General features: G+C 70.3%; 122 protein-coding genes (1 of these 122 running past the window's edge). 81 read left to right on the top strand and 41 right to left on the bottom strand.

Features of this window, described 5'->3' with window-relative positions:
* Positions 1–229: 229 nt before the first annotated feature.
* Positions 230–1,354: a phosphate ABC transporter substrate-binding protein PstS gene (gene pstS, locus GPY60_RS08610; RefSeq protein WP_231639490.1), complete on the bottom strand. Its 1,125-nt coding sequence runs from the start codon at positions 1,352–1,354 to the stop codon at positions 230–232.
* 295 nt (positions 1,355–1,649) lie between these two features.
* Between pstS and GPY60_RS08615 the strand changes: the two genes are divergently transcribed.
* From GPY60_RS08615 to rplO, 16 genes are all read left to right on the top strand, one after another.
* Positions 1,650–2,597, top strand: a complete 948-nt coding sequence (locus tag GPY60_RS08615) for a DUF4436 domain-containing protein (protein WP_156687241.1) — start codon at positions 1,650–1,652, stop codon at positions 2,595–2,597.
* A 21-nt stretch (positions 2,598–2,618) separates the two neighbouring features.
* On the top strand, positions 2,619–3,515 hold the full coding sequence (locus GPY60_RS08620; RefSeq protein WP_156687242.1) for a formylglycine-generating enzyme family protein: 897 nt from the start codon (positions 2,619–2,621) through the stop codon (positions 3,513–3,515).
* A 227-nt stretch (positions 3,516–3,742) separates the two neighbouring features.
* A complete protein-coding gene (locus tag GPY60_RS08625) occupies positions 3,743–4,639 on the top strand; it encodes a DUF4436 domain-containing protein (protein ID WP_370462679.1) in 897 nt (298 codons plus the stop codon).
* A 220-nt stretch (positions 4,640–4,859) separates the two neighbouring features.
* Positions 4,860–5,759, top strand: a complete 900-nt coding sequence (locus tag GPY60_RS08630) for a DUF4436 domain-containing protein (RefSeq protein WP_231639511.1) — start codon at positions 4,860–4,862, stop codon at positions 5,757–5,759.
* Between the two features lie 57 nt (positions 5,760–5,816).
* Complete coding sequence (locus GPY60_RS08635) at positions 5,817–7,274, top strand: HNH endonuclease signature motif containing protein (RefSeq protein WP_156687244.1); 1,458 nt, start codon at positions 5,817–5,819, stop codon at positions 7,272–7,274.
* 61 nt (positions 7,275–7,335) lie between these two features.
* On the top strand, positions 7,336–7,884 hold the full coding sequence (locus GPY60_RS08640; protein WP_156687245.1) for a DinB family protein: 549 nt from the start codon (positions 7,336–7,338) through the stop codon (positions 7,882–7,884).
* A gap of 144 nt (positions 7,885–8,028) precedes the next feature.
* Entirely contained in the window at positions 8,029–8,397 is a 369-nt protein-coding gene (gene rplN, locus GPY60_RS08645; protein ID WP_003403649.1) for a 50S ribosomal protein L14, read from the top strand.
* On the top strand, positions 8,398–8,715 hold the full coding sequence (gene rplX / locus GPY60_RS08650) for a 50S ribosomal protein L24 (protein WP_156687246.1): 318 nt from the start codon (positions 8,398–8,400) through the stop codon (positions 8,713–8,715). It begins immediately after the preceding gene.
* 1 nt (position 8,716) lies between these two features.
* A complete protein-coding gene (gene rplE, locus GPY60_RS08655) occupies positions 8,717–9,280 on the top strand; it encodes a 50S ribosomal protein L5 (RefSeq protein ID WP_156687247.1) in 564 nt (187 codons plus the stop codon).
* A gap of 4 nt (positions 9,281–9,284) precedes the next feature.
* A complete protein-coding gene (locus tag GPY60_RS08660) occupies positions 9,285–9,470 on the top strand; it encodes a type Z 30S ribosomal protein S14 (RefSeq protein WP_055580333.1) in 186 nt (61 codons plus the stop codon).
* 21 nt (positions 9,471–9,491) lie between these two features.
* On the top strand, positions 9,492–9,890 hold the full coding sequence (rpsH, locus tag GPY60_RS08665) for a 30S ribosomal protein S8 (RefSeq protein WP_156687248.1): 399 nt from the start codon (positions 9,492–9,494) through the stop codon (positions 9,888–9,890).
* A 12-nt stretch (positions 9,891–9,902) separates the two neighbouring features.
* On the top strand, positions 9,903–10,442 hold the full coding sequence (gene rplF, locus GPY60_RS08670) for a 50S ribosomal protein L6 (protein WP_156687249.1): 540 nt from the start codon (positions 9,903–9,905) through the stop codon (positions 10,440–10,442).
* Positions 10,443–10,444: 2 nt separating this feature from the next.
* On the top strand, positions 10,445–10,813 hold the full coding sequence (gene rplR / locus GPY60_RS08675; RefSeq protein WP_156687250.1) for a 50S ribosomal protein L18: 369 nt from the start codon (positions 10,445–10,447) through the stop codon (positions 10,811–10,813).
* On the top strand, positions 10,813–11,484 hold the full coding sequence (gene rpsE, locus GPY60_RS08680; protein WP_156687251.1) for a 30S ribosomal protein S5: 672 nt from the start codon (positions 10,813–10,815) through the stop codon (positions 11,482–11,484). Before rplR ends, rpsE begins: the two co-directional genes overlap by 1 nt.
* Positions 11,481–11,663 (top strand): 50S ribosomal protein L30, encoded by a 183-nt coding sequence (gene rpmD / locus GPY60_RS08685; protein ID WP_156687252.1) that lies wholly within the window; start codon positions 11,481–11,483, stop codon positions 11,661–11,663. Before rpsE ends, rpmD begins: the two co-directional genes overlap by 4 nt.
* The gene (rplO, locus tag GPY60_RS08690) at positions 11,660–12,100 is read left to right on the top strand and encodes a 50S ribosomal protein L15 (protein WP_156687253.1); all 441 of its coding nucleotides are present in this window, start codon (positions 11,660–11,662) and stop codon (positions 12,098–12,100) included. The genes rpmD and rplO overlap by 4 nt, the downstream gene beginning before the upstream one ends.
* Here rplO and GPY60_RS08695 read toward each other — a convergent pair whose 3' ends face one another.
* Complete coding sequence (locus tag GPY60_RS08695; protein ID WP_156687254.1) at positions 12,101–13,036, bottom strand: LLM class flavin-dependent oxidoreductase; 936 nt, start codon at positions 13,034–13,036, stop codon at positions 12,101–12,103.
* A gap of 38 nt (positions 13,037–13,074) precedes the next feature.
* Between GPY60_RS08695 and sppA the strand changes: the two genes are divergently transcribed.
* Entirely contained in the window at positions 13,075–14,847 is a 1,773-nt protein-coding gene (gene sppA, locus GPY60_RS08700; protein WP_156687255.1) for a signal peptide peptidase SppA, read from the top strand.
* Here sppA and GPY60_RS08705 read toward each other — a convergent pair.
* The 3 genes from GPY60_RS08705 to GPY60_RS08715 are packed head-to-tail and all read right to left on the bottom strand — an operon-like array spanning position 14,844 to position 17,602.
* Complete coding sequence (locus GPY60_RS08705; protein WP_156687256.1) at positions 14,844–15,758, bottom strand: class I SAM-dependent methyltransferase; 915 nt, start codon at positions 15,756–15,758, stop codon at positions 14,844–14,846. The genes sppA and GPY60_RS08705 overlap by 4 nt on opposite strands.
* A gap of 10 nt (positions 15,759–15,768) precedes the next feature.
* Positions 15,769–16,665, bottom strand: coding sequence for a class I SAM-dependent methyltransferase (locus GPY60_RS08710; RefSeq protein WP_156687257.1), 897 nt, complete (start codon positions 16,663–16,665; stop codon positions 15,769–15,771).
* Positions 16,658–17,602, bottom strand: a complete 945-nt coding sequence (locus GPY60_RS08715; RefSeq protein ID WP_156687258.1) for a class I SAM-dependent methyltransferase — start codon at positions 17,600–17,602, stop codon at positions 16,658–16,660. The genes GPY60_RS08710 and GPY60_RS08715 overlap by 8 nt, the downstream gene beginning before the upstream one ends.
* A 97-nt stretch (positions 17,603–17,699) precedes the next feature.
* On the opposite strand from GPY60_RS08715, the gene GPY60_RS08720 reads away from it, so the two are divergent.
* On the top strand, positions 17,700–18,932 hold the full coding sequence (locus tag GPY60_RS08720; protein ID WP_156687259.1) for a zinc-dependent alcohol dehydrogenase: 1,233 nt from the start codon (positions 17,700–17,702) through the stop codon (positions 18,930–18,932).
* Here GPY60_RS08720 and GPY60_RS08725 read toward each other — a convergent pair.
* A complete protein-coding gene (locus GPY60_RS08725) occupies positions 18,929–19,963 on the bottom strand; it encodes an NAD(P)H-dependent amine dehydrogenase family protein (protein WP_156687260.1) in 1,035 nt (344 codons plus the stop codon). The two genes, GPY60_RS08720 and GPY60_RS08725, sit on opposite strands and share 4 nt — an antisense overlap.
* Before the next feature lie 24 nt (positions 19,964–19,987).
* Positions 19,988–20,626 (bottom strand): class I SAM-dependent methyltransferase, encoded by a 639-nt coding sequence (locus tag GPY60_RS08730; protein ID WP_370462671.1) that lies wholly within the window; start codon positions 20,624–20,626, stop codon positions 19,988–19,990.
* Between the two features lie 74 nt (positions 20,627–20,700).
* On the opposite strand from GPY60_RS08730, the gene GPY60_RS08735 reads away from it, so the two are divergent.
* A complete protein-coding gene (locus GPY60_RS08735; protein ID WP_156687262.1) occupies positions 20,701–21,558 on the top strand; it encodes a helix-turn-helix transcriptional regulator in 858 nt (285 codons plus the stop codon).
* Here the strand turns inward: GPY60_RS08735 and GPY60_RS08740 are convergent.
* Genes GPY60_RS08740 through GPY60_RS08750 form a run of 3 tightly spaced genes read right to left on the bottom strand, consistent with a single transcriptional unit; the run spans position 21,523 to position 24,085 of the window.
* Positions 21,523–22,455: an MBL fold metallo-hydrolase gene (locus tag GPY60_RS08740; RefSeq protein WP_156687263.1), complete on the bottom strand. Its 933-nt coding sequence runs from the start codon at positions 22,453–22,455 to the stop codon at positions 21,523–21,525. The genes GPY60_RS08735 and GPY60_RS08740 overlap by 36 nt on opposite strands.
* A complete protein-coding gene (locus GPY60_RS08745) occupies positions 22,455–23,108 on the bottom strand; it encodes an L-fuculose-phosphate aldolase (protein WP_156687264.1) in 654 nt (217 codons plus the stop codon). Before GPY60_RS08745 ends, GPY60_RS08740 begins: the two co-directional genes overlap by 1 nt.
* Entirely contained in the window at positions 23,105–24,085 is a 981-nt protein-coding gene (locus tag GPY60_RS08750) for an NAD(P)-dependent oxidoreductase (RefSeq protein ID WP_156687265.1), read from the bottom strand. The genes GPY60_RS08745 and GPY60_RS08750 overlap by 4 nt, the downstream gene beginning before the upstream one ends.
* A 30-nt stretch (positions 24,086–24,115) precedes the next feature.
* Here GPY60_RS08750 and GPY60_RS08755 point away from each other — a divergent pair, with 30 nt between their 5' ends.
* Together GPY60_RS08755 and GPY60_RS08760 are read left to right on the top strand one after the other, a co-directional pair.
* The gene (locus tag GPY60_RS08755; RefSeq protein WP_370462672.1) at positions 24,116–25,480 is read left to right on the top strand and encodes a xylulokinase; all 1,365 of its coding nucleotides are present in this window, start codon (positions 24,116–24,118) and stop codon (positions 25,478–25,480) included.
* A gap of 9 nt (positions 25,481–25,489) precedes the next feature.
* Positions 25,490–26,155: a GNAT family N-acetyltransferase gene (locus tag GPY60_RS08760; RefSeq protein WP_156687267.1), complete on the top strand. Its 666-nt coding sequence runs from the start codon at positions 25,490–25,492 to the stop codon at positions 26,153–26,155.
* A 41-nt stretch (positions 26,156–26,196) separates the two neighbouring features.
* Here GPY60_RS08760 and GPY60_RS08765 read toward each other — a convergent pair whose 3' ends face one another.
* A complete protein-coding gene (locus GPY60_RS08765) occupies positions 26,197–27,102 on the bottom strand; it encodes a class I SAM-dependent methyltransferase (protein ID WP_156687268.1) in 906 nt (301 codons plus the stop codon).
* 192 nt (positions 27,103–27,294) lie between these two features.
* Here GPY60_RS08765 and secY point away from each other — a divergent pair, with 192 nt between their 5' ends.
* From secY to GPY60_RS08790, 5 genes are all read left to right on the top strand, one after another.
* On the top strand, positions 27,295–28,620 hold the full coding sequence (gene secY, locus GPY60_RS08770; protein ID WP_156687269.1) for a preprotein translocase subunit SecY: 1,326 nt from the start codon (positions 27,295–27,297) through the stop codon (positions 28,618–28,620).
* Positions 28,617–29,162: an adenylate kinase gene (locus GPY60_RS08775; RefSeq protein ID WP_156687270.1), complete on the top strand. Its 546-nt coding sequence runs from the start codon at positions 28,617–28,619 to the stop codon at positions 29,160–29,162. The genes secY and GPY60_RS08775 overlap by 4 nt, the downstream gene beginning before the upstream one ends.
* 2 nt (positions 29,163–29,164) lie before the next feature.
* The gene (gene map, locus GPY60_RS08780; RefSeq protein ID WP_156687271.1) at positions 29,165–29,965 is read left to right on the top strand and encodes a type I methionyl aminopeptidase; all 801 of its coding nucleotides are present in this window, start codon (positions 29,165–29,167) and stop codon (positions 29,963–29,965) included.
* 61 nt (positions 29,966–30,026) lie between these two features.
* The gene (locus tag GPY60_RS08785) at positions 30,027–30,563 is read left to right on the top strand and encodes a sigma-70 family RNA polymerase sigma factor (RefSeq protein ID WP_370462673.1); all 537 of its coding nucleotides are present in this window, start codon (positions 30,027–30,029) and stop codon (positions 30,561–30,563) included.
* Between the two features lie 31 nt (positions 30,564–30,594).
* Positions 30,595–31,329 carry an anti-sigma factor family protein gene (locus GPY60_RS08790; RefSeq protein WP_156687273.1) on the top strand — a complete coding sequence of 245 codons (735 nt, stop codon included), beginning with the start codon at positions 30,595–30,597 and terminating at the stop codon, positions 31,327–31,329.
* A 33-nt stretch (positions 31,330–31,362) separates the two neighbouring features.
* Here the strand turns inward: GPY60_RS08790 and GPY60_RS08795 are convergent, their stop codons facing one another.
* A complete protein-coding gene (locus GPY60_RS08795) occupies positions 31,363–32,691 on the bottom strand; it encodes an FAD-binding oxidoreductase (RefSeq protein WP_156687274.1) in 1,329 nt (442 codons plus the stop codon).
* Positions 32,692–32,703: 12 nt separating this feature from the next.
* On the bottom strand, positions 32,704–33,858 hold the full coding sequence (locus tag GPY60_RS08800) for a flavin-containing monooxygenase (protein WP_156687275.1): 1,155 nt from the start codon (positions 33,856–33,858) through the stop codon (positions 32,704–32,706).
* An 83-nt stretch (positions 33,859–33,941) separates the two neighbouring features.
* Between GPY60_RS08800 and GPY60_RS08805 the strand changes: the two genes are divergently transcribed.
* From GPY60_RS08805 to GPY60_RS08850, 10 genes are all read left to right on the top strand, one after another.
* Positions 33,942–35,120 (top strand): FAD-dependent oxidoreductase, encoded by a 1,179-nt coding sequence (locus GPY60_RS08805; RefSeq protein WP_156687276.1) that lies wholly within the window; start codon positions 33,942–33,944, stop codon positions 35,118–35,120.
* A gap of 4 nt (positions 35,121–35,124) precedes the next feature.
* The gene (locus GPY60_RS08810) at positions 35,125–36,234 is read left to right on the top strand and encodes a methyltransferase (RefSeq protein WP_156687277.1); all 1,110 of its coding nucleotides are present in this window, start codon (positions 35,125–35,127) and stop codon (positions 36,232–36,234) included.
* 31 nt (positions 36,235–36,265) lie between these two features.
* On the top strand, positions 36,266–37,966 hold the full coding sequence (locus tag GPY60_RS08815) for a thiamine pyrophosphate-binding protein (RefSeq protein ID WP_156687278.1): 1,701 nt from the start codon (positions 36,266–36,268) through the stop codon (positions 37,964–37,966).
* Positions 37,947–38,582 carry an SRPBCC family protein gene (locus tag GPY60_RS08820; protein ID WP_156687279.1) on the top strand — a complete coding sequence of 212 codons (636 nt, stop codon included), beginning with the start codon at positions 37,947–37,949 and terminating at the stop codon, positions 38,580–38,582. Before GPY60_RS08815 ends, GPY60_RS08820 begins: the two co-directional genes overlap by 20 nt.
* A 7-nt stretch (positions 38,583–38,589) precedes the next feature.
* Complete coding sequence (locus GPY60_RS08825) at positions 38,590–39,603, top strand: 3-oxoacyl-ACP synthase III family protein (protein ID WP_156687280.1); 1,014 nt, start codon at positions 38,590–38,592, stop codon at positions 39,601–39,603.
* Positions 39,603–40,655, top strand: coding sequence for a pyridoxal phosphate-dependent aminotransferase (locus GPY60_RS08830; protein WP_156687361.1), 1,053 nt, complete (start codon positions 39,603–39,605; stop codon positions 40,653–40,655). The genes GPY60_RS08825 and GPY60_RS08830 overlap by 1 nt, the downstream gene beginning before the upstream one ends.
* 25 nt (positions 40,656–40,680) lie before the next feature.
* Complete coding sequence (locus tag GPY60_RS08835) at positions 40,681–41,184, top strand: MarR family transcriptional regulator (RefSeq protein ID WP_156687281.1); 504 nt, start codon at positions 40,681–40,683, stop codon at positions 41,182–41,184.
* 97 nt (positions 41,185–41,281) lie between these two features.
* Positions 41,282–41,749, top strand: coding sequence for a Rieske (2Fe-2S) protein (locus GPY60_RS08840; RefSeq protein WP_197283603.1), 468 nt, complete (start codon positions 41,282–41,284; stop codon positions 41,747–41,749).
* Between the two features lie 34 nt (positions 41,750–41,783).
* Positions 41,784–42,716, top strand: coding sequence for a metallophosphoesterase family protein (locus tag GPY60_RS08845; protein WP_156687283.1), 933 nt, complete (start codon positions 41,784–41,786; stop codon positions 42,714–42,716).
* The gene (locus GPY60_RS08850; protein WP_231639494.1) at positions 42,713–43,123 is read left to right on the top strand and encodes a hypothetical protein; all 411 of its coding nucleotides are present in this window, start codon (positions 42,713–42,715) and stop codon (positions 43,121–43,123) included. Before GPY60_RS08845 ends, GPY60_RS08850 begins: the two co-directional genes overlap by 4 nt.
* Here GPY60_RS08850 and GPY60_RS08855 read toward each other — a convergent pair.
* Positions 43,072–43,932 (bottom strand): alpha/beta fold hydrolase, encoded by an 861-nt coding sequence (locus GPY60_RS08855; RefSeq protein ID WP_197283604.1) that lies wholly within the window; start codon positions 43,930–43,932, stop codon positions 43,072–43,074. The two genes, GPY60_RS08850 and GPY60_RS08855, sit on opposite strands and share 52 nt — an antisense overlap.
* Before the next feature lie 106 nt (positions 43,933–44,038).
* Between GPY60_RS08855 and GPY60_RS08860 the strand changes: the two genes are divergently transcribed.
* Positions 44,039–44,644 carry a TetR/AcrR family transcriptional regulator gene (locus GPY60_RS08860; RefSeq protein WP_197283605.1) on the top strand — a complete coding sequence of 202 codons (606 nt, stop codon included), beginning with the start codon at positions 44,039–44,041 and terminating at the stop codon, positions 44,642–44,644.
* Between the two features lies 1 nt (position 44,645).
* Here GPY60_RS08860 and GPY60_RS08865 read toward each other — a convergent pair whose 3' ends face one another.
* The 5 genes from GPY60_RS08865 to GPY60_RS08885 form a co-directional block, all read right to left on the bottom strand.
* Positions 44,646–45,014 carry an STAS/SEC14 domain-containing protein gene (locus GPY60_RS08865; RefSeq protein ID WP_156687286.1) on the bottom strand — a complete coding sequence of 123 codons (369 nt, stop codon included), beginning with the start codon at positions 45,012–45,014 and terminating at the stop codon, positions 44,646–44,648.
* A complete protein-coding gene (gene mmsB / locus GPY60_RS08870) occupies positions 45,014–45,898 on the bottom strand; it encodes a 3-hydroxyisobutyrate dehydrogenase (protein ID WP_156687287.1) in 885 nt (294 codons plus the stop codon). Before mmsB ends, GPY60_RS08865 begins: the two co-directional genes overlap by 1 nt.
* A gap of 45 nt (positions 45,899–45,943) precedes the next feature.
* Positions 45,944–47,104 carry an isobutyryl-CoA dehydrogenase gene (locus GPY60_RS08875; protein WP_156687288.1) on the bottom strand — a complete coding sequence of 387 codons (1,161 nt, stop codon included), beginning with the start codon at positions 47,102–47,104 and terminating at the stop codon, positions 45,944–45,946.
* 6 nt (positions 47,105–47,110) lie between these two features.
* Positions 47,111–48,631 (bottom strand): CoA-acylating methylmalonate-semialdehyde dehydrogenase, encoded by a 1,521-nt coding sequence (locus GPY60_RS08880; protein WP_156687289.1) that lies wholly within the window; start codon positions 48,629–48,631, stop codon positions 47,111–47,113.
* 76 nt (positions 48,632–48,707) lie between these two features.
* The gene (locus GPY60_RS08885; protein ID WP_156687290.1) at positions 48,708–49,019 is read right to left on the bottom strand and encodes a hypothetical protein; all 312 of its coding nucleotides are present in this window, start codon (positions 49,017–49,019) and stop codon (positions 48,708–48,710) included.
* A gap of 61 nt (positions 49,020–49,080) precedes the next feature.
* On the opposite strand from GPY60_RS08885, the gene GPY60_RS08890 reads away from it, so the two are divergent.
* From GPY60_RS08890 to GPY60_RS08900, 3 genes are read left to right on the top strand one after another with little or no spacing between them, the layout of a single operon-like run.
* Positions 49,081–50,499, top strand: coding sequence for an NAD(P)-binding protein (locus GPY60_RS08890; protein ID WP_156687291.1), 1,419 nt, complete (start codon positions 49,081–49,083; stop codon positions 50,497–50,499).
* Between the two features lie 15 nt (positions 50,500–50,514).
* Positions 50,515–51,075 (top strand): RNA polymerase sigma factor, encoded by a 561-nt coding sequence (locus tag GPY60_RS08895; protein WP_156687292.1) that lies wholly within the window; start codon positions 50,515–50,517, stop codon positions 51,073–51,075.
* Complete coding sequence (locus GPY60_RS08900) at positions 51,072–51,770, top strand: Rieske (2Fe-2S) protein (protein WP_156687293.1); 699 nt, start codon at positions 51,072–51,074, stop codon at positions 51,768–51,770. The genes GPY60_RS08895 and GPY60_RS08900 overlap by 4 nt, the downstream gene beginning before the upstream one ends.
* A gap of 7 nt (positions 51,771–51,777) precedes the next feature.
* Here the strand turns inward: GPY60_RS08900 and GPY60_RS27520 are convergent, their stop codons facing one another.
* From GPY60_RS27520 to GPY60_RS08935, 7 genes are all read right to left on the bottom strand, one after another.
* Entirely contained in the window at positions 51,778–53,214 is a 1,437-nt protein-coding gene (locus tag GPY60_RS27520) for a PecA family PE domain-processing aspartic protease (RefSeq protein WP_156687294.1), read from the bottom strand.
* A gap of 108 nt (positions 53,215–53,322) precedes the next feature.
* Complete coding sequence (gene rfbC, locus GPY60_RS08910) at positions 53,323–53,931, bottom strand: dTDP-4-dehydrorhamnose 3,5-epimerase (RefSeq protein WP_156687295.1); 609 nt, start codon at positions 53,929–53,931, stop codon at positions 53,323–53,325.
* Position 53,932: 1 nt separating this feature from the next.
* Complete coding sequence (gene rfbB / locus GPY60_RS08915; RefSeq protein WP_156687296.1) at positions 53,933–54,928, bottom strand: dTDP-glucose 4,6-dehydratase; 996 nt, start codon at positions 54,926–54,928, stop codon at positions 53,933–53,935.
* A gap of 27 nt (positions 54,929–54,955) precedes the next feature.
* Complete coding sequence (locus GPY60_RS08920) at positions 54,956–55,816, bottom strand: LLM class F420-dependent oxidoreductase (RefSeq protein ID WP_156687297.1); 861 nt, start codon at positions 55,814–55,816, stop codon at positions 54,956–54,958.
* Positions 55,813–56,655, bottom strand: a complete 843-nt coding sequence (locus tag GPY60_RS08925; RefSeq protein ID WP_156687298.1) for an LLM class F420-dependent oxidoreductase — start codon at positions 56,653–56,655, stop codon at positions 55,813–55,815. Before GPY60_RS08925 ends, GPY60_RS08920 begins: the two co-directional genes overlap by 4 nt.
* Positions 56,656–56,684: 29 nt before the next feature.
* Positions 56,685–58,169 carry an ATP-binding protein gene (locus GPY60_RS08930; protein WP_156687299.1) on the bottom strand — a complete coding sequence of 495 codons (1,485 nt, stop codon included), beginning with the start codon at positions 58,167–58,169 and terminating at the stop codon, positions 56,685–56,687.
* A complete protein-coding gene (locus tag GPY60_RS08935) occupies positions 58,166–59,833 on the bottom strand; it encodes an FAD-dependent oxidoreductase (protein ID WP_156687300.1) in 1,668 nt (555 codons plus the stop codon). The genes GPY60_RS08930 and GPY60_RS08935 overlap by 4 nt, the downstream gene beginning before the upstream one ends.
* A gap of 251 nt (positions 59,834–60,084) precedes the next feature.
* Between GPY60_RS08935 and infA the strand changes: the two genes are divergently transcribed.
* From infA to truA, 8 genes are all read left to right on the top strand, one after another.
* On the top strand, positions 60,085–60,306 hold the full coding sequence (gene infA / locus GPY60_RS08940; RefSeq protein ID WP_003418601.1) for a translation initiation factor IF-1: 222 nt from the start codon (positions 60,085–60,087) through the stop codon (positions 60,304–60,306).
* Between the two features lie 48 nt (positions 60,307–60,354).
* Positions 60,355–60,468: a 50S ribosomal protein L36 gene (rpmJ, locus tag GPY60_RS08945; RefSeq protein ID WP_003879483.1), complete on the top strand. Its 114-nt coding sequence runs from the start codon at positions 60,355–60,357 to the stop codon at positions 60,466–60,468.
* Positions 60,469–60,648: 180 nt separating this feature from the next.
* The gene (gene rpsM, locus GPY60_RS08950) at positions 60,649–61,023 is read left to right on the top strand and encodes a 30S ribosomal protein S13 (protein ID WP_008260257.1); all 375 of its coding nucleotides are present in this window, start codon (positions 60,649–60,651) and stop codon (positions 61,021–61,023) included.
* A 6-nt stretch (positions 61,024–61,029) separates the two neighbouring features.
* Positions 61,030–61,449, top strand: coding sequence for a 30S ribosomal protein S11 (rpsK, locus tag GPY60_RS08955; protein ID WP_156687301.1), 420 nt, complete (start codon positions 61,030–61,032; stop codon positions 61,447–61,449).
* A gap of 2 nt (positions 61,450–61,451) precedes the next feature.
* Complete coding sequence (rpsD, locus tag GPY60_RS08960; protein WP_156687302.1) at positions 61,452–62,057, top strand: 30S ribosomal protein S4; 606 nt, start codon at positions 61,452–61,454, stop codon at positions 62,055–62,057.
* 76 nt (positions 62,058–62,133) lie between these two features.
* Positions 62,134–63,177, top strand: coding sequence for a DNA-directed RNA polymerase subunit alpha (locus tag GPY60_RS08965; RefSeq protein WP_156687303.1), 1,044 nt, complete (start codon positions 62,134–62,136; stop codon positions 63,175–63,177).
* Between the two features lie 68 nt (positions 63,178–63,245).
* Positions 63,246–63,917, top strand: coding sequence for a 50S ribosomal protein L17 (gene rplQ, locus GPY60_RS08970; RefSeq protein ID WP_156687304.1), 672 nt, complete (start codon positions 63,246–63,248; stop codon positions 63,915–63,917).
* Positions 63,883–64,767 carry a tRNA pseudouridine(38-40) synthase TruA gene (gene truA / locus GPY60_RS08975; protein ID WP_156687305.1) on the top strand — a complete coding sequence of 295 codons (885 nt, stop codon included), beginning with the start codon at positions 63,883–63,885 and terminating at the stop codon, positions 64,765–64,767. Before rplQ ends, truA begins: the two co-directional genes overlap by 35 nt.
* A 343-nt stretch (positions 64,768–65,110) precedes the next feature.
* Here the strand turns inward: truA and GPY60_RS08980 are convergent, their stop codons facing one another.
* Both GPY60_RS08980 and GPY60_RS08985 read right to left on the bottom strand, forming a co-directional pair.
* Positions 65,111–65,674 carry a cutinase family protein gene (locus GPY60_RS08980; protein ID WP_156687363.1) on the bottom strand — a complete coding sequence of 188 codons (564 nt, stop codon included), beginning with the start codon at positions 65,672–65,674 and terminating at the stop codon, positions 65,111–65,113.
* Between the two features lie 124 nt (positions 65,675–65,798).
* Positions 65,799–66,653 carry a cutinase family protein gene (locus GPY60_RS08985; RefSeq protein WP_156687306.1) on the bottom strand — a complete coding sequence of 285 codons (855 nt, stop codon included), beginning with the start codon at positions 66,651–66,653 and terminating at the stop codon, positions 65,799–65,801.
* A 166-nt stretch (positions 66,654–66,819) separates the two neighbouring features.
* Here GPY60_RS08985 and eccB point away from each other — a divergent pair, with 166 nt between their 5' ends.
* A complete protein-coding gene (eccB, locus tag GPY60_RS08990) occupies positions 66,820–68,163 on the top strand; it encodes a type VII secretion protein EccB (RefSeq protein WP_156687307.1) in 1,344 nt (447 codons plus the stop codon).
* Here the strand turns inward: eccB and mycP are convergent.
* Together mycP and eccD are read right to left on the bottom strand one after the other, a co-directional pair.
* A complete protein-coding gene (gene mycP / locus GPY60_RS08995; RefSeq protein ID WP_156687308.1) occupies positions 68,128–69,396 on the bottom strand; it encodes a type VII secretion-associated serine protease mycosin in 1,269 nt (422 codons plus the stop codon). The two genes, eccB and mycP, sit on opposite strands and share 36 nt — an antisense overlap.
* Positions 69,393–70,733 (bottom strand): type VII secretion integral membrane protein EccD, encoded by a 1,341-nt coding sequence (gene eccD / locus GPY60_RS09000; protein ID WP_370462674.1) that lies wholly within the window; start codon positions 70,731–70,733, stop codon positions 69,393–69,395. Before eccD ends, mycP begins: the two co-directional genes overlap by 4 nt.
* 123 nt (positions 70,734–70,856) lie before the next feature.
* Between eccD and eccCa the strand changes: the two genes are divergently transcribed.
* From eccCa to GPY60_RS09045, 9 genes are all read left to right on the top strand, one after another.
* A complete protein-coding gene (gene eccCa / locus GPY60_RS09005) occupies positions 70,857–74,486 on the top strand; it encodes a type VII secretion protein EccCa (protein WP_156687309.1) in 3,630 nt (1,209 codons plus the stop codon).
* Positions 74,483–75,697 (top strand): type VII secretion-associated protein, encoded by a 1,215-nt coding sequence (locus tag GPY60_RS09010; RefSeq protein WP_156687310.1) that lies wholly within the window; start codon positions 74,483–74,485, stop codon positions 75,695–75,697. Before eccCa ends, GPY60_RS09010 begins: the two co-directional genes overlap by 4 nt.
* A gap of 48 nt (positions 75,698–75,745) precedes the next feature.
* Positions 75,746–76,057: a WXG100 family type VII secretion target gene (locus GPY60_RS09015; protein WP_156687311.1), complete on the top strand. Its 312-nt coding sequence runs from the start codon at positions 75,746–75,748 to the stop codon at positions 76,055–76,057.
* A gap of 17 nt (positions 76,058–76,074) precedes the next feature.
* Complete coding sequence (locus GPY60_RS09020; RefSeq protein ID WP_156687312.1) at positions 76,075–76,371, top strand: WXG100 family type VII secretion target; 297 nt, start codon at positions 76,075–76,077, stop codon at positions 76,369–76,371.
* A gap of 220 nt (positions 76,372–76,591) precedes the next feature.
* On the top strand, positions 76,592–77,035 hold the full coding sequence (rplM, locus tag GPY60_RS09025; protein ID WP_156687313.1) for a 50S ribosomal protein L13: 444 nt from the start codon (positions 76,592–76,594) through the stop codon (positions 77,033–77,035).
* Complete coding sequence (rpsI, locus tag GPY60_RS09030) at positions 77,032–77,523, top strand: 30S ribosomal protein S9 (RefSeq protein WP_370462675.1); 492 nt, start codon at positions 77,032–77,034, stop codon at positions 77,521–77,523. Before rplM ends, rpsI begins: the two co-directional genes overlap by 4 nt.
* Positions 77,524–77,659: 136 nt before the next feature.
* A complete protein-coding gene (glmM, locus tag GPY60_RS09035; RefSeq protein ID WP_156687314.1) occupies positions 77,660–78,997 on the top strand; it encodes a phosphoglucosamine mutase in 1,338 nt (445 codons plus the stop codon).
* Between the two features lie 52 nt (positions 78,998–79,049).
* Positions 79,050–79,379 (top strand): type VII secretion target, encoded by a 330-nt coding sequence (locus GPY60_RS09040; RefSeq protein ID WP_156687315.1) that lies wholly within the window; start codon positions 79,050–79,052, stop codon positions 79,377–79,379.
* Positions 79,379–80,764: a hypothetical protein gene (locus GPY60_RS09045; protein ID WP_156687316.1), complete on the top strand. Its 1,386-nt coding sequence runs from the start codon at positions 79,379–79,381 to the stop codon at positions 80,762–80,764. Before GPY60_RS09040 ends, GPY60_RS09045 begins: the two co-directional genes overlap by 1 nt.
* Before the next feature lie 8 nt (positions 80,765–80,772).
* On the opposite strand, the gene GPY60_RS09050 is transcribed toward GPY60_RS09045, so the two are convergent.
* The 4 genes from GPY60_RS09050 to GPY60_RS09065 all read right to left on the bottom strand — a co-directional run bounded on the left by GPY60_RS09050 (position 80,773) and on the right by GPY60_RS09065 (position 83,821).
* Complete coding sequence (locus GPY60_RS09050; protein WP_156687317.1) at positions 80,773–81,816, bottom strand: LLM class F420-dependent oxidoreductase; 1,044 nt, start codon at positions 81,814–81,816, stop codon at positions 80,773–80,775.
* A gap of 46 nt (positions 81,817–81,862) precedes the next feature.
* Positions 81,863–82,702, bottom strand: coding sequence for a dienelactone hydrolase family protein (locus GPY60_RS09055; protein ID WP_156687318.1), 840 nt, complete (start codon positions 82,700–82,702; stop codon positions 81,863–81,865).
* A gap of 38 nt (positions 82,703–82,740) precedes the next feature.
* Positions 82,741–82,950, bottom strand: coding sequence for an Rv1535 family protein (locus GPY60_RS09060; protein WP_156687319.1), 210 nt, complete (start codon positions 82,948–82,950; stop codon positions 82,741–82,743).
* A 433-nt stretch (positions 82,951–83,383) separates the two neighbouring features.
* Positions 83,384–83,821 (bottom strand): DUF2510 domain-containing protein, encoded by a 438-nt coding sequence (locus GPY60_RS09065; protein ID WP_156687320.1) that lies wholly within the window; start codon positions 83,819–83,821, stop codon positions 83,384–83,386.
* A 106-nt stretch (positions 83,822–83,927) separates the two neighbouring features.
* Between GPY60_RS09065 and glmS the strand changes: the two genes are divergently transcribed.
* The 11 genes from glmS to tsaD all read left to right on the top strand — a co-directional run bounded on the left by glmS (position 83,928) and on the right by tsaD (position 96,266).
* Positions 83,928–85,793, top strand: a complete 1,866-nt coding sequence (glmS, locus tag GPY60_RS09070) for a glutamine--fructose-6-phosphate transaminase (isomerizing) (RefSeq protein ID WP_156687321.1) — start codon at positions 83,928–83,930, stop codon at positions 85,791–85,793.
* A gap of 106 nt (positions 85,794–85,899) precedes the next feature.
* Positions 85,900–86,613, top strand: a complete 714-nt coding sequence (locus GPY60_RS09075; protein ID WP_156687322.1) for a rhomboid-like protein — start codon at positions 85,900–85,902, stop codon at positions 86,611–86,613.
* A gap of 5 nt (positions 86,614–86,618) precedes the next feature.
* The gene (locus GPY60_RS09080; RefSeq protein WP_231639497.1) at positions 86,619–88,514 is read left to right on the top strand and encodes an alpha/beta hydrolase family protein; all 1,896 of its coding nucleotides are present in this window, start codon (positions 86,619–86,621) and stop codon (positions 88,512–88,514) included.
* 5 nt (positions 88,515–88,519) lie between these two features.
* Complete coding sequence (locus tag GPY60_RS09085; RefSeq protein WP_156687323.1) at positions 88,520–89,941, top strand: NAD(P)H-hydrate dehydratase; 1,422 nt, start codon at positions 88,520–88,522, stop codon at positions 89,939–89,941.
* 14 nt (positions 89,942–89,955) lie between these two features.
* The gene (locus GPY60_RS09090) at positions 89,956–91,338 is read left to right on the top strand and encodes a glutamate decarboxylase (RefSeq protein ID WP_156687324.1); all 1,383 of its coding nucleotides are present in this window, start codon (positions 89,956–89,958) and stop codon (positions 91,336–91,338) included.
* Positions 91,339–91,377: 39 nt separating this feature from the next.
* Positions 91,378–92,544: an alanine racemase gene (gene alr / locus GPY60_RS09095; RefSeq protein WP_197283606.1), complete on the top strand. Its 1,167-nt coding sequence runs from the start codon at positions 91,378–91,380 to the stop codon at positions 92,542–92,544.
* 52 nt (positions 92,545–92,596) lie between these two features.
* Positions 92,597–93,649, top strand: a complete 1,053-nt coding sequence (locus GPY60_RS09100) for an alpha/beta fold hydrolase (protein ID WP_197283609.1) — start codon at positions 92,597–92,599, stop codon at positions 93,647–93,649.
* On the top strand, positions 93,642–94,118 hold the full coding sequence (gene tsaE, locus GPY60_RS09105) for a tRNA (adenosine(37)-N6)-threonylcarbamoyltransferase complex ATPase subunit type 1 TsaE (protein ID WP_156687327.1): 477 nt from the start codon (positions 93,642–93,644) through the stop codon (positions 94,116–94,118). Before GPY60_RS09100 ends, tsaE begins: the two co-directional genes overlap by 8 nt.
* The gene (gene tsaB, locus GPY60_RS09110; protein WP_156687328.1) at positions 94,115–94,789 is read left to right on the top strand and encodes a tRNA (adenosine(37)-N6)-threonylcarbamoyltransferase complex dimerization subunit type 1 TsaB; all 675 of its coding nucleotides are present in this window, start codon (positions 94,115–94,117) and stop codon (positions 94,787–94,789) included. Before tsaE ends, tsaB begins: the two co-directional genes overlap by 4 nt.
* Entirely contained in the window at positions 94,786–95,247 is a 462-nt protein-coding gene (gene rimI, locus GPY60_RS09115) for a ribosomal protein S18-alanine N-acetyltransferase (protein ID WP_156687329.1), read from the top strand. The genes tsaB and rimI overlap by 4 nt, the downstream gene beginning before the upstream one ends.
* On the top strand, positions 95,244–96,266 hold the full coding sequence (gene tsaD, locus GPY60_RS09120; protein ID WP_156687330.1) for a tRNA (adenosine(37)-N6)-threonylcarbamoyltransferase complex transferase subunit TsaD: 1,023 nt from the start codon (positions 95,244–95,246) through the stop codon (positions 96,264–96,266). Before rimI ends, tsaD begins: the two co-directional genes overlap by 4 nt.
* 11 nt (positions 96,267–96,277) lie before the next feature.
* Here the strand turns inward: tsaD and GPY60_RS09125 are convergent, their stop codons facing one another.
* Positions 96,278–96,796 (bottom strand): hypothetical protein, encoded by a 519-nt coding sequence (locus GPY60_RS09125; protein ID WP_231639499.1) that lies wholly within the window; start codon positions 96,794–96,796, stop codon positions 96,278–96,280.
* Between the two features lie 240 nt (positions 96,797–97,036).
* Here GPY60_RS09125 and groES point away from each other — a divergent pair, with 240 nt between their 5' ends.
* Together groES and groL are read left to right on the top strand one after the other, a co-directional pair.
* Positions 97,037–97,339 carry a co-chaperone GroES gene (gene groES, locus GPY60_RS09130; protein WP_156687331.1) on the top strand — a complete coding sequence of 101 codons (303 nt, stop codon included), beginning with the start codon at positions 97,037–97,039 and terminating at the stop codon, positions 97,337–97,339.
* Between the two features lie 146 nt (positions 97,340–97,485).
* The gene (groL, locus tag GPY60_RS09135; protein ID WP_156687332.1) at positions 97,486–99,111 is read left to right on the top strand and encodes a chaperonin GroEL; all 1,626 of its coding nucleotides are present in this window, start codon (positions 97,486–97,488) and stop codon (positions 99,109–99,111) included.
* Between the two features lie 66 nt (positions 99,112–99,177).
* On the opposite strand, the gene GPY60_RS09140 is transcribed toward groL, so the two are convergent.
* Positions 99,178–100,527, bottom strand: a complete 1,350-nt coding sequence (locus GPY60_RS09140; RefSeq protein ID WP_156687333.1) for a WS/DGAT/MGAT family O-acyltransferase — start codon at positions 100,525–100,527, stop codon at positions 99,178–99,180.
* A gap of 126 nt (positions 100,528–100,653) precedes the next feature.
* Here GPY60_RS09140 and GPY60_RS09145 point away from each other — a divergent pair, with 126 nt between their 5' ends.
* The 6 genes from GPY60_RS09145 to GPY60_RS09170 all read left to right on the top strand — a co-directional run bounded on the left by GPY60_RS09145 (position 100,654) and on the right by GPY60_RS09170 (position 106,009).
* Positions 100,654–101,967, top strand: coding sequence for a PucR family transcriptional regulator (locus GPY60_RS09145; RefSeq protein ID WP_156687334.1), 1,314 nt, complete (start codon positions 100,654–100,656; stop codon positions 101,965–101,967).
* Positions 101,968–102,088: 121 nt separating this feature from the next.
* On the top strand, positions 102,089–102,556 hold the full coding sequence (locus GPY60_RS09150; RefSeq protein ID WP_156687335.1) for a 2,4'-dihydroxyacetophenone dioxygenase family protein: 468 nt from the start codon (positions 102,089–102,091) through the stop codon (positions 102,554–102,556).
* 255 nt (positions 102,557–102,811) lie between these two features.
* Positions 102,812–103,375 (top strand): class I SAM-dependent methyltransferase, encoded by a 564-nt coding sequence (locus tag GPY60_RS09155; protein WP_231639501.1) that lies wholly within the window; start codon positions 102,812–102,814, stop codon positions 103,373–103,375.
* A 96-nt stretch (positions 103,376–103,471) separates the two neighbouring features.
* Positions 103,472–104,185: a hypothetical protein gene (locus tag GPY60_RS09160; RefSeq protein ID WP_231639503.1), complete on the top strand. Its 714-nt coding sequence runs from the start codon at positions 103,472–103,474 to the stop codon at positions 104,183–104,185.
* 59 nt (positions 104,186–104,244) lie between these two features.
* On the top strand, positions 104,245–105,165 hold the full coding sequence (locus GPY60_RS09165; RefSeq protein WP_156687337.1) for an LLM class F420-dependent oxidoreductase: 921 nt from the start codon (positions 104,245–104,247) through the stop codon (positions 105,163–105,165).
* A 70-nt stretch (positions 105,166–105,235) separates the two neighbouring features.
* Complete coding sequence (locus GPY60_RS09170) at positions 105,236–106,009, top strand: enoyl-CoA hydratase (protein ID WP_156687338.1); 774 nt, start codon at positions 105,236–105,238, stop codon at positions 106,007–106,009.
* 5 nt (positions 106,010–106,014) lie between these two features.
* On the opposite strand, the gene GPY60_RS09175 is transcribed toward GPY60_RS09170, so the two are convergent.
* The 4 genes from GPY60_RS09175 to GPY60_RS09190 form a co-directional block, all read right to left on the bottom strand.
* Positions 106,015–106,746 carry a superoxide dismutase family protein gene (locus tag GPY60_RS09175; RefSeq protein ID WP_156687339.1) on the bottom strand — a complete coding sequence of 244 codons (732 nt, stop codon included), beginning with the start codon at positions 106,744–106,746 and terminating at the stop codon, positions 106,015–106,017.
* 41 nt (positions 106,747–106,787) lie between these two features.
* Positions 106,788–107,192, bottom strand: coding sequence for a hypothetical protein (locus GPY60_RS09180; RefSeq protein ID WP_231639507.1), 405 nt, complete (start codon positions 107,190–107,192; stop codon positions 106,788–106,790).
* On the bottom strand, positions 107,189–107,590 hold the full coding sequence (locus tag GPY60_RS09185; RefSeq protein ID WP_156687340.1) for a hydrogenase: 402 nt from the start codon (positions 107,588–107,590) through the stop codon (positions 107,189–107,191). The genes GPY60_RS09180 and GPY60_RS09185 overlap by 4 nt, the downstream gene beginning before the upstream one ends.
* Positions 107,591–107,708: 118 nt before the next feature.
* The gene (locus GPY60_RS09190; RefSeq protein WP_156687341.1) at positions 107,709–108,029 is read right to left on the bottom strand and encodes a WhiB family transcriptional regulator; all 321 of its coding nucleotides are present in this window, start codon (positions 108,027–108,029) and stop codon (positions 107,709–107,711) included.
* Between the two features lie 375 nt (positions 108,030–108,404).
* Between GPY60_RS09190 and GPY60_RS09195 the strand changes: the two genes are divergently transcribed.
* The 3 genes from GPY60_RS09195 to GPY60_RS09205 all read left to right on the top strand — a co-directional run bounded on the left by GPY60_RS09195 (position 108,405) and on the right by GPY60_RS09205 (position 110,661).
* The gene (locus GPY60_RS09195) at positions 108,405–109,220 is read left to right on the top strand and encodes a hypothetical protein (RefSeq protein ID WP_231639509.1); all 816 of its coding nucleotides are present in this window, start codon (positions 108,405–108,407) and stop codon (positions 109,218–109,220) included.
* A gap of 81 nt (positions 109,221–109,301) precedes the next feature.
* Positions 109,302–109,877, top strand: a complete 576-nt coding sequence (locus GPY60_RS09200) for a sigma-70 family RNA polymerase sigma factor (RefSeq protein WP_197283607.1) — start codon at positions 109,302–109,304, stop codon at positions 109,875–109,877.
* On the top strand, positions 109,870–110,661 hold the full coding sequence (locus tag GPY60_RS09205; protein ID WP_197283608.1) for an anti-sigma-D factor RsdA: 792 nt from the start codon (positions 109,870–109,872) through the stop codon (positions 110,659–110,661). Before GPY60_RS09200 ends, GPY60_RS09205 begins: the two co-directional genes overlap by 8 nt.
* A 21-nt stretch (positions 110,662–110,682) precedes the next feature.
* On the opposite strand, the gene GPY60_RS09210 is transcribed toward GPY60_RS09205, so the two are convergent.
* The gene (locus tag GPY60_RS09210) at positions 110,683–111,093 is read right to left on the bottom strand and encodes a DUF5319 domain-containing protein (protein ID WP_085255589.1); all 411 of its coding nucleotides are present in this window, start codon (positions 111,091–111,093) and stop codon (positions 110,683–110,685) included.
* Positions 111,094–111,255: 162 nt separating this feature from the next.
* On the opposite strand from GPY60_RS09210, the gene guaB reads away from it, so the two are divergent.
* Positions 111,256–111,377, top strand: the 5' end (the start) of a protein-coding gene (gene guaB / locus GPY60_RS09215) for an IMP dehydrogenase (protein WP_156687344.1). 1,489 nt of this gene lie beyond the right edge of the window; only the first 122 of its 1,611 coding nucleotides appear in the window; it begins with the start codon at positions 111,256–111,258; the stop codon falls past the right edge of the window.

The raw sequence follows: 111,377 nt of genomic DNA on the forward strand, positions 1-111,377 counted from the left end.
ACGCGTCGACACGACACGCTCGACACCCACCAGCGACTTATCTGGCCAACGAAGCGGCGGCCGCGACGACGGTTGCGGCCGCCGCTTCACCCTGCCCACTTGACAAGATGTCCCCCATATCAGTCGCGATCGCGAGCGCGGCATTGCTGGGCGACGCGGGTCGCGACCATAGAACTCGTCGCGATCGCGAGCGTGGCATCGCCGGGCGACGCGGGTCGCGACCATAGAACTAGTCCGGGATCGGCGGTCCCACGGCGCTGATGGCGTCCACCGCGCTGGAGACCCTCGCCTGGAAGTCGGGCGCCAGCGGGATGTAGCCGTTTCTCGCGAGGTCCACCTGGCCGGGGCCGATCGCCGCCTGCAGGAAAGCCTTGACCGCCTTGGCCTCCTCGCTGGGGTACCGCGAGCACACGATCTCGTAGGTGGCCAGCACAATCGGGTAGACGTCGGGTTGCGCCGGGTTGTAGAACGACGAGATGTCGAGCACCAGGTCGTTGCCGTTGCCGACGATCTTGGCGCCCGCGATGGTCTTTCCGACCGTGTCGGTTCCGATGCGCACCGGCCGCAGCGACCTCCGGCTCGCGGGGGTCTTGATCTCGGCGGCGAAGAGTCCCTGCTGCAGGGCGAACGACAACTCGTTGTAGCTGATCGCGCCCTCGGTGGCCTTCACCGCGGCCGAGGTTCCCTTGTTGCCCACCGCGCCGGTGCCGGTGCCGCCGTTGAACGTCTTGCCCGTGCCCTTGGTCCACGCGCCTCCGGACGCCGACTGTAGATATGCCTGGAAGTTGTCGGTGGTGCCCGATGCGTCGCTGCGGTAGATCACGTGGATGGGCTCGGCCGGCATGGAGGCGTTGAGCGCGGTGAGGGCGGGGTCGTCCCAGCGCGTGATCGTGCCGTCGAAGATCTTGGCCAGTGTCGGCCCGTCCAGCACCAGAGTGTCGACGGCGCTGAGGTTGTAGGTGATGGCCAGCGGGCCGAACACCACCGGAAGGTTCCAGGCATCGCCGCCCCCGCACCGTTGCTTGGCGGCGGCGTACTGTTCCCCGGTCAGCGGTACGTCGGATCCACCGAAATCGGTCTTGCCGGCGAGGAAGTCGGCGATGCCCGCACCCGAGCCGTTGGCCGTGTAGTTGAGGGTCTGGTTCGAGCAGGCCTTGTGGTAGGCCTCGATGAACTTGGTCATCGCATTGGCCTGCGCGGTCGACCCACTGGCCACCAGGGTCTGCTTACCGCCGCACTCCACCTTCGCCCCCGCGGTATAGGGCAGGGTCGCATGCGAGGTGCTGCAGGCCGAGAGCGCCAGTGCACCAGCGGCCAGCAAGCGCATGACAGCCGCTGGTCGATTGAGCTTCACGGTGATTGTCTCCTGAGGGGATGACGCCCGGCGCCGGGGGCGGGCTCTCGGGGCATGCGCGAATCACCCCGACTTGGGCACACGTCGAGAATTACCGGCCCACGAACAAGCAGGCAAACAAACATCAGGTGAACGGATCGACGCGGCGATTTCGCTGCCGGGCGACTTGAGCCGGGCGCTGAGGCGGAAAGCGCCTCCTCCGCTTCGGATTTTTGCTTCGTAGCGCGCGGCGCGTCAGTTCGCTACCATCTCCCCTCGGGGGACTGGCGATCGATCTCTACGGAGGTAGCGACAGATGACGCACCAAGCCCCGCCCGCACCGTCGCCGTCGGCGCCCGAGACGCCTCCGCCCACGCCGTCCGCGGCCCCCGCGACGCCGCCGAAAAAGCCCAGGCGCCGCCTGGTCGTCGGCCTGGGCATCCTGCTCGCCGTTGTGATCGTCTATGCGCTGTCGTTGTTCGGCTTCCACCTGCTGGCCACGTCCGGGGGAGCGCTGAAGGCGCCGGACCTGAACGCGACCAACGACACCGTCGTGCTGATCCGCCTGGAGAAGCTCGATACTGTTGCGAACCGTCTTGGCGTGAAAGTGCTTGTGATTCCAGAGGACTCGATGTTCGACAAGCGCCTCGACGTGCTCAAGACCGACACCGCGGTGCGGATGGACCCACCGAACGACCTCGGTGACCTGCAGTACCCGGCGGGCAAGTCGCCCGCGCAGGTGGCCACCACCATCGAAGCGCACGGCGATCCCAACAACTGGCCGTTCGATTCCTACAGCACCGACACGCTCTCGGCCGACGTCCTCGTCGGCCAGGGCGACGCCCGCCAGTACGTTCCCGCGCGGACCGAGGTCGTCGGGTCGTTGGAGGGCTGGGACGTGAGCGTCAAGCGCGTCGGCGAAGCCAGCCAGGAGTCGGACCGCCCCGACAACGTGATCATCACGCTGCACCGGGCCAAGGGTCCGCTGATCTTCGACCTCGGCATCTGCCTGGTGCTCTTCGCCCTGCCCGCCCTGGCGTTCGCGGTGGCGATCCAAATCGCCCTGGGTAAGCGGAAATTCGTTCCACCCTTCGTGACGTGGTTCGCGGCGATGCTGTTCGCGGTCATCCCGATCCGCAACTTCCTTCCCGGCTCGCCGCCACCGGGCGCGTGGATCGACCAGGCCCTGGTGATCTGGGTGCTCATCGCCCTGGTCGGGGCGATGGCCCTGTACATGGTCACGTGGTATCGACAATCGGAGTGACCCGGCTCGTACCCTGAAGGGGTGCTCACCGAGCTGATCGATCTGCCGGGCGGTTCATTCCGCATGGGGTCGACGAGTTTCTACCCCGAAGAGGCGCCGATCCACACCGTGACGGTGGGTCCGTTCGCGATCGAGCGGCACCCGGTGACCAACGCGCAGTTCGCCGAATTCGTCGCCGCCACAGGGCATGTCACGGTCGCCGAACGAGAGATCGACCCCGCGCTGTACCCGGGCGCGAATCCCGACGACCTGGTGCCGGGGGCCATGGTTTTCCGCCCGACGACCGGGCCGGTCGACCTGCGGGACTGGCGCCAGTGGTGGGACTGGGTGCCGGGCGCGAGCTGGCGGCACCCGTTCGGGCCGGACACCGACATCGCCGACAGGGGGGACCACCCCGTGGTCCAGGTGGCTTATCCCGACGCGGCCGCGTACGCGCGGTGGGCCGGACGCCGGCTCCCGGCCGAGGCCGAGTGGGAATATGCGGCCCGCGCCGGAACCACCACGACCTATGCGTGGGGCGACGAGGAAAAGCCCGGCGGACAACTGATGGCCAACACGTGGCAGGGCCGATTCCCGTACCGCAATGACGGCGCCCTCGGCTGGGTCGGGACGTCGCCCGTCGGGGCCTTCCCGCCGAACGGTTTCGGGCTCCTCGACATGATTGGCAACGTCTGGGAGTGGACCGCGACGGAGTTCTCGGCGCACCACCGGCTCGACGAGCCGCCCAAGTCGTGCTGCGCGCCATCGGGTCCCGCGGACCCGTCCATCAGCCAGACCCTGAAGGGCGGCTCGCACCTGTGCGCTCCGGAGTATTGCCACCGCTACCGCCCGGCGGCCCGGTCACCGCAGTCCCAGGACTCGGCGACGACCCACATCGGCTTCCGCTGCGTAGCGAACGCCGAGTCGGGTTCCGGTTAACGACCGGTTGCCGGTGGGTGACCGATGCCTTTTCGCTGGGCGGACGTGGGGTTTTCGCTGCGCAATCGACGTCGCCTTTAGCTAGCATCTGAACCCGTGCCGCCCGGGTCCCAGCAACCATTTCAGCGTCTCCATACGGCGGACGGAGGCGGGCTGTGACCGCCGACGTGGGATCGGCAGCCCCGTCCCCCGCGGAGGCGCCCCCCGCGGCGACGGAAGCGCCCGAGGTGCCGCCGAAACGCAAGCCACCCAAGCTGCGCCGATCGCAGATCGAAATCGGCATCGCGATCCTGCTGACCGTCGTCGTCGCCTACACGCTGTCGCTCTTCGGGATCCATATCTTGCAGAGCGAGGGGGCGCCGCTGCCTCCGCTGGACCTGAGCCAGGGCGGCGGCAATGCGACCATTGTGCAGCTGCGCGTCGAGGAGCTGAAGCCCGTCACCAATCGCCTGACCGTGAACGTCCTCGTGTATCCGGGCGTCGAGCAGTACGACAGCCGCTTCGACGTTCTCGGCAACGACATCGCGGTGCGCATCTATCCGGCGAACGACCTGGGGGACCTGCAGTACCCGAAGGGGAGGGCGCCGGCTCAACTCAGCACCACGATCGAGGCGCACGGCGATCCCCGCAACTGGCCGTTCGACACGTACAGGACCGAGCCGATCGCGGCCGACGCGTTCGTCGGCTCCCCCGACAACCGGAGGAAGTTGCCCGCCATCGTTCAGGTGACGGGATCACTGGACGGGTGGCAGCTCCACGTCAACCGGGTCACCAGCGCGCTGCCGACCTCGCGGTCCACCGACACCGGCGCCGTTGTGATCACCCTCGAGCGGGCCGAGGGCCCGCGGGTGTTCGATCTGGTGATCTGCTTGGTGTTGATCACGCTGCCCACGATCGCGCTCCTGGTGGCCGTTCCGATGGCGATGGGCCGACGAAAGTTCGTGCCGCCGTTCGGAACCTGGTATGCCGCGATGCTCTTCGCCGTCGTGCCGCTGCGCAACATCCTGCCCGGTGCCCCACCGCCCGGTTCGTGGATCGACCAAGCGGTGGTGCAGTGGGTGCTGATCGCCCTGGTGACGGCGATGAGCTTGTACTTCTTCGCGTGGGTCCGGCAAGGAGACTGACCGCCGGTCACCCGATTACCGGCGCGGTGTTAAAGCTGGTAGCAAGCAATGTTAAATGCGTGTAGCGCGGCCTCGCTCACGCTGCCAGCAAAGGGCGCCGTTGCTAACATCTGGCTCCGTGACGGTTCAACGGGACGTGGCTGCGCCACCGGCTTCGCCCGAATTGACCGCCACCCTGAAGGTGCCGGCGAACGGTCATCCGGCCCCGCCCGCTCCGCCCCTGCCCGCCGCGCCGCCGACCCCGCCGCGAAAGGAGCGCAAGCCGCGACGACGGCACCTGGTGCTCGACATCTCCATCATCGTCGGCGTTGTCGTGGTGTACCTCCTGTCGCTGCTCGGCTACCACTGGCTGGCCACCGCGCCCGGCCCGCTCCCCGAACCGGATGTGCGCACGGACGACGGCACCGTGGTTCTGGTGCGCCTCGAGCAACTGCACACCGTGGCGAACCGGCTCGACGTCAAAGTGCTGGTGATGCCTGACGATTCGATGATCGAAAAGCGCCTCAACGTGCTGAACGTCGACACGTCCGTTCGCTTCTTCCCACAGAACGACCTGGGCGACCTGCAATACCCGGTGGGGAAGTTGCCCGCGCAGGTGGCGACCACGATCGAGGCCCGGGGTGATCCCGGAGATTGGCCGTTCGACTCGTACAAAACGGGCACGATTCAGGCCGACGTGCTGGTCGGGAGCGGCGAGAACCGCGTCCTGAAGCCCGCCAGGGTGGAAGTGACGGGGTCGCTGGACGGATGGGACGTCGGCGTCACCCGGGTGGGCCGTGACAAGGCGGATGTGGATCGGCCGGACAACGTGGTGATCACCCTGCAGCGGGCCAAGGGCCCGCTGGTGTTCGACCTCGGCATCTGCCTGGTCCTGATCACCCTGCCGACGCTGGCTCTCTTCGTGGCGATCCAAATGCTTACGGGCAGAAGGCAATTCCTCCCACCGTTCTCCACCTGGTACGCCGCGATGCTGTTCGCCGTCGTCCCCCTGCGAAATATCCTCCCGGGGACCCCGCCCGCCGGCGCCTGGATCGACCAGGCCGTCGTGATCTGGGTGCTCATCGCGCTGGCGACTGCGCTGGTGTTGTACATCGCCGCCTGGTACCGACATTCGAGCTGAGGCTCCTCGGAATCTGTTGTGTCGAGTTTGTCAGAGCACGCTGACATAATCGAACACATGTTCGAAGAAGTTCGGGGTGCTGGTTCCTCGCCCGCTGCCGCCCTTCTCGGGGAGATCGCTGCGGCGGCGCGCGCGGAGAATCAGGGCGCGGCCTTGCAGTTGGCCAAGATCGGCGAGTTCTTCGCGCTTCGGCACACGCAGGGTGCGGCCGACGAGGAGTGGGTGGTCGACACGATGGAGGCCGTCGCCGCCGAGGTGGCCGCGGCCCTGCGGATTTCCCAAGGGATGGCCGCCTCGCGGTTGCGGTATGCCCGCGCGTTGCGCGAACGCTTGCCCCTTGTCGGCGAGGTGTTCAAGGCGGGCGATATCGACTATCGGGCGTTCACCACGATCGTCTACCGCACCGATTTGATCGAGGACCGCGAGGTGCTGGCGGGTGTCGATCGGCAGCTGGCCGCCACTGTGGGGCGGTGGCCGTCGATGACGCAGGGTCGGCTGGGCGCGCGCGTGGACAAGATTGTGGCGCAGGCGGATCGGGACGCGGTGCGCCGGCGAAAAGAGCGTCAGCGTGATCGTGAGGTGTGGTTCGGCCCGACGTGTGAGGGGGCGGCCGAGTTTGGCGGCAGTCTGCTGGCGCCGGACGCCCACGCGCTGGACGCGCGGCTGAACGCGCTGGCGGCCACGGTGTGCCCGCATGATCCGCGGACCCGCGAGCAGCGCCGCGCCGACGCCCTGGGGGCGTTGGCCGCCGGCGGCGATCGGCTGGGGTGTCGCTGCGCGCGCCCGGACTGCGCGGCCGGGGGCCGGCGCCCGGCGTCACCGGTGGTGATCCATGTGCTCGCCGAGCAGGCCACCGTGGCGGGCCGCGGTGATGCCCCGGCCTCAGAGCTCAGCGCCGACGGGTTGATCACCCCCGAACTGCTCGCCGAGCTGGCCGCCTCGGCCAAGCTCGTCCCGCTGGTGCACCCCGCTCTCGATGCCGCCCCGGAACAGGGCTACACCCCGTCCAAAGCGCTGTCGGATTTCGTGCGGTGTCGCGACCTGACCTGCCGGGCCCCGGGCTGTGACCGCCCGGCGGTGCACTGCGACCTCGACCACACCATCCCCTACGCCCAGGGCGGGGCCACCCACGCCTCCAACGTGAAGTGTCTGTGCCGTCTGCATCATTTGCTCAAAACGTTCTGCGGGTGGCAAGACGAGCAGCTCCCTGATGGGACGGTGATCTGGCGCCTACCCGACGGCCAGACCTACGTCACTACCCCGGGCAGCGCACTGTTGTTCCCCTACCTGTGCGCCCCGACCGGCCCGGCACCCCGACGCCCGGTGCCCGCCGATGAGCCCTGCACCGACCGCGCCGCCATGATGCCCACCCGCCGCCGCACCCGCGCTCAGGACCGCGCCACCCGCATCGCCACCGAACGCCGCCACAACCGCGACGCCCGGATGGCCCGAAACACGGCCGCCCCGGGCGATATCGGGCCCGCCCCACCCGACGACGACCCACCACCCTTCTGAGGCGTCGGCTGCGCACTGACCCGCGCGCCGACGGCGATGCCAGCCGTTGGAGGATCGACGAATGGGCTCGTCATTGCCCCCGCTCGCCGCGGAGGACCACATCTGCCGTCGCTGCTCCGTTGTCTACGCGGATACGGGAGTCGATGACGCGGTCAACGTCATCGCCGGGCTGCCGGGCGCCGTACGGGAGGTGGCCGGCGCGATCCCTGCCGAGGCACGACGGCTGCGGCCCGCCCCGGACGTGTGGTCCATCGCGGAGTACCTCTGCCACATCCGCGATGTCTATGTCAGCTTCACCATCCGGCTGTACCGCGTCCGCACCGAGCAACGGCCAGCCCTGGAGCCGATGTTCAACGACCTGCGGGCCCGCCGTTTCCGGTACAACGATTGCGACATCGACGCCACGCTTGACGAGTTGGCGGCGGCCACCGCCGGATTCCGCGACGAAGTGGCGCGCATGGGCGAAGACGACTGGGACCGCGTGGCGACCCGCCTTCCGCACGAGGAGCGCACCGCTCGCTGGTTCGTGCGGCAGGCCATGCATGAAGGCGTGCACCACCTCGTCGACATCGAGAATTTGGCGCTGAGCTGCTCGTCGCCTAGACTCTAGGGGTTGCCTTGGGCAGACCTCGGCTGGTGCGTGCAAACGTTATCGGCCCCGCGTGCCTTTCGGTGACAACTGCTTTTCAAGACGCGCACGTCAGGCTGGGTGGATTCGTCCTGCCGTGCACACGCAACCAGGTCAGGAGATCGAGTGATTCAGCAGGAATCGCGGCTGAAGGTCGCCGACAACACCGGCGCCAAGGAGATCTTGTGCATCCGCGTGCTCGGCGGCTCGTCTCGACGCTACGCCGGCATCGGTGACGTCATCGTTGCCACCGTCAAGGACGCCATCCCGGGCGGCAACGTCAAGCGCGGGGACGTCGTCAAGGCCGTCGTCGTGCGCACGGTCAAGGAGCGCAGGCGCCCGGACGGCAGCTACATCAAGTTTGACGAGAACGCCGCGGTGATCATCAAGCCCGACAACGACCCGCGCGGGACGCGCATCTTCGGCCCGGTTGGCCGCGAGCTGCGCGAGAAGCGCTTCATGAAGATCATCTCGCTGGCCCCGGAGGTGCTGTAGATGAAGGTCCACAAGGGCGACACCGTCCTGGTCATCGCCGGTAAGGACAAGGGCGCCAAAGGCAAGGTCCTGCAGGCGTACCCGGAGCGCAACCGGGTGCTGGTCGAGGGCGTCAACCGGATCAAGAAGCACACCGCGGTCTCGGCCAACCAGCGCGGCGCGCGCTCCGGCGGCATCGTCACCCAGGAGGCCCCGATCCACGTTTCCAACGTGATGGTGGTCGACTCCGACGGCAAGCCGACCCGGATCGGCTACCGGGTCGACGAGGAAACCGGCAAACGCGTCCGCATCTCCAAGCGCAACGGCAAGGACATCTAGCATGACCACCGCAGAAAAGGTTCAGCCTCGCCTGAAAGAGAAGTACCGCAACGAGATTCGTGATTCGTTGCAGAAGCAGTTCAACTACGCCAACGTCATGCAGATCCCGACGGTGACCAAGGTCGTCGTCAACATGGGCGTCGGCGAGGCGGCCCGCGACGCCAAGCTGATCAACGGCGCGGTCAACGACCTGGCGCTCATCACGGGGCAGCGGCCGGAGATCCGGCGCGCGCGCAAGTCCATCGCGCAGTTCAAGTTGCGCGAGGGGATGCCGATCGGCGTGCGGGTCACTCTGCGCGGCGACCGGATGTGGGAGTTCCTCGACCGCCTGACATCCATTGCGCTGCCGCGTATTCGCGACTTCCGCGGGCTTTCGCCCAAGCAGTTCGACGGCGTGGGCAACTACACGTTCGGGCTGAACGAGCAGTCGGTGTTCCACGAGATCGACGTGGACAAGATCGACCGGGTCCGCGGCATGGACATCAACGTCGTCACCTCGGCGACGAACGACGACGAAGGACGAGCGCTGTTGCGGGCCCTCGGCTTTCCGTTCAAGGAGAACTGAATCGATGGCTAAGAAGGCATTGGTCAACAAGGCGAATCGCAAGCCGAAGTTCGCCGTGCGTGGCTACACCCGGTGCAGCAAGTGCGGTCGCCCGCGTGCGGTGTTCCGCAAGTTCGGGCTGTGCAGGATCTGCCTGCGCGAGATGGCACACGCCGGTGAGCTTCCCGGTGTGCAGAAGAGCAGTTGGTGACAGGCGTAGGGGACTAACGATATGACGATGACGGACCCGATCGCAGACTTCCTGACACGTCTGCGCAACGCCAACTCCGCGTACCACGACGAGGTGACGTTGCCGCACTCGAAGATCAAGGCGAACATCGCCGAGATCCTCAAGAGTGAGGGATACATCAGCGATTTCCGCACCGAAGACGCTCGGGTGGGCAAGTCGCTGGTCATTCAGCTCAAGTACGGGCCCAGCCGCGAGCGCAGCATCGCCGGCCTGCGCCGGGTGTCCAAGCCCGGCCTGCGCGTGTACGCGAAGTCCACCAACCTGCCCCGCGTGCTCGGCGGCCTCGGGGTGGCGATCATCTCGACCTCCTCGGGCCTGCTGACCGACCGTCAGGCAGCCAGACAGGGCGTGGGCGGCGAAGTCCTCGCATACGTGTGGTGAGAAGGAAAAACCATGTCGCGTATTGGTAAGCAACCCATTCCGATCCCCAGCGGGGTCGATGTGACGATCTACGGCCAGAAGGTGTCGGTCAAGGGGCCCAAGGGCATCCTCGACCTGACCGTGGCCGAGCCGATCACCGTGGCCCGCAACGACGACGGCGCGATCGTGGTCACCCGTCCCGACGACGAGCGGCACAACCGTTCGCTGCACGGGCTGTCGCGCACGCTGGTGTCCAACCTCGTCACCGGCGTGACGCAGGGCTACACCACGAAGATGGAGATCTTCGGCGTCGGCTACCGCGTGCAGCTCAAGGGCTCCAACCTCGAGTTCGCGCTCGGCTACAGCCACCCGGTGGTGATCGAGGCGCCCGAGGGCATCACCTTCGCGGTCCAGTCGCCGACGAAGTTCACGGTGTCGGGGATCGACAAGCAGAAGGTCGGCCAGATCTCGGCGAACATCCGCCGCCTGCGCCGCCCCGACCCGTACAAGGGCAAGGGCGTGCGCTACGAGGGCGAGCAGATCCGCCGCAAGGTCGGAAAGACAGGTAAGTAGTCATGGCGCAATCAGTTTCGGCAGCCCGCCGGGTCTCCCGGCTGCGCAGGCACGCGCGGCTGCGCAAGAAGGTCGAGGGCACCCCGCAGCGCCCGCGGCTGGTGGTCAACCGCTCCGCGCGCCACATCCACGTGCAACTGGTCAACGACGAGAACGGCACCTCGGTGGCGGCCGCGTCGTCGATCGAGGCCGACGTGCGCGGCCTGGAGGGCGACAAGAAGGCCCGCAGCGTGCGGGTCGGCCAACTGATCGCCGAGCGCGCCAAGGCCGCCGGCATCGACAGCGTCGTGTTCGACCGCGGCGGATACACCTACGGCGGACGGATCGCGGCGCTGGCCGATGCCGCGCGCGAGAACGGATTGAGATTCTGATGACGAGTAGCACAGGTGGCGGACAGGGCGACAACCGCGACTCGCGGGGTGACCGCGACGGCCGCGGGCGGCGCGACGGCGCCGGCCGCGGCGGCCGCGACCGGGACGGCGACAAGAGCAATTACCTGGAACGCGTGGTCGCGATCAACCGCGTCTCCAAGGTGGTCAAGGGTGGCCGGCGGTTCAGCTTCACCGCGCTGGTCATCGTCGGCGACGGCAACGGCATGGTCGGGGTCGGCTACGGCAAGGCCAAGGAGGTGCCCGCCGCGATCGCCAAGGGTGTCGAGGAGGCGCGCAAGGGCTTCTTCCGGGTCCCGCTGATCCGCGGCACCATCACCCACCCCGTGCAGGGTGAGGCGGCCGCCGGCGTGGTGCTGTTGCGCCCCGCCAGCCCAGGTACCGGTGTGATCGCCGGCGGCGCGGCCCGCGCGGTGCTGGAATGCGCCGGCGTGCACGACATTCTGTCCAAGTCGCTGGGCAGCGACAACGCGATCAACGTGGTGCACGCCACCGTCGCCGCGCTCAAGGCGCTGCAGCGTCCCGAGGAGGTGGCCGCCCGTCGCGGGCTGCCGATCGAGGACGTGGCCCCCGCCGGCATGCTGAAGGCCCGCCGCGAGGGTGAGGCGCTCGCCAGCGCGGCGGCCGCGAGAGAGGCTGGGGCACCGTCATGAGTCAGCTCAAGATCACCCAGGTGCGCAGCACCATCGGGGCGCGCTGGAAGCAGCGCGAGAGCCTGCGCACGCTGGGCCTGCGGCGGATCCGCCACTCGGTGATCCGCGAAGACAACGCACAGACCCGCGGCCTCATCGCGGTGGTGAACCACCTCGTCGAGGTGGAGGAGACCAAATGACGCTCAAGCTGCACGACCTCAAGCCCGCGCCCGGGTCCAAGACCGCGCGCACCCGCGTCGGCCGCGGTGAGGGTTCGAAGGGCAAGTCCGCGGGCCGCGGCACCAAGGGCACCAGGGCGCGTAAGAACGTGCCCGCCACCTTCGAGGGTGGGCAGATGCCGATCCACATGCGGCTGCCCAAGCTCAAGGGTTTCCGCAACCGGTTCCGCACCGAATACTCGGTGGTCAACGTCGGCGACCTCAACCGGCTGTTCCCCGAGGGCGGTTCGGTGGGCGTCGACGAGCTGGTGGCCAAGGGCGCGGTCCGCAAGAACACCCCGGTCAAGGTCCTCGGCGACGGCAAGCTGACCGTGAACGTGAACGTCACGGCGCACAAGTTCAGCGGCAGCGCGCGCGAGAAGATCACCGCCGCGGGCGGTTCGGCCACCGAGCTCTGATCAGCCAAGCTGCGGAATGACCTCCGCGGCAAGGCGTTCCATCTGCTCGCGATTCTCCGCGACGTCCGCGCCGACCGGGTTGAGCAGCACGTACTCGGCCCCGGCGTCGATCACCTCGCGCAGCCCGCGGGCCACGTCTGCGGGCGTGCCGGACACCGGGACGTCGTCGACGCCGGGCATCGTCCCGTAGATGCGCCGCAGCCCGCCGAGCACGCGCTCGCGGGCCCGCGCCGCGTCGTCGTCCACCATCAGGTAGACCCGCTTGCCAATGGTGAAGCGCGCGGGGTCTTTTCGCTGCTCCTCGAGCTCGCGGCGCACCACCGTCACGGCCGCGGCGAACGCCTCGGTGGTCGACGACCCGGCGCCCATGAACGAGTCGCCGTGCCGCACCGCCCGCGCCAGCGCCCGGGGCGCGGATCCGCCGAACCAGATCGGCGGGTGGGGCCGCTGCACCGGCTTGGGCTGGACCGGAACGTCGTCGACGTCGCGGAACCGGCCGCGGAAGGTCACCCGCGGCTCGTCGGACCACGCCGCCTTCATCAGCTCCAGCCCCTCGGTGAAATACGAGATGTAGGTGGACTTCTCGACGCCGAACGCGGCGAACCTGCGGAAGCCGCCGCCGGCCCCGACGCCGAGGTCGAGGCGTCCGTGGCTGAGCCGGTCGACGGCCGTCGCCGCCGACGCCAGCTGGAGCGGATCGTGCAGCGAGGTGACCAGCACCGCCACGCCCAGGCGCAGCCGCTCGGTACCCGCCGCGCACCAGGCCAGCAGCTCCAGCGGAGCCAGCAGGGGTGCCTCGCCGAGGATCTGCTCGAGCACCCAGCCGCCCTCGAAGCCGAGCTCCTCGGCGCGGGCAAGGAAGGCGCGCAGCCCCGCGGCATCGAAGCCGCCCGTGCGGTCGTCGTCGAATTGGGGGATGGCGATCGAGCACCTCACGCGACCACGGTACGGCGGGCGGTCGGTAGGCTTCTTTCATGTTCGCCTTACTGCCCTCGATTCCCGGTGTCGCCGACGTCCGCGCGCTGGCCGAGCGGGTCGACACCGCCCGCCACCACGGCGTGCCCAGCGGCTGCGTGCTCGAGTTCGACCTGCGCTCGGTGCCGCCCGAGACGACGGGATTCGACCCGCTGCTGATCCTCACGGGCGGCCGGCAGATGGCGCTACGGGACATCGTCGCGGCCATCCACCGCGCCGCCGAGGACCCGCGGATCGCGGGGATGATCGCGCGTGTGCAACTGGCGGCGTCGCCGCCGGCGGCGGTGCAGGAGCTGCGGGAGGCGATCGCGGCCTTCAGCGCGGTCAAGCCGTCACTGGCCTGGGCCGAGACCTACCCGGGCACGCTGTCCTACTACCTGGCCTCCGCGTTCGGCGAGGTGTGGATGCAGCCGTCCGGAACCGTCGGCCTGATTGGCTTCGCGAGCAACGCGACGTTCCTGCGCGACGCGCTCGACAAGGCGGGCATCGAGGCGGAGTTCGTGGCCCGCGGCGAATATAAGTCCGCGGCAAACCTTTTCACCGAGCACGGCTTCACCGAGGCGCACCGCGAGGCCGTCACGCGGATGCTTGAGAGCGTGCAGGAGCAGGTCTGGCGGGCGGTCGCGGAATCCCGCAAGATCGAGTCGGCCAAGCTGGACGGGCTGGCCGACCGGGCGCCGCTGCTGCGCGACGACGCTCTCGAGGCCGGGCTCATCGACCGGGTTGGGTTCCGTGACGAGGCCTACGCCCGCATGGCCGAACTCGTTGGCGTGGAAGACGACTCGGACGACTCGACCCCGCCCCGGCTGTACCTGTCGCGTTACGCGGCGACGGCCCGGGCGCGGCTGACCCCGCCCATGCCCCCGGTGCCGGGCCGGCGGCCCAAGCCTACGTTCGCCGTCGTGACCGTCGACGGTTCGATCGTCGACGGACGCGGGGGGCCGCAGGGGCTGCCCGTGGGCCCCTCGGCAGCCGGCGGTGACACGATCGCGGCGGCGCTGCGGGAGGCCGCGGCCGACGACGAGGTTGCCGCGATCGTGCTGCGGGTCAACAGCCCCGGCGGCGCGGTCACGGCGTCGGAGACCATCTGGCGCGAGGTGACCAGGGCCCGCAAGCGCGGCAAGCCGGTGGTGGCGTCGATGGGCGCCATGGCGGCCTCGGGCGGGTACTACGTCGCGATGGGCGCCGACGCGATCGTCGCCAATCCGGGCACCATCACGGGTTCGATCGGGGTGATCACCGGCAAGCTGGTGGTGCGCGATCTGCTCGAACGGCTGGGGGTCGGGTCGGACACCGTGCGCACCAACGCCAACGCCGACGCCTGGTCGATCGACGCGCCGTTCACCCCCGAGCAGCGCGCGCATCGCGAGGCCGAGGCGGACCTGTTCTACACCGACTTCGTCGAGCGGGTCGCCGAGGGCCGGAACATGACCGTCGAGGCGGTGGAACGCGTTGCGCGGGGCCGGGTTTGGACGGGGGCCGACGCGCTCGAACGCGGCCTGGTCGACGAACTCGGCGGGTTCCGGACCGCGGTGCGCCGCGCCAAGGTACTGGCCGGGCTCGACGCGGACGCCGAGGTCCGCCTCGTCAGCTACCCGGGCTCCTCGCTGCTGGGCATGGTGCGTCCCCGAACGTCGTCGCAGCCGGCCGCGCTGTCGCTGCCCGACGCGCTGGGCGCGCTCCTCGTCCGGACCGTGGGCGGCCTGCTCGCCAATGCAGAGCAGACGATGAGCGGCGCCAGCGCGCTGTGGCTGGGGCCGTCGCGGCTCTAGCCCGTCAGCTTCCCGCTGATGAAGATGATCTCGCCCAGCGGGTCGTCGTTCTCCGGTGCGGGCACCTCGATGCCGTGCCGCCGGAACAATTCCGTCCGCGTGACGCCGTCGACGTCCCAGCCCTTGCCCCTGAGGTAGTCGACGACGTGGTTGCGGTCGCCCGGGTAGACCAGCGACGCCATGTCGACGTCGACGCCGTGCTCGCGGAACGGACTGGACATCTGCCGCACCCGCTCGGCGTCGAAATCGACGATGCCCGGCACGAATTCGGTGGCGATTGTGCTGCCCGCGACGCTGAGTGCGGTGATGTTGTCGAACAACCTGTCCTGGGCCTCCGGCGGTAGGTAGATCAGCAGCCCCTCGGCCAGCCAGGCGATGGGTGCGGTCGTGTCGATGCCGGCGGCCTCGAGCGCGGCCGGCCAGTCCGCGCGCAGGTCGATCGGGATGGTGCGCCGGGTTGCGGTCGGTTGCGCCCCGGCGTCGGCCAGGGTGGTCGTCTTGAAGTCGATCACCCGCGGCTGGTCGATCTCGTAGACCACCGTGCCGGCGGGCCACGGCAGCCGGTAGGCGCGCGCGTCCAAACCGGAGGCGAGGATCACCGCCTGGCGCACCCCGCCGGCCGTGGCGTCGAGGAAATAGTCGTCGAAAAATCGTGTGCGGACCGCCATCCCGTCGGTCATGGCCTGCGCGCGCTCTGGCGACGAACCCTCGATCGCGGTCATGTCGAGCTCGCCGTCCAGCATCTTGATGAAGAAGTCGACCCCCACCGCGCGGACCAGCGTCTCGGCGAAGGGGTCGTCGATCAGGCCGCGGGGATCCTTCGTCGCCATGGCGCGCGCCGCCGCGACGAACGTCGCGGTCATCCCGACGCTCGACGCCAGATCCCATTCGTCGTCGTGAGTGCGTGACATGGGCTCGACCCTAGCGGAGGGTCGCGGCGACGTAGTGCAGGTCCCCGAACGCGGCCATCTGCACCTCGGGGAACTCGAACCCGTTGCGCGCGTAGAGTTCCCGGGCGGGGTACGCTGTGACATCCCAGCCGTGGCCGGTCAGGTAGTCGACGACCACGCTGCGCTCGCCGAGGTAGAACAGCTGGGAGGCGTCGAGGTCGAAGCCGGCGCGGCGCCACCGCTCGGTGATGTGCTGCAGGCGCTCGTCGGAGAACGCGTTCGGGTCCGGCACGTGCTCGGTGGCGAGCCGGCTGCCCGGCGCGCTGAGCGCGGTGATGTTGTCGAACAGCCGGTCCTGCGCCTCGGGCGGCAGGTAGGGCAGCAGGCCTTCCGCGCTCCAGGCCGTCGGGCGTGTCACGTCGAAGCCGTTGTCGCGCAATGCCGCCGGCCAGTCGTCGCGCAGGTCGATGCCGATCGCGCGCCGTTCGGCCGTCGGCGCGGCACCGAGGCCGGCCAGCGTGGCGGTCTTGAAGTCGATGACCTCGGGCTGGTCGATCTCGTAGACCACCGTGCCGGCCGGCCACCGCAACCGATAGGCCCGCGTGTCGAGACCGGACGCCAGGATAACGGCCTGCGGCACGGCGGCGCCGGTGAAGAAGTCGTCGAAGAACCTGGTCCGGACGGCGATCTGTTCGGTCCGCGTCTTGCGGTTCAGCAGCGGGTCGTCGTCGAAGCTGACCTCCCCGTCGAGGATGCGGACGAAGGGCTGCAGTCCCACGGCGCGCACCAGGGGATCGGCCAGTGGGTCGTCGAGCAGCGCGTCGGGCCCCTGGGAGGCCAGCGCCCGGGACGCGGCGACCATCGTGGCGGTCGCGCCGACGCTCGACGCCAGGTCCCAGCTGTCGCCCTCGGCCCGTCCCTCACTCATGGGTGCCGCTGATGTAGCGCACATCGCCCATGCGCATGTCGTCGTCCTCAAGCGGCGCAAGGCCATTGGCCGTGAACAAGTCGCGGATGCTGCTGCCGCTCAACCGCCAGCCCCGTTCGGCGAGGTAGGCCGCGGCCTCGTTGCGGTCGCCGAAGTAGACCAGCCCCACCATGTCGAGATCGAAGCCGTGCGCGCGCCAGCGCTCGGAGATGGTCTTCATGCGCTGCTTCATCTTCTCCTCGTCGCCCGGCTCGGGGTTGGGCGAGCTCTCGGTCGCAACCCGGCTGCCCGGCGCGCTCAGTTCGGTGATGGTGTCCAGCAGCCGATCCTGCGCCTCGGGCGGCAGGTAACCGAGCAGCCCCTCGGCGCTCCAGGCCGTCGGCCGGGCGGGGTCGAAACCGGCGGCGCGCAACGCGGCGGGCCAGTCGTCGCGCAGGTCGACGGCGACGACGCGACGCTCGGCGGTGGGCGCGGCGCCCAGGCCGGCCAGGGTGCGGGACTTGAACTCGATGACCTCGGGTTGGTCCACCTCGTAAACCACCGTGCCGGCGGGCCACGGCAGCCGGTATGCGCGTGAGTCCAGGCCCGAGGCCAGGATCACGACCTGATCGATGCCCGCGCCCGTCGCGTCGAGGAAGAACTCGTCGAAGAACTTGGTGCGCACCGCCATGTTGTCGGCCATCCGCGACATCGCCCCGGGCGATCCGGAGCCTCCGTCGTGGACGTCGTTCAGTTCGCCGGGATCGAGCTCGCCGCTGGCCAGCCGGGTCAGCAGGTCGACGCCCACCGCCCGCACCAGGGGCTCGGCGAACGGGTCTTCGATCAGCGGACGCTCGGAGCGGGAGGCGACCGCGCGGGCGGCGGCCACCATGGTCGCCGTCGCCCCGACGCTGGACGCCAGGTCCCAGGTGTCTCCCTCGTACCTGGTGGAGGTCATGTTGTGCCCCTATTCAGACGTAGTCAATCTAATATTTAGCCGATATAACAAGCCTTCACCACTGTACGCCGCGGCCCGCACGCGGCAACCTTGACGCATGCGGGCGCTCGTGTTCGGCGTATCACCGGAGGCCGTCGACGTTCCGGACGGCGCCACCGCGTTGGCCCGGAACCTGGCGCGCAGCCCGACGGCGCTGCGCACGGTTCCGGATCCGGTTCTGCCGCATCCCGATTGGGTGCTGACGCGGCCGCGGCTGACCGGCATCTGCGGGTCGGACTCCAAGCAGATCCTGCTGGACTTCGGCGAGGGCGACGGCGACAACGCCATGGCGCCCTTCTGCTCGTTCCCCCAAGTGATGGGCCACGAGGTCGTCGCCGACGTGGTGGCGTTGGGGCCCGCCGCGCGCGGGCTCGAGGTCGGGCAACGGGTGGTGCTCAACCCGTGGCTGTCGTGCGGTCCGCGCGGCATCGCGCCGCCGTGTCCCGCGTGCGACGCGGGCGACTACAGCCTGTGCTGGAGCTTCGCCGACGGCGACATCAAGCCCGGCATCCACACCGGGGTGTCGGCCGACGCGACGGGCGGCTACGCCGAGCTGATGCCCGCCCACGACAGCATGCTCTTCCCCGTGCCCGATGCGGTTCCCGACGACGCGGCCGTCTTCGCCGACCCGTTCTCGGTGTCGTTGCACGCGGTCACCCGCCATCCGCCGCCGCGCGCCGGCCGGGTCCTGGTGTACGGGGCCGGCTCGCTGGGGCTGTGCGCGGTCGCGATCCTGCGCGCGCTGTACCCGGACGTGGCGGTCGCGGTGGTGGCCCGCTTCGACGCGCAGGCGGAACTGGCCCGCCGGTTCGGTGCGAGCCTCGTGCTCGCCCACGAACCGCGCCTGGCCGTGATCGAGGAGTTGGTCGCCTGGGGCGGCGGCCGGCTGTGGCAGCCGCTGCAGGGCCTGCCGATGGCGCATCCGGGGGCGGTCGACGTCGTCTACGACACGATCGGCAAGCCGGAGACCTTTGAGGTCGGGGTTCGGGTCCTGCGCTCGCGGGGCACGCTGGTGAAGGCCGGCGTCCATGCGCCGGGCCGGTGGGAGCACAGCCCGCTGTACTTCAAGGAGATCGCCCTCGTCGGGTCCAACGCGTTCGGCGTCGAGGAGGTGGACGGGCGCCGCAAGCACGCCATCGCCCACTACCTCGACCTGGCCGCCGGCGGCCGAATCGACCTGCGTCCCATGCTCACCCACTCGTTCTCGCTCGGGCGCTGGCGCGACGCCTTTCTCGCGATCGCCGACCAGGGCGCCAGCGGCGCCGTCAAGGTCGCGATCGACCAGCGCTAACTCAGCGCGCCGTGGGACCCGGTGACGGGCAGGTCGATCGGGGTGATGACGCCCGGCGGTGCCGCGCACAGAAACGGTATGGCGTTGACCGCGGCGACGGCGGTGCTGTCCATCAGCACGGTCATCACGTCCTCGCCGGGCCTGCCGAACCGGATCGTCGCGTCGACATGTGGTTCGCCCTCGATCACGACGCTGAAGCCCTTGGGCTCGGTCCATTTCGGGTCGAGCGCGTCGTCGCTCATGGTCCAGCAGATGGCCAGCTCGATCACCGGGCGGCCGCCGCGGTAGCCGCGATAGGTGCGGCGTTGGCCCCCGGCCGTGCCGGCGGCGTAGTCCACCCAGCCCAGATGCAGGTCCCGGGTGAGCACGGCGGGCTCGACGAACGCCTCCTTGGAGTCGAGCTCGACCCCGAGCATCATGGCGATCATGTCGAGCGTCTCGAAGTAGCCGAGGCCGAATCGTTGCGTCTCGGGATCGAGGTACGTCACCCGCTCGCGGGGCGGCTTGCCGAATCCGAGCACCTTCCAGACGTCTTGTACGGGATAGGTTGTGCAGTCCAGTGTTTCGACCAATTTGACGCTGCGCACCCGTCGGCACGCTCCGGTCAGGAAGCCGGCGACGACGTTGATGAATCCGGGCTCGAATCCCGTTCCGAGGAAGGTTGCGCCTCCCTGTCGCGCCGCCTCCTCGAGCGCCGGCAGCTCAACCGGGTGGTGGGTGCCGGTCAGGAAGTCTCCCGTGGTGACCACATTGATGCCGCGGCGCAGCATCGCCTCCACCAGGTCGTAGTCGATCACGCGCGGCATGTAGTTCACGCAGTCCGGGGCGAGGTCGAGCAGTGCGTCGACGTCGCTCGTCGCGGTGACGCCGATCGGGGGCCGGCCCGCCAGGACCCCCGCGTCGCGGCCCACCTTCTCCGCGCCCAGGGCGTGGACGCCCACCACGTCGAAGTCGTCGCGGTCGATGAGGATGCCGAGCGCTCGGCTTCCGATGTTGCCTGTTGACCACTGAACCACACGGTAGCGCGCCATGGCCTCAACCGTAACCCGGCAGCGCTATGCCGGGCGGGTGGCGCGATAGAAGTCCAACTGCCCCAGAATCCGGTGGCGCTGCGACGCGACCTCGGTGCAGTCGAAGCCCGCCCCGCGCAGCAGGCGGGGGATCGCGCCGCTGAGGTTCCCGGCCGCGTGGTGGTTGTGGCGGATGAGCCGGGCCGACAGGCCATGCCGGTGCGCCACGTCGCCGCCGATGTCGACCACGTGCAGGCTGCCGCCGGGGCGAAGCACCCGGAACATCTCCGCCGCCGCGGCGCTTTTCGAGCCGGATTCGATGTGATGCAGCATCATCGACGACAGCACCCGGTCGAACTCGCCGTCGGCGTAGGGGAGCCGTTCTGCGTAGCCGAGGTCGAAGCGGACCCCCTCGGCCTTTCGGCGCGCCCGATCGAGCGCGCGCGGGTCGGGATCGCATCCGACGACGTCGAGCCGGGGATGGGCGCGTTTGGCACGAAGCGTGAGATTGCCGGTGCCGCAGCCGATCTCCAGGATTCGGCGGCAATCGGCCAAGTCGGCCTGCGCGAGCAGCGCGTCGTGGACCTTCCTCATGCCCAGCAGGCGGGACATCAAGTCGTACGTGGGAAGCAGCGCGTCGACCCCGGCCGCCGGCAGGTAGTCATGTGGATGATGTTTGGTCATGGTCACCATGATGAACCGCTCGCTGCGCGCAGGATTGGTCGATTGTTTGCAAAATCAGGACTATCTTTGGGGCGATGAGCGCGCCGACTCGCGTGATCCGCCACCGCGGTGGCGTGCCGGTTTACTCCTACCGGCGGGACCTGGACACGCCCCCGGTGACGGTGCTGCGAACACAACTTGCCGACGGCGTCGAACACGGTCGGCACATCCATGACTTCCCGGCGCTCTGGTACGCGCACGCGACGGGGCTGGTCATTGTCGCGGCACCCGGCGAGGTGATCGATCCCGCCGCCGCCGGCGACCTCGACGGCGGCGTGGCGCTGTTCTTCTCACCCGACGCGCTCGGCGAGCGTGCGGGGTCGCCGCGTCCCGCGTGGGGATCGCATCCGCTGTTGTTTCCTTTCCTGCACGGCAAGTCCGGGGGACTGCTGCGGTTGGAGGTGCCTAGCGCCGGTAGGTCCCTGTGGGACAACCACATTCGGGCCATCGAGGCGGAGCTCGCCGAGCGGAGGCTGGGTTACCAGCAGGCGGCGCTCGCCCACCTGACGCTGTTGCTGATCGACCTCGCACGCCTGGCCGACGACGTGGTCGGGGACCTGCGCCGCAGCGGGGAACCGCTGCTTGCCGATGTGTTCGCCGTGATCGACCGCCGGTACGGCGAACCGCTGTCCCTGCGCGACGTGGCCGCCGAGATCGGCATCAGCCCCGGGCATCTCACCACCGTCGTGCGCCGGCGCACCGGACGCACGGTGCAGGACTGGATCATCGAGCGGCGCCTGGCCGCGGCGCGAAAGCTGCTGGCGGACACCGATCTCCCGGTCGCCGAGATCGCGCGGCGCGTCGGGATCGCCGACCCCGGGTACTTCACGCGGCTGTTCGGCCGGGCGCACGGCGTCTCACCGCGGGCGTGGCGGCAACGGGTCGAAGCCTAGCCAGTCGTCGACGTCGAATCCGTCCTCGACGGCGCGGATGGTCGCTCCACCGCGACCGGGATAGTGCGCGGGGATCACCGCGGCGCCCGCGCGGGCCGCGTCGGTCAGGATGCGCCTTCGGCTCACGGTGGCGGCCGGCGCGTCGATGTCGAAGGCGCAGGCGTCGTCGGGGCGACGCAACTGCAGCGGGCTGTGGGTGAGGTCGCCGACGAAGACCGCCGGCCTGCCCGCGTCGAGCCACAGCACCGAGGAGCCCGGCGTGTGCCCGGACGCGGGCCGCAGCCACAGCGACTCGCTGAGTTGCAGGCCATCCGACCACCGCACGAGCTGCCCCGCCTCGTCCACGGGCAACACGCTGTCCGCGAACACGATCCGGTTGCCGCGCTGCTGGGCCGCCTCCTCCTCGGTGCGCGGGGACTGCCGGTCCGCGGGGCCGTCCGGCTCGAAGTGGTGAAGGTCGGCGGCGGGCACCACATACCGCGCGTTCGGGAAGGTGGGACTCCAGCCGTCGTTGTGCCGCATGGTGTTCCACCCGACGTGGTCGGAGTGGATGTGGGTGTTGACCACCACGTCCACGGCGTCACGGTCGACGCCCGCCGCCGCGAGCCCGTCGAGGAAGTCGGTGTTCAGGTGATCCAGCGGCGGCATGTGCGGGCGGTCGCGGTCGTTGCCCACCCCGGTGTCGACGACCACGGTCAGCCCGTCGACCTCGATCACCCAGCTCTGGACCGCGATGTGCCACTGGTCGGTGGCGGGATCGAAGAAGTCGGGCACCAGCAGGTCGGCGTTGTCGCGCCATCCCGACGCCGGTGTGCCGGGAAAGAACCGCGCGCCGAGGTCGAACCGGAGTTCCAGCACCCGCGCCACGCTCGCGCGGCCCAGCCGCAGCCGGCTCATCAGGGGTTCGCGCGCAGGTAGCCGTAGACCATCGCGAAATTGCGGTTCACGTCCTCCGGGATGGGCACCGGACCGCCGAGAGACCTTGCGCCCCAGACGATCTGGGCGGTGCGCTCGACCAGGGCCGTCACGTGCAGTGCCTTGTCGGGGCGGGGCCCGACGGCGACGAGCCCGTGGTTGGCGATCAGGGCCGCGCCGCGGTCCTGTAGCGCCTTGACGGCGTTGGTGCCGACCTCGGGCGTGCCGGACGCCGCGTACTCGGTGCACCGCACGTCGCCGCCGCAGTACACGGCGAACTCGTCGATGCACGCGGGGATGGGCTGGTGCGCGATCGCGAACATCGTCGCCCACACCGGATGGCTGTGGATGACGCTGCCGATGTCGTCGAACGCGGAGTAACACGCCAGATGCAGCCTCATCTCCGACGACGGCGAGCGGCCGTCGGCGGCGCGCAGCACGGCGCCGTCCGGGTCGACGAGCACGAGGTCGTCGAGTTGCATGTGCCGGTAGTCGACCGACGACGGCGTGATCACGATGGTGCCGTCGGGGCGGCGGGCCGAGATGTTGCCCGCGGTTCCCTCGACCAGGCCGCGGTGCAGCATGTCCTTGGCGGCGTCGAGCACCGCGGTCTCGGCGTTCTCTACGGCTCTCATGTCGGCAGCACCTCCGGGTTGACGATATGCGCCGGCCGGCGCCCGGCCAGCAACGCTTCGAGGTCGTCGGCCACCATCTGCGCCTGCCGCGCCTCGGTGTTCCAGGTGGCGCCGCCTATGTGCGGGGTCAGCACGACGTTGGGCAGGCCGGTCAGCGGGTGTTCGGGCGGCAGCCACTCGCCGGCGAAGTGGTCCAGGCCGGCCGCGGCCACCTTCCCGGAGCGCAGCGCGCCGACCAGCGCGTCGGTGTCGTGCAGTTGCGCCCGCGCGGTGTTGAGGAAGACGACGCCGTCGCGCATGGCGGCGAACTGCTCGGCGCCGATCATGCCGACGGTGTCGTCGGTGACGGGGGCGTGCATCGAGACGACGTCGGCCTCGCCCAGCAGCTCCTCGAGGCCGTGGGTGGCCTCGTCGTTGTACGGGTCGTGGGCGATCACCCGCAGCCCCAGCCCCGACAGCCGCCACCGGGTGGCGCGGCCGACGGCTCCCAGCCCCACCAGCCCGGCGGTGAGCCCGGCGATCTCCCAGCCGCGGAATCGCTGGTAGGGAATGGACCCGTCGCGAAACATGTTGCCGCTGCGGACATCCGCGTCGGCGGTCAGCAGGTGCCGGGTCACCGCAAGCAGCAGCGCCACGGTCATCTCGGCGACCGCGTCGGCGTTGCGGCCCGGGGTGTTCAGCACGGGGATGCCGGCCGCCGTGGCACCGGCGACGTCGACGTTGTTCGGGTCGCCGCGGGTGGAGGCGATCGCCCGCAGTCCTCGGTCGAACACCGGCCCGGATACCGAATCACTCTCCACGACAACCACATCCGCTGCTTCGGCAGCGATCCGGTCGGCGAGCTGTTCGGCGCTGTGGATGCGCAGCGGGGTCGCGTCGATCCACGGGTCGTACACCACGTCGGCGATCTCCCGCAGCTTGTCGAACCCGGGCCCCCGCAGCGGGGCCGTCACCAACGCGCGCGGTCTGGCGGTCACGAGTGCCAATGCTGGCGTACGGTGGCGCCCGTGTCACGCCCCGATGTTCCGGACGTCACAATCGGCGTCGACGTGGGCAGCACCGCGGTCAAGGCGGTCGCCGCCGACGCCGACGGGCGGGTGACGGCGCGGGTGCGGGTGCCGCACCGATTGCGGGTGCCGGCGCCCGACCGGCTCGAGCACGACGCCGACGAGGCGTGGCGGCAGGGGCCCGTGGCGGCCCTCGACCGGCTCGCCCATCCGGGCGTCCGCGCGGTGGCGGTCTCGGCGATGGTCCCGTCGCTGACCGCCGTCGACGCCGCGGGCCGGCCCATCACCCCCGGGCTGCTGTACGGCGACGGCCGCGGCCGCGTGCCGGGCGCTGCTCAGCCGCTGCCGGCGCTGGGCGAGGCGGCCGAGTTCCTGCGCTGGACGGCGGCCCAAGCGCCGGGGGCCGCGGGCTACTGGCCGGCGCCGGCGGTCGCCAATCACGCGCTGGCGGGCGAGGCGGTGATCGACGCCGCCACGGCCGCCACGGCCTATCCGCTGTTCGACGGGACGGGCTGGAACCCGGCCGCCTGCGCGGAGCGCGGAGCGGCCGTCGAGCAGATGCCGCGGGTCGCGACGATCGGCGCGCCGATCGGGCGGGTGCACGGTAACGGCGCCCTGCTGGCCGCCGGCTCCATCGACGCCCTGTGCGAGCAGATCGTGGCCGGCGCCGACCACGACGGCGACGTGCTGGTGCTGTGCGGCACGACGCTCATCGTGTGGACGACGATCGGCGAGCACCGTCAGGTGCCCGGGCTGTGGACCATCCCGCACACCGCGCCGGGCAAGAGCCAGATCGGCGGCGCGAGCAATGCCGGCGGCCTGTTCCTCGGCTGGGTCGACCGCGTGCTGGCGCCCGGTGACCCCGCGGCGGTGGGACCCGGGCGGGTACCCGTGTGGTCGCCGTACATCCGGGGCGAGCGCACGCCGTTTCACGACCCGGACCGCCGCGCGGTGCTCGACGCCCTCGACCTCACGCACGACGCCGCGGCGCTGCGCCGGGCCGCCTACGAGGCGTCCGGCTTCGTCGTCCGCCAGCTGATCGAGCTGAGCGGGGCGCCGGTGGCGCGGATCGTCGCCGCCGGGGGCGGCACGCGCGTCGGCCCGTGGATGCAGGCCATCGCCGACGCCACCGGGCGGCCGGTGGAGGTGTCGGCCGTCGCGGAGGGCGCGGCGTTGGGCGCCGCTTTCCTGGCCCGCATCGGGGCCGGGCTGGAAACGACGGTCGCCGACGCCGCGCGCTGGGCCCGCACCGAGCGCATCGCCGAGCCGCACCCCGACTGGGCGGCGCCGGTCGAGGAGCGCTACCACCGGTTCCTGGAACTGGGCGCCCACAGATCCGGCGCACTACCCCCCGCGGCGTTCTAGTCTGGTCGAATGACCGACCAAGATCGCAAAGCCGCCCGCCGGGAGATCGCCGACGCCCTGTTGAAGGCCCTCGAACGCCGGCACGAGGTGCTCGACCTGATGGTGGAATCCGACAACAAGGCGGCGGCGGTGGAAGGGATCGTCGGCCTGCTCGGGACGTCGCATGCGGGCGCCGAGGCGGTGATGAGCATGTCGTTCGATCAGCTCACCAAGGACTCGCGCAAGACGATCCAGTCCGAGCTCGAGGACCTGAACAAGCAGCTCAGTTTCATGGTGGGCGAGCGCCCGGCAAGCTCGGGGGAGACCTTGCAGCTGCGGCCGTTCTCCGCGGAGGAGGACCGCGACATCTTCGCCGCGCGCACCGAGGACATGGGGTCGGCCGGTGACGGATCGGGCGGCCCGGCGGGCAACCTGGACGACGAGATCCGCGCCGCGCTGGGGCGGGTCGACGACGAGGAGGCCGCCTGGTTCGTGGCCGTCGACTCGGGCGAGAAGGTCGGCATGGTGTTCGGCGAGCTGACGCACGGCGAGGTTAGCGTGCGCATCTGGATTCACCCCGATCACCGCAAGAAGGGTTACGGCACCGCAGCGCTGCGCAAGTCGCGCACGGAGCTGGCGTGGTGCTTCCCCGCCGTGCCGCTGGTGGTGCGGACGCCGCCGGCCAAACCGGCCTAGCGGCGGCGAAGCCCGGCGCAGCGGGTCGCCGCCACCAGGGTTCAGGCCAGTGTCGCGGTGACCGCGATGATGTTGCGCAGCTGCGATTCGTCGTCGTCCGGATAGGTCAGGCCGTAGTCGGAGAAGAACTCGCGCCGCGGGCGGGTGGTCACGTGCCAGCCGCGCTCGGCCAGGTAGTCGACGACGTTGTTGCGCTCGCCGTCGAAGAACAGCCCGGACAGGTCGATGTCGCAGCCCAGGTTGGCCCACCGCTGGTTGAACTGCTTGGCGCGTTCGGTCATCGATCGGCCGGAGTCGCCGTGGTACTCGGTGGCCAGCCGGCTTCCGGGGGCGCTGAGCTCGGTGATCGTGTCGAACAGCCGGTCCTGGGCTTCCGGCGGCAGGTACATCAGGAGGCCCTCGGCGCTCCACGACGTGGGTTGTGTCGCGTCAAACCCGCTGCGGCGCAAGGCATTCGGCCAGTCGTCGCGCAGGTCGACGCTGACGGTGCGGCGGTCGGCGGTCGGGGTGGCGCCCAGGTTCTCCATCGCCGTGGTCTTGAACTCGACCACCTTGGGCTGGTCCACCTCGTAGACCACGCTTTTGGGGGGCCAGGGGAGCCGGTAGGCGCGGGCGTCCAGGCCGGCGGCCAGGATCACCGACTGGCGCACGCCGTCGCGGGCGGCGTTGAGGAAGAAGTCGTCGAAGAAGCGGGTGCGCACCGCCATCGAGTCGGTCTCGAGCTGCAGATCGCGCTCGCCACCGTCGGGAAACTCCGCGACCAGCTCGCCGTCGACCAGGCGGGTGAAGAAGTCCAGACCGACCGCCCGCACCAGCGGCGCCGCGAACGGGTCGTCGATGATGGGATTGGGGCCCTCGCTCGCCCGCGCGCGCGCCGCCGCCACCATCGTGGCGGTGGCCCCGACGCTCGAGGCCAGGTCCCAGCTGTCGGAATCGGTCCGCGTCATCCCTCTCCCCAACTACTTAGCAAGTGCAACGAGTCATCCGAACTCTACGCCTTCCAGACCGGCCCTTGACCCGGCCCGCGCGCACCAGCTGTTAGTCTCGTACACGATTCGACGCGCTCGAAAGAAGACAGCCGTACGTCCTGGCCTGCGGGTGTGGGCGCGTGACACAGGATGACCCCCGCGGAGGATTAAGTGCTTTCGGCTTTCATCTCGTCGCTGCGAACAGTCGACCTGAGACGGAAGATCCTCTTCACGCTCGGCATCATCATTCTCTACCGGGTCGGCGCCGCCCTGCCGTCCCCGGGCGTGAACTACCCGAACGTCCAGCAGTGCATCAAGGAGGCCAGCAGCGGGTCGGCCGGACAGATCTACTCGCTGATCAACCTGTTCTCCGGCGGCGCGCTGCTCAAGCTCACGGTGTTCGCGGTGGGGGTGATGCCCTACATCACCGCCAGCATCATCACGCAGCTGCTCACCGTCGTCATCCCGCGGTTCGAGGAACTGCGCAAGGAAGGCCAGTCCGGCCAGGCCAAGATGACGCAGTACACCCGGTACCTGGCCATCGCGCTGGCGATCCTGCAGGCCACCAGCATCGTGGCGCTGGCGGCGAACGGCGGCCTGCTGCAGGGCTGCTCGCTGGACATCATCGCCGACCAGAGCATCTTCACGCTGGTGGTGATCGTGCTCGTGATGACCGCCGGGGCGGCCCTGGTCATGTGGATGGGCGAGCTGATCACCGAGCGCGGCATCGGCAACGGCATGTCGCTGCTGATCTTTGTCGGCATCGCCGCCCGCATCCCCGGGGAGGGCAAGAGCATCCTCGACAGCCGGGGCGGGGCCATCTTCGCCGCGGTCTGCGTCGCCGCGCTGGCCATCATCGTGGGCGTGGTCTTCGTCGAGCAGGGCCAGCGCCGGATCCCCGTGCAGTACGCCAAGCGCATGGTCGGCCGCCGCATGTACGGCGGCACCTCGACCTACCTGCCACTGAAGGTCAACCAGGCCGGCGTCATCCCGGTGATCTTCGCGTCGTCGCTGATCTACATCCCGCACCTGATCACCCAGCTGGTGCGCAGCGGCAGCGGCGGCGTCGGCAACAGCTGGTGGGACAAGTTCGTCGGCACCTACCTGTCCGACCCGAGCGATCCCGTCTACATCGGCATCTACTTCGGGCTCATCATCTTCTTCACGTACTTCTACGTGTCGGTCACGTTCAACCCGGACGAGCGTGCCGACGAGATGAAGAAGTTCGGCGGCTTCATCCCCGGCATCCGGCCGGGCAAGCCGACCGCCGACTACCTGCGCTACGTGCTGAGCCGGATCACGCTGCCGGGCTCGATCTACCTGGGCGCGATCGCGGTGCTGCCCAATATGTTCCTGCAGATCGGGAACGGTGGAGCGGTGCAAAATTTGCCGTTCGGCGGTACTGCGGTTTTGATCATGATTGGCGTCGGTTTGGATACGGTCAAACAAATCGAGAGTCAGCTCATGCAGCGCAACTATGAAGGGTTCCTCAAGTGAGAGTCGTTTTGCTGGGGCCGCCGGGGGCGGGCAAGGGAACGCAGGCGCAGAAACTCTCCGAGAAACTCGGGATCCCACAGATCTCCACCGGCGAACTCTTCCGCAGCAACATCGAGAACGGGACCAAGCTGGGGCTGGAGGCCAAGCGCTACCTCGACGCCGGTGACCTGGTGCCGTCCGACCTGACCAACCAGCTCGTCGACGACCGGCTGGACGACCCGGACGCCGCCAACGGCTTCATCCTGGACGGCTACCCGCGCTCGCTCGAGCAGGCCAAGGCGCTGCACGAGATGCTGGGACGCCGCGGCACCGATATCGACGCGGTGGTCGAATTCCGCGTGTCGGAGGACGTGTTGCTGGAGCGGCTCAAAGGGCGCGGCCGCGCCGACGACACCGCCGAAATCATCCACAACCGGATGAAGGTCTACCGCGACGAGACCGCGCCCCTGCTGGAGTACTACAGCGACGAATTGAAGACCGTCGACGCCGTCGGCTCGATGGACGAGGTTTTCGCCCGCGCGCTGCAGGCATTGGGTCACTAACCGTGAGGACGCTGGGCCGCCTGCGGAGCCGCAAGGTGGTGCCGCAGCGCAGCGCGGGAGAGCTCGACGCCATGGCGGCGGCCGGTGCCGTCGTGGCCGCGGCTCTGCGCGCCGTCCACGCCGCCGCGACCGTCGGGGCGTCGACCCTGAGCCTCGACGAGATCGCCGAGTCGGTGATCCGCGAGGCCGGCGCCGTCCCGAGCTTCCTCGGGTACCACGGGTACCCGGCGTCGATCTGCTCGTCGGTGAACGACCGGGTGGTGCACGGCATCCCGTCCGCCGCGGAGCTCCTGGCGCCCGGCGACCTGGTGTCCATCGACTGCGGCGCGGTGCTCGACGGCTGGCACGGCGACGCCGCGATCTCCTTCGGTGTGGGCGCCCTCGACCCCGCCGACGAGGCGCTCTGCGAGGCGACGCGGGCCTCCCTCGAGGCGGGGATCGCCGCCATGGTGGCCGGGAACCGGCTGACCGACGTCGCGCACGCCATCGAGACGGGCACGCGGGCGGCCGAGGCGCGGCACGGGCGCGCCTTCGGGATCGTGGAGGGCTACGGCGGCCACGGCATCGGGCGGCACATGCACATGGATCCGTTCCTGCCGAACGAGGGCAGCCCGGGCCGGGGGCCACTGCTGGCCCCAGGCTCCGTGCTCGCCATCGAGCCGATGCTCACGCTGGGGACGGGCAAGACGGTGGTGCTGGACGACGAGTGGACCGTCACCACGGTCGACGGGTCGCGGGCCGCGCACTGGGAGCACACCGTCGCGGTCACCGACGCCGGGCCGCGCATACTGACACTTGGTTAAGCACCTGAACTAATCGCCCGCTCGACTCGTGTCTGTAGGCGGAGGTGATCGCGTGGCTCGAGTGGCTAATAGCAGGGGCTCTTCGGGGGCCGCCGAAGCCGCTTTGATGAAGGCGCTCTACGACGAGCACGCCGCGGTCCTCTGGCGCTATGCGCTGCGGCTGACCGGCGATCCGAGCCAGTCCGAGGACGTCGTCCAGGAGACGCTGTTGCGGGCGTGGCAGCATCCCGAGGTCATCGGGGACACCGAGCGGTCGGCGCGGGCCTGGTTGTTCACGGTCGCGCGCAACATGATCATCGACGACCGGCGCAGCGCGCGGTTCCGCAACGTCGTCGGGTCGACGGACGAGGACGGCGCGCCGGAGCAGTCCACGCCGGACGAGGTGAACGCCGCGCTCGACCGGCTGCTGATCGCCGACGCCATGGCCCAGCTCTCGGGCGAGCACCGGGCCGTGATCGAGCGGTCGTACTACCGGGGGTGGACCACCGCCCAGATCGCCGCTGACCTGCAGATCGCCGAGGGGACAGTGAAGTCGCGACTACACTATGCCGTGCGGGCGCTGAGGCTCACTCTCCAGGAACTGGGGGTCACGCGATGACGGGCTCCGAATGCTTGAGGGGTGAGGGGAGATGACTGACATGACGACGCCGCTTTCGGCCGCCGGTGCTGCCGGTGATCGCTACGCGATGTGGGACGCCGCATACGTTCTGGGTTCGCTCTCCGCGGCCGAGCGCCGCGAGTTCGAGGCGCACATGGCCGCGTGCCCGGCCTGCCGGGATGCCGTCGCCGACCTGAGCGGCGTGCCGGCCCTGCTCTCGCAGCTGAACCGCGACGAGGTGGCCGCGATGAACCTGCCCGGGGGCGCGCCCTCGACGCCGGAGCTCTCGCCGACGCTGCTGCCGTCCCTGCTGGCGACGGTGCGGTGGCGCCGCCGCCGCACGCGGGTGGCGGGCTGGATGGCCGCGGCGGCCGTGGTGCTGGGCGTGGGGGTGTTCGTCGGCGTCGAGGAGTTCTCCTCGGTGTCCGCGCCGCAGGTGGCCTCGCCTCGGGTGGAGGCCTCGCAGCCGATGTCCCAGGTCGGTACCACCCTCCTGACGTCGACCGTGGAACTGAGCAGCCAGAACTGGGGCACGTCGATCAACCTCAACTGCGTGTGCCTGGCCCCGCTGAACGCGCACCACGACACGCTGGCGATGGTGGTCGTGGGCCGCGACGGCAGCCAGACGCGGCTGGCGACATGGGTGGCCGAACCGGGCCACACCGCGACTCCCGCGGGCAGCATCTCGACACCGGTCGAGCAGATCGCCGCCGTGCAGGTGGTGGCCGCGGACAGCGGCCAGGTGTTGCTGCAGCGCTCGCTGTAGCCGGGCGTCAGCCGATCCAGCGAGCCGGGCGGGTCAGCCCATCCAGCCGTGGAACCGGTCCTCGGGGTCGTAGATCGCGCGGACCTTTTCCAGGCGCGCCATGTTCGGTTCGGCGATGAAGGTGGCCGGCCGCCGGGCGAGGTTCTCGTCGGCCAGGGCGATCCCGCTGGACAGGTGCGCCATCGCCGCCATGGCCGACGCGGTCCACTCCAGGTACCGGGCGTCGTCGGCGGGGTCCTGCCAGGCCGTGTACAGCGCGATGTAGACCTCGTCCTCGAGGCCGTAGACCATCTCGGCGCGGTGCGGCGCCGGCTTCCAGCCGGTGACGATCAGCTGCGAGGGGTGCGGCGGCATCGTCTCGACGATGGCCCGGATCCCGGGAAGCAGCTCGTCCGCGGAGGCCCCGGTGAACATGTTGTCGGCGGCATACCGGTAGCCCCGGGGATAGCCGCCCATCACCGCGGCATACCAGTTCTCCAATGTCGTTGGGGCGTAGGGCAGGCCGGTGATGGCCCGGTCTGCGACGGGGCAGGTTCCCAGGGGCGCGAGGGCCCCGACGGCCTCCTGCTCGGAGTCGGCGAAGACCGGGGAGGCGATGGTGACGATCGACTGGTCGAGTCCGGCCGCGGGCATCCCGCGGGTGATGCTGATCTGCAGTTCTACCCGGTCGTCGAGCTCGAGCGTGCGGCCCCAGCGCAACACCTCGTCGAGGACGTCGATCGGGTACATGTACAGACACGTGCCCAACACGTTGGGGCGCTTGTGAATCCGCACCGTGAACGAGGTGACGACCGCGAAGAAGCCGGGGCCCGAGCCGAGGGCGGCCCAGTACAGGTCGGGGTGGTGCTCGGCGTCGCAGTGGAGCGTGTCCCCGTCGGCGGTGACGACCTCCAGGCCGAGAACGCTCTCGCACGCGGGTCCGAGCACCTTGCCGTTCCAGCCGTAACCGCCCTGCAGCAGATACCCCCCGAGACCGATGCCTTCGCAGTGGCCGGCCGGGAAGAACAGGCCCGCCGCGTCGAGTTCGAGCGCGAACGCGCTGGCGGCCTTTCCGGGGCCGACGCGCGCGATCATCGCGTCCGGATCGATGTCGCAGTGGTCGAGCCGGGCGACGTCGAGCAGCAGGCCGCCGTCGCGCAGGTGACTGGCCGTCCAGCTGCGGCCGCCCGAACACACCCCGACCCGGTGGCCGTGGTCGCGCGCGTAGCGAAGCGCCGCGACGACGTCGCCGGGGTCGCCGGCCTGCACGATCACGTCCGGATAGCGTTGCGGCACAAGACCGTTCCAGACCGTTCCGCGGCGCGCGGCCTCGTAGCCGTCGGCGCCGCGGAAGAAGGTGCGCTCGGCGGGGAGTGACGACATGGTGTTTCCTTCCTAGGTAGACAGGAACGCGGCGACCTCGCGGGCCAGGGGAGTAGCGTGGCGGCGGATCGCCCGCAGGGGCCCGCTGGGCGGGATGCCGTAGCCGATCGCGAACATGCCGTCGCCGAGGTCGGTGGCGAAGCCGCCGCGCGGGTTACCCGACTCGTCGAGCACGCCCAGATGTCCGACCACACCGTCGAGGTCGGTGCGAAAGCCGGTCGCCGCGATGATCGCGTGCGGCGCGACGGAGGTCCCGTCGGCGAGGAGAACGCGATCGGGTGTGACCCCATTCACCGCGGCCACCACCTCGACCCTCCCGGCCCGCACCGCCGCGACGAGCCCGTCGGCGAGTGTAGGAATGCGGCCGCGCCGCTCCACCGTCGCCTTCAGGCCGAGCGGCGGGCGCCGGAACCCGTGGGCCGAAAGGTCGCCCCACATAACATATTTCAGACAGTCGATGACCGGGTCGATGATTCGCGCCGGCACCCGGGCGGACATTTCCAGGAAGACGTCCGACGGGAACGGCCCGATCGCCCGCCGGACCAGGTGCGGCGGTGTGCGCACCGCCAGCCAGATCCGGCCCGCGCCGGCGCCCGCGAGCTGGACCGCGATGTCGGCCGCGGAGTTGCCCGCCCCCACCACGAGGATGTCGCGGCCGCGGAAGGGCCAGGCGTTGGCGAAATCGCCGGAGTGGACGATCCGGCCGGTGAACTGGCGAAGCCCCGGCCAGTCCGGAATGGCGGGCGTGCGGTAGTTCCCCGTGGCCAGCACGACGGCCCGCGCGCGGATGGCACCCGAGGTGGTCTCGAGCCGCCAGCCGCCCGGTGCGGGTTCGATGCGCTTGACCTCGCAGTCCAGCCGCAGTGAGATCCCCTGCCTGCGGACATAGCTGTCGAAGTACCGGACCATGTCTTCCTTCGTCGGCCACCGACCGGCGGTCAGCGGGATCCGCTGGCCGGGCAGATGCGACAGGAAACCGGTTGTGTTGAGGCGGAATTCGTCATAGCGCGTGCGCCATGACACCGCGGGCGCCCCGGCGGCGTCCAGCACGAGGGCGGTGACCCCGTGTCGGTGCCGAAGCTCGCGCGCCACGGCCAGACCGGACGGGCCCGCCCCGACGACCACGGCCTCGGCGACAGCCTCGGGGACCGCTCGTTCATCCCCCATGGCCCGATCACGGTGTGCGGCGGCGATCGGTTCATTTGAACCCCGGTGGGTGGTTCACCGTGGTAGCTCGAGGGAGGCGTGACATGGGTGGGATGAGGGTGCTCGTTGTCGGCGCCGGTGTGGGTGGCATATCGATCGCACGGGCGCTGTTGCACGACCGCCACGAGGTGACGGTGTACGAACGGCATCCGCGGGTGCGGGCCGCCGGTGGCGCCGTGACGATATGGCCAACCGGCGCAACGGTTTTGGATCAGCTCGGTGTGGACCTCGACGGCGCCGGCCAGTCCATTTCCAGCCTGCGGGTCACGACCTCCCGTGGGCACCGGATCGGGACTTTCGACTTGCGGGCGATCGGTGATCGGCTCGGCGCCCCGGTGCGGATGATCCCGCGGCGGGTCCTGCTCGAACGGCTTCTGGACGGCTTCCCCTCCGACCGCATCGAGTGCGGCAGGCGTGTCGTCGCGGTGGACGGCGCGGGCCTCGTGTTCGACGACGGTACGTCCGCGCAGGGCGACGTGGTGATCGGGGCCGACGGCCTGCACTCGACGGTCCGGGAGTTCGTCGGCGCCGGACCGGCCGAGCCGACCGGTTGGTGCAGCTGGCAGGGACTTGTCGCGCTGCGCGGCATACCCGATCCGCACGTCGCGACGATGATCATCGGGCCCCGCGGCAACCTCGGCCTGTGGCCGGCGGGGGGGCGCAACCTGCAGTGGTGGTTCGACCTGCCCTACAGGTCCGATCGCGCCCGGCCGGAGCGCCCCATCGAGATCATCCGCTCCGAGTTCGCGGGCTGGTCGGACTCGGTCGACCGCGTCCTGGCGACACTGACCGACGACGACCTCGTCGGCTCGCCGTTCCCCCATTTCCGCCACCCGATTGCCCGGCCGGGCCGCAGGTCCCGCGGTGCGTTCACGTTGCTGGGCGACGCCGCGCACACCATGCCGCCGACACTGGCCCAGGGAACCAATCAGGCGCTGCTCGACACGATGGTGTTGCGCCGGGAGCTGTCGAGGTGCGGCGATCCGGCCGGCGCGTTGCGCAGGTACGAGAGGGCCAGGCGGCGCAACGTGCGCGTGGTGGCCTGGGCGGCGTCCCGCCAGGTGTCGCATCGCGAATCCTTGCTCAGGCCCGCGGCGTTCATCCCGGATCGCGCGCACACCTGGGTCCTCGCCACCTTCCTGAGGTCGCTGAGCCATCGCCGCGCCCTGAGCCCGCCGGCGTCGGCGCCGCGCCCCGCCGATCCGCTGTTCGCCGGGGGTTGAGACGATGACTGCCACCGCCAAGGTGCCACCGGCCGCGGTGGCCCGGGCCGTCGAGCGGATCCGTCACCACCTCTATCGGCTGCATCAGCGGCTGGTTCCGGCGCCGGCCGCGATGCTGGAGATGATCATCGCGGCCTGGACCGCGCAGGCGATTTCGGCCGCCGCGCAACTCGGTGTCGCCGACGCGCTGTCCGGCGGACCGCTCACGATCGAGGAGCTGGCGTCCCGGGTGGGCGCGGACGCCGACGCCCTGGCCCGCCTGCTGCGCGCGCTGCTGAGCCGGGGGGTGTTCCGCCGCCGAAGCGATGGCCGCTATGAGCTGAATTCGCTTGCCTCGACGCTGCGTTCGGATGCGCCGGCGTCGGCGCTCTGGCCGGCGCGGTTCTATGGATCGGGTGAGCAGCGGGACCGATGGAGCCTGTTGGCGGACGCCATCCGGACCGGTGACTCCGTGGTCCCGGCCCTGCGCGGCACGCACGGCTTCCAATACTTCGCGGAACACGCGGAGCACGCCGAGTTGTTCAACCGCACCATGACCAGCATCTCGGAGTTGACCACCGCCGCGGTGGTCGCCGGCTACGACTTCGGCGCCTACACCGATATCGTCGATGTCGGGGGCGGGCAGGGATCGCTCCTGGCCGCCATCCTCGCGGCGGCCCCGGCGACGCGGGGCGTCCTGTACGACGTGCCCGAGGTGCTGGCCGGCGCCGCGAAGGTGTTGCGCGACAACGGTGTTGCGGACCGGATGCGGCTCGTGGAGGGGTCGTTCTTCGACCGCGTGCCGAGCGGCGGCGACGCCTACGTGCTCAAGAACATCGTGCACGACTGGGCCGACGACAGCGCGGTGCGGATTCTGCGCAACGTCCGCGACGCGGCCGGTCCACGGGCCGCCGTCCTGCTCGTCGAGATGGTGATCCCCGAGCACGAACGCGACTTCGTCGGCAATTGGGCGGATCTGGAGATGCTGCTCAATCTCGGCGGCCGCGAACGCACCGCGGCCGAATACCGGCGCCTGCTGGCCCGCGCCGGGTTACGGATGGTGCGGGTGGTGCCCACGGCGTCACCCCTGAGCGTCGTGGAGGCCAGGGTCGACTCGCAGCCGGCTCACAAGTGAACCTGTTGGGCCCCAAATCCGTTTCCCTTATATGCCCAGAACGCACCGGGTGGTTGACCACATCGTCGGGGCGCTCGCGATGGCCGGGGTGGACCACGTGTTCGGCGTCGACGGCGCCAACATCGAAGACCTCTACGACGCGGCGCACTTCCGGCCCGACGTCACCGCGGTGCTCGCCAAGCACGAGTTCTCCGCCGCCACGATGGCCGACGGATACAGCCGCAGCGGGGCCGGCTTGGGCGTGGTGGCCGCGACGTCGGGCGGCGGTGCCCTGAATCTCGTTCCCGCCCTGGGTGAATCGTTCACCAGCCGTGTTCCGGTGCTGGCGCTGGTGGGCCAGGCGCCGACCACCCTCGACGGCCGCGGCAGCTTCCAGGACACGAGCGGTCGCAACGGCGCCCTGAATGCCGAGGCGCTCTTCTCCGAGGTCTCACTGTATTGCCGGCGCGTGCTGGAGCCCGGGGACATCGTGCCGGCGCTGCGGGACGCGATCGCCGCGGCCCGTTCCGGCGGTCCGGCGGTTCTGCTGCTGCCCAAGAACATTCAGCAGGCGGAAGTGGAACTGGACGGCCATTCCGGCGGCGAGCCGTCACGCGTTGTCGGGGACCCGCGTCCGATCGCGCGGGCGCTGCTGCGGGCCGTCGGGCCGGTGACCATCATCGCCGGTGAGCAGGTGGCGCGCGACGGCGCCCGGGCCGAGCTCGCCGCGCTGCGCGCGGTGCTGCGGGCCCGGGTGGCGTGCGTGCCGGACGCTAAAGACGTCGCGGGCACACCGGGTTTCGGGGCGTCGTCGGCGCTGGGCGTGACCGGGGTGATGGGCCACCCCGGCGTGGCCCGTGCGGTGGCCGGCAGCGCCATGTGTCTGGTGGTGGGCACGCGCCTGCCGGTGACCGCGCGCGCCGGCCTCGAGCTGTCCGCGACGCGCACGGTGTCCATCGGGTCCGCGGCCCCATACGTCGCGTGCACCCATGTGCACACCGACGACCTCCGGGTGTCGCTGCGCATGCTCACCGACGCGCTGATATCCCGGCGCCCCGCCGGGGTCCGGGTGCCCGACGAGGTGGCGCACAGCGAGCTGACCCCGCCGGCACACCGCGGCCCGGGCGTCCGCTACCGCGACGCCATGCTCGCGCTCGACGGCGTGCTGCCCGACGGCGTGGACGTCGTCGTCGACGCCGGCAACACAGGCGCGGCGGCGATCCATCATCTGCCCGTGCGCCGGGGCGGACGGTTCCTGGTCGCGCTGGGGATGGGCGGCATGGGCTACAGCTTCGGTGCCGGCATCGGAATGGCGTTCGGCCGCAGAAAGGACGGGCTCCCGCGGGGGCGCGTCGTGGTGATCGCCGGGGACGGCGCCTTCTTCATGCACGGCATGGAGGTCCACACGGCCGTGCAGTACCGGCTTCCCGTCACCTTCGTGTTGTTCAACAACAACGCGCACGCGATGTGCGTGACGCGCGAGCAGTTGTACTACGACGACCTCTACAGCTACAACCGGTTCGCCCCCAGCCGGCTCGGTGCGGGGCTCCGCGCCATGCTTCCCGGGCTGGCGTCCGTCGACGTGGCCGACGGGGACGGGCTGGCCGCGGCCGTGCGCGCATCCCTGACCGCAGAGGGCCCGTCGGTGGTGAGCGTCGACTGCTCCGCCGACGAGATCCCGCCGTTCGCACCGTTTCTCACCGAGATTCCAACCACGAAGGAGAACCGCACCGATGTCCCTGCCAGCGCTTGACGAGATTCCCGGGGTGGTGCGGATCGAGACCGCGCCCCTGGAGGAGACGGCCCCGATGTTCATGGCGAAGATGCGGTCGGTGTACCCGCACGACGAGGTCTTCGGCCAGTACTGCACGGTCAGCGACCACGTCGACTGCCCGCCCGAAGACCTGTTCGCCTACCTGTCGGACACCCGCAGCCTCGAGGAGTGGACCTACACGCTGCGCGGGTTCACCCCGACCGAGGAGCCCGGGCTGTGGCTCGCCTACGACCGGCTGCTGCCGGACACCAAGATCTACACCCGCACCCAGGCGTGCGCCGAGGCGCGGACCGTCGACTACCACTGCGCGTGGGACCAGGGTGCACACCTGTGGATGATCTACCTGATGCGGGTGCTGGACGCCCGGCTCGTGCTGAACAAGCCGGGATCGGTTGTGCTGTGGACCAATTGCCGCCACCCGTTCTACGACCAGAACCCTTACCCGGATACCGCCCCGGCGGACCGCACCGGGTGGGTCGGCGACTTCTGGGACATCTTCGGCGCGGGTCATGCGCTGGAGCTGAACAACCTCAAGACGATCGCCGAATACCGCCACCGCAACGGGCTGCCCGTGACGCCCGAATGGATGAGATGAGGACGGCATGACCGACGTCAGCCTCACCGATGTCTCGACCTACCTGCCCGGCGAGCCGATCGGCGCCGAGTACTACGCGGGCCACGCCGAATCCGACGACCTGCGCGACAACGTGATGTTTCGCGCCCCGAGGTTCCGCCATCACGTCGGGCCGGACGAAACCGCGACCGACATGGTCGAGCGCGCCGCGCAAGGGCTGATCGACCGGCACGGCCGCGAGGTCGTCGAAGGCGCCGACGTGTTGATCACCCACACCCAGATGCCGGACATGCCGTTCTACGGCGGCGGGGGTGCGATCGCCCACCGGCTGGGCATGCGTCCGTCGTGGGTGCTCGACCTGCACAACGGCGGATGCGCCGCGTTCGTGCTGGGGCTCAACGTCGCTCGCACCCTGCTCAGCTCGGGCCAGGGGCGCACCGCGCTGGTCGCGATCGCGCAGAACGCCGCGGGCCAGGTGTTCGACCAACCCGGCGTGCGGCGCAAGGCACAGGCGGCGATACCGGGCGACGGCGCCGCCGTCGGCCTCGTCACGGTGTCCGATCGGTCGCCGATCCTGGACATCGAGTGCCGCACCTACGGCGAGTACGCCGGGGACATGACGCTCGCCGTCGACCCGCCCCGCAAGTGGTGGCAACCCGGTCCCGGCGAGGGTTGCATCGGTTTCACCGAGACCAAGATCACGAAGGTCCTGGCCCGCGGCAACCGCCAGGTGCCGGAGGTGGCGCTCGCGGTCTGCGACCGGATCGGGTTGCCGGCCAAGGACATTGGCCTGCTCGTCACCAACCAGCCCAACCGCGTGTTCCTGCGCAACTGGCGTGAGGCGCTCGAGTTGCCGCCGGAGCGGCACCGCGACACCTTCGAGCAGTGCGGCAACCTCTTCGGCGCCGGTATCCCGGTCAACCTCGATCGCGCGATCTCCGACGGCCAGGTCAAGGAGGGCGACGTCGTGATGATGGCCGCCTTCGCGCACGCGGGGGACTTCGCCGGCGCCGCGGCGATCCGCTGGGGAGGGCGGGGATGATGCAACCCGTGCGCGGGCCGGTGGGCGGCGACATCGTGGACGCGTTCCCGAATGCGATCGACCCGCTTGCGTTGTCGCTCAACGAGAATCCGTTCCCGCCGCTGCCGTCCGTGCGGTCGGCGCTGATCCGCTCGGTCTATGCGGCCAACCGGTATCCGGAGTTCCTGCCTGAACGGCTGCGGGGGCTGATCGCCGAGCACGTCGGGGTGCCGGCCGAGCGGGTGGTGCTGGGCGCCGGCGCGACCGGTGTCGTGCTGCAGGCCCTGCAGGCGCTGACCGTGCCGGGCGACACGATCGCCATGGCGATGCCGACCTTCGACGGCTACCCGATCGCGGCGCGGATGGCGAGGCTGAACTCGCTGATCGTCCCGCTCGACGAGCACGGGCACAACGACCTCGACGCGCTGGCCGACGCGGCCGCCGACGCGCGGGTGGTGGTCGTGTGCCGGCCCCACAACCCGACCGGAACGCTGGAGCCGGTGCCCGCGCTGATGAGGTTCCTGCGGCGCGTTCCCGACGACACCGTCGTGCTGCTCGACGAGGCGTACATCGAGTTCGCGGCGCCCGAGCACCGGATCGACATGCCGGCGCTGATCGAGCAATTCCCGAATCTCGTTGTGGTGCGCACCTTCTCGAAGGCCTACGGCCTGGCGGGGTTGCGGATCGGGTACGGCGTGGCGTCGCCCGACCTGGCGCCGGCGCTCTGGGCCCAGCAGGTCCCGTTCGGCATCGCCGTCACCGGTCTGCTCGCGGTCGCGGCGTCCTACGACGCCGAAGCCGAACTGCTGCAGCGGGTTCGGGCGATCAACGCCGAGCGCCGCTACCTTCGCATGCGCCTGAGCGCGATGGGGGTCTACACCACCGACGCGCACGCCAATTTCCTGTACCTTCCGCCGGGCGACCGGCCGTGGCAGGAGGCGCTCGCGGCCACCCGGCTGCACGTGCGGCAGTACCCGGACGGCGGCGCGCGCATCACCGTGGGCAATCGCACCTCGACGCTCGCGGTGCTGTCGGCGCTCGGAAAGGATAAGCGGCGGTTCCTCGTGCGCTGAGAATCCCCGTGCGGTAAGAAAGGGCGTGCCCGCCGCAACACCCAAACGCGACCCGATCGCCGCCGCGCGCGCCAACTGGGAGCGCGCCGGATGGGGCGACGTGTCGCAGGGCATGGTCGCGGTCACCTCCGTGATGCGGGCTCACCAGATCCTGCTCGCCCGGGTCGAAGCCGCCTTGCGCCCCTACGATCTCAGCTTCTCCCGCTACGAGTTGTTGCGGCTGCTGGCGTTCAGCCGGACCGGGGCGTTGCCGATCACCAAGGCCTCCGACCGGCTGCAGGTGCACGTCACCAGCGTCACGCACGCCATCCGCAGGCTGGAGGCCGACGGCCTGGTGAAGCGCCTGCCGCACCCCACCGACGGCCGGACCACGCTGGTGCAGATCACCGACCTGGGCCGCTCCACCGTCGAGGACGCGACCGTCACCCTCAACGAGCAGGTGTTCGCCGACATCGGCATGTCCGACAGCGAGTCTCGCGCGCTGGCGTCGTCCATCGAGACCCTGCGGCGCAATGCGGGGGATTTCTAAGCGGCGATCGCGAGCCAGCGCGTGTAACCCGCCCTCCTATCTGACAGCGACCGCCCCGACCGGCGGCGCCGTCGACCGATCAGGAGGTACACCCGCGATGGACCCATCGCACGAGCCGCGCGCGGCCGGCATCCGCGACATCGAGGCGACTCGACGCCGCGTCCTCATCGGCTCGTGCGCGGTGGGCGCCGCGGCCGCGATCGCGGCGTGCGGACCGCAGCAGACCAAGGCGGCGCCCGGCGGCCCGACCGGGGGCGACCAGGCCGCCCCGCCGGCCGCACCGCAGGTGCTGCACCCCGCTGACGTCCCCGTCGGCGGCGGGGTCATCCTCGCCGACCAGGACACCGTCGTCACCCAGCCCCAACCCGGGCAGTTCCGGGCCTTCAGCGCCACCTGCACCCACCTCGGTTGTCAGGTCGAGCGGGTCAGCGACGGCACGATCAAGTGTCCGTGCCACGGCAGCCAGTACAGCGTCACCGACGGTTCCGTCGTCCGCGGCCCCGCACCAAAACCGTTACCGGCCAGGACCGTGACGCTCAACAACGGCGCCCTGACGATCTCCTAGCGCCGATTCCCTTCCGAACGAGAGGCTTTCAGACATGCAACCCGAACGCGACCCGCGCGGCATGACGCGCCGGCAGCTGATCCGCCACACCGCGTGGTTCGGCGCGGCGGTGGGCTTCGCCGTCGCCGGCGGCGAAGTCATCTCGCACATGGCCGGCAGCGCCACGGCGACGGCACCGGTCCGGCCGACGCTGCGCTTCGCGCAAGTCAGCGACAGCCACATCGGGTTCGACGGCAAGGCCAACCCCGACGTGGCCGGCTCCTTCGACCGGGCGATCGACCAGATCAACCACCTCGGCTACACCCCCGATTTCGTCATCCACACCGGCGACCTCACCCACCTGGCCACGCCGGAACAGTTCGACCAGGTCAAGCAGATGATGACGCGGTTCTCCACCCCGCACGTGTTCACCGTTCCCGGCGAACACGATTCCTCCGACGACGGGGGACGGCGGTACCTGCAGATGTTCGGGGCGGGCACCAAGGGCAACGGCTGGTACAGCTTCGACATCAACGGCGTGCACGTGATCGCGCTGGTGAACTCGCTGAACCTCGACAAGCTCGGCCATCTCGGCAACGACCAGCTCGATTTCGTCCAGAAGGATGTTGCCGGGTTGTCGAGCGACACACCGATCATCGTCTTCAGCCACATCCCGTTGTTCGCCATGTACCCCCAGTGGGGATGGGGTACCGACGACGCCGGCCAGGCGCTGAGCTATCTGCGGCGATTCTCGTCGGTGACCTGCCTCAACGGCCATGTGCACCAACTGTTCTCGAAAACCGAGGGCAACATCACCTTCTACTGCGGCACCACGACGGCCTACCCGCTGCCGCATCCCGGCGACGGGCCCGCGCCCAAGCCCGTGACGCTGCCGGCCGGGAAGCTGCACGACGCGCTGGGCATTCGTGAGGTCAGCTACGTCAAGGGCCGGCAGGCGCTGGCGCTGAAGGAGGAGAACCTGCAATGAGTTTCACCAACATGGCGCTGCGGGCCGGGCTCGCGATCACGCTCGCGGCCAGCGGTGTCGACCACGCCTACCTGTACCTGGACGGGTACCGCAATGTCCCGGTCGTGGGATTCGGCTTCCTCGCGCAGGCCAGCGTGTTCTGCGCGCTCGCACTCCTCATCGCGGTCGGCGGGCCCGACTGGCTTGTGTGGGCCGCGGGCCTGCTGGCCGCCGGCGCGCTGGGTGCGTTCGTGCTGTCGCGCACCGTCGGGTTGTTCGGCTTCGTCGAGCACGGGTGGGAGCCCGCGCCGCATCCCGCGATCAGCGTCCTCACCGAGGCGGCGACCGTCGCGCTGTGCCTGGCGTGGGTGTTCCGTCACCGGGTGCCGCGCACCGCGGCCGCCACGGCCGGGGCCGCTTCGCTCTGAGGGTAGTGGCCGACGCCCGGCAGCGTCGTGACGGTCGCGCGCGGCAGCGCTTTGGTGGCCCGCTCGAGGACGTGCCCGCCCGACACCGGGTCGTCGAGGCCCCACACCAGGTGCAAAGGCCCATCCCAGCGGGCCAGCGCGGCCTCCCACCGGCCGTGGTGGGCCGCCCGTTCGGCGTTGTACTTGATCAGCAGGTGTCCGAGCTTGTGGCCGCCGTCGCGCGACATCCCCACCCACAGGTCGTCGAATTCGTCGTCGGCGAGCGGCTTTCCGCGGACCCCGTCAAGCCCGGAACGGACCCGTGACGCGTCGACACGAGAGGCCAACGCTTTACCCACGACCGGGAACGCCAGCAGCTTCTGCAGGCGTGTCGGGCGGTACGCGCTGTAGACGATGCCGGAGTTGAGGAGAATGAGCCTGTCGATCGTGAAACTCAACACCCCCCGGTTGGCTCGGTCGGCGAGTTCCTGCCCGACGATCCCGCCGTAGTCGTGGGCCAGCACGCTGGCGTTGCCGACCGCGAGCCGCGCGGCGAGATCCTCGACCACGTCGGCGGATTCGGCCACGGAGTACTCGTACGGGTTCGGCTTGTCCGATGCGCCGTAACCGAGGAAATCGAGCGTGACGACGTCGTGGTCGCGGGCGAGATCGGCCGCGAGCGCGGCGTAGTCGTACGACCAGGTGGGGAAGCCGTGCAGCAAGAAAATCGTCGGGCCGGTCCCGCGCCGCCGGTAGGCGATCCGATGCCCCCGCCGGCTGGTCATCATCTCGTTCTCGGCGATCCATTCCTGGGCCCGAGGGACTTTCATGACAAGGCGCCCCTTCGTCTGATGCACTGATATATTCGGATACAGTTGCGTATGACAATGCAGTTCTGTCACCCTATTGTCAAGCGCACAGACGAGGAGGCCGCGAGTGGCTCGCTTGACCCGTGCCGAGCAACGCGAACAAACCCGCCGGCGTCTGATCGAGGCCGCCGGCCGGGTGTTCTGCCGGGTGGGATTCGAAGCGGCGCCGATCGACGTCATCGCCGAAGAGGCCGGATTCTCCCGCGGCGCTTTCTATTCGAACTTCGAGTCCAAGGACGACCTGTTCCTCGAACTCCTTTGCCGCCACCTCGACGCGGAGCTCGAGACCCTGGGCCGCGCGCTCGATCGCATCACGTCCGCCGCCGAGCTGGCGCCTGCGATCGAGCGCCGGTACCGGGTCCTGGGGGAGGACGGCAGCTGGTGCCTGCTGACCACCGAGTTCCAGCTCTACACGATGCGAGGCGGCGCCCGCGCCGGCGAATTCGGAAAGATCTACGAGTCCTACCGGCGACGGCTCGGCGACCTCATCGCCCACCACTTCGACCGCCTCGGGATCGAATCCGCGCTGACGCCTTACGAGTTCGGCGTCGCGCAGATCGCGCTGTCGCACGGACTGGCGCTGCAGCGGGCGGCGAACGGGTCGCTGAAGGCGAACCTGCCCGCGCGGGCCCTCGCAACCTTCGTGCGCGGCGCCCTGGCGGGGGATCGGTGAATCAGCCGGCGGCCCACTGCGTGGCGCGGTCGAGTTCGTCGAGCCCGAAGACGCGGATCTCGCCCGGCACGATCCACGCCAGCGCGTGCAGGGTATGGGCGATCCACTCCTTGTCGGTGACGACCGCGATCCGCTTGAACGCCGAGTGATGCGGCCAGACGGTGCCGAAGCCGAGCTTCAGGTCCTCGAGGAGGCCGCCGGGCCCGAAGCCCTCGTAGTCGCCGGCGATGACCTCCACGATCCGGATCTCCCCGGTTTTGAGCAGATCCGTCAGGGCGGGTTCGAGTTCGCGCAGTTCGTCACCGCGCAACCGGCCGGACACGCGGATGCCGATCAGGCCCGGGGGCATGTCGGGCAGCAACTCGATCATCAGCTGTCGCGCAGCATCTCGATGACCGCGCTGAAGTCCTTGTCGGCGTGGTCGGCGGCGAATTTGGCGTAGATGTCGGCGGCGTGGCTGCCCAGCGGCGCGGACGCACCCGTCGAGGCGACGGCATCCATCGCCAGGCCGAGGTCCTTGTTCATCAGGGCTGTCGCGAAGCCGGGCTTGAAGTCGTTGTTCGCGGGGGAGGTCGGCACCGGGCCGGGCACCGGGCAGTTGGTGTGCACCGCCCAGCAGTTGCCGGTCGCGCCGGTGATGACGTCGAAGAGGGCCTGGGCCGACAGGCCGAGCTTCTCGGCCAGGACGAACGCCTCGCCGACCGCGATCTGCTGCACCGCCAGCACCATGTTGTTGCACACCTTGGCCGCCTGCCCCGCGCCGGCGCCGCCGCAGTGAATCACCTTGCCCGCCATGGGTTCCAGCACGGGGCGCGCGCGCTCCAGCGCCTCGTCGTCGCCGCCCACCATGAACGCCAGCGTGCCGGCCACCGCGCCCTTCACGCCGCCCGACACCGGTGCGTCGAGCTGCGCGACGCCGTGGGACTCCGCCAGGGCGTGCACCTCGCGGGCGTCGGTCACCGAGATCGTCGAGCTGTCGATGAACAGGGCACCCCGCTGGGCGGCGGGCAGGATGTCGGCGTAGCAGCGTTTGACCACGTCGCCGTTCGGCAGCATCGTGATGACGACGTCGGCGTCCTCGACCGCGTCGACGGCGCTGTCGAACACGGCGACGCCGTGGCCCGTCGCATCGGCGGCGGCCCGCGACACCGGATCGAAGCCGCGCACCATGTAGCCCGCTCGCACGAGGTTGGCCGACATGGGCGCGCCCATGTTGCCCAGCCCGAGGAAAGCAATGCTTGCAAGGTCAGCCATGGTCGCCTTTCTCAGCGGTCGTCTTTCCTGAAGCGGGTGTCGCCCCTAAGCGGTGTTACGGAACCGCCCGGCTTCGGCCCGACCGATGACCACCCGCATGATCTCGTTGGTCCCTTCCAGGATCCGATGGACCCGCAAGTCGCGGACGATCTTTTCCAGGCCGTACTCCCGCAGATAACCGTAGCCGCCGTGCAGCTGCAGCGCCTTGTCGGCAACCTCGAAGCACGTGTCGGTGACGTAGCGCTTGGCCATCGCGCACAGCTGCATCTTGTCCGAGTCGTCATTGTCCAGCGCGTTCGCCGCCCGCCAGAGCATCATCCGCGACGTCTCGAGTCCGGTGGCCATGTCGGCCAGCGCGAACCGCACCGTCGGCTCGTCGAGCAGGGGCGAGCCGAAGGCCTGCCGGTCGCGCACGTAGGCGCCCGCCTTCTCGAACGCGGCCTGGGCGCCGCCGAGCGAGCAGGCCGCGATGTTGAGCCGGCCGCCGTTGAGGCCGTTCATCGCGATGCCGAAACCGGCGCCCTCGCCGTCGGCGCCGCCGAGCATCGCGTCGGCGGGAACCCGCACGCCGTCGAGGATCACCTGGGCGGTCGGCTGCGCATGCCAGCCCATCTTCTCCTCGGGTGCGCCGAAACTCAGTCCCGGCGAACCCTTTTCGACGACGAAGGCGGAGATGCCACGCGGGCCCTCACCGCCCGTTCGTGCCATCACCACGTAGACGTCCGAAGCACCCGCGCCGGAGATGAACTGCTTGACGCCGTCGAGCACGTAGTCGCCACCCTCCCGGACGGCGCGCGTGCCCAGCGCGGCGGCATCGGAGCCGGCGTTCGGCTCGGTGAGGCAGTAGCTGGCGATCACGTCCATCGAGGCGAGCCGCGGAACCCAGGCCTTGCGTTGTTCCGGCGTGCCGAACGTGTCGATCATCCACGCGCACATGTTGTGGATCGACAGGAACGCCGCGACCGTCGGGCAGGCGGTGGCCAGCTGCTCGAAGATGCGGACCCCGTCGAGGCGCCGCAGGCCGCTGCCGCCGACGTCCTCGCGGCAGTAGATCGCCGCCATGCCCAGCTCGGCGGACTCGCGCAACACGTCGGTGGGGAAGTGCTTGGTGGCGTCCCATTCCAGGGTGTGCGGCGCGAGGCGTTTCGCGGCGAACGCGGCGGCCGTCTCGGTGATGACGCGCTCGTCGTCGTTGAGGGTGAACATACTCGCCTAATTCATTGTGGGGATGACGAATTCAGCGCCGTCCTTGATGCCGGACGGCCACCGCGACGTCACCGTCTTGGTCTTGGTGTAGAACTGGATCGACGTGGGTCCGTGCTGGTTGAGGTCGCCGAAGCCGGAGCGCTTCCAGCCGCCGAAGGTGTGGTAGGCCACCGGAACCGGGATCGGCACGTTGACGCCGACCATGCCGACCTGCACGCGGGCGACGAAGTCGCGCGCGGTGTCGCCGTCGCGGGTGAACACCGCGACCCCGTTGCCGTACTCGTGCTCGGACGGGAGCCGCAGCGCCTCCTCGTAGTCGTGCGCGCGGACGATGCACAGCACGGGACCGAAGATCTCGTCGGTGTAGATCGACATGTCCGGGGTGACGTGGTCGAACAGGGTGGGGCCGATGAAGAAGCCGCCCTCCAGGTTGGCGTCCCCGAAGGTCAGGTCGTCGCTGCGGCGTTCGCGTCCGTCGATGACGATCTCGGCCCCCGCGGCCACGCCCTGGTCGATGTAGTCGCGCACACGGTTCAGGGCGGCCTCGGTGACGAGTGGGCCGTAGTCGGCCTTGGGGTCCAGGCTGTGGCCCACGCGCAGGTTGTTGATCCGGTCGATGAGCCTGGCGCGCAAGCGTTCCGCGGTCTTCTCGCCGACGGGCACCGCCACGCTGATCGCCATGCAGCGTTCGCCGGCGCTGCCGTAGCCGGCGCCGATCAGCGCGTCGACAGCCTGGTCCAGGTCGGCGTCGGGCATCACGATCATGTGGTTCTTGGCGCCGCCGAAGCACTGCGACCGTTTGCCGTGGGCCGCCGCGCCGGAGTAGATGTACTGCGCGATGTCGGAACTCCCGACGAACCCGACCGCCTGGATGTCGGGGTGCTCGAGGATGGCGTCGACGGCCTCCTTGTCGCCGTGCACCACCTGGAACACCCCGGGCGGCAGCCCCGCCTCCAAGAACAACTCGGCCAGCCGCACCGGCACCGACGGGTCGCGCTCGCTGGGCTTGAGGATGAACGCGTTCCCGCACGCCAGGGCGGGCCCGGCCTTCCAGAGCGGGATCATCGCCGGGAAGTTGAACGGGGTGATACCCGCGACCACTCCCAGGGGCTGGCGCAGCGAGTAGACGTCGATGCCGGGCCCGGCGCCCTCGGTGTACTCGCCCTTGAGCAGGTGGGGGATCCCGACGCAGAACTCGATGACCTCGATGCCGCGCTGGATGTCGCCGCGCGCGTCGGCCAGCGTCTTGCCGTGCTCGAGCGACAACTGCTCGGCGAGCTCGTCAGCCGCGTCGTTGACCAGGTCGATGAAGCGCATCATGACGCGCGCCCGGCGCTGCGGATTCCATGCGGCCCAACCCTTCTGGGCCTCGACGGCCGACGCCACCGCCGCGTCGATGTCGGCCTTGCCGGCCATCGGCACCTGCGCTTGCACCTGGCCGGTGCTGGGGTTGAAGACGTCCGCCGTGCGGGTCGACCGGCCCGCGGTGCGCTCGCCGTCGATGAAGTGCGGGATCTGTGTGGTCATCGGTGTCCTCGGGTGAGTTTCGGGGGATACTTGCATATCCTAGTAACTGCCCCCGGCAGTGGCAAGGAGGCCGCCGTCAGCCGCCGCCGTCGTTCCGCCACACCCCCCGCGCACGCATGTCGTCCTCGGCCGCCTGGCATTGGGCCGCCAGCTGCCGGTACGCCGCGGCGTTGTCGGGGTTGCGGAACCGCTCGCCCGATCCGGCGGTGGCCAGCCGGATCAACTCCAGGACGAACTGCAGCGACCGTCCGCTGCCCAGCGATTCGCCGATCGCGTTGACGACGTCACCGAACTCCAGGTCGTTGTTGCTCGCCGCGGCAAGACCGAGTGTCACGGCGGCGCGACGGGTGTCGTCGGGCCAGACGGACTCGTCGTGCGGGGGTATCACGCGTGACATTGTCGTCAGCCGCGAAAAGTTCGACAACGGGTGAGGCTAGCCTGACAGCGGTATGCAGACCATCGAGGCGGACTACCTGGTCGTCGGCGCGGGCGCCATGGGCATGGCGTTCCTCGACACGCTGGTGACCGAGACCGGGGCCAGCGTGGTCGTGGTCGACCGCAACCACCAGCCGGGCGGCCACTGGACCATGGCCTACCCGTTCGTGCGGCTGCACCAGCCCTCGGCCTTCTACGGCGTGAGCTCGCTGGACCTGGGTAGCGGGACCATCGACGAAACGGGCTGGAACGCGGGCCTTTTCGAGCTCGCCACGTCCGGTGAGGTATGCGCGTACTACGACCGGGTCATGCGCCGGCAGCTCCTGCCGACCGGCCGGGTGCGCTACTTCCCGATGAGCGAATACCGCGGCGACGGCCGCTTCACCACGCTGGGCGGCGGCGACTACACCGTCGACGTGACGCGCCGCATCGTCGACGCCACCTACATGCGGGTCAGCGTCCCCGCGATGCGGCCGCCGCCCTATCCGGTGGCGCCCGGCGTGGAGTGCGTGGCACCGAACGAGCTGCCGCGGCTGGGCCCGCGCGACCGGTACGTCATCGTCGGCGCCGGCAAGACCGGCATCGACACATGCCTGTGGCTGCTGGCCCACGGGGTGGCACCCGAACGGCTGACCTGGATCATGCCGCGCGACGCGTGGCTGCTCGACCGGGCGACGATCCAGCCCGGACCCCTCTTCGCCGACACGATCAAGGCCAATTTCACCGCGCAATTGGAGGCCATCCGGGACGCGGTCTCGCTCGATGACCTGTTCGCGCGGCTCGAGGACGGCGGTGTCCTGCTGCGCCTGGACGGCACGGTCCGGCCCACCATGTACCGCTGCGCGACCGTCACCCGCGCGGAGCTCGAGCAGCTGCGACGCATCCCCGGCGTCGTGCGGATGGGTCACGTGCGCCGCGTCGAAATCGACAGGTGCGTGCTCGACGGTGGTGAGGTGGCGTCCGGCGGCTCGGCGCTCTATGTCGACTGCACCGCCGACGGGGCCGAGAAGGTGCCCGCGACACCGGTTTTCGAGGACCGGCGGATCACGCTGCAGAGCGTGCGTGGTTGCCAGCAGGTGTTCAGCGCCGCGTTGATCGCTCACGTCGAGGCGAACTACCCCGACGATTCGGCGCGCAATGAGCTGTGTCGGCCCGTCGAGCACCCCGATACCGACCGGGACTGGGCGCGCAACACGCTGGCCGACTACCGCAACCAGCTGCGGTGGTTCGACGACGAGGACCTGACGGCGTGGCTGGCCGGGACGCGCCTGGACCTGTTCGGGCACCTGATCGGGCACCGGCTGGCGGGGGCGTCGGCGAAGCCGCGGGTGCGCGAACGCCTGATGAGCATGACCAGGACGGCGCTCACCGCCACCGCGGAGAAGCTGGAGCGGCTGCTCGCCGACGACACGTGTAACCCGACCCGATATTGATCGGGTGGAGGACAAGTGACCGCACGCAACGAACCCGTCGGCCCGCGACCGCTGCGCGCGGTGCCCGACCACGGCTCTTCGGGGAGCGACAGCGGCTATCCCGACTGGGAGGCCGTGTACGCCGACAACGCGGGCTGGGTGTACCGCACGCTGTTCGCGCGTGTCGGCAACCGGGCCGACGCCGAGGACCTCACCGCCGAGGTGTTCCTCGCGGCGTTGCGACCGCTGCGCCTGACGGCGAGCACCGGGGAGGTGCGCGCTTATCTGCGCGCGACCGCCCGCACGGTGCTGGCCGCGCACTGGCGCGAGACCCTGGGACGGGAGATAACCTCGATCGACGACATCGAGCAGCCCCCCGATAGCGAGGAAGCGATCAGCACCGCGCCCCAGCGTGTCGCCCGGGTCCTGGACAACCTGCCCGACCGATACCGCCGGATCCTGGAATTGAGGTTCCTGCAAGGCAGTTCGATCAAGGAGTCGGCCACGGAACTCGGCATCAGCGTCGCCAACGCCAAGGTGCTCCAGCACCGCGCCCTGAGGCTGGCGGCCCAGGTCAACGACGGAGGTGCGCCATGAACGCGCGTGGATTGCGGCGCTACGTCGACGACCTGCTGCGGGGCCGGCGCCCCAAGGCGTTCGAGCCGGACGACTTCGAGGCGGCACAGATTCGCACCGCGATCGAGATGCGCGCGGCCCGTCCCGGGCCCGACCCGGACGCCGCGCCGCGGCAGGAGTTCCTCACCGACCTGCACCGTCGCCTCGCGGAGCAGATGTCCGGTCCCACAACCGAACCGGCGTCCGCGTACAGCAGTACACGCCGCCAGGTCATCGTCGGCACGTCGGCGGCCGCTGCCGCCGCCGTCGCGGCGGTGTCGATCGACCGGGCCGTGATTGGTGCCACCACCGTACGCTCCGATGTCGCGGCCGGGCAGTTGACGCCCAGCGACGGAAGCTGGCAGCGCGTCGCCGCCAGCTCGGACGTGCCCGACGGGGGCATGCATGCCTTCGATCTCGGATCGGTCAACGGCTTCGTCCGTCGTGTAGACGGCAAGCTCGAGGCCGTGTCGGGTGTCTGCACTCACCAGGGATGCCGGCTGTGGTTCGATGCGCCGGACAACAGGTTGCGCTGCCCGTGCCACTCGACATCCTTCTCGCCGACCGGCCAGGTGGTCACCCATCAGCTGCCGATCGCGCCGAAGCCGTTGCCCACGTTGATGGTTCGCGAGGCCAACGGTGCTGTCGAGGTGTTCGCCCCGGTCAAGGAGACGTAGCCCGGGCTCAGGTATCGAAAACTATTGTGCCGTAACCGGTCGGGCTGTACGACAGGTAGATCGGGTGCTGCAGGAACGGGGCGATCCCGGTGTTGAAGAACCCGCCGAGGGTGCTCGACGAGATGGCCGTCTGTTGGGAACCGACGGTGGTGGTGTACAGCAACTTGCTGCCGTCGCTGGTGTAGACGGCCACGCTGGTTCCGGCGGGCAGGTATCCACCGGCGTTCGGCGGCCCGAGGTTGTCGGGCACCGTCCCGCCCAGCCCGCCGGAATCGATGTACGCGCCGGTGGTCTGCTGCAGTCCGCCGCCGTTGATCCGGATGTCCAGGGTGGTGATCGGCGCCCCGGTCACCGACGCGTATGGGGTCAGCGGGTTGGGGCCGAATTGCACCGTTCCCGTGGGCTCGTCAATCAGCAGACCCTGACCGAAGGCGCCCGGCAATGCGGTCACGGGACTGCTCGCGGGACCGTAACCATTGGCCCCCACACCCAGAATGGCGGGCGCCTGGGATGCGGGATAGGAAAAGACGAAATTCTGGGTTATCGACGTGACGACGGCAATAGTGGTCGGCTGGGTGACAAGGCCGTTTCCGAAATTCACCGTTGTCGTGTACGTGTTGTAGTTCTCGACGAGCAAATTCCCCAATCCGCCGTAGGTGACGGACCCTTGCCCGGTGGGAGCGCCGAGGCTCGCGAGATTGACGTCCTGCGGGGGAAGGATCAGACCCCGTGATCCGGTGTCGACAATGACCGGCACGCTCGGTCCGCCGCCCACCGAGACGTTGACGTACAGGTCCTGACCCTGCAGTTGCAGGGGCACGGTGGCCAACCCCAGCGGGCCGCTGGCCCCGGGGGACCCGAAAAGGCCGCCGGGGCCGCCGGGACCGCCGAGCGCGGCCGGGCCACCGGCCCCGCCGGGGCCGCCGTTGCCGATCAACCCCGCGGGCCCGCCGGCGCCTCCGGGCGCCCCGGCGGCGGTGCTGTTTCCGCCATGGCCGCCGTTGCCCATCAGGATGCCGCCCGGACCACCGGGCGTGCCGACCCCCCGGGCGTTGGTGACGCCGTCGGCGCCGTCACCGATCAGCGGCCGCCCCAAAAGCATGTTGGTCGGCGCGTTCACGACCGCGAGGATGTCCTGCTGCAGGATCTGCAGCGGGTCGGCGCTGGCGGCCTCGGTCGCCGCGTACATCCCGGCGCCCGAATTCAGTGCCTGGACGAATTGCGTGTGCATTGTGGCGGCCTGAACGGCCAGCGCCTGATAAGAGGACGCGTACGCGGAAAAGATCGTCTTGATGGCTCCCGATACCTCGTCAGCCCCCGCCGTGAGTATTTCGGTTGTCGGTGCGGCCGCCGCGGCGTGCGCCGCGCCAATCCACGACCCGATGTTCGCCACTTTTGTCGCCGCGTCGGACACGAATTCCGGCGCAGTGATCACAAAAGACACGCGACACCTCTTCCCGCAAAGAAGCAGTCGCCCCGATTGGAGGCAATCGGAATGATAGGCCGAAATTAGCCGGAAATTAGCCGTTTTCGGTTGCGCGTCTATTCAGGGTTAAGCATCGCGCAATGCGGCGATGAATTCCTGCGTTTCTGCCCACGTGGGGAGCAGGCCAGCGGTGCGCACCTCGTCCAGGCTGGGGGCCGCAGCGTCGCGGTCGGACATGCACGGGGCGGCGCCGTCGATGAGTGGCCAGTCGATCGCAAGGGCCGGGTCCGTCGGGCAGATGGTGTGCTCACGTTGCGGGTTGTACTCCGCTGAGCACAGGTACATCATCGTCGAATTGTCTTGCAGCACATAGAAAGCATGCCCGAGCCCCTCGGACATGTAGATCGTCCGGCGGTCCTTGTCGTCGAGCAGGACCGAGTCCCACTGGCCGAAAGTCGGCGAGCCGACGCGGAGGTCAACCGCAACGTCGAAGACGGCACCGGACACGCAGGTGATGTATTTCGCCTGACCCGGTGGCACCTGGGCGAAATGCAGTCCGCGCAGCACGCCGGCCGACGACACCGAGCAGTTGACCTGGACGACGTCCAACCGGTGACCGGCGAACCCGGTGAATCCCCGGTTGGTGAACCACTCGAAGAGCAGGCCACGCGAATCGCCGTGGACTGTCGGGGTGATTTCCCAGGCGCCGGGGATTTTGAGCTCGCGCACTTCCATGTCACTGACCCCGTTCTTCGTAGCGGCCCTCAGTGGCCTCCTTGAGGGGCCGCCACCACGACTCGTTGGCGCGATACCAGTCGATGGTGGCCCGCAGACCCTCTTCGAAGTTGGCATGCTTTGGCGTCCAACCCAATTCGTTGTACAGCGTCGTCGGGTCGATCGCGTACCGCAGGTCGTGGCCGGCGCGGTCGGTGACGTGGTCGAAGTCGTCGGGATCGCGTCCCAGCGCCTGCAGGATCGCGCGCATGACGGTCAGGTTATCGCGCTCGCCCTCGGCGGCGATGAGGTAGGTCCGCCCGTTCTCACCCTTTTCGAGGATCCGCCGAACGGCGCTGTTGTGGTCGTCGACGTGAATCCAGTCCCGCACATTGGTGCCCGCGCCGTACAGCTTGGGGCGGCGCCCGGTGAGCACGTTGGTGATCTGGCGCGGGATGAACTTTTCGACGTGCTGATACGGCCCGTAGTTGTTCGAGCAGTTGGAGATCGTCGCGCGCACGCCGTACGACCGCACCCAGGCCCGGACCAGCAGGTCGCTGGCCGCCTTGGTGGCCGAGTACGGGCTCGACGGGTTGTAGGGCGTCGACTCGGTGAACCGCTTCGCGTCGCCGAGTTCGAGGTCGCCGTAGACCTCGTCGGTGGAGACGTGGTGCAGCCGGACATCGTGCCGCCGCACCGCCTGCAGGATCGCGAAGGTCCCGACCACGTTGGTCTGCAGGGTCGTCCACGGGTCTTCCAGGGAGTTGTCGACGTGGGTCTCCGCGGCGAAGTGCACCACCGCGTCGGACTCGGCGACCAGCGCGGCGACGAGCGCCGCATCGGCGATGTCGCCCTTGACCACCGTGATTGCGTCTTCGACGTCGGCCAGCGACTCGCGCCGCCCGGCGTAGGTGAAAGCGTCGAGCACCGTCACGGAGTCCTCGGGGTGCTCCCGCACCGTGCTGTGCACGAAATTCGCGCCGATGAATCCGGCTCCCCCGGTGACCAGCAGTCGCATGCCCGACACCCTAACGGAGGCCCACGGTCATTCGGGCCGGGTTAACCCCAGTGGTCCGGCCAGTTCACTCAGCGCGCTCAGCAGGGTGCCTTCGTCCCAGCCGCCCACCACCTGGATCGCGACGTGGTCGGCGCCGGCCTCGTGATGCTGCGCGAGGCGCCGCGCGACCGCCTCCGGGGTGCCGTGGGCGACGACCGCATCGACCAGCCGGTCGCTGCCGGGCTTGCGCACGTCGTCCTGCGTGAACCCCAGCCGCAGCCAGTTGTTCACGTAGTTGGCGAGGTCGAGGTTGAGTTGCAGTTGGTCGCGCCCCAACGCGCGGGCCCGCTCGGCGTCGGTCGTCACGATCACCTTGTGCTCCGGCGCAAGGAACACCGCGTCGCCGACCAATTCCCGCGCCTTCGCGGTGTGTTCCGGGGTGGTCAGGTAGGGGTGGGCGCCCGCGGAGCGTTCGGCGGCCAGCCTGAGCATCTTCGGGCCGAGCGCCGCCAGCACCCTGCGGCTCGTCGGAATCCCGCGGACGTCCAGCTCGTCGAGGTACCCGACCACGGCGTCGTACGGCTTCACGTAGGCCTGGTCGACCTCGCGGTGGCCGGCGCCGACGCCCAGCAGGAACCGGCCCAGGTGGGCGCTTTCGATGCGCGCGAACGAGTCGGCGACGGCCGGGGCGGGCGCGGACCAGATGTTGAGGATCCCCGTCGCCAACTGCAGCGAGGTCGTGCGTTCCAGCGCCGGCTCCACCCACGCCAGGTCGGCGTCCGGTGACGCGCCGATCCAGACCGCGCCGTACCCGAGCGACTCGATCTTTGCCGCCAGCTCCGGCGTGACCGACCGGGTGGGCAGCCACACGCCGAACCGGCCCAGGTCGGGCTTGAGCGACACGGTCACCGAAGCCCCAGCGGGCCCGCCAGCTCGGCCAGGGCCGAGACCAGGTTCTCGTCCTTGGTGAGGACCTGCACGGGGACGTGGTCGGCGCCGGCGTCGAGGTGTTCGTTCAGCCGCGCGGCGATCTGGTCGGGGGTGCCGTAGGCGACGACGGAGTCGACCAGCCGGTCGCTGCCCGGACGGGCGACCTCCTCGTCGGAGAAGCCGAGCCGCTTCCAGTTGTTGCGGTAGTTGGCCAGGTTGAAATAGATGTCGAGCGCCCTGCGGCCGACCGCCCGCGCCTTCTCGGGGTCGGTGGTCAGGACGACCTTGTGCTCGGGGGCCAGGAATGCCGACGGACCGATCAGCGCGCGGGCCCGCGCGGTGTGCTCGGGCGTGGTCAGATAGGGGTGCGCGCCCGCGGCACGCTGCGCCGAGAGTTTGAGCACCCGCGGCCCGAGGGCGGCCACGACGCGCCGGTGGGCGGGGACCCCGTATTCGTCCAGCTTGTCGAGGTACTCCACCAAGGCGTCGTAGGGCTTGCGGTACTCGCTGTGGGCCTCGGGATGGCCGACGCCGATGCCGAGCAGGAAACGGCCCGGGTACGCCCCGTCGATGCGGTGGAACGACTCGGCGACCGGGCCCGCGGCCGCCGTCCAGATGTTGACGATGCCGGTGGCCACCTGCAGCGTGGTCGTCGCCTCGAGGAGTGGCTCGACCCAGGCGAGCTCGGCGGGCGGCGAACCGCCGACCCACACGGCCCCGTAGCCCAGGGACTCGATCTCTTTGGCTTGCTGGGGCGTGACGCCGCGTCCGAACGATCCGAACCGGCCGAGGTTGGGCTTGCTGGCTGCATCCGTCATGGTTGTTCCCAACCCGGCGGGTCGGGGCGCTATTCCTCGGCGGGCGTCAGCTCCAGGGGCAGCAGAACGATGAAGCGGGTGTCGCCGGGCGCCGATTCCACGCGCAGGTCGCCGCGGTGTTTCTTGACGACGATGTTCCACGCCAGGTCCAGCCCGAGGCCCGTGCCTTCCCCGACCGGCTTGGTGGTGAAGAACGGCTCGAAGATCCGGCTTCGGACGTCGTCGGGGATTCCGGGTCCGGTATCGCAGATCTCGACGCGCGCCATCTTTTCGCCGTCGCGGCGGGTCCGGATCGTCAGCGTGCCGCCCTTTGAATCGGGACCGGCGCCCATCGCGGCGATCGCGTTGTCGATGATGTTGGTCCACACCTGGTTGAGATCGCCGGGGTAACAAGGGATCTGCGGCAGTGAGGTGTCGAACTCCTTCACCACCGCGATGGCGGCGTCTTTTCGTGCGTGCGGGCCGATCCGGTCGGCGAACATCGTGAGCGTGCTGCGCAACAGGTCGTGGACGTCGGCCACCTGGAACGGGGCGCGGTCCATCTGCGAATACTGCTTGGCGTCGGCCACCAGCGCCGAGATCCGCTTGCTCGCCTCCAGGACCTGGTTCAGCAGCAGCTCACCTTCGACGGTGTAGGTCAGCCAGCGGATGGCCTTCTCCAGTGAGGTCGACGCGCCCATCTCCTCGGTCGCCGCCGCGATGCGTTCGAGCCAGTCGGTGTCGATGCCGCCCTCGACGAACGTCGGCGCGATGTCCCACCCGCCCTCGATGCCGTGGTCTTCGAGCCATTCCCCGACGGCGTCCTCCCGGTCGGCCGTCTCGATCGCGCTCAGGTTCGCCGACGCCGACTTGATGACCTGGGCCGCGACCTCCTCCTGCAGGCGCACCAGCGCCCGCAGCGCCTCCGGGGTGACGGTCCCGTCCGCGAGCATGGCGAGCTTCTGGCGCATGCCGGCGACCCGCTCCCGCAGCTCGGCCGCGGCCCGGACCGTGGCGGCGGCAGGGTTGTTCAGCTGGTGGGTCAGCCCGGCGGACAGCTGGCCCAGGGCGAGCAGTTTCTCCCGGTTGCCGATGATCCGCCGCGTGCGCTCCTGACCGACCGCCATGCCGTCGAGCAGGTGAACGGCCATCGGGAACTGGTCCTTCATGAAGCGGGCGAAGGCCGGCGCGTCGAGCACGAAGAACCGCGACGGCTTGGTGACGTACACCGTCGCGTCGTAGCTCTGGTGTTCCGACTGCCCGGTGAAGGCCCGCCAGGCGCCGCAGTAGACGCCGCGCTGCGAGGTCCGGTTGGTCTCGATCTCCTGGCCGCCGGAGAGCTTGGACATTGCCAGCTCGCCCTCGATGAGGACGTAGAAGCACGTCGCGGGTTCGCCCTCGACGCAGATCGGGCCGGGCTCGTAGTGCTGGATGTGCCCGCTGGCGCACAACTCCCCGAGCTGCTCGTCGGTGAGGGCCTCGAAGAGGAACAGGCTGCGCAGCTCGCCGGGATCGCACGGCTGTGCGGTGGTCATGATTCGGCGAGGTAGCGGTGCACGAGCATGACGGCCATGGAGCCCTCGCCGACCGCGGCCGCCACCCGCTTGGCCGACGACGAGCGCACGTCGCCGGTGGCGAACACCCCGGGCACGCTGGTCTCCAGGTGGTGGGGCGGCCGGTCCAGGGTCCAGCCGCAGACGTTGCGCAGATCGGGGCCGGTGAGGATGAACCCGCGCTCGTCGCGCGCGACCACCCCGTCGAGCCAGTCGGTGCGCGGCGCGGCGCCGATGAAGATGAACATGCGGTCGCACGTGACGTCCTCGGTGTCGCCGGTGCGGTTGTCGACCAGGGTGAGCTTCTCGAGGTGCTCGGTGCCGGTGGCGCACTGGACCTCGGTGCAGGTGCGGACGGTGATCTTCGGGTTCCGCTCGATCTGCTGGATCAGGTAGTAGGACATCGACGCCTCCAGCGAGGCGGCGCGGACGACGATCGTCACCGACTTCGCCTCGCGGGACAGGTGCATGGCGGCCTGGCCGGCCGAGTTGGCGCCGCCGACCACGAACACGTCTTCGTCCCTGCACTCCGAGGAGATGGACGTCGCAGCGCCGTAGTAGACGCCCTTGCCGGTCAGTTCCTCGCAGCCGGTCGCCGCCAGCTGGCGGTAGGCGACACCGGTGGCCAGGATGACGGCGTGCGCGTCGATGGAGCCGCCGTCGGCGAACCGCACGGTGCGCGCGGACCCGTTGACCTCGAGCGCGGTGGCGGTGCGCGCGGTGATGAGCTCGGCCCCGAACTTCTCGGCCTGCCGGCGCGCGCGGTCGGCGAGCTGGCCGCCCGACAGCCCGTCTGGGAAGCCCAGGTAGTTCTCGATCCGCGAGCTCTGGCCGGCCTGGCCCCCGGTCGCGGTGCGCTCGATGAGCACCGTGCGCAGGCCCTCCGACGCGCCGTAGACGGCTGCGGCGAGGCCGGCGGGGCCGCCGCCGATGACGACCAGGTCGTAGAAGTCCTGCGACGGCGTGGTGGTCAGGCCCAGCGTGTCGGCGAGTTCGGCGTCGCTGGGTTCGACCAGCGTGGTGCCGCGTTCGGTGACGACGACCGGCAGGCGCAGGCCGTCCTCGCCGGCGGCCTGCAGCAGCCGCTGGCCCGCGGGATCGTCGGACATGAACCAGGTGTAGTAGAGCCCGTTGCGGGCCAGGAAGTCGCGGACCTGCCAGGACCGCGCCGACCAGCGGTGCCCGATCACCTTGGTGTGCGGGATGGGCCGTTCGGGCGTGCGCCGCCAGGCTTCCAGCAGCGCGTCGACCACCGGGTAGAGCTTTTCCTCGGGCGGGTCCCACGGCTTGAGCAGGTAGTGGTCGAGGTCGACGACGTTGATCGCGTCGATGGCGGCGTGGGTGTCGGCGTAGGCGGTCAGCAGGATGCGCCGCGCCGCCGGGTAGAGGTCCATCGCCTGCTCGAGGAACTCGATTCCCGTCATCTGCGGCATCCGGTAGTCGGCGATCAGCGTCGCGACCGCCTCGCCGCGCAGCTTGAGCTCCTTGAGGGTGTCCAGCGCCTCGGGCCCGGATTCGGCCCGCACGATCCGGTGGTCCTCGCCGTAGTGGCGGCGCAGGTCGCGGGCCACGGCCCGGGACACCGAGGGATCGTCGTCGACGGTCAGCATGACGGGCTTGCGGGGCTGTCCAGCGGGATTCGTCATCGGAACTAAGTATGCGCCCGCGGGGGCCCCCGCGAGAGGTGAGCGGATCGCCCTGAGCGAACGGTCGGCCGTGATTTTGGCCGCGGCGAAAGACCAGGTATCGTGGGGTAACGGTGCGGCGAACGCGCCGGCTTTTGTGTGCCCAGTCCCCAGGAATTTCCGGTTACCGGCTCACGTTTGAAGTCGGGGTATGTCGCGCCGATCCGGGCGAGACGACAAACGAGACGCAAGACGAGGATTTTCAAGGACTTATGGCCAAGAAAGACGGTGCCATAGAGGTCGAGGGCCGCGTGGTGGAGCCCCTGCCCAATGCGATGTTCCGCATTGAGCTGGAGAACGGCCACAAGGTGCTCGCCCACATCAGCGGCAAGATGCGGCAGCACTACATCCGCATCCTGCCCGAGGACCGGGTGGTGGTGGAGCTGTCTCCCTACGACCTGTCCCGGGGCCGCATCGTGTACCGGTACAAGTAAGCAAGCCCGAACCACACCACCGAGAAGACAGAACAGGATCGAACCGCCGTGAAGGTCAACCCGAGCGTCAAGCCAATCTGTGACAAGTGCAGGGTGATCCGTCGGCATGGGCGGGTCATGGTGATCTGCTCCGATCCGCGCCACAAGCAGCGCCAGGGCTAGCCAGGCGCATCCAGCACAACTGAATGATGACCTCCCAGCACCACTGAGCTGCCCGGGCGCGTCAAGCGCCAAAAAGACGTATCAGCGCCGCTCACCACGCCCGGACGGAGGCCGGGCCCCGACCAGATCGGGAACGGGCTGGGATCAGACCTCCGCTTAGAAAAAGAGGAAACGCCACCTATGGCTCGACTAGTAGGCGTCGATCTCCCGCGCGACAAGCGGATGGAGATCGCGCTGACGTACATCTTCGGCGTCGGCCGGACCCGTTCGAACGAGATCCTCGAAGCGACCGGCATCGACAAGAACCTGCGGACCAGGGACTTGACCGACGACCAGCTGACCCACCTGCGCGACTACATCGAGGCCAACCTCAAGGTCGAGGGTGACCTGCGCCGCGAGGTGCAGGCCGACATCCGTCGCAAGATCGAGATCGGCTGCTACCAGGGCCTGCGGCACCGCCGCGGCCTCCCGGTGCGCGGCCAGCGGACCAAGACCAACGCGCGGACCCGCAAGGGCCCCAAGCGCACCATCGCGGGCAAGAAGAAGGCCAGGTAGAACCCGATGCCACCAGCAAAGAAAGCTCAGGGCAGCTCCGCCAAGAAGGGTCAGAAGACCCGCAAGCGGGAAAAGAAGAACATCCCGCACGGCGCCGCGCACATCAAGAGCACGTTCAACAACACGATCGTGAGCATCACCGACCCCCAGGGCAACGTCATCGCCTGGGCGTCGTCGGGTCACGTGGGCTTCAAGGGATCCCGGAAGTCGACGCCGTTCGCGGCCCAGCTGGCCGCCGAGAACGCCGCCCGCAAGGCGCAGGAGCACGGCGTGCGCAAAGTCGACGTGTTCGTCAAGGGCCCGGGGTCGGGCCGCGAGACCGCGATCCGTTCCCTGCAGGCCGCGGGCCTCGAGGTCGGCGCGATCTCCGACGTCACCCCGCAGCCGCACAACGGCTGCCGTCCGCCCAAGCGCAGGAGGGTTTAGTCATGGCTCGTTACACCGGACCCATCACCCGCAAGTCGCGCCGCCTGCGCACCGACCTCATCGGCGGCGACCAGGCGTTCGAGAAGCGTCCCTACCCGCCCGGCCAGCACGGCCGCGCGCGGATCAAGGAGAGCGAATACCTGCTGCAGCTGCAGGAGAAGCAGAAGGCGCGCTTCACCTACGGCGTCATGGAGAAGCAGTTCCGCCGCTACTACGAGGAGGCCGTGCGCCAGCCCGGCAAGACCGGTGAGGAGCTGCTGCGCATCCTGGAGAGCCGGCTGGACAACGTCGTGTACCGCGCCGGCCTGGCGCGCACCCGCCGCATGGCCCGCCAGCTCGTCAGCCACGGCCACTTCGCGGTCAACGGCGTGAAGGTCGACGTCCCGAGCTACCGGGTGTCGCAGTACGACATCATCGACGTGCGCGACGGCTCGCTGAACACTGTGCCGTTTCAGATCGCCCGCGAGACGGCGGGCGACCGCCCGATCCCGAGTTGGCTGCAGGTCGTCGGGGAGCGCCAGCGCATCCTCGTCCACCAGCTGCCCGAGCGGGCGCAGATCGACGTGCCGCTCACCGAGCAGCTGATCGTCGAGTTCTACTCGAAGTAAGACTCCCCGCGCCGAACCCGGCGCTGGGCCCAACGGCATCAAATAGCGGGTGCCGAGAAGGAGAAGAAGAAACACCATGCTGATCTCTCAGCGACCCACCCTGTCCGAAGAGGTGTTGACCGACAGCCGGTCCCAGTTCGTCATCGAACCGCTGGAGCCGGGATTCGGCTACACCCTTGGCAATTCGCTGCGCCGCACGCTGCTGTCGTCGATCCCCGGCGCGGCCGTCACCAGCATCCGCATCGACGGTGTGCTGCACGAATTCACCACCGTGCCCGGCGTCAAGGAAGACGTCACCGACATCATCCTCAACCTCAAGGGCCTCGTCGTGTCCTCCGAGGAGGACGAGCCGGTCACCATGTACCTGCGCAAGCAGGGCCCGGGCCAGGTCACCGCGGGCGACATCGTGCCGCCCGCCGGCGTCACCGTGCACAACCCCGACATGCACATCGCGACGCTGAACGACAAGGGCAAGCTCGAGGTCGAGCTCGTCGTCGAGCGCGGCCGCGGCTACGTCCCGGCCGTGCAGAACCGGGCCTCCGGCGCCGAAATCGGCCGCATCCCGGTCGATTCCATCTACTCGCCGGTGCTCAAGGTCACCTACAAGGTCGAGGCCACCCGTGTCGAGCAGCGCACCGACTTCGACAAGCTGATCCTGGACGTCGAGACCAAGAGCTCGATCACGCCCCGCGACGCGCTCGCCTCGGCCGGCAAGACGCTGGTCGAATTGTTCGGGCTTGCAAGGGAACTCAACGTCGAGGCCGAGGGCATCGAGATCGGGCCGTCGCCCGCCGAGGCCGACCACATCGCGTCGTTCGCCTTGCCGATCGACGACCTGGACCTGACCGTGCGCTCCTACAACTGCCTCAAGCGCGAGGGCGTGCACACCGTCGGCGAGCTCGTCTCCCGCACGGAGTCCGACCTGCTCGACATCCGCAACTTCGGTCAGAAGTCCATCGACGAGGTGAAGGTCAAGCTGCACCAGCTGGGCCTGTCGCTGAAGGACAGCCCGGCCACCTTCGACCCGTCGGAGGTTGCGGGGTACGACGTCGCGACCGGCACCTGGTCCACCGAGGGCGCCTACGACGACCAGGACTACGCGGAAACCGAACAGCTCTAAAAGTCGTAACAGAAGTCCGTCCCGGCCCTACCTGATACGGGGGTCGGCCCCACTGAGGAGATAGTGCAATGCCCAAGCCCACCAAGGGGCCCCGTCTCGGCGGGTCGTCGTCGCACCAGAAGGCCCTGCTGGCCAACCTGGCCACCTCGTTGTTCGAGCACGGCCGGATCAAGACGACCGAGCCGAAGGCGCGCGCGCTGCGGCCGTATGCCGAAAAGCTGATCACGCACGCGAAGAAGGGCACGCTGCACAACCGCCGCGAGGTCATGAAGAAGATCCGCGACAAGGACGTGGTGCACGCCCTTTTCGCGGAGATCGGGCCGTTCTACTCCGACCGCAACGGGGGTTACACCCGCATCATCAAGGTCGAGCCGCGCAAGGGCGACAACGCCCCCATGGCCGTGATCGAACTGGTGCGGGAGAAGACCGTGACGGCCGAGGCGGATCGGGCGCGTCGGGTCAAGGCCTCCAAGAAGGCCGCGCCCGAGGCTGCGGCCGCGGCGCCGCAGGCCGCGGTCGAGCCCGAAGCGGTGGACGACACGGCGCTCGACGAGTCGGCGGACGCCGCCCCCGAGGCGGGGGCGGCGGCCCCGCAGGCCGCGGTCGAGGACGCCCCGGAACCGGCTGACGGTGGGGTGACCGAGGCCCAGGCGAAGGCCGAAGAGCAGCACGACAAGGCCATGGAGGCCCGGGCCGACGCCGAGCGTGCCGCCGAGTCCGACGAGGCTGACGAGAGTTAACGACGTCGTCCGTCTGCGGCTCGACATCGCCTACGACGGAACCGATTTCGCGGGCTGGGCGGTCCAGTCCGGGCAGCGCACCGTCGCCGGCGTCCTCGACGAGGCGCTGACGACGGTGTTCCGCACGCCGGTGCACCTGCGCGCGGCCGGACGCACTGACGCCGGCGTGCACGCCACCGGGCAGGTGGCCCACGTGGATGTGCCCGCAGACGCGTTGGCGAACGCCCAGTCGCGCTCGGCGCGCGCCGGTGACCCCGAATTCCCGCCGCTGATCCGCCGGCTCGGCCGGTTTTTGCCCACCGACGTCCGGGTCACCGAAATCGCGCGCGCTGCAGCGGGTTTCGATGCGCGCTTCTCGGCGTTGCGGCGGCATTACGTGTATCGGCTGTCGACGGCCCCGTTCGGCGCGCTGCCGCAGCAGGCGCGCTACGTCACCGCCTGGCCGCGTGGCCTGGACGTCGAGGCGATGAATTCCGCGTCGCGAGACCTGTTGGGGCTGCACGACTTCGCGGCGTTCTGCCGCCAGCGCGAGGGCGCCACCACGATTCGCGAGCTGCAGCGGCTCGACTGGTCGCGCGACGGCCACCTCGTCACCGCGCACGTCAGCGCCGACGCGTTCTGCTGGTCGATGGTGCGGTCACTTGTCGGCGCGCTCCTGGCGGTCGGCGAACACCGGCGACCCCCGTCGTGGTGCCGCGAGTTGCTCTCGGCCACGGAACGTTCCAGCGATTTCGCGGCCGCGCCGGCGCACGGTTTGACGCTGGTGGCCGTCGACTATCCGCCCGACGACCAACTGGAAGCGCGGAATCTGATCACCCGCGACCTGCGGACGCGCCCCCCTTCGCGGTGATCGGTCAGGCCTGGTTGCGTGCGCCGCGCCTACGTTGCGTCGCAACACCACCACCGCTTCGGGTCGCAACACTCTGAATCTCGGATGCGATATCACCGGTGATATCGGTATCCGAAGGCACCTATGCACCTGGAGACTCCCCGGGGGCTCTCTGGGGTGTGGGGTGTTTGTCGAATGCGATAGCGCCGGCGATATCGAATCTGACCGGTCAGGAGTTGGCGATGAGCGAACTGGTCCACGACTAAAACCGTGTCGCAGTTGCTGATCGGCCACGTCCGCTACCGCGACTGCTACGGCGGAACCCGCGAACCGGGACAGTTGCTTCAGTGGGGGCCAGCGACGACTAGACCTTGCCAGCGACGAACTTCGCGGCCTGGTTCGTCAACCCGGGGACGTAGCCGAGGTGCGCGCTCCACTGCGTGCCGTTCGAGCAGATCGGGTCGCCCGTGTTGCACAGGTCGATGGTCTTCCCGTCGAAGTTCGGGGTCAGGGCGCTCATCAGCCCGCCCGCGCGGGTGGACGGATTGCCGAAGAGGGCGACGGCGGCCACGTGGTCGGCGGCGTCGGCGGGCAGGGGCTGGCGGAAGCCGAGGCCGGGAAGCGGTGACGCGGTGACGATGTCGACGACGGCCGCGCCCTGCGAGTAGCCGCCCAGCACCTCCTTGGTGTTCGGGCAGTTGCGGGCCATCTGCTGCACGTGGTTGCTCGCGTCGTTCGCCCCGTCGGTGGCGGCCAGGAAATCCTTGCTCGCCGGGTAGTTGACCGCATACGAACCCACGCTCTTGCGGGTGTTCTGGCGCAGCGAGCTGACGAACGCCTGACCGACCTTTCCGACGCCGGGCGGCTCGTCGGTTCCGCGCGCGAACACCACCTCGACGTCGGGGCACGACGCCGAGGCCAGCGGCATCAACTTGGGGACGACGAACAGCGCCACCGCCACGAGCAGCGCGGCGGCCAGCCCCAGCCGGATCAGCCTCACACCACGAGGCTATGGGCCCTTGATACGCGAATGATCAAGCGGCGGTAACGATTTAGACCAGCGGAGCCTGCGGCGCGGGCGTGCTGGGCACGTTGGGTGCGGGCACCGTGGGGCCGCTGCCGGGCGTCTGCGGTGCATAACCCGGGTTTTGGGGGCCATTACCCGGCGTCTGCGGACCGGTGCCGGGCATCTGCGGGGCGTACGCCGGCGTTTGCGGTCCGTATCCGGGCACCTGCTGGCCGGAGCCGGCCAGCAGCTTGGACGCGACGAACTTGGCCGCCTCGGTGGTGTAGACGGGGACGTATCCCTCGGTGTGCCCGGTCCACTCGTTGCCCTGACCCGCGTGGCAGATCGGGTCTTGTGGGTTGCACAGGTCGATCGCGTTGGCGCCGAGCAGCGCGCTCTGCGTGGGCAGGGTGCCGCCGGCGCGGTCGGCGACGTCACCGAAGGTGGCGACGGCCGCGATGTTGCTGGCGTACTGCGGCGGGAGCGAGTTGCCCCAGTTGATGCCTCCAATGGGCACGCCGGCCACGATGTCCATCACCGATGCGCCCTGTGAGTAGCCGCCCAGCACGATCTTGGTGTTCGGGCACTTCTCGACGCTCTTCTTGACGCGGTCGATGGTGTCGTTGGCGCCGTCGCCGCCGTGCAGCTGCAGCTTGCTGGCGGCGTAGTTCACCCCGTACGGCAGGATGTTCAGGCCCGGGGCCTGCTGGCGCAGGGAGTCGACGAACGCGTCCCCGACCCGCCCGAGGCCGGGCGGCTCGTTGGTGCCGCGCGCGAAGATGACCTCGACGTTCGGGCAGTCGTCGGCCGAGGCCGTTGGTGCCGCGACGGGGGTGACGAGGGCGGCGGCGGCGAACGCGGCGCTCGTCAGGCCGACCCAACGACCGGCTGACCGCGCCATACCCTCTCGAGGGCCCCCCCGTGGGCCACGTGTCCGCTGAAGAGTCACCCCGAGATCTTAACCGCAGGTGGCGGGGACCGAAAATTCGCTGACCTGTGGATAAGCGGTGCCGGCCCAGCGGGCAGCGCCCTACCGTGGGCGAAAGATCAGCAGATCAGGGGGGTCCGTGCCGCGTCCGCCGTCCGTTTGGCTGCAGGTCTCGGGCTACCGGTTCCTGCTGCGTCGCCTGGAGGCGGCGTTGCTGACCGGAGACGCGAGCGCGCCCGTGCGGGGGCGCTCGGCGGCCCTGGCGTTCGGGTACCTGGTCGCCGCCCTCGCCGCGGCGGGCTGCGCGCTGCTGGCCGTGCTGCGCCCGCATCCGGCGTTCGCGCAGGAGCGGCTCGTGATGACGCGAGAATCCGGCGCGCTGTACGTGCGGGTGGGCGACACCTGGCACCCAGTGCCGAACATTGCCTCGGCGCGGTTGATCGCCGGGGCCGACCTGAACCCACGGCCGGTGCGCGGGTCGGACCTGGCCCGTACGAGGCGCGGACCGCTGCTCGGCATCCCCGGCGCACCGGAGTTCCTCGGTGCCCCGCTGTCCGGGGGCGAGTCTGTGTGGACGATCTGTGACGCAGACGGGGTGACGACGGTGGTCGCCGCCCCGGCCGTCGGTTCGCCGGCCGGGGTCCTGGCTCCCGACGCGGGCGTGCTGGTCGCGCCGGTGTCGGGCTCGCCCACCTATCTGCTCTACAACGGGCTGCGGGCCGTCGTGGACCTGGCCGACCACTCGGTGGTGCGGGCCCTGCGGCTCGAGGGCAGGGCGCCGAGGCCGGTGTCGCAGTCGTTGCTCGACGCCGTTCCCGAGGCGCCCGCGATCGCGGCGCCTCGCGTGCGAGACGCGGGGCGCCCGGTCGCCGGTTTGCCGGGGTTCGCGGCAGGGAGCGTGCTGCGCATCGCCCGGGCCGACGGCGACGAGTATTACGCCGTGCTGACCGGGGGCGTCCAGCGCATCGGCCAGGTGGCGGCCGACATCCTGCGCTTCAGCGACTCGCGGGGCACCGCCGGCGCGACCACGGTGGCGCCGGATGCGATTCGGGCCATTCCGACGGTCGACTGGTTGCCGGTCGGGACCTTCCCCGACCGCCCACCCATGCCGGCGCGGGCGGGCGGCGTCGTCTGTGCCGCGTGGGGCCCATCGGGTGTCACGTTGCTGGCGGGTGGCGAACCGCCGCTGCAGCCGGGCCAGGCCCCCGTCGCGCTGGCGCAGGCCGACGGGCGGGGCCCGGCGCTCGACGCCGTCTACCTGCCACCCGGCCGCAGCGCCTACGTCCGCGCGGGCGGGATCCGCTTCCTCATCATCGACACCGGGGTGCGGTTCGCGGTCCGCGACGACGAGGACGCGCGCGACCTGGGCCTGCCGGCGCCGCTGCCCGCGCCCTGGCCGGTGATCGCCGCCCTGCCGTCCGGGCCGGAACTGAGCAGGCAGGGCGCGTCAGTCGCGCGCGACGCCGGCGGGGTGCCGCCGTAATCGACGGGCGCCTGAGCAGGCCAGCAGCACCAGGAGGCAGACGCCCGCGCCCCGCAGGGCGACGCGCCGGGACCCGGGGCCCCGGGGGCCGGGCGGTGCCGGTGTGGTGATCGGCACGGGCGCCGGCGTGGACGTGGCGGCGGGTGGCGGCGACCCGGTGCTGACCGCGGCCACGGCGTCGACGGTGCCGTGACCGACCAGCGGATCGCGCCCGGTGGTCGCGCGGTGGGCCGTGGACTCGATGCGCCGTATCACCTGGCGGGCCGTCAGGGCGGGGAGGCGGGCACGGATCAGCGCCGCCAGTCCGCTCACCACGGGTGCGGCGTAACTGGTGCCGGACACCGGCGGCGAGCCGAGCGGCGTGACCCCCTCCCCGGGGGCGGCGACGTCCACCCAGGGGCCGGCCAGGGTGAAGGCCGACGGGGTGCCGTCCGCGCCGACGGATCCCACCGTCAGCACGTAGTCGTCGTACCAGGCCGGGCTGACCGCGACCGTGACCGTGTCCCAGGTGGCGCCCGGCCGCTGGGGCGGGCACGGCGCGGAGCCGCCGGCGTTGCCGGCCGTGTTGCCGGCCGGCGCCACCACGACCGCGTTCTTGACGTCGACGGCGTAGGCCAGCGCCGCTCCCAACGCGCGGTCGTCCAAGCCGGCCGCGGCGCACGCCACCGTCGAGATGTTGATCACCGAGGCGCCGAGGTCGGCCGCCGTCCGGACCGCCTTCGCCAGGGTGTCGACGTCGCCGACCCCGGTGTGGGACGGGTCGCTGGCCGGGGCGAATCTCGCGCTGGACTGGCGGATGCTCAGCACGGTCGCGTCGGGCGCGGTCGCGGCGATGACGCCGGCGACCAGCGTTCCGTGCGCGTCGCAATCCTGCGTGCCGTCGCCGGTCGACACGAAATCGCCGCCGGCCACCACATCGGGCAACCCGCGATGCCGGGCGACGCCCGTGTCGATCACCGCCACCCTTTGCCCGGCGCCGCGGGTGAGTTGCCAGGCGCGCGACAGGTCGGGGGAACCGGCGACCCCGTTGCCGGCCGGTGGCGCGTCGGCCGGCAACGGGGCGCACGCCTCGCGCTGCACTGTCGGCCATGGCGGCGCCGGCGCGGCGGGCCGGGGCAGCCATCGGTCGTCGATCGCGGGCGGCGAAACCGCCTGCGCCACCGGCGTTGTGCACTGCGACAGCGCCGCGACGGCCGTGACGATCACGAGCCGCACGGCGCGCGTCGCTGTCACGGCGGGCCGAATCCGCGCACGGCGGCGTAGATTCCGCAAATTTCGAAGGTCAACGGCACCGTCGCGACCAAGGCCGACCACTCCAGCACCTCGGCCGCTCGGCCGGCGAGCGGTGACGTCGTCGGGGCAACGAACCCCAGGCCCATCGCGGCGGCGGCCAGCACCGCGGTCGCGGCGGCGACTAACGGTCCACGATCGGTGGCATGTGCGGCAGACACCGCGAATGTCGTTGCGATGACGGCGGTTCCGCCCACGACGAACACGACGGCGCGCCTGATGTCCGCGCCGCGGGACCGGAGAAGCAGAAGCGCCCCGGTGAGGACACCGAAGGCGATGCAGCTCAGGCACGGGGCGCCGGCGAGAACGGTGGCGACGGCCGCGGCGGCGGCTGACGCGCCGAAGGCCGCGAGCAGGACGGTGAGCCAGCGGTCGGCGCGCCGCGCCGCGGCGTGCACGCCGGGCCCGACGCTCCCGGCGTCCAGGCGCGGCGACAGACCGGCCAGCATGATCGATACCCGGCCCGCCGCCCCGAGCAGGCCGAGGCACGCGAGCGTGGACACCGACGCGATCGTGCGCAACGGGGCGCCGGTGATCGCGCCCGCCAGCGTCGCGGCCGCGACGATGACCGACAGGCACGCGACGGCGCTGAGCGTGACGCCACCGCGGCCGCCCGCGAGCGTCGCCAGAACCGCGGTGGCGGCGGCCGCCGACGCGGCAAGCGCCGAGTGGGCGACATCGGGCGGTCCCGGCACGGCGAGAACTCCGGCGACCGCGGCGAACAGGACGGCAAGGATGTTCAGCGCGAGCGCGGCCGCCCGGTCTCGGCATGACCGCTGCGCGATCGCCGCGCCGAGCAGGGCAGCGGTCGCGGCCGCCGCCGCGATGGCCGCGGTAATCGCGTTGTGGCTCAGCGCGTTCAGCCCCAGCACCATGCCACCGACACCGGTCAGGCACGCCGCCGCGGTGGCGCGGGCGAGCCGCGACTGGGCGCTGCCCCACGGCCGGGCCACGCCCGCGAGCGTCGCGGACACCGCGCCGGCCGGGTCGTGGTGCCGTGGGACGGCTTGCGGGGCGGGCCCGGGGGCGAGCACCAGGATGTCGCCGTCCCGGATCTCGTTGTCGGACAATGTCGTCGCGGCGTCCATCGCCGGATCGCCCAGCCGGGACAGCTGATAGCGCCCCACCTGGTGGGCACCGAAGCCGCCGACGGCGCGCAGCATGTCTACGACGGACGGGATGATGACGGCGACCGGGACCGCCCCGGGCAGGACCGCGTCCACCACCGCGGAGTCCGCGTGCACGGACACCCGGCGCGCCGCCATGTCGGATACGCGCAATTCGACCCCCTTCGTTCACCCGGAACCTAACCGGCTTTCGGCGCCGCCATATCCGGCTGTCCACAGGTGAATTGCACCGTCATGCCGGCGTGCCTACCGTCACCGCACGGTTGGGAGGCGGACATGACTCAAGGACTCGTGCCGGGCGCATCGGCGGCCGAGATCGTCCTCGAGGCGCCGCCCTCGCCGGACTCGCCTCGCGCGCTGATCCGCCTGCTGCCGGTCGTCATGACGGTGGCGGCCATGGGCGTCATGGCCGCGGCCTGGTTCTCGGGGTCCGCGATGACGCGCAGCCCCACGTTCCTGGCCTTCCCGGCCGTGACGGTTGCCTCCATGGTGGGGGCATTGGTCGCGGGTCGCCGCGGGCGGCCGGGCGGTGTCGACGGCGACCGCGCCGAGTATCTCGACTACCTCGACCGATTACGACTGACGGTGACGGAAGCCACTGCGGCACAGAGCGACTCGTTGTATCACCGAGACCCGGACCCCGACACCCTGTGGGCGTTGACCGGCGGCCCGCGGATGTGGGAGCGGCGCGCGACCGAACCCGACTTCTGCCGGGCGCGCGTCGGCGTCGGCCCCCGCCCACTGTTCCCGAGACTGGTCGCCCCCGCGGACCTGCCGGCCGACCCGGTGACCGTCGCGGCCGTGCGCCGCTTCCTCGACGCCCACTCGACGATCGTCGGGCCGGTGACGATGGACCTGCGCGGGGCCGCCGTCGTCACGGTCGAGGGCGGGGCGGCCGAGGTCCGCGCGCTCCTGTGCGCCGTGATCTGCCAGCTTGCGGTGCTGCACCCGCCGGACCAGGTGTTGATCGCCGGCGCGATCGCCGGCCGCAACCGCGCCGAGTGGGACTGGCTGAAGTGGTTGCCGCACAACCAGCATCCGGTCGATTCCGACGCGGCCGGTCCGGCGCGCATGGTCTACCCGAGCCTGGCGGAGGCGCGGGCCGCCCTGACCGGTGTGGGGCCGGCGCACGTCGTGCTCCTCGCCGACCTCGATGACCGCACCGAAAGGGTATGCGGTGCAACGATTCTCGAAGTCCGGGCGAGCGGTGCGCCGTTGACGATCACCAGGGACGGCGAGCTCGTCGAGGTGCCCGATCCGGACTTGCTGGACGTCCCCTCCGCGCTGGCCTGTGCGCGGCGGCTCGCCGGCCACCGCGCTCGCGCCGCGGCCGGCGACCTGCGGTGGCCAACCCTGGTGGGGCTCGGCGATCTCTCCCTTTTCGACCCGCCCGCGCTGTGGGCCGCCGGCCGGCTGCGCGTCCCCATCGGCACCACCGCGGACGGCGCCACTGTCGAATTGGACATCAGGGAGCCCGCCGACGGCGGCATGGGCCCCCACGGGCTCTGCATAGGCGCGACCGGATCGGGAAAGTCCGAACTGCTGCGCGCCATCGCCCTGGGCATGATCACGCGCCACTCGCCGGAGGCGCTCAATCTGCTGCTCGTCGACTTCAAAGGGGGCGCAACATTTCTCGACTTCGCCCGCGCCCCGCACGTGGCCGCCGTCATCACCAACCTGGCCGACGAGGCGCCGCTGGTCGCCCGGATGCGCGACGCGCTGGCCGGTGAGATCGAGCGCCGCCAGGAGCTGCTGCGGCGGGCCCGGCACGGCAGCGCGGCGGCCTACCAGCGGGCGCGCCGCGCGGGAAACGGCTTGGCGGCGTTGCCAACCCTGCTGATCATCGTCGACGAGTTCTCCGAGATGCTGAGCCGGCACCCGGACTTCGCCGACACGTTCGTCGCGATCGGCCGGCTGGGCCGGTCGCTGGGCATGCACCTCCTGCTGGCCAGTCAGCGGCTCGACGAGGGCAGGCTGCGCGGGCTCGAGGCGCACCTGTCCTACCGGATGTGCCTGAAGACCCTGTCCGCCGCGGACTCCCGGACCGTGCTCGGCACGCTCGACGCCTACGAGCTGCCGAACGCGCCCGGCGCCGGCTTCCTGCGGCTGGGCGGGCGCGAGCTGATCCGCTTCCAGGCGGCCTTCGTCTCCGGCCCGATGCCGGCCGATCCGCCGCCCTCGGATTGCGCGGATCCCGCGGATCCCGTTGCCCGACCGTTCAGCACGCTGCCGTGCGGCACCGTGACCCGCGCCCGTGAGGCGGACCGGCGGTCCGATCGCAGCCTGGCGGACGCGGTCCTCGACCGGCTGTCCGGACACGGGCCGCCCGCGCACCGGGTGTGGCTGCCGCCGCTGGGGCCGTCCCCGGCGTTGCGCGAGTTGCTCGATGGCGCCACGCTCGGTGGCCTGACCGTTCCGATCGGGGTCGTCGACCGCCCGCGTCAGCAGCGTCGCACGCCGCTGCTGGTCGAATTATCCGGTGCGGCAGGCAATGTCGCGGTGGTCGGCGCACCCCGGTCGGGCAAGTCGACGGTGCTGCTGACCCTGATCACGGCGCTGGCCGCGACGCACGACGCGGGCCGGGTGCAGTTCTACTGCCTGGACTTCGGTGGTGGGGTGCTCAGGTCGCTGTGCGAGGTGCCCCATGTCGGTGCGGTCGCGGGGAGGGCCGAGCCGCGCCTCGTGGCGCGGACGATTGCCGAGATCGAGTCGCTCCTGCGCGACCGCGAGGCGCTGTTCTCCGATCGTGGCATCGGCTCGATCGACTCCTACCGCCGCGAGTTCGGGCAGACGCGGGCCGGGGACCCCTTCGGCGACGTCTTCCTGGTGATCGACGGCTGGGCCGGCCTGCGCCACGACTTTCCGGTGCATGAGGCGTCGATCGGTGCCATTGCGGCACAGGGGCTTTCGTTCGGCATCCACGTGGTGCTGTCGGCGTCCCGGTGGGCCGAGGTCAGGCCGTCGCTCAAGGATCAGATCGGCACCCGCATCGAGCTGCGGCTGGGGGATCCCGCCGACTCCGACATCGACCGCAAGCGGGCGCAGGAGGTTCCCCCGGACCGGCCCGGACGCGGCCTGTCCCGCGACGGACACCACATGGTCATCGCCTGGCCGGCCGAAGGCCTACCGTTCGGCGCCCGGGCTGCCCCGCCGATACCTTTGCTTCCCGCGCACGTCGACCACGACGACGTGGTCAACCTTGCGGGCGCACACGCGGACACCCGGATCCTGCTCGGGCTCGAGGAACGCCGACTGCGCCCGGTGGCAATAGATTTCGAGCGGACTCCGCACCTGCTGATCCTCGGCGACAACGAATGCGGAAAGAGCGCCACGCTGCGGGCGCTGTGCCGCGAGGTCGTCCGCACGAAGACCGCCGCGCAGGCTCGGTTGATCATCGTCGACTTCCGCCGCTCCCTGCTGGGCACCGTCGAGACGGAACATCTCGGCGGCTACGCCGCGTCCCCGCCCGCGCTGGAGGCGCTGCTCCCCGCGGTGCTGGACACCCTGCGGCGACGCCTGCCCCCGCCCGACGCCGACCAGGCGCAACTGCGCGCCAGGTCGTGGTGGTCCGGGCCGGACCTCTATCTCCTCGTCGACGACCACGACCTGGTCGCCGCCGGGAGCAATCCACTCGCCGCCCTCACCGAGTTCCTTCCCCACGCACGGGATGTGGGATTGCACGTGGTCGTGGCGAGTCGCGCCGGCGAGTCCGAGCGCGCGCTGTACGAGCCACTGCTCGCCGCCCTGCGCGACCTCGGCTGCGCGGCGCTGACGATGAGCTGCCGGTCCGACGGCCATGTGCCCTTCGGAGCCGCTCGCCCCGCACGGCTCCCGCCGGGCCGGGGTGTGCTCCGCACCCGCCCCGGCGACGAGCAGGTGGTCCAGGTCGGCTGGAGTCCGCCGTGACCGCGCACCGCGCGGTGCTAGAGGCCGGGCCCGGAACGATCCGTCGGTTGTGTTGCGGGACAACCGGATCGGCGAACGAAGAGGCGGTCGGTGCGGCCCTCGACGGCATCGACGACCGCGTGGCCTTGGTGGGCGGTCGCCCGGTGGGCGTCGGGTCGCTGTGGCGCGCCGCGCTCCGGTCGGCGAGCTGCGCGCCCAGCACCGGGGTGGTCGTGGTGCACCCGTCGTGGTGGCCGCCATCGCGGGTCGTCACCGTCACGGCCGCCGCGGCCACCCTGGCCGACGACGTGGCGGCGCGACCACGATCCGAGCTGCTGAAGCGGGCGTCGAACGGCGAGCCCGGGGTGACCGTGGTGGTCGAGATCGCGGAACGGTTGGTGGTGGTGGCCGGTCCCGAGGTGATCGCCATTCCGCGGCGCGGAGCCCCCGACCTGGTTGCGGAGGAGGTCGGCCGCGCCGTCGGGGCCATGCCGGGAACGAGCGTGGTGATCGACGCGGCCTGCGGGGTCGCCGGGGCGCCGGAGCTCGCGGCGTCGATCGCCCGGGCGGCGCGCGGCGCGGGCCGGACCGTCGCCGTCGTCGACGACGCCCGATGGGCGGCGCTGGCGCGCTCCGCGTTCCCCGAGCCACCGGAGCCCGCGGCGCCCGCACGGTCACGCGTCCCGAGGCACGCCGCGCTCGCGGCCTGCGCCATGTTCCTGACGGCCGGTCCCCTGGGCGTATACGCCGTGATCCCGTCGGCCCCGCGCGACGTGGCGGCCGTCGACGCGGTCGAGACGGCGCCGACGACGGTTCTCGTCGAAGGGCGGGTCGCGCTGTCCGTGCCGCGGGACTGGCCCACGCAACGGGTGGTGGCCGGGCCCGGTTCGGCGCGGGTCCAGGTCACGTCGCCGTCCGACGCGGAGGCCGCGTTGCACCTCACGCAATCCCCGGTCGGCGAGGAGACTCTGAGCGAAACCGCCGAGCGGTTGAAGCGCGCGATCGACGCGGAGGCCGCCGGCGTCTTCGTCGACTTCAACCCGACGGAGACAACCGCTGGCCGGCCCGCGGTGACCTACCGGGAGCTGCGCGCCCACCATCACGTGCGGTGGAGCGTGTTCGTCGACGGACCCGTCCGGATCAGCGTCGGCTGCCAGAGCCGGCCGGGAAACGAGGATGCCATCCGCGAGGCGTGCGAGCGGGCGGTGCGGTCGGCGCGGGCGATCGGGTGAGGAGAAATTCGATGGAACCGAATGGCCGCCGCCGCGGTCGGAACAGGTATGACCAATGCGCTGAGCGCCGACTTCGACCTGATGCGGTCGGTCGCGGACGCTACCGACGCCCGCAACGACGAAATCCGTGCGCTGCTGCGGGCGTTCATCGCCCGCGTGGGCAGCGTGCCGCCCTCCGTGTGGGGCGGCCCGGCGGCGGGACGCTTCAAGGAGGTGGTGGACCGCTGGAACGCCGAGTCGCTGCGGCTCTACCACGGGCTGCACGCCATCGCCGAGACGATCAGGCAGAACGAGGCCACGCTGCGCGAGGCCGCCCACAACCACGCCCAGCACATCTCCGCCGCCGCCGGAAACCTGTGAGGGAAGGGATCGCCGCCGTGGACCCCGTGCTGTCGTACGACTTCGCCGAAATCGAGTACTCGGTGCGCCAGGAGATCCACACCACCTCGGCGCGGTTCAACGCCGCGCTCGACGACCTGAGGTCGCGGATCGCCCCGCTGCAGCAGCTGTGGACTCGCGAGGCCGCCGCCGCGTACCAGGTCGAGCAGGCCACCTGGCACCAGGCGGCGACCGCGCTCAACGACATCCTCATCAGCCTCGGACACGCCGTGCGCGACGGCGCGGACGAGGTGGCAGACGCCGACCGGCGAGCGGCCGGCGTCTGGGGCCGATAGCGCCCGCACCCATGGTCGTCTGTGTGGTCCCGGTGGAGGAGAGCCGCTGGGACCACACAGTCGTTTTGACCAGCGGGGACGCCGGTCGGTAAGCTGCTCCGTTGGCGTGCGGTACGCCGGGCCTCGGGTCAACGTCGGTCGCCGAGACAGCCCTACCGCTTCCGCCCTGACCGGCACCCGGCCCGAACCGGGATCCACCCACGAGAAGAAGGTAAGCGCTGTGCCCACCTATGCTCCCAAGGCTGGTGACACCACGAGGTCGTGGTACGTCATCGACGCCACGGACGTGGTGCTTGGCCGCCTTGCCGTCGCGGCGGCCACCCTGCTGCGCGGCAAGCACAAGCCGACGTTCGCACCCAATGTCGATGGCGGGGACTTCGTCATCGTCATCAACGCCGACAAGGTCGCCCTATCCGGCGACAAACTGCGCGACAAGATGGCTTACCGCCACTCGGGGTATCCCGGCGGCCTGCGCAAGCGCTCGATCGGCGACCTCATGCAGAAGCACCCCGACCGCGTCGTGGAGAAGGCGATCGTCGGCATGCTGCCCAAGAACAAGCTGAGCCGCCAGATCCAGAAGAAGCTGCGCGTCTACGCCGGCCCGCAGCACCCCCACGCGGCGCAGCAGCCCGTCCCGTTCGAGATCAAGCAGGTGGCGCAGTGACCGACACAACCGAGGCGACCGAGATCACCGAGGTCACCGAAACGACCGAGGCCGAGCAGGCGCCGGCCGAGGCCCCCGCCGCCAGCGAGCCCTACGTCTTCGAACGGCCCATCCAGACCGTCGGCCGCCGCAAGGAGGCCGTGGTGCGGGTGCGCCTGGTGCCCGGCAGCGGCAAGTTCCACCTCAACGGACGCACCCTCGAGGGCTACTTCCCGAACAAGGTGCACCAGCAGCTCATCAAGGCCCCGCTGGTGACCGTCGACCGGGTGGAGAGCTTCGACATCTACGCCCACCTCCACGGCGGTGGCCCGTCGGGTCAGGCGGGTGCGCTGCGGCTGGGCATCGCCCGGGCGCTGATTCTCGCCTTCCCGGAGGACCGGCCCGCGCTGAAGAAGGCGGGCTTCCTCACCCGTGACCCGCGTGCCACCGAGCGCAAGAAGTACGGCCTGAAGAAGGCGCGCAAGGCGCCGCAGTACAGCAAGCGCTGATCAGCCCGCTCACGCCGAGACCGCCGCATCGTTATGCGCGGTCTTCGGCGTGTCTGCGCGCAAACGCGCCCGGTTTGCCTCAGAAAGGAACGGGCACGTTAGGTAGACGGCCGCCAACTGTGAGAGGTTTGTCCGCATGGGTCGACTATTCGGCACCGACGGCGTCCGCGGCGTCGCCAACCGCGAGTTGACCGCCGAGCTGGCGCTGGCCCTCGGCGCCGCCGCGGCCCGTCTCCTGACCAGTTCGGGCGGCCCCGGCCGTCGGGTGGCGGTGATCGGCCGGGATCCCCGGGCGAGCGGCGAGATGCTGGAGGCCGCGGTGATCGCGGGCCTGACCAGCGAGGGCGTCGACGCGCTGCGGGTCGGGGTGCTGCCCACCCCCGCGGTGGCCTACCTGACCGGCGCCTACGACGCCGATTTCGGCGTGATGATCTCGGCGTCGCACAACCCGATGCCCGACAACGGCATCAAGATCTTCGGTCCCGGCGGCCACAAGCTGGACGACGACACCGAGGACCGCATCGAGGAACTCGTCGCCGCCGGACCGGGACTGCGGCCGGTCGGGGCGGGGATCGGCCGGGTCATCGACGCCGAGGACGCGGCCGACCGCTACCTGCGCCACGTCGGCAAGGTCAGCACGCTGCGGCTCGACGGCCTGACCGTCGTCGTCGACTGCGCCCACGGGGCCGCGTCGTCGGTGGCGCCGCGCGCGTACCGCGCGGCGGGAGCGCGCGTCATCGCGATCAACGCCGACCCCAACGGGCTCAACATCAACGACCAGTGCGGTTCGACGCACCTGGAGGCGCTGCGCGCCGCCGTCATCGCCCACCGCGCCGACCTGGGCCTCGCGCACGACGGCGACGCCGACCGGTGCCTGGCCATCGACGCCGACGGGAACGTGGTCGACGGCGACGCGATCATGGTCGTGCTCGCGCTGGCCATGCGCGAGGCCGGCGAGTTGGTGGCGAACACCCTGGTGACCACGGTGATGAGCAACCTCGGCCTGCACCTGGCCATGCGCTCCGCCGGCATCTCGGTCCGCACGACCGGTGTCGGCGACCGCTACGTGCTCGAGGAGTTGCGGGCGGGCGATTTCAGCCTCGGCGGGGAGCAGTCCGGCCACATCGTGATGCCCACGCTGGGCTCGACCGGCGACGGCATCGTCACCGGGTTGCGGCTGATGACGCGCATGGTCCAGACGGGCTCGTCGCTTGCCGCCCTCGCCTCGGTGATGCAGTCGCTGCCGCAGGTGCTCATCAACGTCGCGGTCGCCGACAAGGCGACCGCCGCCGCGGCGCCCGCTGTGCAGACGGCGGTCCAACGGGCCGAGGCCGAACTCGGCGACACCGGCCGGATCCTGCTGCGCCCCTCGGGCACCGAGCCGATGATCCGCGTCATGGTGGAAGCGCCCGAAGAGGATCTCGCCCACCGGGTCGCCGCCCGGGTCGCCGACGCGGTCAGCGGCGCGGGCTGATCCTTCACCCTTTTCGGGGAACCCCGGCGGGGTGCCGGGCGTCGGATCAGGCATGAGATTCGACAGGGGAGTACGACCCACCGCAGTCGCCCGCACGCAGGTCGACCCGTCGGCCACGCGCGCCGTCGCCGACCAATTCACCACCGCCGCCGAGCTCATCGACGGCGCCGTCGACGAGCACCTGGCCAGGCTGACCTTCGGCGGGGCCGTCGCCGGCCGTGCGCACACCGCCCGCGGCGACGCGCTGCGCGCCGAGCTGGGGCGGCTGACGACGGCCCTCTCGGAGTGGGCACGGGCGTGTTCGGACATCGCGGCGGCCCTGCGGGCCAGCGCCGACCGCTATGTGGACGCGGAGCTGTACGCCGCGGCGCGGATCGCCTGATGGCCGAGCGTTTGGACGTCGCCGAGCGCCTCGCCGAGGGCGAGGCCTCGGTCGACCACACCCAGGCCTACGTCCGGGCCTGCCACGCGCTCGGTTACGGCCACCCCGACCTGACGGCGCACCCCTCGCAGGTCCTCGACTGGTACGACAGCGAGGACGGCCTCGACCTGCGCACGCTCGACCGCGACTGCGCCGAGCTGCGGGCGGCCGGTTCGGCGGTCACCGAAGCGCTGCGAATCCAGCGGGCCCAGGTCGCCGAGCTGGCGATGGCGTGGACGGGCGCCGGCGGCGACGCCGCGGTCCGCTTCCTGGGACGGCACTGCGACGACGGCGCCGCCGTCGCCGCCGAGCTCCGCGCGGCGGCTCAGCGGTGCGAAGCGCTGCGCGACAACCTCTGGTACCTCGTGGACTCCAAGGTCGCCACCGCGATATCCGTCGACGAGCGCACGCGGGTGCAACGCCCGCGGTGGCTGGCCGCCGCGGCCACGGTCACCGCGGGCGTGGGGGACTGGGCGGCGGCCGAGGAGGTGATTCGCCGGGAGGTCGCCCCCTACGTCGACGAGGACATCCGCCACGACTGGCTGACGACGATGCGATCGACGGCCGCGGGGGTGGCGACCTCGTACGACATGGTCATCGACCGGATGGCCGCCGAACCCGCGCCGACCTTCGAATCGCCCGGTGACCTGAGGCCGTTCGCCGGGCCGCCGCCCCCGTCCGGCCCGGCACCGGTTCCGCCACCGGCCGCGGAGTGGGCACCGGCCGCGGCGACCCCGCCGGGGCCGCCCGCCGACCCCGCGCCTGTCGTGCCCGCTCCCGGCACAGCGGTCGCGCCCGCGCCCGGTCCGCAGGGGTGGGCCGACGCGCTCGGCGACGCGTCGGGCATCCCCGGTGGCGGCCTCGCCGGCGCGGGAGGCGGCTCGGGCGTCGGCGCGGACGGTGTCGGGGGCCTTGCCGGGTTGGCCGCCCGGATCGTCGACGCGATCGGTGGTGCGTTGTCGTCGGCGGTGTCGGCGGCCGACGGGGTGGGCGGCGCGGACCCCCTCGACGAAGACTCCTCTGACGAGGTTGACGACCCCTTCGAGCCCGAGGAGGTCCCCAAACCCGGGGCTCGCAACCAACCGGAAATGGACGACGCGCTCAAGGAGGCCGATCCGGTCGATCACGCCGTGACGGCCGACGCCCCGCCGCCGGTGGACGCGGCGAGCCCGCCGGCCGGAACGCTCGGGCCGCCGGACGCGGCGCCGGAACCGCCCGCCGGACCCGCCGCGCCGGCCGCACCCGCCGCTCCCGGGTCTGCGGCGCCCGCGGCGCCGGCGCCGCCCGTCCCCGAGGGGGCGACGCCGTGCCAGATCGCCGCCGACCAGCTTCCGCAAGCCGGGTGATGACCGCGTCAGGTGGGGCGCAGCCGCAACACGTCCTCGACGTAGCGCACGCCCTCGGCCGGGTCGGCGGTCACCGGGCTCACCAGCAGCGTCGTCACCCCCGACTCGGCGAAGGCGGCCAGGCGCTCCGCGACGTGGCCGCGCGGGCCGACGAGCGAGATCCCGCGCACCAGCTCGTCGGGCACGGCCTCGATCGCCTCCTGCTTGCGGCCGGACAGGTACAGCTCCTGGATCCGGTCCGCGACCTCACCGAACCCGTACCGGGTCGCCAGGTTGTGATAGAAGTTGCGGCCCTTGGCGCCCATGCCGCCGATGTACAGGGCCAGCTGCGGCTTGACCCAGGCCAGCCGCTCGTCGACGTCGTCGCCGATGGCCAGGGACGCGTGAACGACGACGTCCAGCGGGCCGAGCGCCGGATCCCGTTTCGCGGCGCCCGCGGCCAGCGCATCGCCCCACACAGAGGAGGCCATCTCCGGGTGGTAGAACACCGGTTGCCAGCCCTCGGCGATCTCGGCGGTCAGCTCGACGTTCTTGGGACCCAGCGCCGCGATCGTGATCGGAATGCGTTCGCGGACCGGGTGATTGATGAGCTGCAGCGCCTTGCCCAGGCCCGTTCCGCGGTCCGCGGGCAACGGGATCTGATAGTGCTTGCCCGCGTATTGCACCCGCTCGCGCCGCCACACCATCCGGCAGATCTCCACGACCTCACGGGTGCGGCCCAGCGGGGCGTCGAACGGCACGCCGTGGAAGCCCTCGATCACCTGGGGGCCAGACGTGCCGATCCCGAGCCGGAAGCGCCCGTCGGACACGAAGTCCAGGCCCGCGGCGGTCATCGCGAGCAGCGAAGGTGTTCGGATGTAGAGGGGGAACACGCCCGAGGCCAGCTCGACGGTGTTGGTCTTCGCGGCCAGATAGCCGAGCTGGCTGACGGCGTCGAACGAATAGGCCTCCGCCACGACCGCGACCTCGATGCCCGACTTCTCCAATTCGACGACGCGGTCGACGCCTTCGTGAAATCCGCCCGAATAGTCGAGGGCGATCCCGATTCGCATCAAAGACACTTATCACGCCGTGGGTATCGCGGGCCCTGCGACCGCGTCACTTCAGCAGGGCGACGATCTTCTCTTCGAGTGCGACCGGCTGCGCCTCGGGATCGAGCGCCTCCGTCCTGGGCAGCTGCACTTCGGGGTCGGCAAAGTCGCGATAGGTCTTGTCGCCTGCGAGCGTGAACAACAGGTAGCCGGTCAGCAGCGCCCGCACCGACCGCTGGGTCTTGCGATGCGGGCCGCCCAGTCCCAGCACGGACGTCAAACGCCGTCCTTCGACGAGCCCGGCGGGCTCGGCCTTGCTGACGACGCGCAGCGTCGCGGAATCCCAAGCCCGGGACAGCGCGAGGGCGTCCGCGTTCAGCGCCTTGGCGTCGCCCGGTGCGGTGAGGATGAGGCCCGGGACCTTGAGCGTGGCGGCCGGCTGCGGGGCCGGTGGACTGGTCACCGTCGGGAACAGCGCCGCCGCCGCGGCGAGCCTGGTGGGCATGCCCGCCGCGGCGAAGACGGCGGCCGAGCCGCCGAAACCGTGGCCGACCACGCCCAGTTTGGCGGGGTGGACGCTGATCTTGCCCGGCCCCAGGCGCACCCCCGAGACGATGTCCAAGGCGGTGCCCAGGTCGGAGGCGAAGTTCAGCACCGACGGCGCGAGGCCGCGCTGCGTGTCGGGGGCACCGGCCACGATGCCCCACGAGGCCAGGTGCTCCAGCAGGCGCGAATAGCGCGCGGCACCGGTGAGCCAGTCGTGACCGAAAGCGACGGCGGGGAGATTGAGCCCGGCCTCCGGGGTGTACACCACCCCCGGCAAACCGGCAAAGGCCAGGTCACCGCGCAGGACTCGGTGCGGGCCGCGGCGAGTCAGGGTTGCGACGAGCTTGCGGGTGCGGGCCACGCGTAAACGTTAGCGGACGTCAGCGCATGGCCCCGGCGTCAGGCCGTGACCTCGATCAGGCCGACCCGCCACAGCACGGCGTAGAGCTGGCGCAGCGGAATGCTCAGGAGTCGGGCCGCCCCGTCCACCAACGGGTCGCCGCCGCCGACGGGCTGACGGCTGCGCCGCTCAGCCGGCCTGGGCGCCGGGTGCTGGGCCGGAGCGGGCGCCGTTATGGTCACCACTTCTTCGTACAAGACTGCGGTCATGATTTCCCCTCGTGAAACGGCCCTGATGAATTTCGGAGCCATTCGGGCGCGTCGTGCGCAATTACTTCGAAATGAGAACTATTAACTTTGCGTAACCCGAATATTTACTTGGAAGTTGCGGGCGGCTGCCGTATCGGTACTGGTGTCTGGTGGCTGACGAGCGGTTGCGTGTCCTGCGGCGAACGCCTGTCCACTGAAATTGCTGATGCGCAGCGTCATTGGCGAGTCGCGACCGCGGCAGAACGTATGCTTGCGTGATCAGGCGGATGTCAACACCGTGTCCTTTCCGCTGGCAACGGAGTTGCCAGCCTGAGCCGACAATTCGAAGTTTAAGCGGACGCTCTGCTCGAACACCGACGTGAACGAAAACGCCACAAAGACATCAGGTGAATATGCGATCGCCCTTATGAAGGCGGTATGAATCGCGGAGAAATCAGGACGGATACGGCCCGGGAGAGGGTGGATGCGTCCAGTGCGTCCACCGCATGCCGTCCCAGTAACGCTGCCCCGGTCCGGCCGGGTCGCCGTACCACCCCGGCGGCGGGGGCCCGGCCGGCGGCGTGGCCTGCGGGCCGACGGCCTGTGGAATCCGGGCCTGCGGGGCGGCCGGGTACGCGCCGGGCGGTTGCGCCGCCAGCCTGCGCACGCCCCGGATCGCGCTGAAGTTGGAGATCAGCGCCACCCAGTTCATCACCAGGGCCGACACCAGGCTCCACCAGCCCGCGAGCAGGCAGTGGGTTTGCGCGCGGCGGTACTCCGCCTCGCATTGCTCCAGGGTCCCGGTGAACGTGTAGCGCTGGTGGTGCCAGAGGATCACCGCGCCGGTGTGCTTGCACAGCGTGACCGAAAAGCGGCGATAGGGATCGGTCACAGGAGCCTTTCTCGGGGGGCCGTTCTCGCAGGTGGGCAGGCCAACCCTACCGGCGCGCCCGTTCGGCGGGGCTTCCGCGCGGAACCGCTGCACTACCCTGGTCAGAATGTGCGGAATCGTCGGCTATGTCGGGCAGCAGCCTGCCTGCCAGGTCGTCTTGGACGCGCTGCGCCGGATGGAGTACCGCGGCTACGACTCGTCGGGGGTGGCGCTGGCCGACGGCCACGGGGGGCTGACGGTGTGCCGGCGCGCGGGCCGGCTGTCGAACCTGGAGGAGGCGGTGGCGGCCATGCCGCCGGCGTCGAAGCGGGGGACCGCCGGCGTCGGGCATACCCGCTGGGCCACCCACGGGCGCCCCACCGATCGCAACGCACACCCCCACCGCGACGCCACGGGCAAGATCGCGGTCGTCCACAACGGCATCATCGAGAACTACGCGCCGCTGCGCCACGAGCTCGAGGCCCAGGGTGTCGAGTTCGCCAGCGACACCGACACCGAGGTCGCGGTGCACCTGGTGGCGCGCGAATACCACCGCGGCGAGAACGCCGGTGACTTCCCCGCGTCGGTGCTGGCCGTGCTGCGCCGGCTCGAGGGCCACTTCACGCTGGTGTTCGCCAACGCCGACGAGCCCGGCATGATCGTCGCCGCCCGTCGCTCGACGCCGCTGGTGGTCGGCGTGGGCGAGGGGGAGATGTTCGTCGGCTCGGACGTGGCGGCGTTCATCCCGCACACCCGCAACGCCGTCGAGCTCGGGCAGGACCAGGCCGTGGTGATCACCGCCGACGGCTACCGGATCACCGACTTCGACGGCAACGCCGACGTCAGCTACCGCGAGTTCCACATCGACTGGGACCTGGCCGCCGCGGAAAAGGGCGGCTACGAGTACTTCATGCTCAAGGAGATCGCCGAGCAGCCCGCCGCGGTCGCCGACACCCTGCTGGGGCATTTCGCCAATGGCCGCATCACCCTCGACGAGCAACGCCTCTCCGACCAGGAGCTGCGCGAGGTCGACAAGGTGTTCGTGGTGGCCTGTGGCACGGCGTATCACTCGGGGCTGCTGGCCAAGTACGCGATCGAGCACTGGACGCGGCTGCCGGTGGAGGTGGAGCTGGCCAGCGAGTTCCGGTACCGCGACCCCGTGCTGGACCGCAGCACGCTGGTGGTGGCCATCTCGCAGTCCGGCGAGACGGCCGACACCCTGGAGGCGGTCCGCCACGCCAAGGAGCAGAAGGCCAAGGTGCTGGCCATCTGCAACACCAACGGCTCGCAGATCCCGCGCGAGTGCGACGCGGTGCTCTACACCCGCGCCGGGCCCGAGATCGGCGTGGCCTCGACCAAGACGTTCCTGGCGCAGATCACCGCCAACTACCTCGTCGGCCTCGCGCTGGCCCAGGCCCGCGGCACGAAGTACCCCGACGAGGTGCAGCGCGAATACCGCGAGCTGGAGGCGATGCCGGACCTGGTGGCCCGGGTGATCGCGGGCATCGAGCCGGTGGCCGACCTGGCACGCCGGTTCGCGCAGTCCTCGACGGTGCTGTTCCTGGGCCGCCACGTGGGCTATCCCGTCGCCCTGGAGGGCGCGCTGAAGCTCAAGGAACTGGCCTACATGCACGCCGAGGGCTTCGCCGCCGGTGAGCTCAAGCACGGCCCGATCGCGTTGATCGAGGACGACCTTCCGGTCATCGTGGTGATGCCCTCGCCCAAGGGGTCGGCCGTGTTGCACGGCAAGCTGCTGTCCAACATTCGCGAGATCCAGGCCCGCGGGGCGATCACCATCGTCATCGCCGAGGAGGGCGACGACACCGTGCGGCCCTACGCGGACCACCTGATCGAAATCCCCTCGGTGTCAACACTTTTGCAGCCGCTGCTGTCGACCATCCCGCTTCAGGTGTTCGCGGCGGCGGTGGCTCAGGCCCGCGGCTACGACGTCGACAAGCCGCGCAACCTGGCGAAGTCGGTCACCGTGGAATAGGCCGGCGCGCCCGTCGCGTGGCGCCCAACGACCCCGAGCGCCCGGCGGTTGACACGCCTGCCGGCTAACCCCTCCCGCACGCGCCAAAGCGTGCGAAGGTTGACTCGTGGCTGATGCACCGGTGCGGGCACGACTGCGCGGCATGGGGCTCGCCGTATGGCACTTCGTCAGCGGTGCGCCGCTGACCTACAGCTGGCTGGCCGTGCTGGCGATCACGACGGTCATTCAGAACGTGCTCTCCGGGCGGCAACTGCACTCGATGCTGCTGCACCATTCGACCAACATCCACGGGCTGGCGCGCGACCCGCTCGACGTGCTGTTCTCCAGCCTGCTGTGGATCGACGGCCGCAACCTGGAGCCGTACCTGCTGCTGTTCACGCTGTTCCTCGCGCCGGCCGAACACTGGCTGGGCCACTTGCGTTGGCTCACGGTGGGTTTGACCGCCCACATCCTGTCCACCTACATCAGCGAGGGCATGCTGTACTTCGCGATCGAGCGACGCGACGCCGCCGAGCGGCTGATCAACGCCCGCGACATCGGCGTCAGCTACTTCCTGGTCGGCATCATCGCCGTGCTGGCCTACCACATCGCCCGGCCGTGGAGGTGGGGCTACCTCGCGATCCTGTTCATCATCTACACCTTTCCCCTGCTCACGATGGACCGCGTCGAGCTGAACTTCACCGCGATCGGGCACTTCACCTCGATCCTGATCGGCCTCGCCTTCTACCCGATGGCCCGCGCCCGGGGCGGCCGGCAGTTGAACCCGGCCCGGATCGGGCCCGCCTTCCGCGACCGCCGCTCCTCCGAGAAAACCGGCTGACGCGCGTGCGGCGGGTGCGCACGCTCTACGGCGCGTCCCTGTCCCCGGACGCGACCGCGTTCGCCCACCTCGTCGACGACGGCGGTTATCCCCGCGCGGTGCAGCGCTTTCTGCGCGGCCGGCGGGCGAGCGAGTCGCGCGATGTGGTGCTTCCCGTCGAGGGCTCCGTCTCGAGGGTGCTGCACTCGGCCGACGGCCGGTGGCTGGCCTGCGAGGTGGCGCCCGGCGGAGGGACGCGACACCAGATCTGGGTGGTCACCACCGATCCCGACGACCGGACGGCCTGGCGCATCGACGGACAGGACTCCGGGACCGCCGAACTGATCGCGTGGGACGGCACGTGGGTGGCGGCGATCCTGACGTGCGAGGACGGCATCGGCCGGTCGTGCCTGATCGACCCGGCCGACGGCCGCTGCACCGTGGTGGACCGCCGCTCCGGCGGCCGGCTCGTCGACGCGTGGGCGGGAGCGTCGCTCATCCGTGTCGGCCCCCGCGGTTACCACGAGATGGTGATGCTGCACGGCGCCACCGAGATCGCCCTGCTGCCATCGGATCCCGGCTCGGTCACCGACGCCGGGGTCATCCTCGACGACCACCATCCGCGCCGCCTCCGGTACGGACCGACCGGCGAACTGACCAAGCTGTACTACCCGGCCGCCAACTACCTGGTCGACGGGCGCACCCCGCTCGACGGCCCGGGCCGCGGCTACGTCCGCGCGCTGATCCGCAGCGACAACGGCTGCGAGCATGCCCGGCTGCTGGAGGTGACGGTCACGCCGGACGGCGTCACCTACTTCGTCGTCGCCGAACGCCCCGACTGCGACCTCGATGCGTTCGTCGTCAGCGACGACCAGTCCACCGTGGCGCTGCTGTGGAACACCCAGGGGCGCAGCGAGTTACAGATCCTCGAGCACACCGACTACACGCTCACCGAGCCGATTCCGCTGCCCGGCGTGGTCGCGGGCGAACTGTCCATCAGCGCCGGCGGCTCGATGATCGCGATGACGGTCGAGGGGCCGTCGATGCCGCGGACCGTCGAGCTCGTCGACCCGCGATCGCGCCGCTGGGAACTCATCGACCGCGAACCGGCCAGCGGGCCGGTGGTCCCGGGATTCTCGGTCCCGGCGGCGCCGGAGACGATCACCGCGCGCGACGGGCTGGGCCTGAACGCCTGGCTGTACCGGGCCGCCACCCCGGCGGGCGCGCTCGTGTATCTGCACGGCGGGCCCGAAGGCCAGGCCCGGCCGCGGTACAACGAGATCCTCGCGGAACTGGTCAACGACGGCATCACCGTCCTGACGCCGAACGTCCGGGGCTCCGGCGGGCTGGGGCGAACCTTCGTGCACGCCGACGACAAGGCGCTGCGGTTCGCCGCCATCGACGACGTGGCCGACTGCGTGCGCTTCCTGATCGACAACGGCCTCGCCGACCCCGCCCGGATCGCCTGCGCCGGCTGGTCCTACGGCGGCTATCTGACCATGGCGGCCTTGGCATTTCACCCCGACCTGTTCGTGGCCGGCATCACCATCTGCGGCATGAGCGACCTGACCACCTTCTTCCGCAACACCGAGCCGTGGATCGCCGAGGCGGCGTACGCCGAATACGGCCACCCGGTCAACGACCGCGAGGTGCTCGAGCGGCTATCCCCCCTGCGCCGGGCCGACGCGCTCACGGCGCCGCTGCTCGTGGTGCACGGGGCGCACGACACCAACGTGCCCGTCAGCGAGTCGGAGCAGATCGTCGACGCCCTGAGCGGCGCCGGGCGTGCGGTGCGCTACCTGCTGTTCGACGACGACGGGCACGCGATCGTCAAGCGGGAGAACCGGGCGGTGCTCGCCGCCGAGATGAACCGGTGGCTGACCGAGGCGTTCGCGCGGCCCGCCGGCGGGATGGAATGCTAGCGGGAATGCGGCATTACTACTCCGTGGACGCGATCCGCGACGCCGAAGCCCCGCTGCTGGCCAGCCTGCCCGACGGAGCGTTGATGCGGCGCGCGGCCTTCGGGCTGGCCACCGCGGTCATCGGCGAGCTGACGGCCCGCACCGGCGGGGTCGCGGGCCGCCGGGTGTGTGCGGTCGTCGGGTCCGGCGACAACGGGGGTGACGCGCTGTGGGCCGCGACGTTCGTGCGCCGCCGGGGCGCGGCCGCCGACGCGGTGCTCCTGAACCCCGACCACACCCACCGCAAGGGCCTGGCGGCGTTCCGCGCGGCCGGCGGCAGGGTCGTCGAAAGAGTTTCCCCGACAACGGATCTCGTGCTCGACGGCGTCGTCGGCATCTCCGGCAGCGGCCCGTTGCGGCCGGCCGCGGCCGAGGTGTTCGCCCACGTCGACGCGCTCGGCATCCCCGTCGTCGCCGTCGACATCCCCAGCGGCGTCGACGTGGAGACCGGGGCGGTCACCGGCCCCGCGGTGCACGCCGCCCTCACCGTCACCTTCGGCGGCCTCAAGCCCGTGCACGCGCTGGCCGACTGCGGGCGCGTGAAGCTGATCGACATCGGGCTCGACCTTCCCGACACCGACGTCCTGGGCTTCGAGGCCGCCGACGTCGCCGCGCGCTGGCCCGTGCCCGGCCCGCACGACGACAAGTACACCCAGGGCGTGACGGGCGTGATGGCCGGCTCGTCGGCCTATCCCGGCGCCGCGGTGCTGTGCACCGGCGCCGCCGTCGCCGCCACCTCGGGCATGGTCCGCTACGCCGGCAGCGCGCACACCGAGGTGCTCGCGCACTGGCCCGAGGTGATCGCTTCGCCCACGCCGGCGTCGGCCGGGCGGGTGCAGTCCTGGGTGGTCGGCCCCGGACTCGGCACCGACGACGTCGGGGCCGCGGCGCTGTGGTTCGCGTTGGAGACCGACCTGCCGGTGATCGTCGACGCCGATGGGCTCACGATCCTCGCGGCCCACCCCGACCTCGTGGTCAACCGGACCGCGCCGACGGTGCTCACCCCGCACGCCGGTGAATTCGCCCGGCTGGCGGGTAACCCGCCGGGGGACGACCGCGTCGGGGCGTGCCGCAAGCTCGCCGACACGTTCGGCGCGACCGTGCTGCTGAAGGGGAACGTCACCGTCGTCGCCGATCCCGGCGGCCCGGTGTACCTCAACCCGGCCGGGCAGTCCTGGGCGGCGACCGCCGGCTCCGGCGACGTGCTGTCCGGGATGATCGGCGCGCTGCTCGCCTCCGGGCTGCAGCCCGCCGAAGCGGCGGCGGCCGCGGCGTTCGTGCACGCGCACGCGGCCGCGCTGTCGGCCGCCGACCCGGGCCCGGGCGACGCGCCGACGTCGTCGTCCCGCATGGTTCCGCACATCAGGGCCGCGCTGGCCGCCCTCTAACGAAAGGACCCGCAGTGCCCCAACATCCGTCCCAGCCCGCGCACGCCATCGCCCCCGCCTACACGGGCCGGCTGTTCACCGCGCCCATCCCCGCGCTGCGGATGCCCGAGGAGTCGATGGACCCCGAGGCGGCCTACCGCTTCATCCACGACGAGCTGATGCTCGACGGCAGCTCGCGGCTGAACCTCGCGACGTTCGTCACCACGTGGATGGACCCCGAGGCCGGCCGCCTGATGGCCGAGACCTTCGACAAGAACATGATCGACAAGGACGAGTACCCGGCGACCGCGGCGATCGAGCAGCGCTGCGTGTGCATGGTGGCCGACCTCTTCCACGCCGAGGGCCTGAGCGACGCAGATCCCTACAGCGCGTGCGGCGTGTCCACCATCGGTTCCAGCGAGGCCGTTATGCTCGGCGGCCTGGCGATGAAGTGGCGGTGGCGGGCCAAGGTGGGGAAGGACTGGAAGACCCGCACGCCGAATCTGGTGATGGGCTCCAACGTGCAGGTCGTGTGGGAGAAGTTCTGCCGCTACTTCGACGTCGAACCGCGCTACCTGCCGATGGAGGAGGGGCGCTACGTCATCACCCCCGAGCAGGTCGTCGAGGCGGTGGACGAGGACACCATCGGCGTGGTGGCGATCCTGGGCACCACGTACACCGGCGAGCTGGAGCCCGTCGCCGAGATCTGCGCGGCACTGGACAAGCTGGCCGCGGGCGGCGGGGTGGACGTGCCTGTGCACGTCGACGCCGCCAGCGGCGGGTTCGTCGTGCCGTTCCTCCACCCCGAGATCAGGTGGGATTTCCGGCTGCCCCGGGTGGTGTCGATTAACGTCAGCGGGCACAAGTACGGGCTGACGTACCCCGGCGTCGGCTTCGTGGTGTGGCGCAGCAAGGAATACCTGCCTGACGAGCTGGTCTTCCGGGTGAACTACCTCGGCGGCGACATGCCCACCTTCACGCTGAACTTCTCGCGCCCGGGCAACCAGGTGGTGGGCCAGTACTACAACTTCCTGCGGCTGGGCCGCGAGGGCTACACCAAGGTGATGGAGGCGCTGAGCGAGACGGCGCGCTGGCTGGGCGAGCAGCTGCGGGTCAGCGAGCACTGCGAGCTGATCTCCGACGGATCGGCGATCCCCGTCGTCGCCTTCCGGTTGTCCAAGGACCGCGGCTACACCGAGTTCGACGTGTCCCACGAGCTGCGGACCTACGGCTGGCAGGTGCCCGCCTACACCATGCCCGACAACGCCACCGACGTGTCGGTGCTGCGCATCGTCGTGCGCGAGGGGCTCTCGGCCGACCTGGCCCGGGCGCTGCACGACGACGCCACCTCGGCGCTGGCGTCGCTGGACAAAATCAAGCCGGGCGGGCATTACGACGCCCAGCACTTCGCGCACTGAGCCACCGGCATTCGGCGGGCTTCTGGGAGAATGGTCGACGTGTCCGTCACGCCGATATCCCTGACGCCCGGCGTCCTTGCCGAGGCGGTCGTCGACCTCGGCGCCATCGAGCACAACGTGCGGGTGCTGCGCGAGCACGCCGGCCCCGCGCAGGTCATGGCCGTGGTCAAGGCCGACGGCTACGGGCACGGGGCCACCCGGGTCGCCCAGGCCGCGCTGGCCGCCGGCGCCGCCGAGCTCGGCGTCGCGACGGTCGATGAGGCGCTGACGCTGCGCGCCGACGGCATCACCGCGCCCCTCCTAGCGTGGCTGCATCCGCCCGGGCTCGACTTCGGGCCCGCGCTGCTGGCCGACGTCGGAATCGCGGTGTCGAGCGAACGCCAGCTCGAGGAGCTCCTCGACGCCGTGCGTCGCACCGGCCGGACCGCGACGGTGACCGTGAAGGTCGACACCGGGCTGAACCGCAACGGCGTGCCCCCGGACCGGTACCCGTCCATGCTGGCCGCGCTGGGCCGCGCCGTCGCCGACGACGCTATCCGGCTGCGGGGCCTGATGTCGCACATGGTCTACGCCGACCAGCCGGAGAACCCCACCAACGACGTGCAGGCGGAGCGGTTCACCGGCATGCTGGCGCAGGCCCGCGGCGCGGGGCTGCGGTTCGAGATCGCGCACCTGGCGAACTCCTCGGCCACCATGTCGCGCCCGGACCTCGCGTTCGACCTCGTGCGCCCGGGCATCGCGGTGTACGGCCTGAGCCCCGTCCCGCAGCTCGGAGACATGGGGCTGGTGCCCGCGATGACGGTGAAATGCCCCGTGGCGCTGGTGAAGTCGATCCGCGCCGGCGAGGGCGTGTCGTACGGGCACACGTGGGTCGCCGACCGCGACACCACCCTGGCGCTGATGCCCATCGGCTACGCCGACGGGGTGTTCCGCGCGCTGGGCGGGCGCCTGGAGGTGCTGATCAACGGCAGGCGGCGGCCTGGCGTCGGGCGAATCTGCATGGACCAGTTCGTCGTCGACCTCGGACCGGGCCGGCCCGACGTGAGCGAGGGCGACGAGGCGATCCTGTTCGGGCCCGGCACCCAGGGCGAACCGACCGCCCAGGAGTGGGCCGACCTGCTCGGCACGATCCACTACGAGGTGGTGACCAGCCCGCGGGGGCGCGTCACCCGGACCTATCGCGAGGCGCGAACCGTTGAGTTCTGACGACACCCGCAGGGTGCCCAGGGGCAGCGCCTGGCTTGCGGGAGGCGCGGGGCTGACGGCCGTCGCCACCATTGTCGGGGCGTCGGCCCGCCGCTCGATGACCCAGCGCGCCGTCGGCGTCGAGGACCCGTACGCCGACGAGGATTTCGACCGGCTCGACGACGACCGCGGGTACGTGGTGACCACCCCGGACGGGGTGCCGCTGGCGGTTCGCGAGGCCGGCCCGATCAACGCGCCGCTGACCATGGTGTTCGTCCACGGATTCTGTCTGCGCATGGGCGCCTTCCACTTTCAGCGCACCCGCCTGCCCGATCGGCTGGGCGGCGACGTCCGGATGGTGTTCTACGACCAGCGCGGCCACGGCCGTTCCGGCGAGGCGCCGCCCGAGACCTACACCCTGACCCAGCTCGGTAGGGACCTGGACAGCGTGCTGAAGGTGGCCGCGCCGCGCGGCGTCGTCGTGCTCGTCGGCCACTCGATGGGCGGCATGACGGTGCTGTCCCACGCCCGCCAGTTCCCCGAGCACTACGGGCGCCGGATCGTCGGCGCCGCGCTGATCTCCTCGGCCGCCGAGGGGGTGGCCCGGTCGCCGCTGGGGGAGATCCTCAAAAACCCTGCGCTGGAAGCGTTTCGGTTCACCGCGCGGTCGGCGCCTAAGCTGATCCACCGGGGCCGCAACGTGTCGCGCTCGCTGATCGGCCCGGTGCTGCGGGCCGCGTCCTACAGCGACCTGCAGGTGAGCCGAAGCCTCGACGCGTTCTCCCAGCAGATGATGAACGGCACGCCGATCCCCACGATGGTGGAGTTCCTGGAGGCCCTCGAACGCCACGACGAGACGGCGGGACTGTGGACGCTGCTGCGCATCCCGACGCTGATCGCCTGCGGCGACCACGACCTGCTGACCCCCGACGAGTACTCACGCCGGATGGCGGCGTCACTGCCGCAGTCGGAGCTGGTGATCGTCGAGGGCGCGAGCCACCTTGCGCTGCTGGACAAACCGGAGGCCATCAACGACGGCCTGGTCCGGCTGGTCAGGCGGTCGACCCCCGGCCGCACGAGGCTCGCCTTGCGGCGCGCGCGAGAACGGTTGCGGCGCAATGGGTGAGCAACAACTGGCCCTGTCGGGCACCGCCACCCTCGACCGCGTCGAGGACACCCTCGCCCTGGGATCGCGGCTGGGCGCGCAGCTGCGCGCGGGTGACGTGGTGGTGCTCTCCGGCCCCCTCGGTGCGGGAAAGACCGTGCTGGCCAAGGGAATCGCCGCGGCGATGGACGTCGACGGTCCGGTGACCTCGCCGTCGTACGTGCTGGCGCGGGTCCATCCGGCGCGGCGACCGGGGGCCCCGGCGATGATCCACGTCGACATGTACCGGCTGCTCGACGAGTCAGCCACCGACCTGTTGGGTGAGCTCGATTCCCTGGACCTCGACAGCGACCTCGACGACTCCGTGGTCGTGGTCGAGTGGGGTGAGGGGCTTGCCGAGCGGCTCTCGGAGCGTCACCTCGACGTCCGCCTCGAGCGCGTCAGCGGATCGGACGTGCGGATCGCGACGTGGGGGTGGAACCGCACATGATCGTCCTCGCACTCGACACCGCCACCCCCGCCGTGACGGCGGGCATCGTGCGGCTGCACGATCTTGCCGTATTGGCCGAGCGCATCACCGTCGACCCGCGCGCGCACGCCGAACGGCTCACCCCCAACGTGCTGGCCGCCCTCGCCGACGCGGGGCTTTCGATGTCCGACCTGGATGCGGTCGTCGTCGGCTGTGGGCCCGGCCCGTTCACCGGCCTGCGGGCCGGGATGGCGACCGCCGCGGCCTACGGGCACGCGCTCGGCATCCCCGTCCGCGGCGTGTGCAGCCTGGACGCGATCGGGGTGCGCACCGGCGGCGACACGCTGGTGGTCACCGACGCCCGCCGGCGCGAGGTGTATTGGGCGCGCTACAACGACGGGGTCCGCATGGCGGGCCCCGGGGTGAACGCCCCGGCCGACGTCGACCCCGGCCCCGCGCGGGCGGTCGCGGGCTCGCCGGAACACGCGGCGCTGTTCGACCTGCCGCGGGTGGAGCCCGTGTATCCGACACCGGCCGGGCTGGTCCGCGCGGTGACGATGCGGGCCGGGACGGCCCGAGAAGGAGGCGCGCCATCGGGCTCAGCGGTGCCCGATTGGTCGGAGCGGCCGCTGCCGTTGGTCGCCCTCTACCTGCGCCGGCCCGACGCCAAGCCGCTGGAGGCCCGTCGATGACGGCGCCGGGACTCACGATCGGCGCGCTGACGCAAGCCGACGCCCGGCGCTGCGCCGAGCTGGAGGCGCAGCTGTTCGACGGCGACGACCCGTGGCCGGCGGCGGCGTTCAACCGCGAATTGGCCAGCAAGCACAACCATTACGTGGCCGCGCGCGTCGACGGCGCGCTCGTCGGGTACGCCGGCATCTCGCGGTTGGGCCGCACGCCCCCCTTCGAGTACGAGGTCCACACGATCGGCGTCGACCCGGCGTATCAGGGGAAGGGTATCGGCCGCCGGCTGCTCGAGCAGCTGCTCGACTTCGCCGACGGCGGCGTGGTCTACCTGGAGGTCCGCACCGACAACGAGCCGGCCATCGCGCTGTACCGCAGCGTGGGGTTCGAGCAGGTCGGCCTGCGCCGGCGGTACTACCGGGTCAGCGGCGCCGACGCCTACACGATGCGGCGGGACGCCTCATGATCCTCCTCGCTATCGAAACCTCCTGTGACGAAACGGGAGTCGGCATCGCCCGCCTCGACGCGGACGGCGCCGTGACGCTGCTCGCCGACGAGGTGGCCTCCAGCGTCGACGAGCACGTGCGCTTCGGCGGCGTCGTCCCCGAGATCGCGTCGCGGGCGCACCTGGAGGCCCTCGGCCCGACGATGCGCCGCGCGCTCGCGGCCGCGGGCGTGGACAAGCCCGACATCGTCGCCGCCACCATCGGGCCCGGCCTGGCCGGCGCGCTCCTGGTGGGCGTCGCGGCGGCGAAGGCATACGCGGCCGCCTGGGGTGTGCCGTTCTACGCCGTCAACCACCTCGGCGGACACCTGGCCGCCGACGTCTACGAGCACGGGCCGCTGCCCGAGTGTGTCGCGCTGCTGGTCTCCGGCGGGCACACCCACCTGCTGCACGTGCGGTCGCTCGGCGAGCCGATCCTGGAGCTGGGCAGCACCGTCGACGACGCCGCCGGCGAGGCCTACGACAAGGTGGCGCGGCTGCTGGGGCTGGGCTATCCGGGCGGCAGGGTGCTCGACGAACTGGCCCGCGCCGGCGACCGTGACGCGATCGTGTTCCCGCGCGGGATGACCGGCCCGTCCGACGACCCGTTCGCGTTCAGCTTCTCCGGGCTCAAGACCGCCGTCGCCCGGTACATCGAGAGCCACCCCGACGCCGCGACCGCCGACGTCGCGGCCGGGTTCCAGGAGGCCGTCGCCGACGTGCTCACCAAGAAGGCCGTGCGCGCCGCCGCCGGGCTCGGCGTCTCGACCCTGCTGATCGCCGGGGGAGTGGCCGCCAACTCGCGGTTGCGCGAGCTGGCCGAGGAGCGCTGCGCCGCGGCCGGGCTGACGCTGCGCATCCCGAGGCCGCGGCTCTGCACGGACAACGGCGCGATGATCGCGTCCTTCGCCGCCCACCTGGTGGCGGCCGGGGCGGCGCCCTCGCCGCTGGACGTGCCCAGCGATCCGGGGCTGCCTGTGGTGAAAGGCCAGGTGAGCTAAGGTCGCCCCGGTCAGCTCAAGGTGACCGGCTGGGCGGATCCTTTGGTCGCTTTGGTGGTGGTCACGTCCCGGCACTCGCCCAAGATGTCGATGCTCCGGTTGGGGGTGCTCACATTCTGTGGGCCGAAGACGGCCACGACGTCGTGTTTCGTCAGCGCCGCGCCGTGGGTGTGGAAGCCGGGATCGCCCGACCAGCCCAGCGTCTGCAGGTGTTGCACCATGCGGGCGATTTCGGCGTCGGACTGCTCGAAGCTGGGGGCGGGCGGGTACCTGATGGCGACCTCCCCGCGGAAGGGGGCGACGCCGTCGTCGTTGCACGACGCGCGCCAGAAGAAGGCCTGGGCGCCGTGTAGGTCCAGCGAGGCGACGATCTCCCGCGTCGCGTCGACCACCTGGGCTTTGGACTGGTCGGGTGTCATCGGGTGGATCACGCCATGGCTGAGGGCGTGCAGCGCATCGCATCCCGCGATTAGGACCGCGACACCGGCCGCGACGGTCGCCGATATCTGGCTGAAGCGGGACGGGGCCATGCGGCCATGTTGTATGCCCTCAGCGAGAAGCAGCGAGGCGCCCTTGAGTGCTAGCACTCTCGTGTATAGAGTGCTAGGTGGCAATCGGGCGCTCCCTTGCGTCGGCACCCGCGACGACGGCGCGAGGGCACGGCCGAATGCCGGTACATCTGATAAATCGGACGGTTCGGGCGATTCCCGGCCGGCCGCCAACTCCGGTCCGGAGGCCCCGGACCCGATCTCAAGTGGAGGGCTCCAATCGTGGCGAAGGTGAACATCAAGCCACTCGAGGACAAGATTCTCGTGCAGGCCAACGAGGCCGAGACCACGACCGCTTCCGGTCTGGTCATTCCTGACACCGCCAAGGAGAAGCCGCAGGAAGGCACCGTCGTTGCCGTCGGTCCCGGCCGCTGGGACGAGGACGGCGAGAAGCGGATCCCGCTCGACGTGTCCGAGGGCGACACCGTCATCTACAGCAAGTACGGCGGCACCGAGATCAAGTACAACGGCGAGGAATACCTGATCCTCTCGGCCCGCGACGTGCTGGCTGTCGTCAACAAGTAAGCACCGTGTTCCGCCCCGGCGATCCCCGTGCACACCGCGGGTGATTTCCGGGGCGGCGCGCGTTGGTAGGGGCGTTAGCTGAATTTCCCGTCTCCTGATGCGGGCCGATTTCCGGCGTGCGTCGTCGGGCGGGCGGAAGGAACCTGATGAGCAAGGTTATTGAGTACGACGAGGTCGCGCGCCGGGCCATGGAGGCGGGCGTCAACAAGCTCGCCGACGCCGTTCGCGTGACACTCGGCCCGCACGGCCGGCACGTGGTGCTGGCCAAGGCTTTCGGCGGCCCGACCGTCACCAACGACGGCGTCACCGTCGCGCGCGAGATCGAACTGGAGGACCCGTTCGAGAACCTAGGCGCCCAGCTGGTGAAGTCGGTGGCGACCAAGACCAACGACGTCGCGGGTGACGGCACCACCACGGCGACCGTGCTGGCGCAGGCGCTGGTGAAGGGCGGCCTGCGGCTGGTCGCCGCGGGCGTCAACCCGATCGAGCTGGGTTCGGGCATCGGCAAGGCCGCGGACGCAGTGTCCGAGGCGCTGCTCGCCTCGGCGACCCCGGTGTCCGGCAAGGACGCCATCGCCCAGGTGGCAACGGTCTCGTCGCGCGACGCGCATCTCGGTGAGCTGGTCGGCGAGGCGATGAACAAGGTCGGCGCCGACGGCGTGGTCAGCGTCGAGGAGTCCTCCACGCTGAGCACCGAGCTGGAGTTCACCGAGGGCGTCGGCTTCGACAAGGGCTTCCTGTCGGCCTACTTCGTCACCGACTTCGACTCCCAGGAGGCGGTGCTCGACGACGCGCTGATACTGCTGCACCAGGACAAGATCAGCTCGCTGCCCGACCTGCTGCCGCTGCTCGAGAAGGCCGCCGAGGCGGGCAAGCCGCTGGTGATCATCGCCGAGGACGTCGAGGGCGAGGCCCTGGCGACGCTGGTGGTCAACTCCATCCGCAAGACGCTGCGTGCGGTCGCGGTCAAGGCGCCGTTCTTCGGCGACCGGCGCAAGGCGTTCCTGCAGGACCTGGCGATCGTCACCGGCGGCGAGGTGGTCAACCCCGACACCGGCCTGGTGCTGCGTGAGGTTGGACTCGAGGTGCTCGGTTCGGCCCGCCGCGTGGTCGTCAGCAAGGACGACACCATCATCGTCGACGGCGGCGGCTCCAAGGAGGCGGTCGAGGGCCGCATCAAGCAGCTGCGCTCCGAGATCGAGAAGAGCGACTCGGACTGGGACCGCGAGAAGCTGCAGGAGCGTCTGGCCAAGCTGGCCGGCGGGGTGGCCGTCCTCAAGGTCGGCGCCGCCACCGAGACGGCGCTCAAGGAGCGCAAGGAGAGCGTCGAGGACGCCGTCGCGGCTGCCAAGGCCGCGGTCGAGGAGGGCATCGTCTCCGGCGGCGGCACGGCGCTCATCCAGGCGCGCGCGGCGCTGAAGGACCTGCGTGCGTCGCTCAGCGGCGACGAGGCCGTCGGCGTCGACGTGTTCTCCGAGGCGCTGGCCGCGCCGCTGTACTGGATCGCCACCAACGCCGGGCTGGACGGGTCGGTTGTGGTGAACAAGGTCGGCGAACTGCCTGGCGGACACGGGCTCAACGCCGAGACGCTCACCTACGGCGACCTGGTGGCCGAGGGCGTCATCGACCCGGTCAAGGTGACCCGCTCGGCGGTGGTCAACGCCGCGTCGGTTGCCCGCATGGTCCTCACCACCGAGACGGCCGTCGTGGAGAAGCCGGCCGACGAGGAGGACGGCCACGGCCATGGCCACGGGCATCATCACCACCACTAGAGGTTGACGCCCGAGCGTGGGGCCTGTGCAGGCCCCACGCTCGGTGCGCGCCGGCCCGAGGCAGAGTCAGCACCCCGCGGCGCGCTCCAGGTCCTTGAGGGACGTCTCCAGATGGGTCAGCAGCCGCTGCAGGTGCGGCACGGCACGGCGGCATCCCACGAGGCCGAAGTCGAGGCTGTCGCCGCTTCCCACCAGCGTGATGTTGAGCGCCTGCCCGTTGGCCGCGATGGACATCGGATAGCTGCCCTGCAGCCGTGCGCCCCTGGCGTACAACGATTTTCGGGCGCCGGGAACGTTGGAGATGCACACGTTGAACGGCGGTGGCCCCGCCGCGGTACCCAGCACACCGCCCAGAACCACCGGCGAAAGCAACATCATCCCCATTGCCACCGCCTGGGTTCTCGGCATCTGGGCCAGCACCGCCTTGCTGTTGCGCATGCACTCGCCGATCGTCGCGAGGCGTTGGGCGGGGTCCTCGATGTGCGTGGCCAAATTGGCCAGGACCGCCGACACCGCGTTTCCCCCGGCGGCGTCGTCGGCGGTCCGCAGGCTCACCGGAACCATTGCCACCAAGGGCTTTTCGGGCAGCGCGTTCTGCTCGGTGAGGTATGCGCGAAGGGCGCCGGCGCACATCGCGAGCACGACGTCGTTGACGGTGCAGCCGGTGGCGTTCTTGACGTCCTTGATGCGCTGCAGCGGCCACGACTGCGCGGCGCAGCGCCGGGCACCGCCGATCGGGACATTGAGCATGGTGTTCGGCGCCCGGAACGGCAACGTCAGCTGCTGTTCGAGCACGGCGCTGCGAACCAGGCCGAGCGTCGAGGCGCCGGCGCGGGGAATGGACTTGATGGCCCCCGTCAGCGTCCGCAGCTTCGACGAAGTGCCGGCATCGTCTTCAGCCTCATTCGGCAACGCCCACGGCGCGCGGGTCTGCGTGTCGAGTGGATCCGCACTTAGCGCGGCCTGAAGGAAGTTGATCGCCGCCACCCCGTCGACCAGGCTGTGGTGAATCTTGGTGTACACCGCGAAGCGTCCGTCGTTCAGCCCTTCGATGACGTGGGTCTCCCACAGCGGACGGTGCCGGTCGAGCATCCCGGAGTGCATTCGCGACGTGAGTTCGAGCAGTTCCCTGACCCGACCGGGACGGGGCAGTGCCGAGTGCCGAACGTGGTAGTCGAGATCCACGTCGGTCGCCGACGACCAGCCGGCGGTCAGACCTCCCGGCAGGGTGGCCGGGTGCTTGCGGAAGATCGGCGCGACGTCGTCGCGCGCCCGCAGCGCCTCGTAGTACTCGCGGACGAACTCCGGGCCCGCGTCCTGCGGCGGCTCGAAGAGCTGCAGTCCGGCGACATGCATCGGGTGGCCGGGCGACTCGGCGAGCAACATCATCGACTCGACCGGTGACATCAGGTTCATGGCTTGTCCTAGCGTGAGTAGTTGCCCGGAAAGGTAGTGCCGAAGCGGGCGGGAGAACTCGTGCCGGTGGGCCAATATCGCCGATGTCGGTTGTGACGGCGTCACAACGGAGTATGTTCACCCGCCATGGAAATCACGTGGGAGCCGTTGCGTGAGCCGGGCTCTCAGGAGGTCTGGGAGAAGCTGCTGCGTCCGATCGCCGCCGAACTGCGTTCGTGCGCGACCGATCTCGCCGAGAGGGCGACGGCCCGCATGCAGGCGGAAATGCCGGTGCTGTTTCCCGACCCGCAGGCCGTGACGGGGAACGTGGTCAGCAGCGCGGCGGGCATTCGCCAACTGGCCGACATCATCGACGTGGCCGGCGACCCCCGCGATGCCGAACTGCCGCCGCCGACGCTGGCCATCGCCCGCACCGGTGCGCAGCGCCAGATCCCCCTCGCCAGCTTGATGCGGTTCTACCGGGTGGCTCAAGAGCTGGTGTGGCAGTGGATGTTCGACCGGATCACCGCCTGCGCCGCGGATCGGAAGCAGCAGACCGCGGCGGTTCGGCTCGCCACCCGCTTCATGTTCGATTACGTCGACGCGGCCCTGAACCGCGCCGAGCAAGTCTACGAGGCCGAGCGGGAAGTCTGGCTGCGCAACGCGACCGCCGCCCGAAGCGGTGCGATCGACGACATCCTGACGCACCGGGAACGTGACCACCAGCGGGCCTCCAAGCGGCTGCGATACGACATCAATCGCCACCACGTCGGAGCCATCGCGTGGAGCGAGTCCGTCCCGGAGGACCGCGACGCCCACCGCTCGTTGAACGAGGCGCTCACCATCGTCGCCGGCGAAGTCGGCGCCGAGACAACCCTCCTCCACCCCGCCGGCTCGCTGGTGGCGTTCGGTTGGTTGAGCCGCCAAAGCGATTTCGCCACTGTCGATTTCGGTGCGGGCACCACGGCGCGTCGGCCGAAGATCCCGGATGGCGTCCGGGTCAGTGTCGGCGAGCCCGGACACGGTCTGAAGGGCTTCCGCGACAGTCATATCCAGGCGGAGAACGCGCGTCGGGTGGCGTCGTTGACCGGGAAGCACGCCGCCCCTCTGACCCGATACCGCGATGTCGCGGTCGCCGCGCTGGCCAGTTGCGACCCCGAACACGCCGCCTCGTTCGTTCACCGGGTGCTTGGCCCGTTGGCCGCAGACGACGAGGCGACCTACCGGGTCGCGACGACGTTGTCGGTGTACCTGCAGGAGAACCGCAGCCGGGTCCGCGCCGCGCGACGGCTCACCGTTCATCCCAACACCGTGAGCTACCGCGTCGATCAGGCCCAGACGATCCTCGGTCGCAGCATCGACACCGACAGCCTTGATCTCGCCGTGGCGCTGGTGCTGCTGCCCACCCTGCCGGGGCTTGTGCGGGAGCGCGCCGGCGCGGACCGCCCACCCGCGCTGTGACGTGAGCACAAAGCGGGCCACCAACGTTGGCTTCAAGAGCCAAGGGATTCGCCGCGTTCGTCCCTACCGTTTTGGTCAGTTGGCCGACCGGCCACCAGCCACCAGAACCAAGGAGACCCCGATGCAGACTCTTCAAGAACTCGACGTCAACTACATGAGCGGCGCCGACAACCCCTGGATCCCCTTCACCCCCCTCAGCGACCAGGTCTTCCTGAAGTACTGGAAGGTCGACCCGGTGCGCGCCGAGATCGTCGTCTCGATGAAATTTCCCGCCGGCCTGGAGCTGGCCCCGCACTACCACACCGGCATCGTGGTCGGGCACACCGTCACCGGGGCGTGGCGCTACAAGGAGAACAACTGGATCTCCCGCGCGGGCGACACCGTCTACGAGGTCGCCGGCTCCAGGCACACCCCGGAGAGCGTGGAGGACGCCGAGGTGTTCTTCTTCATCGTCGGCGAGCTGCTGTTCATCGATGAGAACAACACGATCCTGTGGCAGGAAAACCACAAGACGTCCGTCGAGCGCTACACCAATTACTGCGCCAGCCACGGCATCGCGGCCCGCGACCTGACCAGCTGGGAGGCCTAGGCCTTAAGCCACGAAGCGCCCCGGCCCCGACGGCCGGGGCGCTTTCGGCTCACTCGCCGAGCGTGCAGCCACTGCGAGGAACCGGCCGAAATTTCGCAGCCAATGCACGCTCGACGGTCGGACGGTGGAATGCTCGGGGGCGACAACCGCTCCGACGATCCAGATCCGAGGTCTGCCGTGTCCGGATTGCGCCAGGGTCTATTGAAAGCGGTCGCCGGGCAGCTCGGCCGGCCGCACGGTCTCGTCGGTCGCGCCGTGGCGTCGCTACTCAATCGCGGCAATCGGCCGGCGGTGACCGGCGCCGTCGACGCGGCGGCGGCCGCCTCGGGAAACATGGTGGCCGACATCGGCTTTGGCGGCGGGCTGGGGCTCGAATTGCTTCTGCGGCGAGTCGGCCCGCAGGGGAAGGTCTACGGCGTGGAGATCGCCGACGACATGCTCGCGCGCGCCCGGGGCCGCTTCGGCGCGCAGGTCGCGGCCGGCTCGCTGAGGCTGGAGAAAGGCTCACTGACCGCGTTGCCGCTCGGCGAGAACTCGTTGGACGCGGCCATCACGGTCAACACCGTGTACTTCGTCACCGACCTTGACGCGGCCTGCGCCGAACTCGCCCGCGTTCTGCGGCCCGGTGGGCGGGCGGTGTTGGGGGTCGGCGATCCCGACGCGATGGCCCGCCTGCCGTTCACCGCCTACGGGTTCACGCTTCGCCCGATCCCTGAGATCGTTACCTCCCTACAGGGAGCGGGTTTTGCTGTGGAGCAGCGCCGCCTCACCGACGTGGCAATCCCGCATCATTTGCTCATCGCGTCCGCCCCGGGGTAGGTGCGGCACACCGCTCAGGTCGAGGGGCCCGCCCGCGGACGTCTTCGCCGGCCGGCGTTGATTGTTAAGCTGACCAGCCATGAGGGGGGCGCGATCGTGAGTCAGCAGTGGCCGCCGCAGCCTCCGCAGTACTTGCAGCAATGGCCTCCGCCGTACCCACCGCCGCCCGCGCCCCGCAAGACCAACGTCGCCCTCATCGTTGTGCTGACGCTGGCGGCGATCATCGTCCTCATACCGGTGGCGTTGGTCGGGTTCTTCGTCATCCGCGACATCGCCCACGACGGCCTTGACGGGCGCGGCGGAACAACGAAAGCCACCTCGCTGTCGAGCTTTGATGTGGTGTGCGACCGCGGGTCCATCAGCAACGCCGCCGCCTACGCCAAGCCGTACAAGATCGTCGCGTTCGCGCCGGACGAGCGGCCGAGCCCGATGAGCCAGGTGTCGCGCGACCACTGGACCGAAGTGGCGCTCGACCCCAAAGCCGAATACCGGGCGAATCCCGACGACTTCCAGGCCACGAACGTCGTTGCGTGCCTTACGCATAAGCCCGGAACCGAGGCGAAGTCCCTGACGTGCGACTTCCACACCGACGCGGGCGAACACGTGACCGTCGACTATTACGCGGTGAAGTACGACGTGGAACTCCGCGAGTCGAGGACCGGCAAGCACATCGCGCAGCTGGCAGCGGTGGACGGTCCCGCGGCCAGCTGCCCGTTCCTCTTGTGGGTCAAGAAGCGCGAGCCGAAGATGTACGCCGAACCGGATGCTGCGGCGGTCAACGCCGAACTCGCCGAATTCGCGCGCGGGTAACCCATGAGGATGGGCGCCCGACGGAATGCGACCGGCGCCCAGCGGCGTTGAAGCTGTGCGTGACTATTCGCCTCGGATTGCAGATACCCAACTTCTCCTACGGAACACCGGTCGCCGAACTGTTTCCCGCCGTCCAGGCTCAGGCCCGCGAGGCCGAGCAGGCCGGATTCGACACGGTCCTGCTGATGGACCACTTCTACCAACTGCCCGGGCTGGGCGAACCCGACGAACCCATGCTCGAGGCCTACACGGCGCTGGGCGCCCTGGCCGCGTCCGTCGAGCGCGTTCAGCTGTCGACGCTGGTGACGGGCAACACCTACCGCAACCCGACCCTGCTCGCCAAGGCCGTCACGACCCTGGATGTCGTCAGCGCCGGGCGGGCGATCCTGGGCATCGGCGCGGGATGGTTCGAGCTGGAGCACCGGCAGCTGGGCTTCGAGTTCGGCACGTTCACCGAGCGGTTCGAAAAGCTCGAGGAGGCGCTGCAGATCATCGTCCCGATGCTGCACGGCGAGAGGCCGACCTTCTCCGGCATGTGGTACCACACCGAAAGCGCCGTCAACGAGCCCCGTTATCGCGACCACATTCCGGTCATGCTCGGCGGCAGCGGCGAGAAGAAAACCTTCCGGCTGGCGGCCCGCTACGCCGACCACCTCAACATCATCGCCAACCTCGACGAGCTGCCCCACAAGCTCGATGTGCTGCGTCAGCGCTGCGCCGAAATCGACCGTGACCCGGCGACTTTGGAGACCAGCGCCTTGCTGACGGTGGTCCTGGACGACGCGCCCCGCGACATCGGGGAGGCTCGCGGTGGCCGGGCGGTCATCGGTACGGCGGAGCAAGTGGCCGACGAGATCAAGCGCCGGGTGCTCGACGTCGGCGTCGACGGCGTGATCGTCAACCTGCCCACGCACGGCTACACGCCCGGCGTGGTCTCGGCGGTGGGCTCGGCGCTCAGGCCGCTGGTCGACGCGGGGTAGCGGGATACCTCTCGCGCGCTACCATCCCGGGAGCCGCCCAGTGTCGCGGCAATCGAGTGAGGTCGGTGCGATGGAAGAACCGCTGTTGCTGCAACACCGCGACGACCGTGGCGTCGTGACGCTCACGCTCAACCGCCCCGGCGCCTTCAATGCGCTGTCCGAGGCGATGCTCTCGGCGCTCGGCGAGACCGTGGACGCGCTCGCGGCGGACGGGACCGTGCGTGCCGTCGTGCTGGGCGCCGCGGGGAAGGCCTTCTGCGCCGGGCACGATCTGAAGGAGATGCGGGCCGAGCCGTCGCTCGAGTACTACCAGCGGCTGTTCGAACAGTGCACGGCCGTCATGATGTCGATCCAGCGGCTGGGAGTCCCGGTGATCGCGCGCGTGCACGGGATCGCGACCGCGGCGGGCTGCCAGCTGGTCGCGATGTGTGACCTCGCGGTGGCGAGCGAGGACGCGCGGTTCGCGGTCAGCGGCATCAACGTCGGGCTGTTCTGCGCGACGCCCGGCGTGGCGCTGTCGCGCAACGTTTCCCGCAAGGCCGCCTTCGAGATGCTCGTCACCGGGGACTTCGTCTCGGCGCAGGAGGCGCGGGCCCTGGGGCTCGTCAATAGGGTCGCGGCGGCAGAGGCGTTGGACGACGAGGTCGAGGCGCTGGTATCGCGCATCGTCGCCAAGCCGCCCGTCGCCCTGGCGATAGGCAAGGCGCTGTTCTACCGCCAGATCGAGACGGGCATCGAAGCCGCCTACGCCGACGCCGGCGCCACGATGGCCTGCAACATGATGAATCCCTGTGCGCTGGAAGGTGTTCAGGCCTTCATCGAGAAGCGGTCGCCGAGCTGGTAGTCGCCTCAGCTGCCCGGCGGCAGGCTGTTGGTCGTTATCGTCTTGCTCGGCGACGTCGTGCCGGTCGGGGCGCTGGTCACCGTGACGGTGCTCGTGCTGGTGCTGGTGCTGGTGCTGGTAGACGCCGGCGGCACCTCGGTGGTCGTGGTGCTCGTGGTGACAGTCGTCGTGGTCGACGAGGTCGTCGTCGCCGACGCCGAGGCGATCACACCGCAGGCGACCATCTTGCTCGACTGACCGGAGGGGGCGGTGCCCAGGTTGTCGACGTCCTGGTGCACGATCAGCGCCGACCCCGAGTTGCTCCGCAGGTCGGCGGCCGAGAACGAGTTACTGGTGGTGACGAGTTTCCCCGAACCGTCGGAGCGAACCTGCAACGCGGTCAGGTCGCCGCTGGCGGGATGACCGGTGTGGCCCGAGGCCTGGAACACGCTGCCGGCGGAGGAGAAGTCGCCCTCGCACTTGCCCACCGAGTGGATCTGCAGGCCGTGGAAGCCCTGGCTCAGCACCTGGTTGGGCGTGGTCTCGACGGTCACGGTCGCGTAGCCGTTCGCGAAGTCGAACGTCGCATTCCCGATGGACGTGCCGTCGGTGCTCTTGAGCTGGGTGGTCATCCGCTCGGTGCCCGGAGGCGCGGAGCTCGACGACGCCCCCGACTGGTTACCTTTCTGATTCGCGCACGCCCCGAGCGGTGTGATGGCGGTCAGTGCCACGACTGCGTAAACTGCGCCCTTTTTCATGGGCCGGGCCTACCCAGATTTGCGGATCGGCAAACGGCCGCTCACGCATGCACGTCGCGGAGGCCCACGGCAAAGCGCAACCCCGAGCAGTTGTAACACCCGACGCAACCGATGCAGTCGGCGCAGCCCGAGCACCCCACGCAGGCGATGCAGCGCTTGCAGAACGCGCACCCCAGACACAGGATGCTGCCGGCGAGCGCGAATGACAGTGCGGTGAAAAGACTTCCGGCGACGGCGGCGCTGCCGGCCGTCGCTACCGACCCCGCCACGCCGGCGCTGGCCACCGTCGCCGCCGATCCCGCCACCGCGGTGCTGGCCACCGTGGCCGCCGACCCGGCCACCGCGATGCTGGCCGTGGTGCCCACCGACGCGACCACCGCGGCGTTCGACGCCGCCGCGTCGCCGTCGGGGTCCGGTTCGCCCGCCACTGGGCGCGTGCCAGTCATAGCCCGACGATAACGATTCCGACGCCGAGCACAATCGCCACCGACAGCGACGCCAAGAGGAAGGCGACGACGCGCTCCTTGCCCGGCGACGCCTCGTGGGCGCCCGCGGCGATCGGCGCGAATCTCCGCCCCGCGCCCCACACCGCTGCCAGCAGCGTCGCCAGCCAGTTCGCGTAACCGGCATAGACGATCAGCACGACCGCGCCGACACCCCATGCCCGGGGCAGGTGGATGTGCGGCCAGAGCAGCCCCAGCAACACGAGGAACATCCCGTTGAGGACCGCCTCGAGGTGGCTCGACAAACCCATGCGCGGGTTCTTCAGCGCCGGGACGGCCAACCCCGTCAGCAGACCGATCAGGAAGAGGACCAGACCGAGCACGAACAGCGTCGTCTGCATCTTCCGAACAGTATCGGCCTACAGTCACCGCATGCCCATAACGCCGATGACGTCCGGAACAAAACCCCGGGCGGTGACTGCCCTGTTCGTCGGGGTCGACGTCGGGTGAATTCCTCGATCAGGCCGAGCGGCGGATGCCGCGCGTGCGGCCCCCAAGACGGCCTATGTCACCCTTCAGCAGGAGGTCGCGCTCGGATTCGGACAGGCCGCCCCACACGCCGTAGGGCTCACCGACTTCGAGCGCGTGCGAACGGCACTCCTCGATCACCGGGCAGCGCCGGCACATCTCCTTCGCGCGCTGCTCGCGCTGCATGCGGGCGCGGCCACGCTCGCCGTCGGGGTGGAAGAACATGGACGAGTCGACGCCGCGGCACAGGCCCTGCAGTTGCCAGTTCCAGATGTCGGCGTTGGGGCCAGGTAGCTGCTCCGGCTGTGGCATTCGTGTTTCCCTCTCTGCACGGCACGCCGTAATGGAGATCCGAGAAGCGTTCCGAGAAGCGTCCGAAAAGCGATTGTGCACTGATGGCGAGTGGCGTCACCGATGACTACCCGTTCAATCGTTGAACTTAGGTGCGTTGATGAATTTCCGTCAATAGCCAGTTAGCCCGGCAAAGTATGTGACCGTTGGAGGAGAATTAACGCCTCGTTCATCTAGAAACCATTTGCCGACCGCAAGGCGTGCTACCAGCCAACTTGGCCGGGCCAAGATCGCCCTGCTCAGGGCGCGAGGGAAGGGCGTGAGCAATTAGTACGGCCATCGTGGTGATTAACAGATCGGTAACGCAGAAACCACAAAGTGTTTACTTCTATCACCGTGATTGAAACTCGTCACACTTTTGCCCTCGACCGGGAGCTGGCCGGTGCCGCGTTCGGCGCCCGGCCCGGCGACTGGCCGTTGCCGACCGCGCGGACGCCGCACCAGCTGTGGCTGCGCGCCGTGGCCTGCGGCGGGCAGGGCCGCTACGGCAACGCCTTCGACGACCTGGCGGCGCTGCGCCGCACCGGCGATCGGCGCCTGGTCTCGCTGGCTCACAGCACGCACGGGTCGTTTGTGCGGCAACTGGGTTGGCACACGGCGGCGCGCGGCTGGGACGGCCGCGCGCTGGCGCTGGCGGGCGACGACCCCGAATCCAGTGCCGACGCGCTGATCGGGCTCGCGGCCGACGCGCTGGGCGTCGGCCGCTTCGCGGCCTCGGCGGCTCTGCTGGCCCGGGCCGACGAGGCGGTAGCCGCCGGGCCGGTGCCGGACCGGATTCCGGTGCGACGCGCCTGGGTCGGCGCGGAACTGGCGATGGCGTCCGGCGATGGGCCGGTGGCGGTGCGCCGCGCCGAGGAGGCGGTCGAGCTGGCCCGGACCATGGCCGTCACGTCGGTGCGGCACCGCGTCAAGAGCGACGTGGTGCTGGCCGCGGCGCTGTGCAGCGCGGGTGGCATCGAGCGGGCCCGGGCGGTCGCGGAGGCGGCGCTTCGCGACACCGGCCGCTACCACCTGACACCCCTTCGCTGGGCGCTGTCGTGCTTGCTGATCGATATCGGAAGCGTCACGTTTTCGGCACGAAAACTGCAGGAAATTCGGGATATTTGCGCAGGCCAGGTGCGCCACGCCGGAGGGACCTGGCGTTCCGCTTGAAACGGCTCCGCGGCCGTTATTGTCAGTGAGTTAGTTAGCCCGCGATGTGTCCCATCCGTAACGCTGGAGATACCGCCGTCGATGACAATTCAAGGGGAACGTCTCGACGCCGTGGTTGCGGAGGCCGTGGCGGGAGACAGCAACGCACTACGGGAGGTGCTGGAGACCATCCGTCCGATTGTCGTGCGATATTGCCGGGCGCGTGTCGGCACGGTCGATCGGGGTGGCCTCTCGGCAGACGACGTAGCTCAGGAGGTGTGCTTGGCCACCATCACGGCGCTGCCCCGCTATCGCGACCGCGGCCGCCCGTTCTTGGCGTTCCTCTACGGCATCGCCGCCCACAAGGTGGCGGACGCCCACCGCGCCGCCGGCCGTGACCTCGCCTACCCGGCCGAATCGGTGCCCGAGCGCTGGTCGTCCGACGCGGGCCCCGAACAGAGGGCCATCGAGGCCGACTCGACCAGCCGGATGGCCGAGCTCCTCGAGATCCTCCCGGCCAAGCAGCGCGAGATCCTGATCCTGCGCGTCGTCGTCGGCCTGTCCGCCGAGGAGACCGCCGCGGCGGTGGGCAGCACGACGGGAGCCGTCCGGGTGGCCCAGCACCGCGCCCTGGCGCGGCTCAAGTCCGAGATCGTCGCGGCGGGTGACTATGCCTGAGTTCCAGCCCGCCCTCGACGAATTGGCGCACACCGACCTGCTGCTCGACGCGCTGGCCGAGCGGCGGCCGGTCGGCCCGGACGACGACGACCCGGACTTCCGGGCGCTGACCACCCTGCTCGAGGACTGGCGCGACAACCTCAGGTGGCCGCCCGCCAGTGCCCTGGTGTCGCCGGAGGAGGCCGTTGGCGCGCTGCGCGAGGGGCTCGCGCTCCGCAAGCGCAGCCGGCGCGGCTTGGCCGCGGTCGGGTCGGTCGCGGCGGCCCTGATGGTGGCCAGTGGGTTCGGGGCCATGGTGGTGGAGGCCCGGCCCGGCGACACCCTCTACGGCCTGCACGCCATGTTCTTCGACCAGCCCAAGGTCAACGAAAACCAGATCACGTTGTCCGCCAAGGCCGATCTGGCCAAGGTGCAGCAGATGATCGACGAGGGCCAGTGGGACCAGGCCCAGAATCAGCTGGCCGAGGTCAGCACCACGGTGCAGTCGATGAACGACGGAGCCGACCGGCACAACTTGATGGACCAGGTGAACCTGCTCAACACCCGCGTCGAGTCGCGCAACCCGAACGCGACGCTGCCGCCCACGGCCGCCTCCACGCCATCCACGTCGACGGGCACCGCGCCGAACGCGACGACGGCGACGTCCCCGCGCCAGAGCCCGTCGCCGAGTTCAGCCGAGAGCACAACGCCGCCGTCTACTTCTTCGGGTACCACCTCGCCGAGCCCGTCGTCGGGCCGGCATCGGCATCACAACCACACGACGAGCCCGTCGCCAACGCCTTAGAGGAAAGGCGCGTGCGGGCGCTCAGCGACGGTGGAAGCCGTCCGCGTCCGACGTCGCTTCGTTGAGCGAGGCGTCGGCGTATCCCCGGCAGTAGTCCCACGTGACGTACGCGTCGGGCTCGGGGTCGTAGGCGGGCTCGTGTGGGCGGACCGTGCCGTCGATCAGCAGTTGCAGCAGGTTTGCCCGCAGCATGTCCCAGTCGTGGTAGTGGTCCTGCTGGCACTCGTCGCAGCACACCACCAGCCCGCGAATGCCCTTGTGCGCCAACAATGCCTCGTACACGGCGAGGTCCGCCAGGTCCGCCTCTACCGCCATCCGCTCCTGCTGATCGAGGGGTTGCCCCGGCTCGACGGCTTCCAGCGCCGCCGACGGATCACACGGGTCGTCGGCGAACGGGTCGGGCGGCAAACCCGGTGGGAGGTGGTCACGCACGCCCTACAGCCTACGCAGTGGGGCGGACAAAATGCCAGCAGGCGGACGCCGTGCGTTCGCGGCCCGCTCGACCCGCGCGGCACACGCCGAGCAAGCGGGTGCCGGGGCCTGCGGAGCCGATAGGATGGGCTTCTCACTCCTCGCTCGTATGGAGGGCTCCCAATGTCACGTGGCATGTCCAACCTGGAAGACAGCTCCGACCTGGTCGCCAGTCCGTACCTGCGCGGCGGCCCGCTGGGCGGTCTCGCTGACGACCCCGTGCCCACCGGCGGGGACGACCCGCA

It is taken from the genome of Mycobacterium sp. Marseille-P9652 (assembly GCF_902652685.1).
In the GTDB taxonomy this organism is placed as follows: Bacteria; Actinomycetota; Actinomycetes; order Mycobacteriales; family Mycobacteriaceae; genus Mycobacterium.

Bases quoted from the DNA above. Each gene is read 5' to 3' on its own strand.
- GPY60_RS08615 (WP_156687241.1), top strand. From the start codon at position 1,650: ATGACGCACCAAGCCCCGCCCGCACCGTCGCCGTCGGCGCCCGAGACG.
- GPY60_RS08635 (WP_156687244.1), top strand. From the start codon at position 5,817: ATGTTCGAAGAAGTTCGGGGTGCTGGTTCCTCGCCCGCTGCCGCCCTT.
- GPY60_RS08640 (WP_156687245.1), top strand. From the start codon at position 7,336: ATGGGCTCGTCATTGCCCCCGCTCGCCGCGGAGGACCACATCTGCCGT.
- rplX (WP_156687246.1), top strand. From the start codon at position 8,398: ATGAAGGTCCACAAGGGCGACACCGTCCTGGTCATCGCCGGTAAGGAC.
- rplE (WP_156687247.1), top strand. From the start codon at position 8,717: ATGACCACCGCAGAAAAGGTTCAGCCTCGCCTGAAAGAGAAGTACCGC.
- GPY60_RS08660 (WP_055580333.1), top strand. From the start codon at position 9,285: ATGGCTAAGAAGGCATTGGTCAACAAGGCGAATCGCAAGCCGAAGTTC.
- rpsH (WP_156687248.1), top strand. From the start codon at position 9,492: ATGACGATGACGGACCCGATCGCAGACTTCCTGACACGTCTGCGCAAC.
- rplF (WP_156687249.1), top strand. From the start codon at position 9,903: ATGTCGCGTATTGGTAAGCAACCCATTCCGATCCCCAGCGGGGTCGAT.
- rplR (WP_156687250.1), top strand. From the start codon at position 10,445: ATGGCGCAATCAGTTTCGGCAGCCCGCCGGGTCTCCCGGCTGCGCAGG.
- rpsE (WP_156687251.1), top strand. From the start codon at position 10,813: ATGACGAGTAGCACAGGTGGCGGACAGGGCGACAACCGCGACTCGCGG.
- rpmD (WP_156687252.1), top strand. From the start codon at position 11,481: ATGAGTCAGCTCAAGATCACCCAGGTGCGCAGCACCATCGGGGCGCGC.
- rplO (WP_156687253.1), top strand. From the start codon at position 11,660: ATGACGCTCAAGCTGCACGACCTCAAGCCCGCGCCCGGGTCCAAGACC.
- sppA (WP_156687255.1), top strand. From the start codon at position 13,075: ATGTTCGCCTTACTGCCCTCGATTCCCGGTGTCGCCGACGTCCGCGCG.
- GPY60_RS08705 (WP_156687256.1), bottom strand. From the start codon at position 15,758: ATGTCACGCACTCACGACGACGAATGGGATCTGGCGTCGAGCGTCGGG.
- GPY60_RS08710 (WP_156687257.1), bottom strand. From the start codon at position 16,665: ATGAGTGAGGGACGGGCCGAGGGCGACAGCTGGGACCTGGCGTCGAGC.
- GPY60_RS08715 (WP_156687258.1), bottom strand. From the start codon at position 17,602: ATGACCTCCACCAGGTACGAGGGAGACACCTGGGACCTGGCGTCCAGC.
- GPY60_RS08720 (WP_156687259.1), top strand. From the start codon at position 17,700: ATGCGGGCGCTCGTGTTCGGCGTATCACCGGAGGCCGTCGACGTTCCG.
- GPY60_RS08725 (WP_156687260.1), bottom strand. From the start codon at position 19,963: ATGGCGCGCTACCGTGTGGTTCAGTGGTCAACAGGCAACATCGGAAGC.
- GPY60_RS08730 (WP_370462671.1), bottom strand. From the start codon at position 20,626: ATGACCAAACATCATCCACATGACTACCTGCCGGCGGCCGGGGTCGAC.
- GPY60_RS08735 (WP_156687262.1), top strand. From the start codon at position 20,701: ATGAGCGCGCCGACTCGCGTGATCCGCCACCGCGGTGGCGTGCCGGTT.
- GPY60_RS08740 (WP_156687263.1), bottom strand. From the start codon at position 22,455: ATGAGCCGGCTGCGGCTGGGCCGCGCGAGCGTGGCGCGGGTGCTGGAA.
- GPY60_RS08745 (WP_156687264.1), bottom strand. From the start codon at position 23,108: ATGAGAGCCGTAGAGAACGCCGAGACCGCGGTGCTCGACGCCGCCAAG.
- GPY60_RS08760 (WP_156687267.1), top strand. From the start codon at position 25,490: ATGACCGACCAAGATCGCAAAGCCGCCCGCCGGGAGATCGCCGACGCC.
- GPY60_RS08765 (WP_156687268.1), bottom strand. From the start codon at position 27,102: ATGACGCGGACCGATTCCGACAGCTGGGACCTGGCCTCGAGCGTCGGG.
- GPY60_RS08790 (WP_156687273.1), top strand. From the start codon at position 30,595: ATGACTGACATGACGACGCCGCTTTCGGCCGCCGGTGCTGCCGGTGAT.
- GPY60_RS08795 (WP_156687274.1), bottom strand. From the start codon at position 32,691: ATGTCGTCACTCCCCGCCGAGCGCACCTTCTTCCGCGGCGCCGACGGC.
- GPY60_RS08800 (WP_156687275.1), bottom strand. From the start codon at position 33,858: ATGGGGGATGAACGAGCGGTCCCCGAGGCTGTCGCCGAGGCCGTGGTC.
- GPY60_RS08805 (WP_156687276.1), top strand. From the start codon at position 33,942: ATGGGTGGGATGAGGGTGCTCGTTGTCGGCGCCGGTGTGGGTGGCATA.
- GPY60_RS08810 (WP_156687277.1), top strand. From the start codon at position 35,125: ATGACTGCCACCGCCAAGGTGCCACCGGCCGCGGTGGCCCGGGCCGTC.
- GPY60_RS08815 (WP_156687278.1), top strand. From the start codon at position 36,266: ATGCCCAGAACGCACCGGGTGGTTGACCACATCGTCGGGGCGCTCGCG.
- GPY60_RS08820 (WP_156687279.1), top strand. From the start codon at position 37,947: ATGTCCCTGCCAGCGCTTGACGAGATTCCCGGGGTGGTGCGGATCGAG.
- GPY60_RS08825 (WP_156687280.1), top strand. From the start codon at position 38,590: ATGACCGACGTCAGCCTCACCGATGTCTCGACCTACCTGCCCGGCGAG.
- GPY60_RS08830 (WP_156687361.1), top strand. From the start codon at position 39,603: ATGCAACCCGTGCGCGGGCCGGTGGGCGGCGACATCGTGGACGCGTTC.
- GPY60_RS08840 (WP_197283603.1), top strand. From the start codon at position 41,282: ATGGACCCATCGCACGAGCCGCGCGCGGCCGGCATCCGCGACATCGAG.
- GPY60_RS08845 (WP_156687283.1), top strand. From the start codon at position 41,784: ATGCAACCCGAACGCGACCCGCGCGGCATGACGCGCCGGCAGCTGATC.
- GPY60_RS08850 (WP_231639494.1), top strand. From the start codon at position 42,713: ATGAGTTTCACCAACATGGCGCTGCGGGCCGGGCTCGCGATCACGCTC.
- GPY60_RS08855 (WP_197283604.1), bottom strand. From the start codon at position 43,932: ATGAAAGTCCCTCGGGCCCAGGAATGGATCGCCGAGAACGAGATGATG.
- GPY60_RS08865 (WP_156687286.1), bottom strand. From the start codon at position 45,014: ATGATCGAGTTGCTGCCCGACATGCCCCCGGGCCTGATCGGCATCCGC.
- mmsB (WP_156687287.1), bottom strand. From the start codon at position 45,898: ATGGCTGACCTTGCAAGCATTGCTTTCCTCGGGCTGGGCAACATGGGC.
- GPY60_RS08875 (WP_156687288.1), bottom strand. From the start codon at position 47,104: ATGTTCACCCTCAACGACGACGAGCGCGTCATCACCGAGACGGCCGCC.
- GPY60_RS08880 (WP_156687289.1), bottom strand. From the start codon at position 48,631: ATGACCACACAGATCCCGCACTTCATCGACGGCGAGCGCACCGCGGGC.
- GPY60_RS08890 (WP_156687291.1), top strand. From the start codon at position 49,081: ATGCAGACCATCGAGGCGGACTACCTGGTCGTCGGCGCGGGCGCCATG.
- GPY60_RS08900 (WP_156687293.1), top strand. From the start codon at position 51,072: ATGAACGCGCGTGGATTGCGGCGCTACGTCGACGACCTGCTGCGGGGC.
- rfbC (WP_156687295.1), bottom strand. From the start codon at position 53,931: ATGGAAGTGCGCGAGCTCAAAATCCCCGGCGCCTGGGAAATCACCCCG.
- rfbB (WP_156687296.1), bottom strand. From the start codon at position 54,928: ATGCGACTGCTGGTCACCGGGGGAGCCGGATTCATCGGCGCGAATTTC.
- GPY60_RS08925 (WP_156687298.1), bottom strand. From the start codon at position 56,655: ATGACGGATGCAGCCAGCAAGCCCAACCTCGGCCGGTTCGGATCGTTC.
- GPY60_RS08930 (WP_156687299.1), bottom strand. From the start codon at position 58,169: ATGACCACCGCACAGCCGTGCGATCCCGGCGAGCTGCGCAGCCTGTTC.
- GPY60_RS08935 (WP_156687300.1), bottom strand. From the start codon at position 59,833: ATGACGAATCCCGCTGGACAGCCCCGCAAGCCCGTCATGCTGACCGTC.
- infA (WP_003418601.1), top strand. From the start codon at position 60,085: ATGGCCAAGAAAGACGGTGCCATAGAGGTCGAGGGCCGCGTGGTGGAG.
- rpsM (WP_008260257.1), top strand. From the start codon at position 60,649: ATGGCTCGACTAGTAGGCGTCGATCTCCCGCGCGACAAGCGGATGGAG.
- rpsK (WP_156687301.1), top strand. From the start codon at position 61,030: ATGCCACCAGCAAAGAAAGCTCAGGGCAGCTCCGCCAAGAAGGGTCAG.
- rpsD (WP_156687302.1), top strand. From the start codon at position 61,452: ATGGCTCGTTACACCGGACCCATCACCCGCAAGTCGCGCCGCCTGCGC.
- GPY60_RS08965 (WP_156687303.1), top strand. From the start codon at position 62,134: ATGCTGATCTCTCAGCGACCCACCCTGTCCGAAGAGGTGTTGACCGAC.
- rplQ (WP_156687304.1), top strand. From the start codon at position 63,246: ATGCCCAAGCCCACCAAGGGGCCCCGTCTCGGCGGGTCGTCGTCGCAC.
- GPY60_RS08980 (WP_156687363.1), bottom strand. From the start codon at position 65,674: ATGCCGCTGGCCTCGGCGTCGTGCCCCGACGTCGAGGTGGTGTTCGCG.
- GPY60_RS08985 (WP_156687306.1), bottom strand. From the start codon at position 66,653: ATGGCGCGGTCAGCCGGTCGTTGGGTCGGCCTGACGAGCGCCGCGTTC.
- eccCa (WP_156687309.1), top strand. From the start codon at position 70,857: ATGACTCAAGGACTCGTGCCGGGCGCATCGGCGGCCGAGATCGTCCTC.
- GPY60_RS09015 (WP_156687311.1), top strand. From the start codon at position 75,746: ATGACCAATGCGCTGAGCGCCGACTTCGACCTGATGCGGTCGGTCGCG.
- glmM (WP_156687314.1), top strand. From the start codon at position 77,660: ATGGGTCGACTATTCGGCACCGACGGCGTCCGCGGCGTCGCCAACCGC.
- GPY60_RS09040 (WP_156687315.1), top strand. From the start codon at position 79,050: ATGAGATTCGACAGGGGAGTACGACCCACCGCAGTCGCCCGCACGCAG.
- GPY60_RS09045 (WP_156687316.1), top strand. From the start codon at position 79,379: ATGGCCGAGCGTTTGGACGTCGCCGAGCGCCTCGCCGAGGGCGAGGCC.
- GPY60_RS09050 (WP_156687317.1), bottom strand. From the start codon at position 81,816: ATGCGAATCGGGATCGCCCTCGACTATTCGGGCGGATTTCACGAAGGC.
- GPY60_RS09060 (WP_156687319.1), bottom strand. From the start codon at position 82,950: ATGACCGCAGTCTTGTACGAAGAAGTGGTGACCATAACGGCGCCCGCT.
- glmS (WP_156687321.1), top strand. From the start codon at position 83,928: ATGTGCGGAATCGTCGGCTATGTCGGGCAGCAGCCTGCCTGCCAGGTC.
- GPY60_RS09085 (WP_156687323.1), top strand. From the start codon at position 88,520: ATGCGGCATTACTACTCCGTGGACGCGATCCGCGACGCCGAAGCCCCG.
- tsaE (WP_156687327.1), top strand. From the start codon at position 93,642: ATGGGTGAGCAACAACTGGCCCTGTCGGGCACCGCCACCCTCGACCGC.
- tsaB (WP_156687328.1), top strand. From the start codon at position 94,115: ATGATCGTCCTCGCACTCGACACCGCCACCCCCGCCGTGACGGCGGGC.
- rimI (WP_156687329.1), top strand. From the start codon at position 94,786: ATGACGGCGCCGGGACTCACGATCGGCGCGCTGACGCAAGCCGACGCC.
- tsaD (WP_156687330.1), top strand. From the start codon at position 95,244: ATGATCCTCCTCGCTATCGAAACCTCCTGTGACGAAACGGGAGTCGGC.
- GPY60_RS09125 (WP_231639499.1), bottom strand. From the start codon at position 96,796: ATGGCCCCGTCCCGCTTCAGCCAGATATCGGCGACCGTCGCGGCCGGT.
- groL (WP_156687332.1), top strand. From the start codon at position 97,486: ATGAGCAAGGTTATTGAGTACGACGAGGTCGCGCGCCGGGCCATGGAG.
- GPY60_RS09140 (WP_156687333.1), bottom strand. From the start codon at position 100,527: ATGAACCTGATGTCACCGGTCGAGTCGATGATGTTGCTCGCCGAGTCG.
- GPY60_RS09145 (WP_156687334.1), top strand. From the start codon at position 100,654: ATGGAAATCACGTGGGAGCCGTTGCGTGAGCCGGGCTCTCAGGAGGTC.
- GPY60_RS09150 (WP_156687335.1), top strand. From the start codon at position 102,089: ATGCAGACTCTTCAAGAACTCGACGTCAACTACATGAGCGGCGCCGAC.
- GPY60_RS09170 (WP_156687338.1), top strand. From the start codon at position 105,236: ATGGAAGAACCGCTGTTGCTGCAACACCGCGACGACCGTGGCGTCGTG.
- GPY60_RS09175 (WP_156687339.1), bottom strand. From the start codon at position 106,746: ATGAAAAAGGGCGCAGTTTACGCAGTCGTGGCACTGACCGCCATCACA.
- GPY60_RS09180 (WP_231639507.1), bottom strand. From the start codon at position 107,192: ATGACTGGCACGCGCCCAGTGGCGGGCGAACCGGACCCCGACGGCGAC.
- GPY60_RS09185 (WP_156687340.1), bottom strand. From the start codon at position 107,590: ATGCAGACGACGCTGTTCGTGCTCGGTCTGGTCCTCTTCCTGATCGGT.
- GPY60_RS09190 (WP_156687341.1), bottom strand. From the start codon at position 108,029: ATGCCACAGCCGGAGCAGCTACCTGGCCCCAACGCCGACATCTGGAAC.
- GPY60_RS09200 (WP_197283607.1), top strand. From the start codon at position 109,302: ATGACAATTCAAGGGGAACGTCTCGACGCCGTGGTTGCGGAGGCCGTG.
- GPY60_RS09205 (WP_197283608.1), top strand. From the start codon at position 109,870: ATGCCTGAGTTCCAGCCCGCCCTCGACGAATTGGCGCACACCGACCTG.